The following is a 108594-nucleotide window of genomic DNA, read 5'->3' as shown; positions in this document are numbered from 1 at the left end:
AGCAGAGGCATTGGCCGCTGCCGAAAAGGCCGCTGCCTTGATGCGTGAGCATGGGCTTTCTGAGGCTGACATCACCATTGGACAGGCCTCGGTCAATGCCAGCACCAAGGGCCGCAGCGCCCGTGATCGGCTTTGGACGGTGGTGGCCTATTGCACCAATACTGCGGCGACTTACTCTCATGTGTCGGGCCGGCGCGGGGCGCAGTTGGTCTTTGTCGGTCGCGATCCCGGCCCCGAAATCGCGGCTTACCTGGTTGCCGTTCTCGGCCGGGCAGTCGACACCGGAATCGCAGATTTCAGGGCCGGTGCCTTCTATCGGCGCCGCAAGACGGATGCCACGCGCCGTGCGGCCGTCAGGGACTTTACGGCCGGCATGGTGGCGCGACTGTCGCGCCGGCTGATCGAAATCTTCGGCCCTTCGATCGACAAGACGGCAAATGCCGTCGCCCGGGCCGCACGGGATGAGCGTTTCGAGGGAGCAAAGCCGGTTCCCGCGCCAGCAGTTGGCAAGCCACGCTTCGAAAACGCGGTCTGGTCGGGCTGGGATGCCGCGAACCGGGTGAACCTTTCGCAGGGTGTAAACGGCACCTCGGGAACGCCGCACCGGATCGAGGCCACCACATGACTGCCCTCCTCAAAACCATCCACGTCGCCTGCCGCCAGTTGGGCCTGGACGACGACACACGCCGGGATCTGCAACAGGCTGCCACCGGCAAGGCAAGCCTGAAGGACATGACCCCGGCCGAGCAGATGCGGGTGCTGGAGGCGCTGAAGGCGCGGGGTTTCAAGGCGGGGTTCAAGCGCGCCTCGAAGGGCCGCCGCACACCGGCGGGGCGGGCTGATCTGCGCTTTGTCCATGTCCTGTGGAAGCGGCTTGGCGATGCGGGCGCGCTGAAGAAGCCGGGCCGCGATGGGCTGAACGCCTTTGTGCGGACCCGGTTTGAAGGCAAGTGGCAGGCGGTGCCGATCGACATCGATGCAATGACCGATGCCGGTCAGATCAACGATGTGATCCGCGCGCTGAAAAGCATGTGCGCCCGCGCCGGGGTGACCCTGCAATGACCCGCCGCCCCATCATCACCGACCACGCCTTGGTGCGCTATCTCGAAAGGGTGGTGGGCATTGATGTGGAAGCCCATCGCCGTGCGATCGAGGAACGCACCGCCCTGGCGGTCGAACATGGGGCCTGCGCGGTTGTGAGCGAGGGCTGGCGATACACTATCACTGATTGCCACGTCACGACCGTGATGCCGCGCCGCCGCGATCTAGCGCTGCCCCGCATGTTGCCAGCCGAGGATGAGGCATGAGCAACACCGCCGCCCGTCTGGCCCAACTCGAAGCGGCGCACCTGGACCTGCTGACGCGGGTGCAGGTGCTGGAGCGTGCGCTCCGCTTTGAGGTGGGCCAGCGCGAGGCAATGGAGGCCATGGTTCTCAAGCTGACCCGGCTGCCCGGCCGGATTGACCGGCTGGAAATGATCGCCGCGCGGGGCCGCATCAAGGAGGCGGTGAAGTGACCACCTTCCCAGGCATCGCGGGCGATATCGAGGCGCTGATCGGCACCGAACTGACGACCGAGCTGTTGCGGCACTGGGGCGGGTGCCAGTTGAGCATCCCGCGCCGCGCCGAGGGTTCAGCGCTGGCCCGGGTGATTGGCGTCGATGCCGCCGAAACCATCATCCGCGAAATCGGCCATGGCCGGGTCACGCTGCCGTGCGGGTCACTGCGCGGGGCGAAGCGGCGCCGGGCAGAGGCGGAACGGATGCTGCGGGCGGGCGCGTCTTTGCAGGAGGTCGCGCGGGCCTGCGACATGCACACGCGCACCGTGTCGAACTATCGCGCCGCCATCGAGAACGAGGCCAATTCCCGTCAGATGACACTGCGGTTTGACAGCGAATAGGCTGATCTGCCAGACTGCCCGCGTGGAGACCTGAGGGTCCACGTCCCCCACCGAAAACCTTCAAGGGCGAGACGGCGCCGCCGATCTGCGACGTTCCCGGAAAGCATTCCGGGGATCAGATCATGCAGACCAGCAGCGCGGGCATCGCCACCCTTGTTGCCGAAGAGGGTGAAGTCCTCCGGGCCTACCGCTGCCCCGCCGGCAAGTGGACCATCGGCGTGGGCCTGACCGGCAATTCCGGCGTGATCAAGCCGCATGCGGGCATGGTGATTACACGCGAGAAGTCGCGGCGGCTGTTGTCGCTGTCGTTGTCGCGCGCCTATGAGCCGACGGTTGAAATCACCATGGCGAAGCTGTCAGGCAGCACGTCAGGCAGCACGGTCGTGCGGCCCGCCCAGCATGAGTTTGATGCCGGCGTCCTGTTCCATTTCAACAGCGGAGCGATTGGCCGCGCGAGCTGGGTCAAGCTCTGGAAGGCCGGGGCCGCACCCGCTGCGATCCGCGCGGCCCTGGGCTTGTGGAATCGGGGCGGCGGCCGCGTGTTGCCCGGGCTGGTGAAGCGCCGGGACCGCGAGGCGGATATCCTGCTCCTGGGCAAGTATCCCGTCAAAGTGCGCGAAACCGTGGTGGACGGCTGGGCCACCTGGGGGCTGGCGCTGTCCCCGGAAGAGAAATCGGCGGCCCGCGCCGCCCTGGCGAAACTCGGCTATGCGGTCGGCGACCGGCCCGGCTGGGTGCTGCAGCCCGCCGCCGTGCGGTTCCAGCAGGACCATGGGTTGACGCCCGACGGCATCATCGGCCGCGCCACGCTCAGCACCCTGCAACGTCGCATCGATGCGGTTTCCAAGTCCACGCCTGCCGCCGCCGCCACACCGGCCGCCACCTATGTCACCACCACCGGCGCCGCCGATCAGGCATTGCCGGCCTGGGTGGATACCGCCGTGCTGGCCGTCCTGCTGATCTGGCTGGCTGTGCTGGCCTACCGCTACCGCGACGTGATCGCGGTCAAGGTCCAGCGGGTTTTCCCCAGCCTTGCCAACCTGCTTCGGAGCTTCTGATGTCTGGCACCCTTTCTGCCATCGCCCTTTCGGCCGGGTTGCCGCTGATCGAGCGCATCCTGTCACGCAAGCTGGGCGATGCCGGCGGCCAACTGGCCACCGAGGTCATCCGCCACATCGCTGATGCTCTCAAGGTCGCCCCGGATGAGGTCGAGGCCGTGGCCGAACAGTATCCGGGCCGGGTCATTGAGGCGATGCGCCAGGTCGAGCCGATGGCCCCCGAGCTGGTCGCCCTCTATGCCGCCGGGTTGCAGGGCCAGTTCGCGCTGCTCCAGGCGGAAGCGGCCGAACCGATCTGGATGCGCGCCTGGCGGCCCGGGGGCATGTACCTGATCCTGTTCCTGTGGGCGTGGAACATCGTGATCCTGCACGTCGCCAACGCCGTCTGGAAGATCGCCCTGCCGCCCGCGCCATTTGATGCCCTTGGCTGGCTGACCGGCGTCTACTGCTCGCTCTACATGGGCGGCCACACCCTGAAGGACGTCGTTTCCAAGTGGATCAGCAAATGAACATCGCCTTCGATTTCACGGTGACCATGGGGGTGATCGCTACCGTCGTGATCGCAATCGTCGGCTGGGTGCGCGCCGGCCGAAAGACCGTCGCCGACAAGATCGACGGGCTGGATGGCAGGCTCAGCCGTCACGAAAGCCGTCTGACGGCGGTCGAACAGACCGTCACCGGCCTGCCCGGCAAGGACCACATCCACGATCTGCGGCTGGAACTGACCGAGATGCGCGGTGAGCTGAAGGAGATGCGGGCCGTGATGGAGGGAAACACCAAGATCATGGCGCGGGTCGAGAACATCGTCGCCCGCCACGAAGACCACCTTCTGGAAGGCCGGAAATGAACGATTACGCACACCTCGCCCGCAAGCACCGCCGCCTTGCCATCCTGCGGTTCCTGAAGGACTGCGATGGCTATACCGCCAACGGCTCGATCATCCGCGATGTGCTGAACGGTGTCGGCATCGGCTCGACCTCTGATCAGGTGACGACCGAACTGGTCTGGCTGAAGGAACAGGGCATGATCGCGCTTGAGGATCTGGGCACCCTCTTGCTGGCCACCGCCACGACGCGGGGCGTCGAGATCGCCACTGGCCTTGCTTCGCACCCGGACATCCAGCGCCCCGCCCCGAGGGTCTGACATGCCGGTTCCCCGCAAGGTCGATCTTCTGCCGGCCGAACTGCGCCAGTGGCTGCAAGAGGCCCTGCGGGCGCGCGGCTTTGGCGACTATGAAGCGCTGGCCGAAGAACTGAACTGGCGCCTGGCCGAGGCCGGGTCGGAACTGCGCATCCGCAAATCTGCGCTGCATGACTACGGGTCCGAGTACCGCGAGTTCGTCAAGCTGCAGGACCAGGCATCGGACTGGGCCAAGGAATGGCTGGGCGAGATGGGCATGGATGACCAGGCGCAGCGCCAGAACGTGCTGTTCCAGATGCTGACCACGCTGGCGTTCAAGGTGATGCAGGCAGAGGTCGCCAAAAATGGCGCCGAGATCAGTCCGCAGAACCTGCACTTCCTTGCCCGCATGATGAAGGACGTCATGAGTTCTTCCGGCATCGTCCAGGCGATGCGCGAAAAGGAACGGAAAGAGCAGTCTGCCAAGCTGGATGCCGCAGTCGAGGCAGGCGATCTGGACGCGGAAGCCGCCGCAAAGGCGCGCCGGATCATGGGGTTCGCATGACGGCCCCCCGCACCCTTGACGTGGATATCGGCACCTTCACTCTGGTGGCGAACAGCTTCTGGCAGTCGGCCGGCTGGCCCCGCCGGATCTGCGCCGTTCTCTTCGGTCAGCACCAGGTCTATGAACACCTCGGCCTGCGCTTCCGCGTCAGCTTCTGGCGGCAGCGCCCGTATCTGGTGACGGTGCGCGAGGCCAAGGCATGAGCGCAGTCGTCACCACTGCCCCCGTCATCAACTTCCTGCCTTACCAGAAGGCGTGGATCGCCGATGACAGCCGGTTCAAGATCGGCATGTTTGCGCGTCAGACCGGCAAGACTTTCTCAACCGGCGGTGAATGCGCCGACGATTGCTTCAAGGGCTGGATCGAGGACCGCCGCACCCGCTGGGTGATCCTGTCGCGCGGCGAACGGCAGGCGGCCGAAATGATGACCGAAGTCATCAAGCCGTTCACCAAGGCGTTTTACGAGGTCTACAACACCCTGTTGAAAGGGGGCGAACCGACCTTTCACGAGGGCGAGTTTCGCGCGCCGCAAGAGAAGGGCCCGGACGCCGTTTACAAGGCGCTGGAGGTCGCATTCCCGAATGGCAGCCGCATCACGGCGCTGCCCGCCAACCCCGACACCGCCCGCGGCTTCAGCGCCAATGTGATCCTGGACGAGTTCGCCTTTCATGCGAAGTCGCGCGAGATCTGGGCCGTCCTGTTCCCGGTCATCTCGAAAGGCCGGCAGAAGCTGCGGGTGATCAGCACCCCGAACGGCAAGGGCAACAAGTTCTACGAGCTGATGACGGCCGAGGACACGGTCTGGTCGCGCCATGTCGTCGACATCTACGAGGCAGTGCGCCAGGGCCTTGACCGTGACATCGACATGCTGCGCAAGGGCATGGCCGATCCTGATGCCTGGGCGCAGGAATACGAACTGCAATGGCTGGACGAGGCCAGTGCCTGGCTGGACTACGACCTGATCGGATCATGCGAACACCCGGCCGCCGGTCTGCCCGGCCTTTACCAGGGCGGGCCGTGCTTCGTGGGCGTCGACATCGCCGCCCGCGGCGACCTTTTCGTGATCTGGGTCCAGGAACAGGTCGGGGATGTGCTGTGGACCCGCGAGGTCATCACCCGGCGCCGGGCCACCTTCTTCGAACAGGACCAACTGCTGGCGGACGTCTTCCGGCGCTACCATGTGGTGCGCTGCCGGATGGACCAGACGGGCATGGGGGAAAAGCCCGTCGAGGATGCGAAGCGCCGCCACGGCGAAAGCCGGGTCGAGGGGGTAATCTTCTCGGCCGCCGCCAAGCTGGACATGGCGACCGCGCTGAAAGAGGCAATGCAGGACCGCAAGACCCGCATCCCGGCCGGCGACGTGCCGCTGCGCGCGGATCTGCACGCGATCAAGAAACAGGTCGGGGTCACCGGCACCCCCCGCCTGATTGCCGACGGCGATACAGACGGACACGCTGACAGGTTCTGGTCCTTCGCCATGGCAACCTCGGCAGCGCAGACCAGCTACCAGCCCTATGCCTATCAGGCTGTTCCCCGCCATGGCGGCGGTGATTTCGACCGCGATATCCGCATCACCGGCGGGTTCGGCGGCAAGACAGGAGTTTGGTGATGGCAATCCTTGATGCCTATGGCCGGCCGATCCGGCTGCAACGGCTGACCGAACGACTGGCAGAGGCGGGCCTGACGGGTGTCCGCCAGATCTGGCACGGCTCGACCGCCTCGGGCCTGACGCCGCAGCGACTGGCGTCCATCCTGTCCGCCTGCGACCAGGGCGACCTGCGCGAGTTCCTGACGCTGGCCGAAGAGATGGAGGAGCGCGATCCGCACTACATGTCGGTGCTGGGCACCCGGAAGCGGGTGGTCAGCGGCGTGACGCCGATCGTCAAGCCGGGCGGCGACGATGCGCAATCGAAGAAGATCGCCGAGGCGGTGCGCACCGAACTGGCCGAGCATGAGGGCCTGCCAGACCTGATCGAGGATATGCTGGATGCGCTCGGCAAGTCCTATTCCGTGGTCGAGATCGACTGGGACAGGTCGGCGCGCCTCTGGACGCCGGGGGAGTTCATCTATTGTGATCCCCGCCACTTCACGTTCGACCGGGCCACCGGCCGCGAGATCCGGCTGCTCGACGAGACCGCCCCGGTCGACGGTCTGCCGCTCGAGCCGGCGAAGTTCATCACGCATCGGTCGCGGATCAAGTCCGGCCTGACCTTTCGCGGTGGTCTGGCGCGGGTCGTTGCCTTCAGTTGGATGTGCAAGGCCTATACGCTGAAGGACTGGATCGCCTTCATCGAAACCTACGGCCTGCCGCTGCGCCTCGGCCGGTACGGGCCGGAAGCCACGGCCGAGGATGTGCGCAAGCTGTTCCAGGCGGTGGCGAACATCGGCACCGATGCCGCGGCCGTCCTGCCAAAGTCGATGGAGATCGATTTCGAGAACGGCCCCACGGCGACCGGGACAGCAATCTTCGAGAGCTTCGCCCGCTGGGCGGATGAGCAGGTGTCGAAGGCGGTGCTGGGCCAGACCATGACGGCCGACAGCGGATCGTCCGAAGCCCAGGCCAAGGTGCACAATGAGGTGCGCCACGATATCGCCGCCAGCGATGCACGCGCCGTGACCGGGACGCTGAACCGGGATCTGGTGCGCCCCTTCGTGGATCTGAACTTCGGGGTGCAGGCGGTTTATCCGCGCCTGGTCTTTACCGTGGACGAACCGGAAGACGCCAAGGCCAAGGTCGAAGGGGCCGTCTCGCTGGCTGGTATCGGGGTGAAGTTCAAGGCAACGGAGTTGCGGCAGACGCTGGGCTACACCGATCCTGCGGAGGGTGACGAGGTTGTGGGCGGGCTGGCCAGCCAGCCGCCTGCGGCTGCGCCTGGCAAGCTGGCGCTGAACCGGGAAGCGCCCCGCGCGCCCGATATCGAAGAAATCGCGGCGGACATGCTGGAAGACTGGCAGGAACTGGCGGACGGTCTTCAGGACGCGGTGGGCACGGCCGTCGACGGGGCGACCAGCTACGAGGATCTTCTGGCGCGCCTCCCCGAGGCCCTGCGTCACATGCCGACCGGGCTGGCCGTTGAAACCCTGGTGAAGGGCATGTTCAAGGCGCGCGTGGTCGGGGACCAGGTGGATGGCTGACGACGATCCCGAATACCCTGACCGCCCGGGATACAGTTTCAACCCCGGCCCGCCGCCCGAGGCCAGCCGCTTCTTCCGCAACAAGGGCCTGCGCCCGGCGTTTTCTTGGGAGGATGTCGAGCCGGAAGAACATGCCGTCGCCTTCACCGTGGCGAAGATGACCGAACTTGACCTGCTGGAGGCGGCGCGTGACGAGGCGCAGAAGGCCCTTGATGCGGGGGTGCCGTTAGAGGCGTTCCAGAAAAGCTGGCGCACCAATCCGAAACTGGCCGACTGGTGGGGCCGCCGCGAGATGGAAGACCCGCTGACGGGCGAGATTGTCGATGCCCAGTTGGGCAGCCCCAGGCGGCTGAAGACGATCTATGACGCCAACCTGCGGTCTGCCCGCGCCGCCGGCCAGTGGGAGCGGATCGAGCGGACGAAGGCAGCGTTCCCCTTCCTTGAATACCGCCTTGGCCCCAGCGAAACCCACCGCCCGCACCACGCCGACAAGGCAGGGATGATCCTGCCGGTGGACAGTCCGTTCTGGGAGGAGTGGATGCCGCCGAATGGCTGGGGCTGCAAATGCTGGGTCCGTCAGGTGACCAAGGCCGAGGCCGGGCGGCGTGGCGTGTCAGACATGCCCGATGTCCAGGACAGGATCTGGCAGAACAAGCGCACCGGCGACCGCCAGTTGGTGCCGGTGGGCATCGACCCGGGCTGGCAGCGCAACCCCGGAAAGCTGCGCTTGCAGAACATGGAAGCGATGCTGAAGGACCGCCTGCTTGCCTTACCTGAGGCGGCAAGGCGGGCCGCCCTGCGTGATATTGCCACGAGCTGGCGGGTGGCACGCCTGGCGACGGACCCGTCATCGGTCGGAAATGCTCCGGTCGGCCTTCTGCCTGCGGAGTTTGCAGAAGCGGCGGGAACGAACCTGCACCTGGTCGAGTTCTCGAACATCACACGCGACCATGTCTTTGGTCAGGACAAGGCGCGCCGGGTTGGCGACCTCAAGTGGATGGCCTTTCTGGATCTGGCTGGCCGGGTCGCGCTGCAGAAGCGGCCCGGGTCGCATCCGAGGCTGATCTTCGACCTGGACGCGGCTGCCAATCCAGCCAGCCCCGATCCCTATGAGCGCTTGCCATTGCGGATCATCGTCGTGGTCAAGGCGTCCGGCCTGTTTGTCGATACGATGTATAGGGTAACGCTTAGGCGCTGGACTGCGCTGAAGCGTCAGGAGACGACAAAGGTTCTGAAGGAATGATACGAGCCTGGAGGGGCGGTACTCCCTCACGGTCCAGGCCGGTGCCCATGGCTCAGGCTCGCAAGCGAAATCTAGCTGATCTGCCGTCGGATTTCAACCGGCACCCGGCGGTCGGACCCGGAACCGGCCCGTAGCGCGGTTTTGAATACCCTTTGAAGGGGGTCGACAGGCTGTCGGGTCTCCTCGTAGGGTGAAGGCGAGACGGGGCCTCTACGGCCCGCTGTCGCCGCCCCCCGAAATCGACGATGTGCGGGGCCACCTCCACCGAAAGGTTTCAAGGGCGATCGCCGGCTGTGGCGCGGGCATGGTCGCCCCCATGAAAACCCGCGCCCTTCTTCAATCCCAGGCTTTTGCCCTCTGCTTCGAGGGCGCCCATGTGCCCGACTGGGTGCAGATCACCCCGGCAGGCCCGCGGCTGCCGGCGCGCGATGGCCGCGAATGGCAACTGCCGGACCCGGACGCGGTCGTGCAGGTCTATGCCGCTGCCGCGCGCGAAGGGGCCGAGGCCCCGGTGGATTTCGAACACGCGACCCACGTCAAGGGCGAGGCCGGTGAACGGGCCGATGCCGTCGGCTGGGTCAAGCAGCTTGAAAACCGGGACGGGGCGCTCTGGGCACGGATCGACTGGAACGAGACCGGGCGCGAAGCCATCGCCTCGCGCGCCTATCGCTATGTCAGCCCCGGCTTCTTCTTCGACCCCAAGACCCGGGCGGTGATGCGGCTGGTGTCGATCGGCCTGACCAATGTTCCGAATTTCAAGCTGCCCGCCCTCAATCGCCAAGACCCTTACCAGGAGACCGACATGAACCCCGAAGTGCTCAAGGCGCTCGGCCTTGCCGATGGCGCCACCGCGACCGATGCGGTCACGGCCATCGACAAGCTGAAGTCCGACCAGCAACTGGCGCTGAACCGCGCCCAGCATCCCGATCCGGCGGCATGGGTGCCGCGTGCCGATCACCAACTGGCGCTCAACCGCATCACCACCTTCGAGACCGAGGCCAAGGCCCGCGCCGACAAGGAGGCCGAGGCGGCCGTGGATGCGGCGATTGCCGAGGGCAAGATCGCCCCGGCCAGCCGCGACTACCATCTGGCCACCTGCCGCGCCGAGGGCGGTCTGGACCGCTTCAAGGGCTTCATCGCCACCCAGCCGGTCATCGCCGCGCCGTCCGGGCTGGACAAGAAAGCCGGTCAGGACAGCGGCACCTACACGGAAGAGCAACTGGCGGTCTGCCGCCAGTTGGGCATGGACCCGGCCGAGACCTTCGGCAAGGGCGCGAAGGAGTAACGCGCGATGGCAATCATCACCCCCACCCTGTTGGCCACCCTGCAGACGGCCCTCAACAAGGCGTTCAATGACGCCTACAAGACGATGCGCGCGGACTCGGTCTTCGAGAAGATCGCGACCACCGTGTCGTCGTCTTCGACCTCGAACACCTATGACTGGCTGGGCGATTTCCCCACGCTGCAGGAATGGGTCGGCGATCGCGTCATCAAGGACATGAAGGCGCAGGGCTACCAGATCACCAACAAGCTGTTCGAGGCCACGCTGGGTGTGCGCCGGACCGCGGTCGAGGATGACCAGTACGGCCATTATGCGGCGGTGGCCGCGTCGATGGGGCAGGAAGCTGCCCAGCATCCCGACAAGATCATGGCTGCGCTGATGGCGGCCGGCACGTCGACGGCGTGCTACGATGGCCAGTATTTCTTCGACACCGACCACCCGGTCTATCCGAATGTGGACGGGACCGGCGTCGCGGCGACGGTGTCGAACTACAATTCCGGCGGTGGCGCGCCCGGGCCGGCCTGGTATCTGCTCGACACCCGCAAGGCGATCAAGCCGTTCATCTTCCAGGAACGCACCAAGCCCGAGTTCGAGAACAAGACGAGCCCCGGCACCTCGGACCATGTGTTCATCAAGGACCAGTACCTGCACGGCATCCGCTACCGCTGCAACGGCGGTTACGGGTTCTGGCAGATGGCCTATTGCTCCAAGGCCGCGCTGACCGACGTCAACTTCAAGGCGGCGCGGGACGCGATGACGGCCTTCAAGGGCGATGGCGGCCGGCCCCTGGGCATCCGTCCGACCACGCTGGTCGTTCCGGCGGCCCTTCGTTCCGCCGCCGATGACCTGATCAACAAGGCGAACCTCGCCGGCGGGGAGAGCAACGTGCTCTACAAGGCCGTCGACGTGATCGTCTCCGACTGGCTGTAAGGAGGGTCACGATGAAGCGTCTGATCATCAAGGCCACCGCCGCAGCCGGTTTCTTCCGTTGCGGCGTCCACTGGCCCGAGGCCGGCAAGACCGTCTCGCGGGACGAGTTCACGCCAGAGCAATGGACCATCCTGAAGGACGAGCCCAACCTGCGGATCGGCCCGGCCCCGGAGGACACGGTCGACGTGGCCGGCGCCATCGAGGACAGCCTGCGCGTTTCGGTGCGCGATGCCATCGGCCAGCTTGAACCCGGCGATTTTGGCGAGGATGGCCTGCCGAAGGTGGAGGCGCTGCGCAAGGCGCTGCCCACCGGCACCAAGGGCCTGACGAAGGCGCTGGTCGCGGAAATCTGGGCCGAACTGAAGCCGGCGGTCTGACATCCCGAGCGAACGATCCACTCGCGGACCGGCCCTATCGGGGACACACCAGGCCCACGGGTCGGGAGGATCAAGTAGGCTAGCCGGGGGCGGACCCGGACGCGAACGTCGCAAGGGGGCGTGACCACCGGGAGAGACCGGCACCCTTTGCGGGGTAGCGCAGCGGTAGAGCATCGGCCTCATAACCTGAAGGCCGCAGGTTCAAATCCTGCCCCCGCAACCAAATATTATAACAAGATATCAAAGGCTTAGGCCGATGCAAGGCGCCCCACGGGGCGTTTTTTGCGTTTGCAACACAGAACAACACGTTTCTTCGTGATTCCAAAGGCTTGCAGCCGTTCCGATTTCCTCCGTGCAACACCCATGCGACACGCAGTGAGCGTGATGTTCACCGGATGTTCCGGTCTCCGACGACGTGATGTGGGTCACGGCCGCAAGATATCCCTGAACAGTCCGGTGATGCCCTCGGTCAAAGGGTCCAGATCAGTGGCCCGTTCCTTCGCCCAGCCGAGCCATTCCGCGGTTGTCCTGTCGCCAAGCAACTGATCCCCCTCGGACAACAACCGCGCCTCCAGTTCAGCGATGAACGTGTCCAGAAGCTGTTTCTCTCGCCAATTCGTGGCGGCCGATCGAAAACGTGCCCATCGACCATCATCGATTTCCTGCAAGCGCCGCTGCTCCCACCGACGCCTTTCCTCTTCCTGGTATCGTCGGCGTTCTTCTTCGCGCTGTCGTTCCCATTCGATCAGTCGGGGTACGCAGGCGATCACCGATGCTACGATTGCCGGAATTAGGGCTGCAAATGGCTTCTTCGGAGCCTCGATCCACTGTGGCTGCTCCCCCGGTAGCCAGGTGGTAATTTGCGCCCGAAGCCAACCGGACGACGTCAGTCCGGAGTTGTGGTGCTGCGGATAGGCCGTCCACTTTGCAGCGTCGCCTTCAGGCCGCTTCATCGGGCGGGACATCTTCTCCTTGACCGCACACTCGATGTCGCGCCCCTCTGAGGTGAACGTGAGCTTCCCGTGCAGGTCCGCAGTCTTGACCTTTGCCCCCGCCTTCTCGAACGCGTGGCAAAGCGTGCTGCTGGCACGAAAGCGATAGAGGTCGCGTTCTGTCAGATCATCAAGGAGCGACTTCGACCACGACCATGGATCGTGCCTCCGACGTTTGTTCTCCTGAATGCGTTCCTTTTGTTCCCGAGCATGCTCAACGATCCACGCGCGAATCTTTGGGTGCAGCTTGTCAAGCGGGTCCAAGCGATCATCAACAGGTGCCAACGGTTCGACCGTGGTCGGCGCCGCAGGCGGTGGCGCCGCATCTTTGAAGGAAGTAGGCGGCTTCAAACGAGGCAGGGGTTCGCGCTGCTGCGAGGGGCAAGCACGAGGTGCTGCTGTAGGTTCGGCGCCCATTCCAGGGTCTGCTGGTAACGGCGGCGCAGCTGGTGCCCGGCCTACGGCCTTCCTCGACCAGTAACCAAGAGGTGGATACGGAATCTGGCGTTTGTCGCAAAGCTTCGCCAGACGCGGGCCATCTAGCCCGAGATCGGGGCCGACCCGATTGAGAGGATGCTCCCAGACAAGCGCGTAGATTTCTTCGCGTGACAGGTCTGCAGCTTGCCGTGTTGCTCCGCCGTCCATGAAAGTGCCCGAAAGAATCGTATTTCGGGACAGATTACTTCGGCTTGAACAGGGCAGAAACCGGCAATGTCGCCCAGGTCGCCTCGCAACGGGTGTTGATGAGGCAGATAGCCGCGTCACGACCAAGGTGGAACAGAAAAAGGGATGCCACGTATCGCAACATCCCGCCCGATTAGACGGTCAAGCCAAAGCACGTGCCCATGGCCAGCTTGCTGATGGCAGCATGTGCGCCCACGCGGTGTTGATCCTGCGGCAAGTCCCAGGTGGGGAACAGCCCAGCGACCGCGGCCATATGGTTTTCCACCTCACCGATGACCATAGTGATGTTCCATGTCCCATTGTATTCAGTAGCCGACCTCCGGAGATCGGCGCACAGGGCCATGATCGCTGCGTAATTGCGCATCGCATCAAGCTGGCTCGCCCCATTCGTGTCAGCGACCAACAGGGTGAGACCATGCAGAACGGCGCGGATATCTCGCTCCATCATGCTGCCACGGTCCCCACGCCATCCACCCGAACAGCGACGCTGGTGATGCCGTTCCCGGCAGCCTCGGTCGCGATGCCCACGGGGAAACGCCCGGTGCCCGGCACGTTGATGTTCTTGGCCGTGTTGTCCCAAGCCACGCGTGCGCCGACCGTCAGCACGGCGGCGGTGGTTTTCGGCAGTTGATAGACGCCCGTCGTGGCCAGTTCGACCGGTTCGCCCACGGCGGCCGCATAGGCGGCGATGCCGAAGATATTGCCGACGATCACGCCCTCGCCAGATGCGATGCCGCCTGCGGGAGCGGGCACGGTGATGACGTCGCCGTTCTGAATGAAGTTCTGCATGGTCAGAGCCCTTTCGAGGATTGGATGCGGACCACGGCGATGCGCGCCGTGGTGCCGGTGATCTGGCGGTTGAGGTCCCCCAGGGCGGCCGCCATTTCCGCGTCGGTGGCGTAGGTCACCCGCTTGCCGTCGTATTCAACGGTGCGGATGCCCTGATAGCGGGCGGCCATCAGGACATCGCGCCAGGTGGTGAGTTGCGCGAGGTCTGCCATTACGCGCCGGCGTTCTGGAACCAGCCGCGGTGGTCGATGAAGCCCGCACCGAAGTCCAGGATCACCCGGATTTCCACGCCGTCCACATCCCAGCCCGACCGGCTTTCCACCTGGGGCCCCTCGTTGCCCGAAAGGTAGGCGAACTCGAGGCCGTCGATCTCGCCGGGGTCGGCGGTGACATACCAGCGCGTGGCACTGGACAGGCGGGGTTCCACCACCAGCGACATGGCACCCGAGAAGGGGTTCACATCGGCGGCGGTTGCGGGCGCGATGGTGGCGAGCCACTTCTCGGCCACGGTCTCCAGCGCGGGCGGGACGAGCAGGTTCTTCGGCGTCACCCGGATGATGCGCCCGTCGATGCCCTTCTGGGTGCGCAGCGCCAGCCGGGCGGCGGACAGCGTGGCATCGGAGATTACCGCGCCGGTGCCTGCCTTGTTGCCGTGATCGACATGAAACAGGGCCTTGGTGTCCGACAGGGTCGGGCCGTTGCCGCTGTTCGCCTCAAGCAGGGTGACGAGGATCCGCGCCTCGGTTTCGGCGGCCCCCTGGCCCATGCGGCGGGCAAGGTCCGAGAACGCTCCAAGGTCGTCGTTCACCAGCACCTGCCGGGTGATGCCGATCTTCTTGGCCCACGTCTCGATCTTATAGGCCTCGCGCGCCTCGGCCATCGTCCCGGCCTTGATCTCGCCGTGCTCGTTCAGCTTTTCCAGCAGGGGGGCCTCGCCCAGCATGATCTTGTTCACCGACCGGAAATCCCGAGCGGAGGTCTGGCGGCCAAGGCGGCGGATGCCGGATGGCGCAGCCTGATAAGCATCGCGCAGCACCCGGCCCACGGTGTTGCCGAGGATGATCGGGAAGTCCGAGGTCGTGTGCAGGGCACGGGTGACGAGGCTGGCGGGCGACAGGGCCATCGTGGACTCGCCGCGCAGGGTCAGCAGTTCCTTGGCCATGTCCACCGGTGTTGCATAGGCATAGCGGCGGGCGGGTTCGCTGAGGTCGTGGCGCGGGTTGATGCGCGCATAGAGGGCCTCGCCCATCTGGCGGGCACGCAAGGCCGGGTCGTCCTGGCTCTCGCCCATCTCGACGCGGACCTGTTCGGTGCGGATCGTGGGCGCGCTGCGGCTGGCCAGCGCCTCGAAGGCCGCACGACGGGCTGTATCCTCATCGGCGGCGGCGTCGATCTGGCCGTCGATCCAGGACTGGTCCAGCCCGGCGATGCGGGCAATGGAGCGGATTTCGGTGTTGATCGTGGCGCGGGTCTGGGTCTCGGGCGGGGCCGGGGTGATGGTGGTATCGGTCATGTTGGTCTCCATGCGGATATATGCACCCGGGTCAGCCGGGGTGGGGACAAGGGAAATCTCGTGGGGGGTCCAGCGCACGGCGGTCAGAACCCGCGCGCCGTTCGCGGTGGCCTCGGCCCATTCCTCGACCGAATAGCCAACCGAGACATGCCGAAGGATCCCCGACAGGACATCCTGCCAGAGCGGTTCCACCTCGGGCCGTGCCGAGAAGCGGATCAGCGCCGTGCCGCGCTGGCCATCGACGCTGGCCGATTGGACGCTGCCAAGCACATCGCGGACGGCGGATTGCCGGTGGGCATCCAGCACGCTGGCCCCTTGGAGGCGCGACAGGTCCACCGCCTCGGGCGCAAGGCTTAGGCGTTCGACATAGGGTCCAGCTATGTCGCGGCGACGCACGGGCGCACCAGTGGACCAGATCACCTCTACAGTGCGGGCATCTTGGTCAGCACTGGCCGGAGCCAGGTCGGCGCGGCGCGTCAGCAGGGTGATGGTGTCATTCATCGGGGATGTCCTCCTTCTGGACAGGCGGCGCACCGAAGCTCAGGCCCAGCGCATCAGTGCGCGCCTTGTCGGCGGCAATCTCGGCATCGACCTGTTCGGCGTCGTAGCCCCGTTCGGAAATTGCCTGGCGTCGGCTTTTGAGACCTGCGTTGATGGCGAGGATCTCTGCCTCGACGTCCTTCTTGGGATCGACGTAGTCGAACTTGGGCGGGAGCCATTCGCAGCCGAGATAGGCGGCTGTGTCACGGTCGAAGTCTCGCGCGGGCAGATCGCCGGTCAGCACCGTCAATCGCACGAAACGTTCCCAGACCGGGCGGCAGAACAGATGCACGACGACGTTGTGCTGCAACTGCTCGACCCGGCGGCGGAACTCGATCAGCCCAGCGCGGATCGAGGAATAGGTCACGCCTTCCAGATCGCCCGAGACCAGTTCGTAGGGCAGGCCCATCCCTGCAGCCACGGCGCGCAGGTGGTTCTTGACGAAGGGACCGTAGGCGTCGCTCTCGGTCGGGTTGGAAAACCGGATGTCGGTGCCGGGCGGCAGGGGGATCAGGCTGCCGGGCTCCATGCCCACGGTCAGCGCGCCGTTGGTGTTCGTCCCGCTCAGGCCGCCCGCCGTGCCATCCGGATCGGTGATGAAGCCGGTGAACAGCGCGGCCACCTTGGCCTTCACCAGCGCCGCATCCTCGAACTGGTCCAACTCGTGCAGCCGGAGCAGCACTGGCGCGAGCCAGGTGATCCCGCGCAACTGGCCAGCAGCCAGCGGCTTGAAAAGATGCAGGCAATCCGTAGCGGGCAGACGCAACGGTTCCAGCCGCAGGGAGGTCAGCGGATCACCAGGCCGGTCCCGCATCACCCAATAGGCGGTGCGCTGCCCAGCGCCGTTGAATTCGATGCCAGCCCGGATGCGTGCGCCGCCACCGATATCGCGGTGCAGATCCAGCGGCACCTGATCCCGGTCCAGCAGGTCGATGTGTAAGGGAACGGCGGCCGCACCCCGCACCACACGCAGCCGCGCAAAACTCTCCCCGCCCTCGACCATCGCCCGCACTGCCATGGCCTGCAGCCCATAGAAATCCGCCAGCCCGCCCGGATCGGCATGATCGGTCCAGCGCAGCCACAGCACCTGCAGCCGCTCGCGCACCGCCCGGTCGGGATGGGTCGATTGTGGCTTGATCCCGGCGCCGACGACATTGCCCACCAGGCTGTCCACCGCCGCCGCTACCCAAGGGTTGTTCCGCGCATACCACCCGGCCCGCCGCGCCGCCGTGGTCGCGCCCGCGAGGATCGCCGTGTTCAGCCCGTCGACGGTGCGCTGGCCTTCCCAACGGCGGCCGCCACCCGCAGCGTCAAAGCCGCGTGTGCGCGTGAAGCCAAAAAGGCGATGAAGGAGCGTCCGCATGGCGCGGATTTTCCCATTTTCAGCGTCACTGAGGTATCAGAGCGATTGGGATTGCTCGGGAAAGTTCTTCATTGTTGACTATGGCAAATGGTGTTGGGAGTTGGCCGCGAGTGCCATGTCCCGAACCCCTACGGCTCGCTGACTTACCCTGCAACTTTAGCTTCGATTTTGTCGCGTGATGACAAAAGCTTCTCGATGCGAGCTCTACAACTGTTGTTCGAAGGCCGCCCAAGCCTAGGCGACACTTCGAGGACCGAAAACTCGCCGCCACCCCGCCAATTTGCGATATCCGAAATGCCGCCCCTATCCTCTCCCGATGTAACTGCTTGAAGGCGCGGCAGTGTAAAATCACACACGGTTTGGATGTTTCGTTCAACAGTGATCCACTTTCGCCTCATCTTGTGAGCGACTGCGGCTGTCGTGCCACTGCCAGCAAATAGATCCACAACGAGTTCGCCGGGCTGGGTGGATATATGGATGATGCGCTCCAAAAGCTCTTCAGGCTTTGGGGTGTCAAATACATCTCCATTCGGAAAAATGGAAAGAAGATGTCGTTTTGCCTCATCATTTGTCCCGGTTTCTGAATTGCTCCAAATTGTGAATGGCACCAATCCCCGCAGCTGATGGCTGAACAACTTCAATCGGGGAGAACCGCCACCATTCTTCGGAAACCAAATCCTATCCTCGGCAAGAAGGTTTTTATAAGTTGATTCCGTTGCGTACCATGAACGTCCGCGAGGGGGGGTAAGTACCTTTCCAGAGGGTGTGGTGATCGGATATTGCTGGGCGGCGCGAAACCCTGGAGCCGTGAATGGAGCGTCCGCCCACGGACCTCGCGGGTCGTTATCTCGATTATCAAGTTGCGCTGTATTTTTCGCCAGCAAGTTCCTTGTGGTCTTCCATTTCCTCGGGCCGCTGGGTGCGTATACCAGTATCGTGTCATGGTTATTTGAAAACGCCGATCTGGATTCCCGGGTCATTCGTTTTTGCCATATTATCGATGTTACGAATGCACCATCGCCAAACACTTCGTCCATTACGAGACGGGCTCGGTGAACCTCTGCATCATCGAGGTGCACCCAAACGCTCGCGTCGTCAGACAGGTGAGGTTTCAGGGCCACCAAGCGATCACGAAGCATGCCCAGCCACATGGAGCGTTCCATGGTATCACCATAGCATTTGACGTCTGCACTGGCATTGAAGGGGGGGTCGATGTACACGAGGCGAATTTTGTCTGCGAGGATAGTTGTGGACGCATCTAGCGCGCAGAGTGCATCGAGCCCATCACCGATGACGAGGACATTGCCGTTCGGCTTGGGTGCTTCTGGACCCACAATCTCGACCTTCGGGAGTTCTCGGAGCAGCGGACAGGAAGAGTCTACCCACTCGTACGAATCCGTTCCGGACGCCAGAAGCGTCCGATCTTTGTTCTCCCACGATAATGAAATACCTGACATCTGTCCTCAGCTCTTAGCGGCATCTGGTTACGAAACGGTTGCGCCCCGCCTTGTGTGGCCCAAGCATCTTGCCTACTACTCGTAGATCGTTGAAGCCCAAAATGCCAGTAGTTTCGAAGGAAGTACGTACCGTGAACCCAGCCCCTGCAAGTGTCCGAAAACCGTTCATACGGTGGGTCGGAGGAAAGTCACGCTTGCTGCCACGCATCTTGCCGCACGTTCCAGCGCGCGTGGTGAACTACTTTGAGCCATTTCTTGGTGGTGGCGCCGTGTTCATCGCCTGCCAGTCAAGGATAGCGGGTACGCCATATCTGGCGGACTTGAATCCTCACCTTGTTGCTGCATGGACAGCTCTTCGTGACAGGCCGGAAGAGCTGAAGCCGCTACTGGATTGGTACCATGAACACGACTCCAAGAGCTTCTACTATGAAGTACGCGCCGAGCAGCCGCAATCAGATTTGGAGAAGGCCGCCCGCTTTCTGTATCTCAACGGTGTGTCATGGAACCACCTCTGGCGCGAGAACTCAAAAACAAGTGCCATGAATGTGCCTTGGGGGGATCGTAAATTTAAGGGGTTCTCTGCTGAGGAGCTTGAGAGCATCCGCTTCCTGTTGATAGGCGCAGAGATAAGATGTTGCGATTTCCGAGATTTGGTTTCGTCTGCCAAGGAAGGTGATTTTGTGTATTTAGATCCACCTTATCTGCCAATATTTTCCAAACCGACAGTCGAAAAAGAGCCAACGGCAAAGTTCAATAAATATACAGCGAAAACCTTTGAGATGGTCGATCTGGTGGATCTGGCTCGGGTTTGTAATGAGTTGAGTGATCGAGGGGTCTCCTGGATAATGTCAAATCGAGACACCGAAGTTGTTCGCGATTTGTTTTCAAAGCATGATATTATTAGTTTCACCGCGCACCGTGCCCTGGCCGCTCAAAGCCGTCGTGAAGTGGAAGCGCATAAGTCACCAGAAGCAATTGTAATTGGGTCGCAAGCATGAGTTTTCAGGCAGTACAGTGGATACTTGTTGTGAATTACAATGCAACTGCTCACCGAGCAGTCTACGGGAGGCTTAGCGGAGAGTCCAAATATTCGAAAGACTACATCCAACTGCCTCGGCGGTCCGAATTCATCCACGACTTGGGCGTTGCATTTCCCACATTAGGCGCTGGTGCGCCGTCTACCCCCATCACGTATAGATGGCCCTCGGGTCATACAGATGGAAAAATCTTTTCAGAGTCAGCCGATCGGCCGCATTTGGCTTGGGGGACGAACAAGCCTCCAGCGGCGTGGCGTATGGCGCCCAACCCTGATAAAACAACCATTGAAACTATTCCCGGAGACCCCAACTTCGTTACGGCGTTGCAAGCGGATGGAGAGTTTTTACAACTCTCGCTGCAGAGCTTTGGTCAGCCGTACTTGATCGCTGTGAAGTTGTTTGGCGATGGTAATACGCTGCACCTTCGAGTTCATGTTAATAACCCAACTCCAAATTTTCAGTGGGCGGACCTTAAAAGTGCGCCCGGTCTGGTTCAAAATCTGGCAATGTCCACAACACAGAACTCGGCCGTGAGATGGCATTTGTTCGACAGCCCGCAGGATCCCGCTGTGGTATTCTTCGACCCCGATGCCAAATTTAGCCCATGGAGCAAAGTGGGTTCTTCATTGCCGGGCAACAGTAGGGGGACAATAGCCCCGTCATCAAGCAGCAGTCAGGGTGCGACAACGCCATCGTCCGGCAGCGGCCAAGGCGGTACCAAACCTTCGTCGGGCAGTGGTCAGGGAGCAAACACGCAGCAGCCAAACGGCACCCAAGGCTCTGGTGGTCCGTCACCGAGCGGAGGCCAAGGTAAAAGAGTGCCGCTGTCTATTGATCGGGACTCGCTGGCGGAGGAGCTCAATAGCTCGGAAGAAGAAGTCAAAGAATTCGAGGTTTTGATTGATGCAGGGAATTTCGAGGCACCCGACAAAGAAGGAGTGTCCAAGACTCGAGGCAGTGCGCAACAGGCTTTTGCAAAGAGAGTAAAGGACAATTACGGTTGGCGATGCGCGCTTACGGGTATAAGTTCAAGAGAATTTCTCATCGCGTCTCACATCGTCCCATGGAGTGTCGACAAGACGATAAGACTCGATCCTGCCAATGGAATCTGCCTTTCTGTTTTGGTGGATCGAGCTTTTGAATATGGATACATATATATCAACGATGACTATACAGTTCATATTTTGCCGAGCGCCATCGCAGGCGATGTCGCTCTTGAAGAGTATTTGAGGCCATTTGATGGTGCGACTCTCAGAATGCCAAGCAAGCAAAGGCCGAATCTAGACTACCTCAGGCGGCGTCGAGAGCTTTAGTTCGCCATCCATGACGACCGGATTGGCTTAGCTGCGGGCATCGCCCGTGGGGCCCGCAGCACCTCCGCCTCTTCGTTCAAACGCATCCCCATGCTGATCAGGCCGTGCAGGGCGGCGTGGGCGTAGACGAAGGTGTCCAGCGCCTCGTTGCGTTCGCCGTCACGCTTGGGTTGCCAGGAGCGGATGGGGCGGCCCTTTTCGAAGCGGGTGACAACGCGTTCGGCGGTCAACTGGCGGAAGTAGTCGGCGTCGAGGCGGCGGGGAAAGTGGATGGCGCCGGGGCCGGGCTCGGTCAGTTTCAGGCGAGCGTAGACCGCGTCCTTCACGGCATCCACGCCGACGATGAAGAGCGGGATCTTTGCCTTGTTGCTGCGGGTGGGACGCCGGGGCCAGACCGGGATGCCGGGGCCACCACGGCCCTTGATGGCCCAGATGCGGCGGGCAAGGCGGGTGCGGCAGAACTCGTAGGCCATCTTGGTGTGGTGGCCGCCGGTGTCCACAGCAACGGCGCGCACGGGCAGGTCGCCATAGGTGCCGTTCAGCACGCCATCCAGATCGGACCAGAGGCGCGGGCCGGAAGGGTCGCCCCACAGGACGCGGTAGTCGATGACCCATGCTTCCTCGTCGCGGCCCCAACCGACAACCTGCACCTCGATCCGGTCGCCCTGCACGTCGACGCCTGCTGTCAGCACGGCCACGCCAGGGGCGAGGTCGCCGCCCCAGTCCTCGCGCCGCGCCATCAGCGGGTCGGCGGGGACGGTGTCACCTGCCTGGTCCTCCCAGGACTCGCCCAGTTTGGTGTTGACCCAGACCTGAAGGCGGGCGGGATCCTTGGCGACGCGGGCATGCTCCTGCGCGATCTCGGCCCAAGTTTCCCATGGCGAATAGAGCGACGACAGGTGGAACCCTGCCGTGCGGCCATCGCCCAGCGCGGTCGGCCGCCACTCACCGGCAGCCATCAGGCGCGGCTTTTCATGCTCGTGATGGACGCCGCCGCAGGCCTCACAGACCAGATAGGCTGCGTCACGCTGCCCCTCGGGCCAGCGGATGCGTGCCCATGTGATCGGGGCCATGTCGCTACAATGCTGGCAGGGCACATGGAAAAACCGCTGGTCGCTGTCGAGATAGGCGGCCTCGATGCGGGAGTGGCCTTTCAGCGTAGGCGTGGACACCATGTAGATCTTGCGCCGCCCCCGGAAGGTGGTGGTGCGCTGGATCGCCAGATCAACGGGATCGCCTTCGCCATCCGCGTCGCCGGGATAGCCGTCCACCTCGTCCAGAAACAGGTAGCGCACGGGCGTGGACCGCAGGCCGACCGCACTGTTCGCTCCGGTCATCACCAGCTGGCCTCCGGGGAAGGATTTGCGGAACAGGCTGTTCCCGGCGTCCCGCGACCTCGGGGCCGACACCAGATCGCGCAGAGCAGGGGTGGCCTCGATCAGCGGATCAATCCGGACGGTGGTGTTGCGCCGCACCATGTCGAGCGAGGGCATGACCAGCATGGCGATGCCGGGTGCGTTCTGGATGATGTAGCCGAGCCAGTTCAGCCCTGCCTCGGAGCCACCCGTCTGCGCGCCCTTCATCAGCACGACCCGTTCATAGGGGCTGGAGGTGGACAGGGCGTCCATCACCGCCCGCAAGTAGGGCGTGCGTTCCGTGCGCCAGCGGCCCGGTTCCGCCGATGTGGGCGGCAAGATGCGATGGCGGTCGGCCCACTCGGACACCGGGATCGGCGGTTCCGGCCGGATGCCGCGCCGCCAGGCGAGGTCAATTTCAGGCACCATCGCCAAAACTCCCCAACGGCATGTCGGCCAGGTGTTCGAGATGTTCGCGCATCATCCGGTCCAGTGCGGCGAAGGTGGCGCGCGGATCGGCCCCGACCTCGGCGGCCAAGAGCGGTGCTGTGCGCTGCACCCAAGCCATGTGCGCGTCGCGTTCGGCACGGGCGCGGGCAAATACCGTGCGGGTTGCGGCGAGAGTTTCGACCAACTGACCCTGTTCGCGTTCGAACGCCAGCTTGGCTCGCTGCACCTTGACGATTTCATGCAGGCGTTTGGCCTCGGCCAGCGTGGTCGAGACGCGGGCGGGCGATGCAGGAGCGGCGAAGGCACCACCCTTGTTGCGACGCGACGGATCAAGATTGTCCTCGATCCATGCCAGCCCCTCGGCCACATCGATCTGACCATCGGGTCGCACCGGCAGACCCTCGGCCACCAACTGCGAGATGCGGCCCTTGGTCAGGCCGACCCGTGTGGCGAAGGCGGTCTTGGTTTCAGAGGCGTTGAGTTTAGTCATTTCCGCCCCCTGACGCTGGCGGGGTCATGCGCTGCGCTCCCCCGCATACAAATCGGCCCAAAAGGAACCGCCCGGCTGCTAACAACGGTTCGGATGTTGTCACGAGCCATCCCAAGCGTTGCCGCCCGTTGCCGAACCGTCTGGTTAGGGTGGGTGGGTTGGGTGAGGTGATCCCGGCCACTTCCTGTATGTGTCGCGTCACATGCGATGGGCGTGGTGTCATGTCGGCACGGTGGCTCTGCCACGTCGCTGACAGTTTTCGGGACAAACATTGTTAACGGCTGGAAGCACCTAACCAAACCCACCCAACCTAACCGGGCAATCCGGGACTGGTCGTCACGCATTGGCAGCCCTCCGGAACGGATCAGAACCGTTGTTGATCGGGGCGGCGTCAGCGTTCGCGATGTCCAGTTGCCAGCGCGCCCGGTTGCCGGTGGTGCCTGCCGCGATGATGCGGTGGCCTGCGACGACGCGGTTCTGATGCTGCGACAGCCATTTGCCGAGGCGCGTGCCGTTGATCGCGCCGCCTTCGCCCGCGACGCGGAGCAGGGCTTCGCGGAACTCGGGGTTCACGAACTCGGCCTTGCCGAACAGCTGGGTCTGCTGCGCGGCGGCGCGTTCGATGATCTCGCGCACCGTGACGCGGTCGGTGCCGATCACCGATCGCCATTCCTCCAGCGCCGCCGTCAGCGCCTCCAGCTTCGGGTCCGCGCCGCGCATGCCCTCCATGGTCTCGCAGGGGTCAGCCTCGCCCAGCCAAATCAGTGCATCGCGTACCCAGCCAGACCAGGCGGTGAAGGAGCCCAGCGGCACCGTCTGCGACGGGCGACCAGCGACGTGGAAGGCGCGCAAGATCGTCAGACCCGCCGTGACATAGTCGCCGCGATGCGCCGCTACCATGGTGAGGGGATCACGGTCGAAGGCGCGCAGTTCGGGCCGTTCCACCCCGGCATCCAGCGTGGCACGGATGGCGCGGCGTGTCATGTCGCCTGCAAGGGTCAGGTTGTTCCCGGTGGCGAACATCGTCGCGTTGCTCGGCACCTCTGCATTCAGGGACGTGCCGAGGATGCGGACCTTGAGGCTGGTCTGGGTCGTCGCCTGGCAGAGCAGTTCGCCGCCGAGGGGTTCTTCGCAGTTGTCGATGGCGATCATCACGTCGCCTGCAATCAGCGCAGCACCCAGCCGCTTTTCCATCTCCTCTTCGGATTTGCCCTGCGCGATCACTGGCGCGGGGCGAGCGGTGGCGATGATGCTGGCCAGATCGACCAGCATGGATTTGCCCGTCCCCGCGGTGGGTGCATTGAATCCGTGCAGCGGCGCGGTTGGCAGCGAGCGGCGGATCAGCGTGGTGAGGATGGCTGACAGCGCCACGGATCGGTCGGCGGGCGTGACGAAGGGGAAGCTGCCGATCAGGTCGCGCAGGAAGCCCAGCGCGCGCAAGGCTGTGGCGCGGTCGGGATCGCGCGGCAGCAGGGGGAAGCGTTCGCCCTGCGGGTCGAACAGAAGGCCAGTCTGCCCGTCATAGCCTGGTTGGTCGAGGATCGAGCCATCGTCGCGCAGGGTGGGCGCATTGATGATTCCGGTCAGCACCGGCAGCCGCCACTGGCCCTCGCGCGCCAGATAGGTTTCAGCCAGCCGCTGCGAGCAGTCGGTGTTGATCCATTCCCCGGCGCGCATGTCGAAGCGTTCCCAATGGGCGGCCTTGGTGAAGGCCTCGGCCATGTGGTGCGCCTTGACGTGGACGAGGCGCGGCGCGTCGATCTGTTTGCCACCCGAGATCGCCACCGGGACCATGGCCGGGCGCACGACAATGCTGCCGCGCTGATAGAAGCCAAGTCCGGACCCAAGCAGTGCCTCCTCGGCCTCGTCGATGGTCTCGGGCATCTGGCCTGCGCGGATGCGGATGAGCGGGCGGTTGCCTTGGGTCGCGGTTTCGTCACCGACGTCGCGGCTAGTGTGGGCGGTGCGCACCCGACGCGGCTGCGCCGCGCGCCAGCCATTCTGTTTGGCCAGCCAGAACAGTGTGCCGACGGTGACGTTGCGCACGGCGGCAAAGCTGTCCCATTTCAGGGCGGTATGCGCCGGGTCATTCTTCGCGGCCTCGGCTGACCAGGCCTGCCAAAGGTCTCGGCCCTCGGGGCCAAGCGCGGCATAAAGGGCAAGACCCACCTTGATCCATTCATCATAGGGCAGGTCGTTGTTCGGGATATGGGCAACGGCATCGGCTATCAGATCGTGCGAGGGGGCTTCCTTCGGCTTCAACCCAGCGAGCTTGCGCCCCTCGCGATCCATGTCGCGCCGTTCACTGGTGGTCTGACCGCCCGCCTTGCGCAGGTAATCCTCTGCGGCGGCGATAAAGGCGGCACAGGCGTCGCGGCTGGCGATGGGCAGGTCGTGCAACGGTACATCCAGCGGCGAGCGTTCTGGCCAGTGATAGGGGGCCTTGGTGTCGGGATGGATGCCGAAGCCTACGAACTGCTGCCCCGTCGCCAGCACCTCGACGCGCGCCACTGTGCCATCCAGCATCTGGAACTCGCTGGTCTGCACCTTGTCGAAGGGCACATCGGTTCGGAAGGCCAGCAGGATCTTCGGCGCACGCCCGATGCGGGACAAGGGCGAAGGCCCCAGCATGTCGGTGGCCATGCAGGTCAGTCGGCTTGCCTGGTCGCGGTCCAGTACATCGATGTCGATGCCGATCAGGGTGCCGCAGAGCAGGCCGGTATTGGTGCAATTGCGTTGGGCGTTGGTCCAGCGGGTGATTTCGGCCTCGTCGGCCGTCGCGCAAACGGCCTCCCAGGATTTCATGGCTGGACGCTTCCCGGCAGATTTCGTGGCCACATGCGGACCAAGGACGGGAACGGGGCGATAGTCGTTGCGATGGAGGGTCAGGCGCAGGTCGGTGAGATCATCCGCAGCAGCGGCTGTCATGCACGACCCTCCTGTTCTGCGATCCAGTTCAGGATGGTGCTTTTGCGGGCGCAGATCACCGATCCCATCTTGAAGTGCGGCATGCCCTTCGGTGCCTCACCGGTCAGGTAGTAGACCTTGCGGCGATGCTTCACGTCGCCGAACAGGAACCTGGCGATTTCGTCCGCGCCGCGCAGCAGGTCATCGCCCAGCGTCGCTTCGGTCGCGGTCTGCTTCAGGGTGTCAAGGGATCGAGGGTGGTGGGTCATTGGAGATTCCTTTCTAGGGCAGGGCGTCTTGGAGGAAGTGGGCGTCAAGGCCGTGGAGGCGGCGCCATGTAGCGCGGACCTGCATGCTGATGTTGACGCTGGCGGTGCTCAGTGCGTTGGCGCGGGTCGCCATGGCCAGCTTGTAGATGCGTTCGCCGGTCGTGATCTGCGCCGGGGAGGTGATGGCCGCGAGCTTGGTACGACCCTCCGGACTGCCAAGCAGCCACGGCAGCATCTGGAATGTGTCCTTCGATGTTGCATACCCGAGAATCAGGTTGGTCTCCCGGGGCGGTGCATCGTGGAAAAGCAGGGCGACCAGAGATGGCACCCGCAGGAACAGATACTTCCGGTCGATCAGGTCGAGATGCCAGTCGTCTGGCGATGATCGGATCAGCGCGCCCTCCTCGGATGAAATGGTCCCGGCAATCGAGCCTGTCAGCGCGGCCCATGTGCCCGGTTTTGTCTTGGCCATCACCTCGGCCACGATCCGGATGTTCCAGGCGAAGTGCTCGCTGATCGCGGCACCAATCGCAGCAATCAGCACGTCCTCCTCGCGCCACAACCGCCTGAAGCCGCCGTGTTCCTTGGGGGTTTTCTGCGCCTGAATGGCTCCGGCTGCTTGCAGGACACGCAGGCTGGGCAAGGGCATCCCCGATGCCGCCACTGCGTCTGCGTCGCCATAGAAGAGCGGTTCGGGTGCTTCCGCACCGTTCCGTTCGCTGGCTGTCATTGATGAGGGCTCCGTTCATGAACAAGGGCTTTACACACGCAACAATCCATTGCAAGTGCATGTGCGACGGTTCATATCACCAATTAACGGGCTTTGACAACTGGTCCCGTTTCTTACGATCACGGAGGGAAATCATGGCCACGATCCGCAAACGCACGCTGCCCTCGGGCTTGGTCCGATGGCAGGTGGACTTCACCGACCAGGCGGGCAAGCGGCGGTCCAAGCTGTTCCCGCGCCGCAAGGACGCCGACGTCTATCTGGTCAAGGTCCGCTCGTTGGTGGCCAATCATACCTATCTGGCCGACAGCGACAGCACCACGGTGGCCGATGCCGCGAAGGCTTGGCTCGACCACTGCGAGGTGCGCTGCAAGACGGGGCGGCGGATGGAGCGGTCCACGCTGCGCGGCTACAGCGACTATGTGCGGCTGCACATCACCGCCCCCGAGATCGGCATCGGAGACAAACTGATTGCCCAGTTGACCCGCCGCCATGTCAACGAACTGCGGGACCGGTTGCTGCTGAATGGCCGGTCTGAACACCTGACCCGCCGCGCGATTTCGGTGCTGAAGCTGATCCTCGACCATGCCATCGACAACGGCCAGTTGTTCACCAATGCCGCGCAGGGCGTGCGGGTGATCAAGTCCAGCCGGATAGAGCACAAGGCCCCAGTGCCTTCGAAGGAAGCCATCCGCGCGCTGATCGAAGCGGCTGATGAGGATTTCAAACCGCATCTGATCGTGTCGGCGCTGGGCGGGTTGCGCGCGTCAGAACTGCGGGGCCTGCGCTGGCAGGACGTCGATTTCGACAAAGGCTTCCTCCACATCCGCCAGCGCGCAGACGCCTACAACCAGATGGGCGAGCCGAAATCGCGGGCCGGGTTTCGCGACATCCCTGCCGGGCCGATGGTGCTGAACGCCCTGCGCCGCTGGAAACTGCGCTGTCCGAAAAGCGAACTGGGGCTGGTGTTCCCCGCGCCGCAGGGCGGGATCCTGCAACACACCCGCACGCAGGACCGGTTCCGCAAGCTGCTGGAAAAGGTTGAGGTCACCATGCGCTGGCACGACCTGCGCCACTTCGCCGTGTCGCTGTGGATCGAACAGGGTTTCTCGATCAAGGAGATCATGACCTTCGCGGGCCACTCCTCGATCCAGATGACCATGGAGCGGTATGGCCATCTGTTTCCGTCACCCGACCACCAGAAGGCCATGGCCATGGTCGAGGCGAAGCTCCTCGGCTAAGCTGATCGGACCATGACTGATGCAGCCACACCTTCATTGATATCCGAGCGGTCATTCGAACCGCTGACCGCTGCCGACCTGCATCGGCTGTCAGAACTGGCACGGGCTGATCTGCAGCAGCTATTCGCGAGGCGACCGGAGACGGGCGAACTCTACAAGGACCGGCTGATGATGATCTGCCTCTGCCAAGGCGGTGCCGAGCATTTCGTTCGGCAAAGGCGTGGCGTTAAAGATCTCGACGTCTGGACCTTCTTCTCCGAACATCCTACGCGGCCATTTCCGTACCGCCGTCGCGGTGTCAAAGATTTCGGTCTCTCGCACCTTGGACGCCATCCCGACGATATCGGTTTTCAGGGTCGTCGCGTTGACATCATAGGCCGGTCAATCAGGCGCGGCCCTGACCAATCCTCTCAAGACTCCGTTTTGGAATGGCTCCGAGGGGCACGGACCGACAGCGCCAGGCTCATCTCCCAACGCCCTGTAATTTGCATTTTTCCAGAGAGTGAACGTGGCAAAGTCATATGGGATCCTTCCTGAGAGGATTCCCGTTTTCTTGCAAAGGTTTACGGCAGTTCCGTGCGACACGACGCCGACGTTGCGGGCACAAAAATCGGCTAAGAATTTGAAATCACAAGGTTATTCAGCGCGTCGGAATGGGCCTCATAAGCCGAAGGTCGCCGGTTCAAGTCCGGCCCCCGCAACCATCATCCTCTTGATCCGTGGACACATGCCATGCCTTTGACCATCAGCTCGCTGACAGCAGCCGATTACCGGGCGATGGCCGACGCGGCACGGCGCGCGACCAATCTGGGTCGGGTTTCGGGCGAGGCCGTTGTGGATCTCGGACGCACTAACCTGCGCGTCAGATTTTCGGGCGGCACTTACATCGCCCGCGCCGGCGGCATCACCGCCAGTTGCACGGCCGGCCCGGTGCTGGCCATGAGGGCATGGGCGACCAAGGCCGAAGAGGAGGCACAGCGCCTGGAGGCAGCGTCGTGACCTACGCCACCCGGACCGACATCACCGATCTCTATGGCGTCAACGCCCTGGTCGTGGCTGATCACGATCGGGTCGGGGTGCCGGATGATGCGGCCATCACCCGCGCGCTGGTCATGGCCTCGGGCGAGATCGATACCTATCTCGCGCGCCGCTACACGCTGCCGCTGACGGTCACGCCTGCACATCTGGTCCAGCTTTGCGTCGACATCGCGCTGTACCGCATGGCGCTGTCGCAGGACGTGGCCAGCGAAGAACACCGGAAGCGTTACGAGGATGCGATCAGCGTCCTGACCAAGATGGCCGACGGTCGCGTCTCGCTGGTCCTGCCGCCGGTCGAGGGCAGTGAGGACGAGACACCCGCCGTGACCGGCGCGCAGCCCATCGTGGCAGGCGGTCCGCCCAGGCTGTTCAGCCGCGACAAGATGCGGGAGTTCTGAACGATGGTCGGGGTTGTCCTGGAAGCGGACGTTGCCGTTGCCGCGGAGGCGCTGGGCCGGCTGACATCTGATGAACTGGCGCAGATCATGTACGAGGTCGGCGCGCTGATCGAAGACCAGACCAAGCTGCGGATCGACGAAGAGAAGACCGGGCCGGACGGCCGCACCTGGGCGGCCTGGTCAGACGCCTATGCGCAAACCCGCGGCCCGGCGCACAGCCTGCTGGTTGGCGAGGGCAATCTTCTGGGCAGCATCCAGAACATCAGTTCCGGTCTCAACGCCATTGTCGGCGCCCATCGGGTCTATGCGGCCCCGCATCAGTTCGGGTCAGCCGATGGCCGCACGCCGGCGCGCCCCTATCTCGGCCTCTCGATCGACAACCGCAGCGCCATCGAAGACCTGGTCACCGGACGGCTGGAGGATCTGTTGCAATGAGCGCGACCGAAACCCCGGACGATCTGCTGGCCGGCCTGCCCGACATCGTGGCGGCCGAGATCCGCAAGGCGCTGCCCGGGCTGCGCGATTGCCGCGGCATGACCGGCCGGCTGGATATCGAGGAAGTGAAGCGGCAGGGCATTGCCGCCCCTGCTGTCCTGGTCAGCCGCATCCGGGCGCGGCAGGACCGCACGGGTGCCGGGCCGCACCACAGCTACCGCCTGCAGATGGCGGCCTTCATCCTGTGCAAGGATGAACTGGGTCTGATGCGGGACCGGGCCGCGGCGAACATCGCCCAGGTGCTGCTGCGTCTGATCCCCGACAACGTCTGGTGCCGGCCCGATGATCTGGCGCCGGCCGAGGCCGTGGCGGAGGAGCCGCTGGTTACGGCCGCGTCCGGCAAGGCTGCGCTGGCACTGACAGCCGTCACCTGGGAACAGGTGATTTCGGTCGAGCCGTTTGAGGCGGCATCGCCGATCCGGCTCAGCCTCTATGTCGCGAACCGGTCTGACGGCGGCGGCGAATATGAACAGATCGGAGGTGAAGCATGACGGTTGCCGGTGCTGAAGCCGACCGCCGGGTTGGTAATCTGGTCTCGCTGGGCAAGATCCTGTCGATCGATAACGCCACCGGCCGCGCGGTGGTGCAGGTCGGCGATCTGCAGACCGCTTCGATCCCCGTGATGCAGATGCGCTCGGGTGCGATCCGCATGCACTGGATGCCGAGCGTCGGCGAACAGGTGACGGTACTGGCACCATCGGGCGACATGGCCCGCGCCTTCGTGATGGGGTCGCTGCCGATCGACGGCAACATGGTGGCGCCAGATGCCGGCAGCCCGACCATGGATCTGGGCGGCGGCACCCTGCGCGTGATCGGCAACCTTTATGTCGATGGCGACATCGAGGTCACTGGCGATGTGGTCGCCAGCGGCGTGTCTCTTGTCCACCACACCCATGGCGGCGTTGCGCCTGGCGCAGCCGATACCGCGGAGCCGAACCAATGACGAAGGCCCCCTATAAGGTGCGGCGGGCCGGATGGGTGGCCGGCGCCCGCGTTGCCAAGGGTGATACCGTCTGGCTGACGCCGGCCGAGGCCAAATACGAGCCGGCCGCGATGATTGCGCCAGTGCCCGCCAAGACCCGGCCCGGCCGCAAGGCTCCGGTGAAGGCAGCCGAGGTGGCATCATGACCGGCCTGTCTCGCACCACGGCCCGACTGATCGGTTTTGATGCCCATCTTGCGCAGTCGATCAATGACATCCTCTCCACGCCAAAGGGAAGCCGGGTGCTGCGGCGCGACTATGGCTCGCGCCTGCCGGACCTGATCGACGCCCCGATGAACGGCGAGACCGCGATCGACGTTTTCGCCGAGACGGCCGAGGCGCTGGAGAAATGGGAACCGCGGCTGCGGTTGCGCCGGGTCGAGATCACCGCGGCCGCAGCGGGGCGCATGTCGCTGCTGCTGACAGCCGATGTGACTGACACGGAAGCTGCGATCGAGGTGACGCTGTGACCGGCTACGCTGCCATTGACCTGTCGCAACTGCCGGTGCCCGACGCCATCGAGGCGCTGGATACCGAAGCGACGATCGCCCAGATCAAGGCTGCGGTGCAGACCGCAGCGCCCGAGCTGGCGGCGGTGCTGGCGCTGGAAAGCGAACCGGCGGTCAAGCTGATCGAGGCCTTTGCGTATTTCGGGCTGCTGCACCGGGCACGGGTGAATGACGGGGTCCGGGCCGTGCTGCTGGCGACAGCCTCGGGGGCCGATCTGGAACACCTGGCGGCGCTGTTCGGCGTCCGTCGCCTGGTCATCATCGCCGCCGACCCTGACGCCGTTCCTCCGATCGCAGAAGTGCTGGAAAGCGACAGTGATCTGCGGGCGCGTGCCCAACTGGCGCTGGAAGGCTTCTCGACGGCCGGCCCCCGTGGCGCCTATCTGTTCCATGCGCTCTCGGCCTCGGGGGATGTGCTGGACGTGTCGGTCGCCAGCCCGGCCCCGGGCGATGTCCTGGTGACCGTGCTGTCGCGCAGCGGCGACGGGACGGCCTCTTCCGAACTGATCTCAACCGTTGCTGCGGCGCTGACTGACGAGGACGTCCGCCCGCTTTGCGACACGGTGATCGTGCAGGGCGCGACACTGGTCGAGTACGAGATCGCGGCGACGATCACCGTTCTGGATGGCCCGGATGCCTCGACCGTCATCGCAGCCGCACAATCGGCTGTCGCGGCCTATGCGGCCGGGCGGCACCGGCTGGGCCGGGCCGTGCGGCTGAGCGGGATCTATGCGGCGCTTCATCAGCCGGGCGTCGAGCTTGTCACGCTGATCCAGCCCGCCGGCGACATCCTGTGCGACCCGGACACCGCCCCTGTCTGCACGGCGATCAGCGTCACGGTGGCACCATGACCTCGATCCTGCCGCCCAATTCAACCGCGACGGAACGGGCCTTTGAAACGGCCTTGAAGGCGGTGTGCGATCTGCCGGTTCCGATTGCCGACCTGTGGTCGCCCGAGCGGTGCCCCGCGCAATATCTGCCCTGGCTGGCCTGGGCGCTGTCGGTCGACACCTGGGACACGGCCTGGTCGGAAGAACGCAAGCGCGCTGTCATCGCGGAATCGGTCTGGGTCCACCGTCACAAGGGCACGGTAGGCGCCATCCGCCGCGCACTGATCGCCGCCGGCTATGGCGATGCCCAGCTCTTCGAGAAGTTCGGGGTAAGGCGATATGATGAAACGCTCTTGCATGACGGGGAAGTGACCCATGAGGTTGCCGACCACTGGGCGGAATACCGGGTCGTGCTTCAGCGGCCGATCACCATAACGCAGGCCCAGAAGGTTCGCGGCATCCTTGCCGGAGTCGCACCGCTGCGCTGCCACCTCAAGGCCCTCGATTTCAGCGAAGTGCCGTTCCTCTACGACGGCGCCATCCTCAACGATGGCACCTATTCCCATGGAGTTGCCTGATGGCCAATCTGGACGATACCACCGTAGACTGGCCGGAAGGCGTCTACCTGATCGAGCGCCTCGATCCCGTCGTGGGCGGTGTGCCGAATGAAGCGACGATGGCGGGCGTGTCGAACATTCCGCACCTGCATCTGGCCCGCCGCACGAGATGGCTCAAGACCAAGGTCGATCAACTGATCAGCGCTGTCGCCGCAATCGGCGCCGCGACGACCGAGGCGCCAGGCATCGTGAGGCTGGTCAACGCGCTGAACTCCACAGCCGCCGATCGGGCGCTGACAGCCGCACAGGGCAAGGTGCTGCAGGACAGCAAGGCCCCGCTGCAATCCCCCGTATTCACGGGGGCGCCGACTGCACCTCGCCCGGACGACACTGATTACAGCGACCGCATTGTGACGACGGGATGGGCAAAGTCCATTCTCACAGCCCGGACCGAATTCTGGGCATCTTTCGGCTTCAGTGGCTATCAGCGGTTGCCGTCGGGCCTGATCATGCAGTGGGGGCGGGTCACAGTGCCAGCCTCCATGGGGGTGACATGGACATTCCCGATCGCGTTCCCGAACGCCTGTCTCGGTGTCTGGGTCAGCTCGCTCACGCCAAATGCCGAGGACTGCTATGTCACGGGGATGACCACCACTTACGCCGATGTCGACAATCACCCCGGCCAACAATCAAACGTCGGGCAGATGCTGGCCATCGGCTGGTAAAGGAGCGAAGCGATGTTCTACTCACCCACCACCCGCGGCTTCTACGCGGCCGAGATCCACGGCGGCACCATGCCCGAGGACGCGGTTGAGATCAGCGAGGCGGAGTATTCGGCGCTGCTGTCTGGGCAGGCGGCTGGCAAGCAGATCACCCCCGGGGCTGGCGGCCACCCGAAGCTGACCGATCCGCCGGTGCCGACGGCCGCCGAGCAACTGGCGGCATGGCGCAAGACTGCCGTCGTCAGCCGGATGCAGGCCCGCTCCATCCTGCACCTGAAGGGGCATCTGCCAACCGTCACCGCGGCGATTGCGGCGGCTGATCCCCTGGTGCAAATCGCCTGGGCCGACGCGCAACAGTTCGAACGGTCGAGCGCGGCTATTGCGGCCATGGCCGCAGCGCTGGGCATGACCGATGAGCAGGTGGACGAGCTGTTCCGCCTGGCTGCCACGATCAAGGCCTGACGGCACCTTTGACAGCTTTGGCGCGGGCTGGCATTGTTGGCCCGACGCCGTTCGGTGCCACCACCCGAGCCACCGAAAACCTTCAAGGGCGAACCCCTCCCGCGCATCTGAGACAGTCCGCCAAGCCCTGCTTGGAGACCCTCAATGCCCGAACAGTTCCTTCACGGGATCGAAACCGTCGAGATCGATGACGGCCTGCGCCCGATCCAGACCGTCAAGTCCTCGATCATCGGCCTGGTCGGAACCGCCCCCGCCGCGGACATCAACACCTTTCCTCTGGATACTCCGGTTCTGGTGACCGGCCCGCGCCTTGCGGCCAAGCTGGGGGTCGAGGGCACGCTGCTGGACGCCTACAATGCCGCCTATGCCCAAGGGGTGAGCGTGGCCATCGTCGTGCGCGTCGCGGCTGGCGCGACGTCGGCCGAGACGATCACGGCCGTGGCCGGTACGCCGGCGGGCGGCGACGGCGTCTGGGCGCTGCTGAATGCCACCAACCTGCTGGGTCAGACCCCGCGCATCCTGGCCGCGCCGGGCTGGACATCGACCCCGGCCGCCGATCCGGCATCGCCGGTGACCCAGGCGCTGGGGTCGGTTGCCACGCGCCTGCGGGCTGTGGCGATTGCCGATGGCCCCAACACCACCGAGGCAGACGCCCTGACCGACCGCGCCAAGTATGGCTCGGACCGGCTTTACATCGTCGATCCGGCCGTGCGCGCCTGGGACAGCACGACCTCGACCTATGTCACCCGCCCGGCCTCGGCCTATGTCGCGGGCGCCCTGTCGGCCATCGACGCAAGCCGCGGCTTCTGGTGGTCCCCCTCGAACCAGGTGCTGCAGGGCGTGGCGGGCACGGCGCGGCCCATCAGTTGGGGCATTTCGGACACCGATACCGAGGCAAACCGGCTGAACGAAAAAGAGGTGGCAACCATCGTCCGCAAGAACGGGTTCCGCCTCTGGGGCAACCGCAGCACCTCGACCGATCCGCTCTGGACCTTCCTGCCGGTGCGCCGCACCGCGGACATGATCTACGAAAGCATCGAAGAGGCGCTGCTCTGGGCGATGGACCGGCCGTTCTCGGCCCAGTTGCTGCGCGACATCCGCGACAGCGTGCAGGCCTATCTCGACACGCTCAAGACGCGCGGCGCGCTGCTGGGCGGCCGGGTCTGGATCGACCCGGAAGCCAACACCGAAACCACGCTGAAGGCGGGAAAGCTCTTCATCGACTTCGACATCGAGCCGCCGGCCCCGCTGGAGCATCTGACGATGCAGGCCCGGCGCAACGGCGACTACTACGAAGAGCTGGTGACCGCCGTCACCACCGGCCAGTAAGGAGGCATCCATGGCGCTGCCGCGCATCATCAAGAACTTCAACGCCTTCGTCGACGGCATCAGCTACTTCGGCCTCGCGTCCGAGGCAAAGCTGCCGGCGGTCAAGGTGCAGACCGAAGGCCACCGGGGCGCGGGCATGGACGGCCCGGTCGGCGTCGATGTCGGCATGGAGGCCCTGTCGGCCGAAATCACCTTCACCGAATGGTCCTCGGCCGTGCTGAAGAAGCTGGGCCGGACCGAACGCTTCGTGCTGCGGCCCGCCGCCGGCAGTTCCACCGATTTCAGCGCGACCACGATCATCGCCACGATGTCGGGCCTGATCACGGTGTCCGAACCCTCCGACCTCAAGCCCGGGACGGCCGCCACGCTGAAGATCGGCATGGATGTGCGGACCTACAAGCTCGAGATGGACAACGAGGTCATCTACGAGATCGACCTGGTCAATGCGATCCGCCGCATCGGCGGCGTCGACCAGCTTGCCGAAATCCGCCGCGCCATGGGCTTTTGAGGGATCACGACATGACCAGGCTTATCCAACCCATCCATCGCGGCGAGACGGTGATTGCCGAGGTGGCCGTTCGCAAACCCGACACCGGCGCCATGCGCGGCCTGAAGCTGACCGACGTGCTGCAGATGGACGTCAATTCCATGGTGCGGCTGCTGCCGCGCGTGACCGAACCCGCACTGATGCCGTCCGAGGTCGAGGCGCTGGAACTGCCCGATCTGCTGGCGCTCTCCAGCGAGGTGGTCGGTTTTTTCATGACGGCGGAGCAGATCCGGCAGGAACGCGCGACCCTGCAGTAGAGCTGCCCGACGATATCGAAGAGGCGATGGCCGACATTGCCGTCGTCTTTCACTGGCCACCGCAGGCCATGGACCCGATGACCCTGGACGAACTGGCCCGCTGGTGGGGCAAGGCGCGTGCCCGCGCCGGACGCGAGGATGCCGATGGCTGACCTGAACATCCAGCTAATCCTGCGCCTGGTCGACAAGGCCACCGCGCCCGCGCGCCTGGCGATGCGCGCGATCGAGCGGATCGGCGGCGAGGGCATGATGCGCAACGCCGCCCGGGGCAACCGCGGCGCGCATCTGATGGCAGCGGGCCTGGGCACCGTGACCGGGGCCGCCCTGAGGGGCGCGGCCGTGCTGGCCGCCTATCAGGGCACGGCGGCGGCGCTGACCGGGCTCTTCATCGGCCCGGCGGCGGAAATGGAGAAGTTCAAGATCCAGTTGACCAACCTGGAAGGCTCGGCCGAGGGCGCCGACAAAGCCATGGCGTGGATCATGGATTTTGCCGCAAAGACCCCGTTGCAACTCAACGAAACCATCGCGGCCTATGCCCGGCTTAAGGCCTTCGGCCTTGACCCGACCAATGGCTCAATGCTGGCGCTGGTCGACACCATGGCCGCGACGGGCGGCGGGGTCGAGCAGATGGACGGGCTTGTGTTGGCGCTGGGGCAGGCCTGGACCAAGGGCAAGCTGCAGGGCGAGGAAGCCATGCAGATGCTGGAACGCGGTGTGCCTGTCTGGGATCTGCTGGCGGCCAAGATGGGCAAGAGCTCGGCCGAGGTGATGAAGCTGGCCGAAAAGGGCAAGCTCGGCCGCAAGGAAATCCAGTTGTTGATGGACGCCCTGGGCGAAAGGAACGCCGGTGCGGCCGAGCGGATTTCGAAGTCCTGGGACGGTATCGTCTCGAACCTCAGCGACCAGTGGTACCGCTTCCGCGTCATGGTGATGGACAGCGGCGTCTTCGACTTCCTGAAGGAACAGCTTCGCGGTCTCCTCGACACGATCAATCAGATGGCCGCCGACGGTCGATTGCAGGCACTGGCGGATCAGGTTGCCCGCGCGCTGCTCCAAAGTCTTAAGGCCATGCAAGCCTTTGCACACCAAGCGGTCTCAGCCTGGAATGCGGTGACGCCGATCATCGCGCGAGTCGCCGATCTGCTGGGCGGCTGGGACAATCTGGCCTGGGTCGCGGTCTCGCTCGTCATGGGCAAGATCATCTGGGGCCTTGTCGGCGGGTTCGCCCAGTTGAGCTGGGGCATCCTGCTGGTTGTCCGCGGCCTGTTGGGTATGGTTGCCCAGGGCATTGTGGCGACCGGCATCTTCGGTCGCCTGGCGCTCTTGCTGCGCGGCGGGCTGGCCCGCGCCGTCGGTCTGCTGCGCACCGGCGCGCTGGCGGTGGGCGCTGCCATCCAGTGGCTGGCACGGGCCATTCTGTTGGCAGGCCGTGCCCTGCTGGCCAACCCGCTGATGCTGGCCCTGACGGCCATCGCCGGCATGGCCTATGTGATCTATCAGAACTGGGACGGGATCGTGTCCTACTTCCGGGGCAAGATCGACCGGGTGCGCGCCGCCTTTGACGAAGGGCTGCTGAACGGGGTGTTGAAGACCCTGTCCGAGTTCAACCCCTTCGTCCTGATGGCCGACGCGGCCGAGGGGCTGTTCACCTATATCACCGGCTGGTCCTTTGCCGATGTCACAGCAAGGATCACTGCCGCCTTCGACATCGACCTGCTTCAGGCCGGGATCGACATGATCCAGTCGCTCTGGGATGGCGCCAAGGCAAAGGTTGCCGAGTTCATCGAATGGGTTCGCAGCATCCCGGCGATGATCAAGGAGGCGTTCGGAAGCGTCGACCTGTCGGATGCCATCAATCTGGGGGTGACGCCCAATGTCGGCGTGCCCGGCACAGGCGGCGGCGTGCCGGCCCGACCCGGTGAGCCCGAGGCCTATGGCAAGGTTCTGGAAGGCATGGCCACTCCGCCCGGGCGTGCACTGGGCGGCCCTGTGCGCGCGGGCATGATCTATGAGTGGCAGGAACAGGGCCGCGAACTGTTCTCGCCCCGCACCGATGGCAATGTCATCTCGAACCGCCAGTTGCGCAGCCTGTCGGCCGGCGCGGGCAGCGGACGGCGGTCGGGCGGGTTGCACATCGGCGGCATCACCATCAACGCGGCACCGGGCCAGTCGGCCGGTTCGATTGCCCGCGCGCTCCGGCGCGAGCTTGAGGAGCTGACCCGCCAGAAGGGTTTTGCCCTGCACGATGGGGGCGACTTTGATTAACCTTGGCCTCAGCACGATCATGATGGCGCTGGGCGCCTTCCGCTTCGGCGTGAACCGCGCGAACTATCAGACCTTCACCCGCTCGGCCTCCTGGCGTTGGGAAAAGCAGGATCGCCTCGGCCGCGCCCCGGCGCTGCAATATCTTGGACCCGATGCCGGCGAGATCACCCTTGAAGGGGTCATTTATCCCCATTTCAAGGGCGGCTTGCGCCAGATCGAACTGATGCGCCTGGTCGCCTCGGCCGGGCAACCGCTGATCCTGGTCGACGGGCTGGGCTGGGTCTGGGAACGCTGGGTCATCACCGGCGTGGAAGAGACCAAGACGCTGTTCATGGCGGACGGTGCGCCGCGCAAGATCGAGTTCAGCCTGTCGCTCATGGCCTATGGGAGCGACCGCGCATGACGACGGTCTACCGCACCATTGCCGGCGACATGCTGGATGCGATCTGCAAGGCAAGGCTCGGATCCGAAACCCATGCCCCGGCCGTGCTGGCCGTCAACCCGCACCTGGCCGATCTGGGCGCCGTCTATCCCGCCGGCGTGCTGATCACGCTGCCGGTCGTGTCAGAGCCGGTGGCAACCGGCCAGATCCGGCTGTGGGGCCGCACATGAAGCCCGCGTTCCGCCTCATGGTCGCGGGCGAGGATGCCACCGGCGCCGTGGCCGACCGCCTGCTGAGCTTGATCGTCACGGATGAGGACGGCACCAAGGCCGACCGGCTGGAGCTGGAGCTGGACAACCGCGACGGCCAGCTGGCGATGCCGGACAAGGAGGCGAAGATCGAGGTCTCGCTGGGCTATGCCGGCGAACCGCTGGCCTTCCTGGGCGTGTTCGCGGTGGACGGGATTTCCGGCGGCGGGCCGGTCCTGTCGATGCGGATCACGGCCACCGCCGCCGACCTGAAGGGTGACATCCGCGCGCCCCGCACCCGCGCCTGGGAACGGAAGTCGCTCAAGGACATCGTCTCGACCATCGCCGGTGAGGCCGGGCTGAAACCTGTGGTCGGGGAAAGCGTGGCCGGCAAGGTCTGGGCCTATCTCGCACAGTCGGCGGAATCGAACCTGCATTTCCTGACCCGGATCGCCGCCACGCTGGATGCGACCTGCAAGCCGACCGGCGGGGCGCTGATCGTCCAGCGCCGGGGCGAGGGCAAGACGGCCGCCGGCGACACGCTGACACCGCCTGTCCTGCCGCGCTGGCGCTTCTCGTCCTGGGATTGGTCCTATGACGGGCGCGCCGTCTACAAGGCGGCCGAGGCCGAGTGGACCGAAACCGGCACCGGCACCACCCACAAGGTCAAGGTTGGCAGCGGCACCCCGCTGAAGAAGTTGCGCCACGCCTTTGCAACCAAGGCCGAGGCCGAACGTGCGGCCGAGGCGGCGGTTTCGGGGGCAGCGCGGGCGGCCATGACGATCAACGCCACGCTGTCGGGTTTCGAACCGGGCCTGCTGGCCGGGGCGACCGCCACGGTGGCAGGCCTGATCCCGTCAGAGCTGGATGGCGACTGGCATCTGGAAACCGTGTCGCACGAACTGACGGGCGGCGGCCTGATCACATCTTTCAGCGGCAAGAAGGGAGAGGCGGCATGAGCGTCACCTATGACTTCGCGGTCCGCGCGGGCAACAGCGGGACGACGAAGAACGAAGTGGGGCTGGTTCTGACGCACAAGGCGCGTTCGGCCGACGGCGCGGTCCAGCCGGTCGACCTGACCGGCGCCGATGTGGTGTTCACGGCCCGGCTGGTGCTGCGCAAGCCATCCGTCCTGCGCAAATCGTCGGGTGCCGGCGAGATCAGCCTGACCCCGGCCGAGGGTCGAATCCTGATCCCGTTCAGCGCGGCCGACACGCGCGCGCTGTGGGGCGAGGCGACCGGACCCGAGGTGATCCTGTCCTACGAAGTCGAGGTGCGCCGCACTGATCCGCCGTCGCAGCGGACCATCATGCAGGGCCGCCTGAAGGTGCTGCCCGGGGGGAACGATGACTGATATCGTCGAGGTGATGACGGAAAGCGGAACGGTGGTCGAGGTCATCACCGGCCTGGTCGGCCCACGGGGGCGCAGCGCTTACGGGGTTGCGCAGGACGCGGGCTTTGCCGGGACCGAAGCCGAATGGCTGTCGTCCCTGATAGGCCCGGTCGGGCGGAGTGCCTACAGGGTTGCGCAGGACGCGGGCTTTGCCGGAACCGAGGCCGAATGGCTGTCGTCCCTGATCGGTCCGACCGGGCGCAGCGCTTATCAAGTCGCGCTGGATACAGGCTTTGCCGGGACCGAGGCCGAATGGCTGTCATCCCTGATCGGCCCGGCCGGGCGCAGTGCTTACGAGATCGCCTTGGATGCGGGCTTTCCCGGGACCGAGGCCGAATGGCAGGAGTCCTTGGTTGGCCCCCCCGGGCGGAGTGCCTACAGGGTTGCGCTGGATGCGGGTTTTGTCGGGACCGAAGCCGAATGGCTGGAATCTTTGAACGCCCGCCCCGCATTCGTCGATTATGTGGGTTTTGAAGCCCCGACGGCCGACAGCGGCGCCACCACCTCCTTGCTGTTTGACGACGACGGCCGCGCGCTGGTGGTGTGGCGCGACGCAGCGGTCGCGGCCGACGCCGGCGTGGACATGTACATGTCCCGCGACTGGTGGGACCGGGCGGCCCCGGAAATCGGCCCTATCGTCGACAGCGTTCTCGAGACCCCGATCCAGACGGTTCATGGGGCCGGCCTCTACGAGGTGGTCACCGATGCCGCGGGGCAGGCGCTGATCGTGTGGCGCACCGAAGCCAGCGAATCTGACAGCGGCCTCGATGCGCACATGTCCCGCGCGTTCTGGGACCGTGGCGCAGCCAAGATGCGCAGCAGCGTGTCGACCACGGCGCTGCACGCGATCACCGGCAATGGCCAGTCTCTGCTGGTGGGCGGAGATTTCGCCGGCAGCGGTCTGACGGCGCCCGCGCTGCTGGCCCGGGCGATGCCCGGGACCACATTGATGCTTGCGGGCATGGTCAGGGGGGACGGCGTGCCGGTGGATACGGTCGCCGGCCCCGGATCGCCGGGCTACAACGAGGCCGTGCCCGCAACCGGCCTGACGACGGCGGCCGTCGGCACCACTGTCACGGCCGCCTGGCCGCTGGCAGCGGCGATCTCCCTCTATCGGATGGAGGCCGGGCTGCCGCTGGTGCCCGTCGTGACGCAGGCACACGGCATCGCCGGCATCCCGATTGAAGATATCGACGACGATACGACCACCGGCACAGGGTCGCTGACGGTTTGGAACAACCTTCGGTACTTCTACCAGCAGATGGTCGCGGTGGCCGCAGCTCAGGGCAAATCGCTCTATGTCCCCTGGCATCAATGGGTGCACGGCACCTCGGCCAAGTCGTACCCAGCCGGCGCCTATCTGACGCAACTCTGGCAATACACCGCAGACATGCGGGCGCTGCTGGCCAGCATCGGCGCGCTCGGCCCGGCGACGCTTCTGGTCAGTCAGTCGGGTGGCGATGCGAACACCAGTCAGCCCGGCGAAGACTGGCATGTCTGCGACGAGCAGTTGCAGTTCTGTGAAATGGGCGGGGGCGTGCTGACGACGCCGGAATACGCCTATCAGATCGCGGACAACAACGTGCACCCGGATGCGGTCTGGACAGTGCAGTCAGCCGAGGTTCAGGCGAGAGCGGCGGTCGAAACCGAGGCCGGCCGGCCCTGGACGATCCGCCGGCCAAAACCCAGCCTGATCGGATCGACCCTCATCCTCGACTATGACAGCCTGCGCCCTGGCGAATATCTGGCCGCGCATGACCCCGCCCGCTACGGCGGCCAGGGCATTGATGGGTGGCTGGGCTATGAGGTCGAGGGGGCGACGATCACCGATCTGGCGATCCGGGGGCGGACGGTGGCCCTCACCTGCAGTGCCCCGCCGACAGCCGTGCGCTATGCGCTGCAACGTCAGGACTGCACCGGATTTGCCGGCAACAAGTGGTCTGCCCATCGCGGGCTGCTGCGGACGTCGGACGTGTGGCCGTCGAAATTGCTGCCCGGAACCATGCTGTATCGCTGGGCCACCAACTTCAGGATTGCCTTTTAAGGGGGGTTAAATGCGCTTGAAATTCGGCTTCGTGGCACCGCCGTCTCGCACCTTCGGGGCCGTTGTTCCCATCGATACGCTGGTCGACCAGATCCCCGACGCGCTGGACATCTGGGCGCCGACCGAGGCCTCGATCACGCTGGCCGCGGGCAAGATCGCTGCCTGGACAGGCCGGAAGGCCGGGCGGGTGCTGGCGCAGGCCACTGCGGCGCGTCAGCCGGTGCTGGATGCAGGCCGCGTGCGGATGGGCAATGGGGCCGGGACGCCGGGCGCCTGCCTCGAACTGCAGGGAACGCAGATCGGCGCCACCGCCGCGCTCACCATCGCGCTCAACGTGACGATCGACGCCGCAGGGGTGACGGTCGACAACCACTTCACCCTGGGCGCCGCCGTTCCGATCTGCCGGCTGGCCTACAGGTATACAAACGGCGCGAAATACTGGCGCCACCAGAACCTGACGCAAAACATCGACACGCCTCTGCCCGCCGATTTCTCGGGCCGTTGCGGCGTGGTGCTGGTTGTCAACGGCACCTCGGCCACGCTGCACCTCAGCACCGGCAGCTCGACCACCGTCGTGCTCACCGGCGCGTTCACGTTGGCAACGCTTGCACTCGGGGCCGCCCAGGCCGCCCAGCCCGGCGACCTGCCGGGGTCGGTTGGAAATTTCGGGATCTGGAACCGCGCTGTTTCATCAGCCGAGCTGGCGACGCTGCTGGCCTGGGTGGCCTGAGGCCTCAAAGGGAGGCCAGAGGGGGTTGCCGCCCCCTCTGACACGGGGAAGCCGTCAGAAAGCCCCCGCCGACCAAACCATAGCTCATGGCCGCTCCACCCTCGCGAGGGCGCGGCACAGTCGAGCGATTCTGCCCATGATGTCGAGTCCTGAAACCGCAGCCGTCCGTTGCTGCGCCTGTCACCGCCTGCTATTCGTGGCAGAGCCTGATGCGGTGGCCGCAGCCATCCGTATCAAATGCCCCCGCTGCAAGGCGGTGAACATCCTGAGGCCGCACAGAGCCCCCGCGATCGAGCGCGACCAGCGCCCAACAGATCACCGGGGCAAGGCCCCAGGAGAATGACCATGACCCACCATTCCGAAGTTGCCCCTGTGCAACCGATTGCCCCCTGGATCGGCGGCAAGCGCAACCTTGCCAAACGCATCTGCGCGCTGATCGACGCGGACCGCGATCACACCACCTATGCCGAACCCTTCGTCGGGATGGGCGGCATCTTCCTGCGCCGCTCCTCGCGCCCCCGGGCCGAGGTGATCAACGACGCCGGCCGCGACGTGGCCACGCTGTTCCGCATCCTGCAGCGCCACTATCCGCAGTTCCTCGATGTGCTGCGATTCCAGTTGACGACGCGGGTCGAATTCAACCGCCTGGTCGACACCAACCCCGAAACCCTGACCGATCTGGAACGCGCAGCGCGGTTCCTCTACCTCCAGCGCACCGCGTTCGGCGGCAAGGTCAGTGGTCGCAACTTCGGGGTGCAGACCGGCCGCCCGGCGCGGTTCAACCTGACCACGCTGGAGCCGATGCTCGAAGACCTCCACAGCCGCCTGTCTGGCGTGGTGATCGAGTGTATGGATTTCGAGGTGTTCATCCGCCGTTACGACAGCCCCGGCACGCTCTTCTACCTCGACCCGCCCTATTGGGGCAGCGAGGGCGACTACGGCAAGCACCTGTTCAGCAGGGGCGATTTCGAGCGTCTGGAGGGGGCTTTAAGGGGCCTTAAAGGCCGCTTCATCCTGTCGATCAACGACGTGCCAGAGATCCGCAACCTGTTCGGTTGGGCGCGCATCGAGGAGGCGACGACGACCTATTCTATCGGAACAAAGGGCGGTCAGCCGGGTCGCCCCGAACTGCTCATATCTGATGCGGGGTGATCAGTCCGGCAGCGACATCCACATCACCCTGCAAGTGCACTGCTGCAAATCTTTCTGTCTCACCCTGCAAAAATTCGTGTCGCGCTACAGCCGCGGCGGTTAGGATGGGTTGACCACAATGCCCTTTTCCAGCCGCACCTCGCGAGAGGTCACTTGCGCGCGGAACGCGGCATCGTGGCTGACCAGCACAATGGCCTGGGGCAGGGCCAGCAGGATTTCCAGAAGCCGTGCCTCGTTTTCCGGATCCAGCGCATTGGTCGGCTCGTCCAGCAGCAGCACCTCGGGGTCCATCACCAGCACCGAGGCCAGTGTGATCAGCCGCTTTTCCCCGCCTGACAGGTGATGTGTCACCCTGTCCCGCAGGTGTCGCAGCGCCAGCCGGTCAAGGACTTCGTCCACCAGACGCAAGGCCTCGGCCCGGGATCGCCCCAGGTTCAGCGGGCCAAAGGCGATGTCCTCGGCCACCGTCGGGCAGAACAACTGATCATCGGGGTCCTGGAACACCAGCCCGATCCGCCGCCGCACGTCATGAAACGCGGCCTCGTGCCTGCGCTCCTGTCCGAAGGCCCGCACCCGGCCCCGCAGGGGCAGAACCAGCCCCAGCGCGATGCGCAGCAGCGTGGATTTCCCCGACCCGTTCGGCCCGACCAGGGCAACCCGCTCTCCTGCCGCCACGGACAGGCTGGCGCCGCGCAGCACGGGTGTCTGGCCCGGATAGGCGAAGTGGATCTCCTCCAGTTCAAGCAAGGTCGGCAAGGCACATCTCCAGCAGAACCAGCCCCAGAAGCCCGGCAAGAAACAGCACCGCCGCCAACCCGTCGATCCGGCCGAACCGCAGGTCCGACAGCAGCGGCAACCGCCCGGTGAAGCCGCGGCACTTCATCGCCTGCAGAATACGCTCAGACCGTTCCAGCGCGCGCACCAGCATCATTCCGACCAGTTGGCCAAGGCTGCGCCAGCAATGCCGGTTGCTGCCGGGGCGGAAAGCGCGCGCCTGCATGGCCTGCCGCGACCGGCTGTATTCGTCGCGCAACACTTCGATGTAGCGCACCGTGAACAGCAGCAGATGCACCAGCCGTTCCGGCACCCGCAGCCGCGCCAGCGCATGTCCCAGCACCACCGGCTCCATCGTGCCAACCAGCACCATCAGCGCCAGGATCACCGCATTGGCGGTCAGCGCAATTTCGACCGCCAGCCGCAGCCCTTCCGCACTGGCGACAAAGCCGCCGGGCACGACCAGAAGCGCCGTGCCCGGCGTCGAGAACGGCAGCAGCACGAGCATGAAGACAATGAACCCGTCCATCAGCATCATGCGTTTCAGGGTGGTTGCCACAGGCAGGCCGGATACCGCCAGCAGGGCCAGTGCCGCCGCCAGCGCCGCCACCAGTGCTGTCAGGCTGGATAGCCCCGTCACCACCACCGCGAAGGCCAGCGCCGCCAGAATACGTCCGCGCGGGTCCAGCCGCCGGACAAGCGGCGAAGGGCGGGGCGATAGCCCCACCGCGCCCGTTTCGCCAAGGCCAAGCAGATGTGCCACGATCAGCGCGCCAGGGGGCGGCGGCGCGCCGCGACATAGAAGCCGATCCCGAACAGCCCGGCGATGTAACCGATGCCGCCCAGGATGGATTGCAGATCGTTCTTCTCCTTGTAGGCGACGATCTCCTGTCGCAGGGGGCGCATCTCGTCGCGCACGATCCGGGCCATGGCGGCTTCATCCAGCGCGGGTCCGCTGGCGGTGGCCCCACCGGGGGAAGCGGCGGCCGGGGCAGGGACGGCGTCCGGGGCGGCGGTGGCTGCCGCTGGGGTGGCTTTGCCCAGGATGCCGCCCACATCGGCTGCGCTCATGGTCACCTCGGCCACATGGCCTGCCCCCAGATCGGCGCGGAACACATGGTCCACGGGTTCGGTCGGGGTGAACAGGAAAACACCGCCCTCGTCCGTCGTGGTTTCGCCCAAGGGGCGGCCGGCCGGGTCGGTTACGGTGACCTTGCTGTTCGCGGCCATGTCGCCGTTGGAAAACCCGATTTCGCCCTCGATCGCACGGCCTGCAGGATAGACCGAGGCAATCACCTTGTGCGCCAGGGCGGGCCACGGCGCCAGCATCAGGCAAAGGGCCACCGTTGCAAGATATCCGGCCTGTTTCATCGTGCCACCTCAAGAGCATGGAAGAGTTCGGGTTTCACCTTGCGGGCCAGCGATACCGCGGCAGCCGTCAGCACGCCTTCGATGGCCATCACCGGGATATGGGCAAAGAACACCAGCTTGGCAGCGGGCAGGAACTGTTCGCCGCTCAGCATCAGCGAAAGCGCGACGAACAGCGTTGTCAGCGCAATCGCCAGTGCGCCGCCGATACCGGCCCAGACCGTGGCGGTCAGGGCGGTTCCGCGGCGGATGAACGGGCCGCAGATCATTCCGACCAGCACCGCCGGCAGGGCGATGTTCACGGTGTTGACCCCCAGCACCGTGACCCCGCCAAAGCCGAAGAACACCGCCTGCAACAGCAGGCCCACGAACAGCGCCGGAAACGCGGCCCAGCCCAGGATTACCCCGGCCAGACCGTTCAGGATGAGGTGCACCGATGAAGGGCCGATCGGAACATGCACCAGCGAGGCCACGAAGAACGCCGCCGACAACACGCCGGCGGTGGGTATCTTTTCAACCGTCAGCGCCCGCAGGCCAAGTGCAATGCCCCCGGCCGCGATCACGGCGCCCCCGATCACCACGGGGTTGGACAGCGCGCCATCAACGATGTGCATGGCTTACTCCAGATCCCAGGCGCGCACCCAGATCACGGCGTCCTGACTCAGTTCCTTGCCTTCATGTTCCTTGGCCGGGCCGGACCCCAGCGCCGCAAAGCCCCACCAGCCGGCCTTGGGAACGCCAAAGGTGAAGGTTCCGTCGGCATCGGACACCACCACGACCGACCCGCCCGGCATTGGCCCGGCAACGGCCGATTTCGCCGTATTGGTGGCAAGGTCCGGCTCTGCGGCCATGAACTCGACCTCGATCTCGACACCGGGCACCGGCTTGCCTTCGGCCAGCACCTGCCCGCTGAAGGTTGAGCCTGCAATGATGTTGTAGGGCTTATTCAGCGGCAGGATCTCGGTCGCCAGACCCTGCGGCTCCATCCAGTCGGTCGGCAGTTCGGCATGGTTCAGATAGACCTTGGTCAGTTGCTGGATGAAGACATCCTCGCTGGGTTCCAGATAGGGGGCGGGTTCAACCACCAGCACATAATCGCCGGCCCTGGTCACCGGCACGCTGGCCTCATAGGCCGCCGCCGCATTTTCGCCGCCGGTAAAGGTGATCGGCTTCAGCCGATCCATCAGGTCGGTCTTCTTGCCCTTGTTCACGCTGTAGAAGGCCAGCGGTTGGCCCATGTCCATCACATGGCCGTTCTCGAAAGGGTGCCAGAAGATCAGCCGCAACGGCACATCGCCGGGGCCTTCGATGATGGGGTTTTCAACATGGATCAGTTGGAAATGCGCTGCGGCGGGCAAGGGCAGCAGGCAGGCCGCGGCGATCAGCGCGGCAGAGCGAAGGGTCATGGTCGTTCCTCTCTTGTGCCGTCAGAAGACGGAATCCAGAAAGGACGTTCGGGATGAAAGGCACGCAGGGCGTCGTTCCGGCTCTGCGAGCCAGACGCACACCCCGGCGTCCGGTTAACTGCAGGCGAAGATCGCTCTTCGCCATGCCTCGCCGGCAGGTCTCCTGGCTCGCGGGTCTTGGCTCGGCCGGCCTTCCCGGGCGATTGGCCCAGTGGCGTGTTCGGCGTCGCTCTCCGCTTACAGTTGCGGGGGCAGCCACGGAATTGGCCCCTGCGGGCCGCACCGTATTCCCTCTCTCCCCCTCGCCGCGCGATGATGCCCGGCAAGGGACCGATGATGCCCTTTACCGGCCATAACCGCCGCGGCATGTCAACCGCCTTTCCGCCGCAGGTTGCGAATAGGGGTGCCCTTGAGGATCGGACGCATCCGTGAAACCGTTTGCCCGCGAAAAGGCGGGGGGCGTGGTGGCGGACGGCGGCAACAGGGTTCTGGTCATCGGCGGCGGGTTCTCCGGGCTTTGCGCCGCCATCGAGGCGCGTGAGGCCGGGGCCGCCGTGATGCTGGTGGATGCCGCGCCGCGCGAGCTGTTGGGCGGCAACGCCCGCCATTGCCGCAACCTGCGTCTGGTCAACCCTGCCGAAACGCCCTTCCAGCGCGACAGTTACCCCGCCGCGGCCTTTCTGGCGGATCTTCGGCGCAAGGCTGCGCCTGATCCAGACCTTGCAGAGCGTCTGGCGGAAGGCGCGGGCGATCTGGGGCCCTGGCTTCTGGCGCAGGGGGTGGCTTTCGAACCCTGGGCCGACGGCAATCTGCCGTATTCCCGCCGAACCGTCTTTCTGCGCGGGGGCGGGCAGGCCTTGGTCAATGCCCTGATCCGCCGTGCTGTCGCCCTGGGGGTAGAGATTCGCACCGGCTGGCGGGTCCGTGCCCTAGATCCGGTCGCGCTGTCGTCGCAAACGGCCGCCCCGCTGCACATTCATGCCGACACGCCCGAGGGGCCGGTGCAGATTGCCGCCGCTGCCGTGGTGCTGACCTGCGGTGGTACGGGCGCAAACAGGGGCGAGCTGGCCCGCCACCTTGGCCCGCGCGCGGCGGTGATCGCCAATCGGGGCACCCCGTTCCAGCAGGGGGAACCGCTGCTTTGGCTGTTGTCGCATGGGGCTGCCGCCGCCGGTTTGCCGGGCGATGGCCACCTTGTCCCGGTTGATGCCCGCGCGCCACAAGACGATGCCGGAATCGTCAGCCGGCTGGACGGTATGCAGTTTGGCCTTGTCGTCGGCCCTGACGGCCGCCGCCTTGGCGATGAAGGCGCCACGATCAGCCCCGAGCGGTTCTCGCATTGGGCGCGTCTTCTGCAAGACCGGCCGGATCCGCGCGGCTGGATCATTCTGGGACCCGAGGGCACCGCCCGTCTGCCGCCGCTGATGTATCCGCCGCGGCGCGCGGCCACGCCCGTGGCGCTGGCCCTTGCCTGTGGCATCGACCCCGATGGCCTGACCGTCACGCTGCAAGAGATCAGGGATTGGCAGACCGGCGGTCCGCCGCCCGATCCACCGCGCACCCTGCGCGACACGGCCCCTCTGGGCCGGCTTGACGGCCCCCTTGCGGCCATCCCCATGCGGCTGGGGCTGGCCTTTACGCGCCACGGAGCCGCCGTCGACGCCAGTGCGCGAATCCGCCTGGCCGCAGGGGGCACCGCGCCGCGGCTTTTCGCGGCGGGCACCGCCATGTGCGGCCAGATCCTGGGCCCGGGCTACCTTTCGGGCATCGGGCTGACCATTGCCGGCGTCTTCGGCCGCATCGCCGGGCGCGAGGCGGCGGCGCTGGCCGGGCCTGCGGTTCTGACCGCGCAGAGGCCGGCCCTTGCAGACCGGATCGCCCCGTCTGCGCCGCCGCCGGAAGATCCGCTTGCCAATGCCCGGCGCACGATGAACCTGTGCAACACCTGCGGGTTCTGCAGCGGGCTTTGCGATGTCTTCCCGGCGGCCCAGTTGCGGCAGGGCTTGCGTGACGGCGATCTGCGCCATCTTGCCCATCTGTGCCACGATTGCCGGTCCTGTCACGCCGATTGCCAATATACCCTGCCGCATGAACTGGCGATCAACGTCCCCGCCGCGCTGGCCGAGGTGCGGGCGCAAGACTATGCCGGACCTTTGCCCCGGCAGGCTGCCGGCCCCCGTTCCGCGGTCTGGCTGTTCCTGTTCTGCCTGTTCGCGCCCGTGCTTGGCACCTTGCTTCTGGTGCCGCCGCAGGTGCTGTTCGCGCCTCAAGCCGGGGCGGGGGCCTTTTACCGGGTGATCCCCCATCCGGTAATGGCGGCGGGCGCGGCGCTGGCCTTTGCCGGGGCGGGCATGGTGCTGGCGGTAAGGGTCTGGCGCCACTGGCGCCGCTCGGGCGGCCCGGCCACGCGGCACAGCCCGGCCACGCTTTTCCGGGCGCTGACCGATGCCGCCACCCTGCGCAACCTTGGCCACGGCGCCCCCGGCTGCGAAGACCGGCAGGGCCGCGTCAGCCCGATCCGACGCCGTGCGCATCACCTGGCTGCCTATGGGTTTGGCCTGACCTTTCTGGCCACGCTGGCCGGGGCCTGGTTGCACAGCCGCGGCCAGGTGGCACCTTACCCGGTGGGCAGCCTGCCGGTTCTGCTGGGCGCGATCGGCGGTCTGGCGATGCTGGCCGGCCTCGCGCTGCTGGAGCGACGCAGCCGGTCGGCCGATCAGGCCCCGGCCAGTGCCCGTATGCTGGCCGAGGACCGCTTCGCCCGGGCCCAGCTTGCCGTCGTCGCCGGTTCCGGGCTGCTGCTTCTTGCCCTGCGCGAGACCCCCGTCATGGGCCTGATGCTGGCATTGCATCTGGGCAGCGTGCTGGGGTTTGCGCTGCTTCTGCCCTTTGGCAAGCTGTCGCACGGCGGCTGGCGCTTCGCAGCCCTGTTGCGCCATGCCGGCGAACGCGCGGCCCGCCGCCCCAGACCCGGTCAGGCTGACAAGTCCGACGCGCCGGGGGAATGAGCGATCAGATTGGAGTGTGTCAGGGGCGGCCGGATGTCCGGGGGGCTTGCCGCCTGATTGCGGCGGGCAAAGGCGGGCGACGGGACGGATGCAGTTTGCAAGTTGCCCCGCCGCGCGTTTGCAGGACAGCCGTCAGTCGTCCTGGCCCTCAGCCTCATGCCCGGGCGGGCGGGGGCGGCGGGTGGGCGGGTCGGTCTGCGGAAGGCCCGACCAGACCACAGGATATTCCAGCCAGCGCTGGATGAAGTTCCACGACTTGCGGTAATCGTCATGCGGCAGGGTGCAGGCAGAGCAGTCCTTGCGTGTCAGACCGTTCCGGTCCGTGTAGGTCGCGTAGGAACCCGGACATTCATAGGCGATCAGCGGACAGTAGCAGAACAGGCAGTTGAAATCGCCCTTCACGCCCTTGTGGCAGGGCAGGAACGGGCAGGCCGTGTTGGTGTAGCCCTTGAAGGCCTCATTCGTGGTCGTGTCCTTCGGCTGCATCGCTGGCCCCTTCGCCTGACGTTTCCGTGCCGGTCCCGGCGCCGGATTCGGCGCAAGGTCCTGATGCCACGCGAAAAACAGGAGACAGATCACAAGCGCGCACAGGCCGTGGCCCTGCACAGATCCTGTCCCCGGGCCCGCCGCCCGGCATCGGTTCGCGGTTCCGGCAGGTCTCCTGGCTTGCGGGTCATCGTCGGTCTGCCAGCCTTCCCGGCGCGCAGGGCGCCCGTGGCATCTTGGCAGGGACTCGCCGCTCACAGTTGCGGGGGCAGCGCCGGGGTTTCACCGGCTTCCCTCTTCGCCCCTTGCGGGGCACCGGAACGGGGGTATCAAAGGCCACTGTCCGCAAGCTGTCAAGGCAGCCCGGTCAGAAGCTTTGCTGCACCCGCAGATGGGTGTGGCTGTGCGGCTCCTCGCCCTCATGCGCATGGGTCTCGACATGTTCCTCAACCGGGATCAGCCCGGCCGCGCCATGCCGCACCCCGCGTTCCAGAAACAGTTGCGCCGCATAATCCGACACGCGGGCGAAGTCGCCGCGCAGCACGGAAATATCCACGGTTTCCCCGTGGTTGATCGGAATACTGGTGTGGAGCAGTATCTCGGAATGGCGTGCCAGCCGGCCTTCGCGGATGCGCTTTGCCAGCTCTGGCATCGTCTGGTCCACCGCGCAGGACACCACCGCGAAACAGCCCTGATCGGGCCGCGCCGCCGGTTCAACCGCCAGCCCGCGCCGGATCAGGTCGCGGATCGCCTCGGACCGGTTCTGCACCGGCGACCGTGCGACATAGGCCTCCAGCTCGGCGGCCAGTTCGTCATCCAGCGTGATGGTGGTGCGGATCATCAGGCCCCCTTTGAGACGGCAATGCACTGGCGCGCAAGGAAGGCGCGTTTAGCCCCAGACCTCGACAAACTCGCGCCATTCGCCTTTCGACATGCCCGAATCCTCCTGTCCCACCGTCTCGCCGGCCAGACGGCGCTTCAGAAGGGCCGTCGCCTTGGCCGAAAGCGTGATGCCGCCCATGCGGTAATCTTCAAAGGCAGCATAGGCGAGCGGCACCCAGTCCTTGACGCACTCGGCAATCGCCTTGGCATAGACCTGGATTTCGTATTGCGCATGGGCATCGGCCCGCAGCCGCAGGAAGTGGAACAGGTTGTGCAGGTCGGTCTTCCAGTACCACTGCGTATAGGTGTTCATCGGCAGGTTCATCCGCGCCAGTTCGCGGGCAAGGCCCTGCTGGCCGTCCTGCGAGAGCATTTCCTCGTAGTGGTCAAAGCAGGTGGCGGCGTCGCGCTTCAGCGTTTCCAGCACCCGCGCGGCTTCGGCGCCCGACAGAACCTCGCCCCGGCCCTGGTTGTTCACGGTCGATTGCGCGGCCAGGTGTTCGGGCGCCGGAATGTAGAACTCGCGGTCAAGGATCGAATAGCGGGCCGAGTATTCGTTGACGTTGGCGGTGCGGTGCCTGATCCACTGGCGGGCCACGAAGACCGGCAGTTTGACATGCAGCTTGATCTCGCACATCTCGAAGGGCGTCGAATGCCAGTGCCGCATCAGATAGCGGATCAGCCCTTCGTCGTTCGACACATGCTTTGTCCCGGCGCCATAGCTGACGCGCGCCGCCTGCACGATGGCGGCATCGTCGCCCATATAGTCGATCACCCGGATGAAGCCGTGATCCAGCACCTCATGCGCGCGGTAGAGATGCGCCTCCATCCCCGGAGAGACGGCACGCAGCGTGGGTTGCGGATGGGCCCTGGCGGCTTCGATCTCGGCGCGTTGGTCGGGGGTCAGCGGCATGGGCGGGGCCTTTCGGGGAAAATCGGAAACGAGTCGCTAGCCACTATATATGGTGTGCCATCCTACGGAAACCGCAGTAGGGCGGTGCGGCCAAGGTGCCGCGGAGGCGTGGCGCGACAGGGTGGCGCTTGGGGGATCGCGTGCTATCCTGTCCGATGACCGCGGCCAGACCGGCCCGCGCAAGGAGAGCAGATGCAGATCAGATACCTACACACCATGGTCCGGGTGCTGGACCTTGAGGCGTCCATCGCCTTCTACCGGCTGCTCGGGCTTGAGGAAACGCGCCGTTACGACAACGAAAGCGGCCGCTTCACGCTGGTCTTCATGGCCCCGCCCGGCCAGCCCGAGTGCCCGGTGGAACTGACCTGGAACTGGGACGGCGACAAGGCTCTGCCAAGCGACAGCCGGCATTTCGGCCACCTGGCCTATGAGGTGGAGGACATCCATGCGATGTGCGCGCATCTGATGGCGAACGGCGTGACGATCAACCGCCCGCCGCGCGATGGCCGCATGGCCTTTGTCCGCAGCCCGGACAATATCTCGATCGAGCTTTTGCAAAGCGGCCGTGCCCTGACGCCGGTTGAACCCTGGATCTCGATGCCGAACACCGGCCACTGGTAAGACAAGCGGCCGCGCAGGCGTGGCCCAGCCGGTTCGCGCGCCTGCCTCCGGCGGGGAAACTTGAGGACGGATGAAGTCAGGGGCGCAAGGCCTGCTGATTTCATCTGTCCCTAAATATCCCGGGGGTGCGGGGGCAGCGCCCCGCTTTTGTCTCAAATCGACCACAGGCTGAGCGTGTCAGGGCCAAGACGCCGGGTTTCGCGCAGGCGCAGGTGGGGGGCGTCGGCCAGATGGGAAAGGCCCAGCCGGGCCAGCGCCGGGGTGCCGTCGGCTCCGATCAGGCAGCCGGCCTGATAAAGGGCCAGGTCATCCACCAGACCGGCACCGATCAGTGCCGCCGCCAGTGTGCCGCCGCCTTCGCACAGGATGCGGGTCAGCCCTTCGCCGGCCAGCCGGGACAGTGCGGCGGTGGGGTCGATATGGCCTTCGGGTCCGGTCGTCACCTCAAGCAGCCGCGCCCCTGTCGCGGCCCAGGCCTGCCGCGCGGCGGCGGGGGCATCGGGGCCATGCAGCAGCCAGACCGGCAGGTCGCGGGCGGTTCGGCCCAGGCGGCTGTCTGGGGTGTGGCGCAAGCGGCTGTCCAGCACGATCCGCAGCGGCTGGCGCGCCGTGCCGAAGGCGCGGATCGTCAGGTCGGGGTCGTCGGCGCAGGCGGTGCCCGACCCGACCAGAACCGCGTCATGGGTCAGCCGCAGCAGGTGGCCATGTGCGCGGGCCTCGGGGCCGGTGATCCAGCGGCTTTCCCCGCTGGCGGTGGCGATGCGGCCATCCAGCGTGGTGGCCAGTTTGAGGGTCACGAAGGGCAGGCCACGGGTGACGCGCTTCAGAAACCCCGCCGTCACCCGCGCGGCTCCGGCGGTGCCGACACCCTCGGTGACCTCGACCCCGGCCGCGCGCAGCATCGCGTGGCCGCGGCCCGAGACGCGCGGGTCAGGGTCGGTCAGGGCGGTCACCACGCGGGCGACGCCTGCCGCGATCAGGGCTTCCGCGCAGGGGGGGGTGTGGCCATGGTGGGCGCAGGGTTCCAGCGTGACATAGGCGGTGGCCCCGGCGGCGCCCCGTCCGGCCTGTGCCAGCGCGCGGACCTCGGCATGGGGCCGGCCACCGGGTTGCGTCCAGCCGCGCCCGATGATCGCACCGTCCTTCACGATCACGCAACCGACCGAGGGGTTCGGCCAGGTCGCGCCCATGCCCCGCGCCGCAAGGCGCAGGGCATGGGCCATGTGGTCGGCGTCGCTCACTCTTCCGGCTTGTCGCTGGGGCGCAGCTCGCTGACGAAGCGGTCAAAATCGCCCGCAGCCTGGAAGTTCTTGTAAACGCTGGCAAAGCGCACATAGGCCACGGTGTCGATCCGGGCCAGGCTTTCCATCACGATCTCGCCGATCTGCTTGGACGGGATGTCGGTCTCGCCCAGCGACTCCAGCCGCCGCACGATGCCGGAAATCATCTGGTCAATGCGTTCGGGGTCGATCGGGCGTTTCTGCATCGCGATGCGGATCGAGCGTTCCAGCTTGTCGCGGTCGAAATCCTCGCGCTTGCCAGAGGATTTGATCACCACCAGATCGCGAAGCTGCACGCGTTCATAGGTGGTGAAGCGTCCGCCACAGGCGGGGCAGAAACGGCGTCGGCGGATGGACACATGGTCTTCCGCCGGGCGGCTGTCTTTCACCTGGGTGTCGATATTGCCGCAGAATGGGCAGCGCATCCGCTCCCTCCTTGCTTGTTTTTATAGGCCTGCCTCAAGGTCCGGGTGTTCCCCCCGGTATCCGACGCAGACTATAGGGGCAGGCGCGGCATATGGGCCAGCCAGAAACGCCCGGCCCCGTATCTGGGGGGCCAGGTGTGGCACGGGGGACTCAGCCGGTGCGGCCAGGGGCGGTGAACCGGCCCTTCCGGCTGCGCCCCGCTTGCCGGCGCTGGCCGGTGATCATTGGGGTCACCAGATCCTCGCGCTTCCAGAAGCGGTAGAACAGAATGGCGGCGACATGCAGCACCACCAGCGCCAGCAGCACGACGGCCAGCGTATGGTGCATCCCCAGCGCCCAGCGGTTCCAGTCGGCAGAGACCATGCCGGCCAGCGGCCCGGTGTTGATGTAATCCTCGGGGTCAAGGATCAGCCCGGTGGCCACCTGCGCCGCCAGCATCGCCAGCATCGCCACGATGGACCAGCCGCCCAGCGGGTTATGCCCCCTGGGATGCACCGATGTGCGCGCGGGCAGGGTGCGGACATAGGCGATCACCGTGCCGGGGCCGCGCAGGAATGAGGTGAAGCGGGCATTGCGCGGGCCGACAAAACCCCAGAGCAGCCGGAACACGATCAGCGCGGCCACCGCATAGCCGGCCCAGAAATGCAGCGTCATCTGCAAGGGGCCGAACTGGCCCAGCAGCCACCCGCCGATGACAGCCACCGCCAGCGCCCAGTGAAAGGCGCGCAGGGCCGGGTCCCAGATCTGTTCGTTCTGCTTGGTCATTCTTCGTCTCGCATCAAGGGGAAGGGGGCCGGGCGCAAGGCCCGGCCGTCAGGGTCATTCCGGCACGCGATAGGCGTCGTGGCAGGATTTGCAGGTGCCGCCCAGCTTGCCGAAGGCCGCACCGAAGGCGGCGGCATCGCCGGCATTGGCGGCGGCAATCACCTCGGCCCCGGCTTCATGCATTGCCTTGCCCTTGGCGCCGACATCTTCCCCGTTTTCCCAGATCTTCGCCATGGCGCGGGTCTTGCCGGGGAATTCGGCGTCCGAGGTGCCGGGGGCGAACAACGGCGCCACATCGGTGGCCAGGATCGCCTCCAGTTTGGCGGCTTCGGCCTTGGCGGCCTCGGCATCAAAGCTCTTGGCAAGGCCAGCCATCGGCTTCATCACGCCCCCCAGAGATTTGTAATAATCCTGACGGGCGGTGATGGTCGCCATCGGGTCGGCGGCATAGGCGATGCCAGCCAAAAGCCCCGCAATGGCGGTTCCGTAAATGATCTTACGCATGGGTCTCTCCTGTCATGCAAGATGGGTCTGATCCCCCCTATACGAAGGCAGTCGGGGATTCCGTCGTAAAAATATTGTCATTTGAGAATATGTTAGATACATATTTTCAAAGACATACATTATGGACTCGGGTTTTCGCCCCTGCCGGTGCCGGTCATCGGGCTTGCCAAGATGCGGGGCAATCTGCCGCCTTTCCCTTCTTTTACTGCCCGAAAAACGGTCGATCTGCCCGCGCGCAAGGCAGGGGCGGCCTGCGTGCCCTTTCGAGAAGGGCAGCGCCGCAGGCAGGGCGGGCGCCGTCTGGCCTGCGACGCTATGTATCGCAAGACATATCGAATCCTTGAGGCCGAAATGCAGCTCAGCGCCAGAAACGTCTTGCCGGGAACCATCGTCTGGATCACCACCGGATCGGTGACCAGCCATGTCCGTCTGGATATCGGGGGCACGCTGGTGACAGCCTCGATCACCAACGAAGCCGTGGATGAACTGGGGCTCAAGGTGGGTGAGCGGGCCTATGCGGTGATCAAGGCCTCGGACGTGATGATCGGCAAGGATTGACGGCCCGGCGTCAGCCCGGCGCAGAGGTCTCCAGCAAGGCGGGCAGCCCGGTTTCGGGCCGTTCGCGCAGCGGGCCAAGGGCGGCGTGCAGCCGGGCCAGCCGGGGCGCCATGACCTGTGGTTCCTCCGGGTCGATCCGGTGCGACAGGCGCAGCAGGTCAGGGCGGCCAAGATGGCGGGCCAGGATGCCCGCCAGATCGCCCAGCGACCGCGGCTCGGCCGACCCGATGTCCACCGCACCGAAGGCCGGGCTGTCCAGCAGCCCCGCCAGACAGCGCGCCACATGCGCGGTTGAGGCATAATCGCGGATCAGCTCTGCCTTGCGCACCTCGGCCGGCAGGCCCTGCCGCAGCGCCGTTGCCAGCGCGGGGATCAGGCGGCGGCTGTCTTCGCCGGGGCCATACAGGTGGAACAGCCGTGCCCAGACCAGCCGGGGGCCACAAAGGGCGGAAAGGTCATGGAACAGTGCGGCCTTGGCCTGCCCGTATGGGGTGGCGGGGGCCATCGGGCGGTTTTCGTCCCAGGGGCCCGTCGCGGTGGCGTCGTATTCGGCGCAGGTGCCAAGCGCCACCACCCGCTGCCCGCCCCGGGTCAGGAAGCCTTGCACCAGATCAACTGACGCCGCCCGCCAGACGGCATTGGCGGGCGAGGTCCAGAAGGCCCCGTGCTCCACCTCCCAGGCGCAATGGATCAGGCGCGGGGCAGGGCCCGCATCCAGCACCACCTTGCGCCCGGCCTCGGTCAGCAGATCGGCCGGATGCCAGGTCACGCCGGGCAGGTTCAGGCCGGGCGCGCGGCGGAACACCGCCTGCACCGGCACCCCGCGCGCCACCAGTTCGGCCAGAACCGCCCGCCCGACAAAGCCGGTGGCGCCGGTCAGCAGAACCGGATCAGACATTGGGGAAATCCGGCCAGTCGCGATCACGGTCCGAGATCAGCGCAGGGGGCGCCGGCCAGTCGATGCCGAAGGCCGGGTCGTTCCAGCGCGCACCGCGCGCAGCTTCGGGGGTGAAGGGCGCGTCGATCAGATATTCCACCACCGCATCTGCCGTCAGCGACAGGAAGCCATGCGCTACCCCCTGCGGCAGGAACAGCGCCCGGCCGTTCTCGGCCGACAGGTCTTCGGCATACCAGTGGCGGAAGGTCGGGCTGTTGGGGCGCAGGTCCAGCGCCACATCCCAGACCGCGCCGGCCACGCAGCGCACCAGTTTCTGCTCAGCCGCGGGGGCGGCCTGCCAGTGCATCCCGCGCAGGGTGTGGCGATGCGGGTTTGTGGACAGGCTGGCCTGACGCAGCACGAAATCCAGACCCGCCGCCGCGAAACTGTCGGCGCACCAACTGCGGCGGAAACTGCCCCGCATATCGCTGTGAGCCGGGCTTTCCACCCGGAACACCTGCGGCAGGGGCGTGGGGTGAAGCTGCATCACCAGCGCCGCATCTCGGGCACGGCGGTCCAGAGGCCGCCGCTGAAGCCTGCGGCGCGCAACTGGGCCACCACTTCCGGCGCAATGTTCCACGGCAGGATCAGAATCTCGTCCGGCGCCAGCGCCAGCAGCGCCTCGGGCGAGACCACCGGCACATGGCTGCCGGGCAACAGCCGTCCCTGCTTGGCCGGCGACAGGTCGGCCACTGCCAGAAGATCAGCCGCCGTCACGCCGGCGGCGTTCAGGAAGGTGTTGCCCTTGGCCGCCGCGCCATAGGCCGCGACCCGCCGCCCGCGCCGTTTCTGCACCGCCAGCCAGTCGCGGAAGCCGGACAGAACCCCCGACACACGCGCGCCGAAGCCCTGATAGAAGGCATCGCTTGCCAGCCCGCGCGCCGCTTCAAGCTGGCGCAGCGCCCGCAGCGCGGCCGAAGCCGGGCGCGGCGTGGGCGAGGCCAGAATTCGCAAGCTGCCGCCATGGGTGGGCAGGGTTTCCACATCGAACACCGTCAGCCCGTGGCGGGTGAACAGGTGTTCCACCGCCAGAAGCGACCAATAGGCGTAATGTTCGTGATAGATCGTGTCGAATTGCACGCCATCGACCTGCGCCAGCAGATGCGGCGCCTCGACCGACAGCACGCCTTCGGGCGCCAGCAGTGCGGCCAGCCCTTGGGTGAAGCCGTTGATGTCGGGCACATGGGCCAGCACGTTGTTGGCCACCACCAGATCGGCCCGCCGCCCCAGCCGCTGCACGATGGCCGCCGCGCTGTCGGGGGTCAGGAACACCGCCTCGGTCGGCACGCCCGCCGCCCGCGCCACGGCAGCCACGTTTTCTGCCGGCTCGATCCCCAGACAGGGCACGCCGGAGGCCACGAAGTTCTTCAGAAGGTAGCCATCATTCGACGCCACCTCGATCACCAATGACTGCGGCCCAAGGTTCAGCCGGTTGGTCATGGTGGCGCAGAAGTTCAGGCAATGCTTCAGCCATGACGAAGATGCCGATGAAAAATAAGCATAATCCCGGAATATGCCATGCGCATCGACCACATGGTCCAGTTGCACCATCCGGCAGTCGGAGCAGACCATCGCGCGCAAGGGAAAGCGCGGTTCGGCGGTGGGGTCGGCCTCGGGCGGCAGGTAGGAATTGGCCACCGCCATCACGCCCAGATCGCAGAAGACCGGGCCGAAGGGTGCGCCGCAGGCCCGGCAGTGGGTGATCGTTCCGCTCATTCCATCACTCATTCAAAAAGGCGCGCAGCGCGTTGTCGCTGGCCGCCGCCATGGTCTGGCCTGCGGCCCAGGCGTGATACCAATCCGCGGTCGCGGCCACCGCCGCAGCGGTGCCAAAGCGCGGTGCCCAGCCCAGGCTGCGCCGGGCCAGTCCGCTGTCCAGCGCAAGGCGGGGTTTTTCCGGCATCGGCAGCCCTTCGGCGCGCTGCCAGTTTACCGGCTGCCCGGTTGCGGCCTGCCAATGCGCCAGCAGATCGGCCACCGAAAGCTCGGCCTCGGCGGGGCCGAAGTTCACCGCCGGCGCGGCGGTGCCGGCGGCCAGCGCTTCGGCCAGCAGAAGGTAGCCTGAAACCACGTCCAGCACATGCTGGAACGGCCGCGTGGCGGCGGGGTTGCGCAGGCGCAGGGGCACCCCTGCCACATGCGCGCGCACCAGATCGGGGATCAGCCGGTCCCGCCCGAAATCGCCGCCGCCGATCACGTTGCCCGCCCGCGCCGTGGCCAGGGGCGGCAGGTCGGCAAAGGCGGCGCGGTGGCTGGCCGCCAGAATTTCGCAGGCGGCTTTCGACGCGGAATAGGGATCGTCGCCGCCCAGCGGATCAGATTCGACAAAGGCGCGGTCGCCCGCATTGCGGTAAACCTTGTCCGAGGTGACCAGCACCGCCGCCCGCGCCCCGCTGCCGCGCAACGCCTGCAACAGGGTCAGCGTGCCGGTGACATTGCTGCCCCAAGTTCCCGCCGGGTCGCGATACCCTTCCGAGACGATGGCCTGCGCTGCCAGATGCAGCACGACTTCGGCCCCGTCCACCGCCTGCGCCACTGCCGCCGCATCGCGCAGGTCGCCCCGCAGGTCACGGTCCAGCGCGTCGGAAACCGACAGCGCGGCAAAGGCCGAAGGGCCGGGCTCGGGGTCCAGCGCGAAGCCGGTCACCCGCGCGCCAAGCAGGGCCAGCATCCGCGTGGCCCAGGCCCCCTTGAACCCGGTATGCCCGGTCAGCAGCACCCGCCGCCCGGACCAGAACGCGGGGTCGGGTCGCCTTACCACAGCTTCCAAGGCGCGGTGCCCCCGTCCCACAGCGCCTGAAGATGATCGCGGTCGCGCAAGGTATCCATCGGCTGCCAGAAACCGCTGTGGCGATAGGCCATCAACTCGCCATCCCGCGCCAGACCGCGCAGCGGTTCCTGTTCCCACAGGGTCGCATCGCCGGCGATCCGGCCAAGGACCGAGGGCGACAGCACGAAGAAGCCGCCGTTGATCGTGCCGCCGTCGCCTTCGGGCTTTTCGGTGAAGGCGGTCACCTGATCGCCTTCCTGATGCAGCGCGCCGAAACGGCCGGGCGGGGTGACCGCCGTCACCGTCGCCGCGCGGCCATGGCGGCGGTGAAAGGCAATGCTGGCCGCAATGTCCACATCGCCCAGACCATCGCCATAGGTCAGGCAGAACGCTTCTTCCCCGGCCAACATATGCCCCACCCGCGCCAGCCGCCCTCCGGTCTGCGTGTCCTCGCCGGTGTCGATCAGCGTCACCCGCCAGGGCTCGGCCACCGGGCGCAGCACCTCGACCGTGCCCTGGGCCAGATCGACCGTCAGGTCCGACGACAACTGGCTGTAGTTCAGGAAGTATTCCTTGATCTGCCAGCCCCGATAGCCAAGGCAGATGATGAATTCGTTGATCCCATGCGCCTGATACAGCTTCATGATGTGCCACAGGATCGGACGGCCGCCGATTTCCACCATCGGCTTGGGCCGCAGCCCGGTTTCCTCGGACAGCCGCGTGCCGCGACCACCGGCCAGGATGACTGCCTTCATTCCGAGGCCACCTTTCTTGCCAGCGCGTAGAAATCGGCGGTGAACCGTTCGGGCTGGCCCAGCGGATGCGCCGCGATTTGCGCCCGCAGCCCGTGCCGCAAGGCCAGCCGCCGCGCCGGATCGGCGGCCAGCTCGGCCGCCTTGGCAACGTAATCGTCCACCGAGAACACCGCGAGGTCGCCGAGGCCCGCGTTGGACAGGTTGGAATAGCTCAGCCGTTCGGGGAAGCCTGGGCCGACCAGGCTGACCGTGGGCACCCCCATCCAGAGCGATTCACAGGTGGTGGTGCCGCCCACATGCGGCAGGCTGTCCAGCGCGATGTCGATCTCGTTGTAATGGCGCATGTGGTCGCCGCGGACGCCGATGAATTCCAGCCGGGCGGGATCGACATCGCGGCGGGCAAAGGCGGCCCGCGCGTTGGTCACAAAGCTCTCGACGCCGCCCTCGGGTCGCAGGAAGACGAAGCGCGACCCCGGCACCGCCCGCAGCACCGCAGCCCAGGCATCCACGCAGGCGGGCGTGTACTTGTAGGGGTTGTTCGCGGTGCCAAAGGTCAGATGCCCCTTGCGCGCCTGCGGCGTGCCTTCGGCGATCTCGTGGCGGGCGAACATGCGCGACAGCGCCACCCAGGTTGCCGGCATCTCGAAGGCGTGCTCGATCAGAAGGCGCGGATCGTCGGGGCGCAGGTAGGGGTCGGTCAGGATCAGGTCGATCTGTTCCAGCCCGGCGGAATGGGGATAGCCCAGCCAACTGGCCCCAAGACGCGCCGGCCGGTAGGCCATCACCTCAAGTTTGTTCATCGCGGTTGAGCCGCCCAGTTCGAACAGGATGTCCAGACCGTCGGCGGCAATCCCTTCGGCAACCTGATCGTCGGGTCGCTTCGGCCAGTTGCGGAAGGCCGTCACCTGGCCTGCGATATGCTGCTGCATCGAGTCTGCGGCCTTCTCGTAGAAGGAATAGCAGAACACCTCGACCTGATCGCGGTCATAACCTTCCAGCAGCGGCAGGGCGAACATCGTCACCGGATGCTGCCGCAGGTCAGACGACATGAAACCGATCCGCAGCTTGCGGCCGGTCTGCAGCGCGGGCAGGGGGGGAAGGTTGACCGGCACGATGCCCGCGCTGGCGCGCTTGCCCCAGGCGCGGTGCCAGTCCACCAGCCGGAGCCTGTCTTCCAGCGTGGAGACCTGTCCAAGTTCGTAATGTACCGCGGAAAGCGCGGCGTTTCTTTGCCACATCGGCAACAGAACATCAGGACGGCCGGTCTGCGCCATGCGGTCTTCATCCAGAACCCGGGTCATGACGGTGCGCAGGGCGCGCGCCGCCTCAAGAATCCGGTTCGGGAACTTTTCCATATAGCGCTTGGCCAGCACATAAGACCGTTCGATATGCGCCGCCTCGCTGTCAAAGCGGCAGCGCTGCAGCACTTCGATCAGCCGTTCCAGCAACTCGGGCCGGTCAGGGTTCAGTTCAACCGCCCGCTCGAGAATTGCGCTGGCTGTCCGAAGGTCACCATCGCCGAGCAGTGAAGCTGCCAGCAGGCTGGCGTTGGGGTGGCCGGGGTGCAGTTCAAGCATGGCCTTCAGGATTTCGATACCCTGCACCGCTTCGCCCATCCTGGCGGAAAGGCGGGCCTCCATCACGGCGTATTCCGGGTCGTCGGGGGCGGCAAGGCGCAGCCTGCGGATCAGGTCGCGCGCTTCCGAAACCTGACCGTTCCGCTGCAGCGTAAGGGCCAGCAGCGAAGAAACCTGTGTGTCCCCCGGGGCAAGGGCCATTCCGCGCCGCAGGCTGGCGATGGCAGCCTCGATCTGCCCAAGCGCGACCTGCTGACGTGCCAGCAGGCGCCACAATTCGGCGGACTGCGGGGCAATGCGCAACTCGGCCTCATAGCAAGCCGCCGATTGCGCATGATCGCCCAGCAGTTCATGCACATTGCCAAGGTTGTGAAGCACCGCCTGATCCTGCGGCCGCAGCTTGCGTCCGGTTTCCAGCACCTCGGCCGCCTTGGCCAGCCGACCGGCGCGCTTCAGCAGGACGCCCATCAGGTTGATCGTTCCAACATCCTTGGACGCCTTGGCATACCAGGGCTTGAACGCCTCGACCGCATCGTCATGCCGACCCAGTTCCGACAACGCCAGCGCATGCCCACGCGCACCCAGTTTCAGCGATGCGCCCAGGCGCCGTGCGTCGGCATAGGCAGCCACGGCTGCCTGGAAGTCACGGGCACGAAAGGCGGTGTCGGCCGTGGCAAGGGCCTTTTCGGCTGGTGTCAGACGAACCTTTGACATGGGCCTCCTGCGACATAAACACTGGCAAACGAATTGGAAACCAACGGGTTCCGTCGACGTTTTACGATGCGATGCGGCTTTCTGCCACCCCGCTGTGGTGAAAAGCCGGCCAACAGGGCGCAGAACCCCAAATCTGCGGGCATCCGTCTCGAATTTTCTGGCCCAAGGGGGCATTTCCCGCTCTGGTGACGCGGGGGCGCCGTTGGCCCCCAAGCCGTTTGCAGAACGAACCAAGAGGGCTCAGGTGATTGCCGACGAAACTCCGGTTCTGGCCAATTCCCTGTGGACGGCGACGGCCCCGCCGCAACCGCCCTTTCCGCGCCTGTCCGGCCCGGTCGAGACCGAAGTGGCCATCGTTGGGGGCGGGGTGACGGGCTTGTCCGCCGCGCTGCATCTGGCCGAACGCGGCATCGCCGCCGTGGTGCTTGAGGCGCAACAGCCCGGCTGGGGCGCGTCCGGGCGCAACGGCGGCCAGTTGAACCCCGGCCTGAAGCACGACCCCGACGCTGTTGAGCGCCGCTTCGGCCCGGACATGGCGGCCCGGATGCTGGCGCTTTCAGGCAATGCGCCGGCGCTGACGGTGGATCTGGCCCGCCGGCATGGCATTGCCTGCGATGCTGTCACCTCGGGCTGGATTCAGCCTGCGCATGACGCGGCCTCGCTGGCGACACTGGGCGCGCGCGCCCGGCAATGGCAGGCGCGCGGCGTGCCCCTGCGGATGCTGTCGCAGCAAGAGATTTCAACCCTGATCGGCACCCCGGTCTACATCGGCGGACTTCTCGACCCGCGCGGCGCGAATGTGCATCCGCTGGCCTTGACGCAGGGCCTTGCCGCGGCGGCGGCGCGGCAAGGTGCGGCGATCCATGGCGGTTCGGCCGTGCTGTCGATCCGGCGCGACGGGGCCGGCCATCTGCTGCGGACGGCTGATGGTCAGGTGCGCGCCCGCCGTGTGCTGATCTGCACCAATGCCCAGACTGACGGGCTGATCGTGCCGCTGGCGCGGACGCTGGTGCCGGTGCGGTCTGTGCAGGTGGCCACCGCACCGCTGCCCGATGCGCTGCGCGCCGCCATCCTGCCCGGCCGACAGGCGGTTTCGGACAGTCGGCGGGTGATGGTCTATTACCGCATGGATGCGGCAGGCCGGCTGATCCTGGGCGGCCGCGGCGATTACAGCGACCGGGTGACGGCCCGGCTGATGCAGAACCTGCGCCGGATCGGGCGCGGCATGTTCCCGCAACTGGCCGACACGCCCTTCGACCATGCCTGGGGCGGCCTTGTGGCGATGACGGCCGACCATTACCCGCATCTGTCGCCCCATGGCGATGGCATCCTGTCTGCCACCGGCTACAACGGGCGCGGTCTGGCCCTCGGGGTGGCCATGGGGCGGGTTCTGGCCGACTGGGCCAGCGGCACCCCTTTGGCGGCGCTGGAGTTCCCGGTGACGCCGCCGCGTCCGATTCCGCTCCACGCCCTGCGCAAGCCCGCGGTGCGGGCCGCCGTCGCCCTGTTCCGGCTGCGCGACAGGCTGGGCATCTGAGACCAGCCCCTTGATCCGATGGACCAGGACACGGCACTCTGCCGGTCTGTTTTGCTGAAAGGACGCCGCCAGATGCCCGATTCCGACCCGGTCCGCATCTTCCGCAAGCTGGCGCAGGCCAACCGGCTGGCCAATGCCCGGCTTCATGCGGCGCTGGCCACCCTGCCGCCCGGCGCCTATGACGCGGCGCGCCCGTCGTTCTTCGGCTCGATCCGGGCCACGGTGAACCACATCCTGCTGGTGGACCGCTTCTACATCAACGCCCTGCTTGGCGGCCGCCTGCACCGCCCGATGCTGGACGAGGCCCGCGCCTGCCCGGATCTGGCCACGCTGGCCGGCTGGCAGGCGGCCGAGGATGCGCGGCTGCTGGCCCATGTGGAAAGCCTGACCCCGGCCCGCTTGACCGACATCGTGGTGATCGACCGCGACAGCCGCGACCAGCACGACCGCCGCGACGATGTGCTGAGCCACCTGTTCCAGCACCAGACCCACCATCGCGGGCAGGTGCATGACATGCTGTCGGCAACGGCGGTCGCGCCACCGCAACTGGATGAATTCATCGTGGGCGATGATGCCGCGGCGCGGGCAGGCGACATGGCCCGGCTTGGCTGGACCGAGACCGATCTGATGGGCTGACGCCTACCAACTGTTCAGCGGGCGCATCCAATGCGTCTTTTTCGCGATATGGCCGTTCATCCGCCGCACCAGCCGGTCAAGTTCGGCAATGCCTTCAAACAGATACGGCCCCTTGTTCAGCATCACGCATTCCGCGCGCGCCGCCATTGCGGCATCGGTCATATCGCCGCGCGAGGGCACGCCGGTCTTGAGATAGCTTTCCATCACCTGCGTCGCCCAGATCACCGGCACCTGTGCCGCCTCGCCGATCCAGAGAATTTCCTCCTGCATCTCGGCCAGACGGGCAAAGCCGATCTCGACCGCCAGGTCGCCGCGCGCGATCATGATCGCGGTCGGCTGCCGGCCGGCCGCGCGGACCACCATGTCGGGCAGGTTGCGCACCGCGCGCGCGGTTTCCACCTTCAGCACCAGCCCCAGCCGGCGCCAGTCGTCGGGGCGCAGGGCGGCCAGCGCCTCTTGCAGCGCGGCCACATCGGCGGCCTCCTGCACGAAGGAAAACTCGATCCCGTCCGCCCGTGCCGCGGCAAAGCGCAGGATGTCGCGGTCATCATCGGTCAGCGCGGGCACGCGGATTTCGGTATCGGGAAAGTTGATGCCCTTCTCGGGCTTCAGCTTGTAGCCCTTCTCAGTGGGGCCGCAGTCGATCCGCAGCAGCAGCCCCCAATCCTCGGCCCGCAGCACGGTGCAGCCCAGCTTGCCGTCATCAATGAAAACCCGCTGCCCCGGCGCCGCTGCGGCAAGGGCCTGTGACAGCGTACATTCCATCGCGGCCAGCCCGCGCGGCACCCGGTCCAGCTTGCCCGGACGGGCCAGCGCCAGCGTCTCGCCGGGCAGCACCCGTCCCGGCGCCTTGCCGCCCCGGATCGCGCCCGACCGGATCTTCGGCCCCGGCAGGTCGATCATCACCTTCATCCGCCGCCCGGTTGCCTGTGCTGCCGCATCGACATGGTCGATCATCCGGCCCCAGGCCGCTTCGTTGTCATGCGCGGCGTTGATCCGCACCGCCTCGACCCCAAGCCCGGCCAGACGGGACAGGAACCCCGCATCATCCGCCGCTTCCGAGGGCAGGGTGACCATCAGGCGCACCGGGCTTTCCGGGGACAAGGGCCCCAGCAGGGCTTCGGCCCGCGCGGCGATCCGCGCCTCGCCGGCGAAGAAGGCGTCTTCGGGCTGGGGGGCGGCAGACGGCGTGCCGGAGGCGGCTTGCAGCAGGCCAAGAACGGCCCGCAGCGTGGGCATCACCCGGCTTTCGGCCCGGCCCAGCGACGACAACCCCGCCGCCATGCAGCGCCGTTGCAGATCGCGCAGATCATGGTGGCGCAGCGCCAGATAGGCGGCCAGATTGGCCGCGCTTGGCGCGAAGTCGGGCGCCTCGATCCAGCCGTCCCAACGGCCCGCGACAGAGGCGGCGCCAGCCTCGATGGTCTGCAACAACCGATCCATCTCATCGGCAAGGGCGGCGTAGGTCGATCCGGTCATTTCTTACCTCTGTTCAGCGCCTTAACAGCGGAAGATGACAGTGACGTGACCGGGCTACCCTGACGGAAGGGCCAAAGTTCCGTCCCGTCGATGCGGCGCAAAGGGGGTGATTTCTGCCGGCGAAACCCGGTATCTTCCCGGATCGGTAAAAGTGTTCTCCGGGGATGCGATTCGGATGCAGCGGCTGACCCTTCTTCTTGTCTGTATTCTGGCCGGTGCGGCGCAGGCCGAACCCCCGCTTCCGGTCGAGGCGGCCGTTGCAAGGACCGCGCCCCTTCAGGTGACCTTCGCGCTGTCCGGTTCGGTCGAGGCGGCCGAAAGCCTTCAGATCGGGTTCCGCTCGGGCGGACGCATCATCGCGCTGTCGGTTTCGGTCGGGGACCGTGTGGCGGCGGGCGCGGTGCTGGCCGAGGTGGACCACGCCCAGGCGGACGATGCCGAACGCGCCGCCCGCGCGCAGCTTGCCGCGTCCGAGGCTGGCCTGCGCCAGGCCACACAGGCGCGCGACCGTGTTGTTCAACTGCTGGACCGAGGCGCCGCCACACGCGCCGATGTCGACGCCGCGGAAGAGGCGGTGCTGACCGCGGAATCGACGCGCAATCAGGCGCAGGCGCAGGTGAAGAAGGCCGAACAGGCGGTGCGCGACACCTACCTGATCGCCCCGACGGCCGGCATCGTGACCGAGCGCGATGCCGAGGTCGGGCAGGTGGTCGGGGCGGTGCAGGCGGTTCTGGTGCTGGCGACCGACGACCGGCGCGAGGCGGTTTTCGACGTGCCCGATGTGCCCGAGCTTGACGGTTTGCAGGGCGCCACGGTGCCGATCCGCCGCATCGGCACGCCGCCCGCCACCTGGCAAGCGCGCGTGACCGACATCGCGCCGCTGGCGAATGAGGCAACCGGAACCGTGCAGGTCAAGGCCGAGATCGCCCCCGCCGACGCGTTGCCCGGTCTGGGTGAGGCGGTCTCGGGTGAAATCACCGTGCCGCTGGGATCGACCATCAGCCTGCCTGCTTCGGCGCTGGCCGAAACGCAGGGAATGCCGGCCGTCTGGGTAGTTGACCCGCAGACTCAGACGGTCGCGCTCGCGCCGGTGCAGGTGCAAAGCTACACCACGGGCACGATCGAGGTCTCCTCTGGCCTTGCCGAAGGCACGCTGGTGGTCACCGAGGGCTCTCACCTGCTGTATCCGGGGCGGTCGGTTGTGGTGGTGGAGGGCGGGAAATGACGCCAATGCGTGTGTGCCTGCTGCTTGCCCTGCTTGCCGCCCCGGCGTTTGCCGAAACGCCGGTCGAGGCGCCGCCGCGCCCGGTGGTTTCCGAAATTGTCACCACCGAAACCGCGCCCCTGCGCCGCTTTCCGGGCGTGATCGGGGCCGAAACCGAAACCGCGCTGGCCTTCCAGACCGCCGGGCGGCTGGCGAACCGGCCGGTCGAACGTGGCGACCGGGTGGCGGCGGGGGATCTGCTGGCCACGCTGGACGAGGTGACGCTGGCCGAAGATCTGGCGCTGGCCGAAGCCGCGCTGGATTCCGCCGTGGCCGAGGCCGAGCTTGCCCGGCAAAGCCTTGAGCGGGTCAGGGAACTGTCGCGCCGTGGCGTGGCCGCGCAGGCCCAGCTTGAGGCGGCGCAGGCGCAGGCCGATGCCACCGCCGCGCAGGTCGAGGCGGCCCGCGCCAACCGCGACCGCGCCCGCAACGCCGAAGGGTTCGGCCGGCTGACCGCGCCGGATGCCGGGATCGTCACCCGCGTGCTGGCCGATCCGGGCAGTCAGGTCGCCGCGGGCACCCCTGTCCTGTCGCTGGCCACCGGCACCGGCCGCGAGGCGCTGATCGACGTGCCGGACGAGGTGCTGGCGCTGCTGGACCCGGGCGCGCGGTTCATCGTTTCGACCCGCCAGCCCGGTGCGCAGCCGGTGGGGGGCACGCTGCGGCTGATCGAGCCGGTCGCCAGCCCCGGCGCGCGTACGCACCGCCTGCGCATCCGGCTGGATGAAGGCGCGCAGGCGCTGCGGATCGGGGCGCTGGTCTTCGCGCAGGTCGATGCCGGGCAAGACCCGATCCTGACCCTGCCGCCCGAGGCGCTGATGGGCGACGGTGTGCTGGTCGATGTCTGGGTCGTGGGGCCTGACCGCAAGGCGGAACGCCGCAAGGTCAGCCTTGGCGCCACCGTGGCCGGGCGTCTGGTCGTGGAGACCGGCCTTGCCGCCGGCGAAGAGGTGGTGGTGCGCGGGGTCAATTCCATCCGCGACGGGCAGCAACTCGGGGCAAGGATCGCCGGCGAATGAGCAAGTTCAATCTGTCCGACTGGGCGCTCAAGCATCGCTCGCTGGTCTGGTTCCTGATCATCGTCTCGGTGATCGCGGGCGCGCTGTCCTACATGAAGCTCGGGCGCGAGGAAGACCCGTCCTTCACCATCAAGGTCATGGTCGTTTCGGCAGCCCTTCCGGGCGCCACCGCGGAAGAAACCCGTGTGCAGGTGACCGACCGGATCGAGAAGAAACTGCAGGAACTGCCCAATCTCAAGTTCACCCGGTCTGAAACCTATCCGGGCCGGGCGGTGGTCTATGTGGAGCTGCTGCCCGAAACGCGCGGCGCGGCGGTCACCCAGACCTGGGTCAAGATCCGCAACATGATGGCGGACATTCGCCCCGAATTCCCTGCCGAATTCGCGGGTTTCAGCTTCAACGACGGCTTTGGCGATGTTTACGGCAGCATCTATGCCTTCACCGCCGACGGTTTCACCCCGCGCGAGATGAAGACCCGGGTCGAGGCCGTGCGCAGCGCCATCCTGACCCTGCCAAACGCCGGCAAGGTTGAAATCGTCGGCCTGCCTGCGCCGGTGATCCATGTCGAATTTTCCGTGCGCAAGCTGGCGGCGCTGGGGCTGGACCGTGCGGCGGTGCTGAACACGCTGGCGGCGCAGAATGCCATCGTGCCGGCCGGCGCCATCCGCACCACCGATGAAACCGTCGCCGTGCGTCTGAGCGGGCGCTTCGCCAGTGCCGCCGATCTGGCCAGCGCGCCGTTGCGGGTTGACCAGACATTTTTCACGCTTTCGGACGTGGCTACTGTCACCGACGGCTATACCGATCCGCCCGACACGCTGTTCCGCTACAACGGGCAGGAGTCGGTGGCGCTGATCGTCGGAATGCGGCAGGGCGCGAACATCCTGGAATTCGGTCACGCGCTGGACGCGCTGATGGAGCGGGTCGAGGCCGAGCAGCCGATCGGGATCGAGATTCACAAGGTTGCCGACCAGCCCAAGGTGGTTGAGGAATCGGTCAATCACTTCATCAAGGCCCTGGTCGAGGCGGTGGTGATCGTGCTGGTGGTCAGCTTCGTGTCGCTGGGGCTGCGCGCCGGGCTGGTGGTGACCATGACCATTCCGCTGGTTCTGGCGCTGACCTTCGTCATTCTCGATCTCATGGGCGTCACCTTGCAGCGTATTTCGCTGGGGGCGCTGATCATCGCGCTGGGGCTTCTGGTCGATGATGCGATGATCGCCATCGAGACGATGATTTCCCGGCTGGAAATGGGAGAAAGCCGCGCCAAGGCGGCATCCTATGCCTGGACCTCGATCGCCTTTCCCATGCTGTCGGGCACGCTGGTCACGGTGGCGGGGTTCATTCCCATCGGGCTGAACAGCTCGCAGGCGGGCGAATATACCATCTCGCTGTTCTATGTGATCGCGATCTCGCTGGTGCTGTCCTGGATCGTGGCGGTGCTGTTCGCGCCGCTTCTGGGGGCAACCTTCCTGCCGGCCGCGCTGCCGCATCATGACCCCGAACCGGGCCGGCTGCGCCGTGGCTTCCACCGCCTGTTGCGGGCGGCGATGCGGGCGAAATGGCTGACCATCGGGGCGACGGTGGCGATCTTTGCCCTGTCGCTGGTGGGACTGCGCCATGTCGAACAACAGTTCTTCCCCGCCTCGGACCGGCCCGAAATGCTGGTGGACGTGAACCTGCGCCAGAACAGCACCCTTGCGGCCACCGATGCCCGGATGCGCGATCTGGAAAGCTGGCTTTCGGCGCGCGACGAGGTGGCGTTCTACAGCACCTATGTCGGCCGCAGCGCGCCGCGGTTCCTGTTGTCGCTGGATGCGCCCACGCCGACGCCCGCCATGGGCCAGATCGTGGTGATGACCAAGGGAATCGAGGAACGCAATGCCCTGCGTGCCGCCCTGAACGCCCATGCCGCCACGCTGCCGGGGATCGACATCTATACCAAGCTGATCGAGCTTGGCCCCCCGGTCGGCAAGCCGGTGCAATACCGCATCAGCGGCCCCGACCGCAGCCTGTTGCTGGACCGCGCCCGTGACGTGGCGGCGGCGCTGGCGCAGGACGGCCGGCTGACCGGCATCACGCTGGACGAAGGCGGCCCGGTCCGCGTGGCCCGTGTGGTGCTGGATCAGGAACGCCTGCGCCAGATCGGCCTGACCCAAAAGGACGTGGCCCAGTCGCTGGCCACGCTTTACGAAGGGGCCACCATCACCGAACTGCGCGATGGCGACCTGCTGGTCGATGTCATCGCGCGCGGCCAGATCGAGGACCGCAGTTCGCTGGAATCGCTGGCTTCGATGCAGATCACGGGGGCTGGCGGAATTTCGGTTCCGCTGACCGCCTTCGCGCGGCTGGACTGGGAGGCGGAATCCCCGGTGATCCATCAGCGCGACCGCGTGCCGGTGATCACGGTCAAGGCCGCCGTCGCCACCGCCGACCAGCCGACCACCATCGTCAAGGACATGGCCCCGCGCATCGCGGAACTGGCTGCGGCCCTGCCGGCGGGCTATGGCATCACCACGGCGGGCGTGGCCGAAAGCAGTTCGGAAAGCCAGGCGCCCATCGTGGCCGTGGTGCCCTTGATGGTGCTGATCATGCTGACGCTGGTCATGTTCCAGATGCAAAGTTTCCGGCTGATGTTCATCGTGCTGGCCGTCGCGCCGCTGGGGCTGATCGGCGTTGTCGCCGCGCTGTTGCCTTCCGGCGCGCCGCTGGGGTTTGTCGCCATTCTGGGGGTTCTGGCGCTGATCGGCATCCTGATCCGCAACTCGGTGATCCTGATCCATGAGGTCGAGCAACTGGTCGCCGCCGGCCGCAGCCGCTGGGAGGCGGTGTTCGAGGCCTCGGACAGCCGGGCGCGGCCGATCCTGCTGACCGCCGCTGCGGCCAGTCTGGCGCTGATCCCGATCTCGCGGCAGGTGTTCTGGGGGCCGATGGCCTATGCCATGATGGGGGGCATCATCGCGGGGACGCTGATCACGCTGATCTTCGCGCCCGCCCTTTACTGCGCGGTGTTCCGCGTCAGCCCGCCGCCGGACAGCAGCCCGGACACCGCGGCCACGCCCGAAGCTGATCCTGCCTGACGCGCCCCTTGCCGGCGCGGTCAGGATCGGCAACATATTGCCTATCTGAGCCTGAGCTTAGGCTGCCCTTGATCCCGGGGCCGCCAGGTCCGGTTGCCGACGGAGGGTATTGCCGTGAAGTACCGTATTTCCAGTGACGATGTGGTTTTCGAAGACTTCGACGGCGAAGTGGTTGTGCTGGATCTGGGCACAGGCCGCTATTTCGGCCTGAACGCCAGCGCCTCGGCGCTTTGGGCCGCGCTGTCCACCGGCGTGGAAACGGCATCGCTTGCAGATGCGGGGGCGCCGGCTGACTGGATTGCCGGATTTGCCGCCGAATGTGTGCAGGCGGGGTTGCTGGTCGAAGCGCCTGACGCCCCCGAAGCTGCGTTGCCCGCAGGGTTCCGCCTGCCCACCGACGCCGCGCCCCGGCTTGAGGCGCACAGCGAACTGTCCGACCTGATCGCCGCCGACCCGATCCATGATGTCGATCTTCAGGCCGGATGGCCGCATCTGCCGCCGGATCAGGTGGACAGATGACGCTTGCCGGGGCCGCTGTCGCGCTGGACCCCACCGCCTTGCCGCAAGGGCTTGCCGCGATGTTCGCGCAGTTCGGCAACCTTTGGCAGAACGCCGCCCCGATCACCCGATTCACGGTCGAGGAGACGGCCTTCGACTGTCGCGGCACCGCGCCCGCCTATGCCGATCTGGTGCGCACCGGCATCTGCCAGCCCGCCGCCACAGCCACCCGTCCCGCGCAACTCCTGCTGCTGGACGCGCCCGGTCCCCTCTGGGCCGCCCCTTATTTTCAGGAGCGCGAGGTTGAGGCCGCCTTGCGCGGCACGCCCTATCTGCTGGCGCATGATCCCGACCGTGGCTTCTGGCAGGCCTTTGATCGCGCCACCGGGCGGGGGCTGCAATTCATGCGCGGCCCGACCGGCTATCCGCCATGGGAACCCGGCTCGCCGCTGCGAAATTTCCTGCACTGGCAGGTGCTTGGGCCGCGCCGGGGGCTGATCCATGCCGGGACGCTGGCCTTTGGCGGGATAGGGGTGCTGCTGGCCGGTCCCGGCGGCAGCGGCAAGTCGGGCACGGTTCTGGCCGGCTTGCTGCACGGGCTGTCCAGCGTGGGGGATGACTACGTTCTGGCCGATCTGGAGGGTGGCTTGGCCTTGCGCCCGGTCTTCCGCACCCTGAAGCAAGACCCCACCGGCGCTGTCCGGTTGGGGCTGTCGCTGGCCCCGCGCGCAGCCAACTGGCAGGGCAAGCTGCAACTGACGGTGGATGAGATCGCGCCCGCCGCGCTGGTGCCGCAGATCACCCCGCTGGCGCTGCTGTGCCCGCGTGTGGCCCATGCCCCGCGCACCACCTTCCGCCCGCTTGATGCGAAATCCGCCTTTCAGGCGCTGGCCCCGTCCGGTGTCAGCCAGATTCCCGGCGACCGGGCCGCCGCCTTTGCGCTGGCCGCCGCCGTGGTTCGGGCGCTGCCCTGCCATGCGGTCGATCTGGGCACCGACCCGGCCGAGATTGCCGGGGCCATTTGTGATTTCATCCGGCGGGGCGGGGTATGACGGTTGCGGTGATCGTGCCCACCTTCAACCGGGCCGGCCTTTTGTTGCAGGCTTTGCGGTCCGTTCTGTCGCAACCTGTGCCGGGAGGAGTTTCGGTTATCGTGGTTGATGACGGTTCGACAGATGAGACCGCTGCCGTGCTGGCGGCTGGGGCGGACCCGCGCGTTCGGGTGATTTTCCAAAGGAATTCAGGGGTTTCGGCGGCACGGAATGCGGGGTTGGGGGCTTTGCCGGAGAAGGCGGGGTTCGTGACCTTTCTGGATTCCGACGATGTGTTCCCGGCGGGTCGTCTGGCCGATGACCTTGCCCGCCTGACCGCCGCGCCGCAGGCGGGGTATACCTATGGGCGCATGTGCTATGTTGATGAAATATCGTCAGAAACCCTGCGCCCCGCTGCCGGGGCGCGCACGGTCACGCTGCATGGCATCCAGCTTGGCTGCGGTCTTTACCGCCGCGCGCTGATTGACCGGATCGGCCCTTTCGCGACCGACATGACCCATGGCGAGGATACGGATTACCTGTTTCGCCTGTACGAAACGGGTGCAGCTTTCGTGCAGCATGACGACATATCTTTGTATTACCGACGTCATACCGACAATGTCACCAACCAGACCGACCTGAACCGGCGCGGCTTTGCCCGGGCGCTGATGCGCAGTATGCAGCGCCGCCGCGCGGACCCCTCGCTTGGCTGGTCGATGCCCGATTTCGCCCTGCAACCCCGACCGGCGGAAGGGGGCAGCGCATGACCGGCTACAGCGTGGTGATCCCCGCCTGGAACGCCGCCATAACGCTGGCCGAAACGATCGGGTCGGTTCTGGCGCAAGGCTGGGCGCCGGCCGAGGTGATTGTGGTTGATGACGGATCGACCGATGCCACCGCCGATGTGGCCGCCGGCTTCGGCGCGGCGGTCCGGATGATCCGGCAGGACAATCGCGGGGTGGGTGTCGCCACCAACACCGGCCTTGCGGCCTGTGGCCAGCCGGTGGTGGCGCTGGTCGATTCCGATGATCTGTGGTTGCCCGACAAGGCTGCGCGGCAACGCGACCACCTGGCCCGACTGCCGGAGCTGGCCATTTCTTGCACGGCGCTGCGGCTGTTCCGCGCCGATGCGGCGGGCGGGCGGGAGCTGGGGCCGGTCAGGCCGGGGCTGCTGCGGTCCAGCATGATGTTTCCGCTTGCGGTCTTTGCCCGCGTTGGCCCGCTGTTCGATCCGCCCGGCGGGCGGGGCGACATGGTGGACTGGCTGGCCCGCGCGCGCGAGCAGGGCGTTGCCATCGAGGAACTGCCCGAACCGCTGACCCTGCGCCGGGTGCGGCCGGGCAGCCTGTCATCGGGCCGCGATCCCGCGCTGGACCGTGGCTATCTGCTGGCCGCGCGCCGCGCCATGCTGCGCGCCCGGCAGGACGGGGGCACCGCATGACCGCCCGCCGCTTTCCCAACCCCGGCTGGGCCTGGCCTTCGGGCGGGCGCGACCTGCTGCTGAAGGCGGCCCTGCTGCCGCAGCCCGAGGCGGCGCTGGACCACTTTGCCCGCTGGCTGGCCGCGCAGGATCTGGATGCCGCCGTTTTCGCCGACCATCGCCTTCTGGCCGCCATCGCCGAACGCCATGGCGCGGCGCTGGAGCGGTTTGCGGAATATCCCCGCCTGAAGGGCATCCAGCGCAAGCTGTGGACGGAATCGCGGATGCGCGTTCATGCCAACCTGCCGATCCTGCGCGCGCTGGCGCAGGGCGGGGTGCCGGTGATGCTGTTCAAGGGGGCGGCGCGGGTGGCGGTGAACCCGGCCGCGCAGCGCCAGCGCGCGCATCAGGATGTGGATGTGCTGGTCCGCCCCGAACATATGGCGGCGGCGGCGCAGATCCTGATCGCAGAAGGCTGGCAGACGGCGCGTGGCGAAACCGCGCTTTGCGCCGTGGCCCGGGCGCCGACCGCCCGCGCCATCAACTTTCACGATGCGCGGGATGGCGACATCGACCTGCATCGCAGCATCTATCACGGGCCGAACTTCCACCCCGCCCGCGATGCCGCCTTGTGGGATCAGGCGCAGCCGGCCGATTTCTTTGGCCAGCCGGTGCTGGTTCCGCGCCCCGAGGAACGGCTGGCGATCACGCTGGCGCATGGCGCGTGGTCGGCCCATGCGCATAGCGACTGGCTGGTCGATGCGGCCGAGCTGATTGCCGATCCCGCGCTGGACTGGACGCTGGTCGAGGCGATTGTGCAGGACCGCGCCATGGCGTTTCAGGCCCGGATCGGGCTGGGCTATCTGGGGCAGGAGATCGGCCTGCCGCTGCCCGCCGGGCTGTTGGAGCGGCTGGCCGCGCTGCCGCATCCGGGGTGGCTGGCGGCCCGGGGGGCGCTTTTGATGGCCCGGCCCGAGGATGATCTGACCCCGCTGCAACGCGGGGCGCGGCAGGTCTGGATGCGCCTTGCGCAACGCCGCCAGCGCGCGCCGCGCGGCGATGCTCCGCCGCTGGTGCTGGCGCTGGCCCGGCCGGGGCGGGGCGCACAGGCCGGGGCGGGGCGGGGCGCACAGGCCGGGCAGGGGGCCGGGCTGACCGCGCCGATCCCGTTCCCCGGACCGGGCCGCCACCGGCTGACGCTGGAACTGGCCTTCACCGCGCCCGCCACCCTGCGCCGGGTTGAGCTGGAGCTGAACAGCCCAACCCGCCACATCGCCCGCTTCCGCATCTATTCCCGCGCGCGGGCCGAGACGGAGATGCGGGTCCGTCTCAGGGTGCAGGTCAGGCTGACGGAGGCGGACCACGATCTGATCCTGCAATCCTGTCCGGGCGGGCTGGTCTATGGCGGCGACAGCGCGGCGCGGCAGGCGAAATACCGCGCCCTGCCGTTCCGGCTGTTGCGGGCGGCCTTCGGCTAGGCCGAAGTTACCGCGCCGCAGACCGCCCGGTCAGCCGTTGCCACAGCCGCACCGGGCGCGAGGGGCGGGCGGGGGTCTTGCAGTCATCCACCGGGATCACCTCGCGCAGCGTCAGATCCAGCACCGCCGGGTCGATCATCTGTTCGGCGGGCTCGTCCAGATCCGCCGGCCAGTCGCGCCGGGTCAGCAGCGCATGGGGTTCCTTCCGCCCGGCCGTGCCGATGCAGTAGCGGCAGGAGGCCAGCGGTTCGGCGCCGTTCAGAAAGGCCAGAAGCCGCGCCGCGAAGGCTGGCCCGGGTTCGATGGGCAGGCCGTCAAACCCTGCGGCCCCGGCCAGCGTCAGCGCATACATCGACTGCGGGCAGCGGTAGATGGCCCCGCGATAGACGCCATGGCAGCCCCAGACATTGGCGATCTTGCAGCCCCGGAACACCGCCTGCACCAGCGCCGGATCGGTGGTTTCGCGGCGGGTGAAGGTGCGCCGGAACATCGGGTAATCGTTCAGGGTGAAGCGCACGCCATGCGCCGCCGCCCTGTGGCGGGCCCGGTCCAGAAGGGCGCTGTCCAGCCCGGCGCCGGGATAGCGGGAAATCTCGATCTCGTCGATCAGGCCCCAGACGCTGGCCGGCATCCGGTCCAGCAGCAGGCCATTGGTGACCAGCATGTGATGCGGCGCGATGCCCGAGGCCCGGCCGGCCCGGATCACCGCCGGCAGGTCGGGGTGCAGAAGCGGCTCCCCTCCGATGTATTTCAGGAAGGCCGGCCGGTAGCTTTGCGCCAGCGCGGCCAGGGTGCGCCCGGTTTCGTCCGGGTCGGCGCACCATTTCGGCAGGACGGGTGAACCGTGGTTGCATTGCCGGCAGGCGATGTTGCAGTGATCGGTGACGATCACCTCCATCCCGGTCGGCGGCACCACCATGCCATCGCGCAGCTCGCTGCGGGTGCGGCGTTCGGGGCGCGGGGTGGGCGGCACGCCGGGTTTCACGGAACGGGGCAGGATCGTGGCACACATCGGCCCAGCCTGACACAGGCCACCCGATTCGGCACCCGGTCTGTCAGCCCGCCTGTGCGGCCTGCGGCACGAACCAGGGCCCCGAGGCCGGGGCGGTGTTCATGGCGATGCGGCAGCCATAGGCGCGTTCCAGCAGGCCGGGGTCCAGCACCGCGTCCGGCGGGCCGCAGGCGGCGATCCGGCCGCCGATCACAAAGGCGATGCGGTCGGCGAACATTGCGGTCAGGTTCAGGTCGTGCATGACCGCGACCACGCCGCCGCCGGCATCGGCATAGCGGCGCATCAGCCGCATCACGAACAACTGGTGGCCAAGGTCAAGGCTGGCCACGGGTTCATCAAGAAACAGCCAGCGCGCGCCCTGCGGGCCGACCGGCTGCCAGACCTGCGCCAGCGCGCGGGCCAGATGCGCCCGCTGCCGTTCGCCGCCCGAGAGCGTCTGGATGCTGGCATCGGCCAGATGGTCCAGTCCCACCTCGGCCAGCGCCCGCCGGACAAGCCCCGGTTCCGGCGCGAAATCGCCGGCGTCCTGGCCCATGGCCACGATTTCGGCCACGGTAAACGGAAAGGCCGCCTGCGTGTCCTGCGGCAGCACCGCCCGCAGCCGGGCCAGCGCCTGCGGCTTGCCCTGCCGCAGATCCTGCCCGTTCAGCGTGACCCGGCCCTGCGCGGGAACCTCGCCCAGGGCGGCGCGCAGAAGCGTGCTTTTGCCCGCGCCGTTCGGGCCGCAGATCGCCACCACCTCGCCGGGGCGCACCTGAAGCGAGATGCCATGCAGGATGTCGCGGCCGCCCAGCGTGACCTTCAGATCGTCGATCTGCAGCATGTTACCCCCGGGCCGCCGACGGCTGGCTGAGAAGAATCCACAGGAAGACCGGCGCGCCCAGAAGGGCGGTTATGATCCCGATGGGCAGTTCCGCGGGCGCGACGATGCTGCGCGACAGAAGGTCGGCCAGCACCAGCAGGGCCGCGCCCAGCAGCGCCGCGCGGGGCAGGAGGCGCCGGTGGTCCGGCCCGTCCGCCTGCCGCAGCAGATGGGGCACCACGATGCCGACAAAGCCGATGCCGCCCGACACCGCCACCGCCGCCCCGGTGGCCGCCGCCGCCGAAAGGATCGCGCGCCGCTTCATCCGTTGCACGTCGATGCCCATATGGGCGGCCTGCGCTTCCCCCAGGGCCAGCGTGTTCAGCGCGCGGGCCAGGAAGGGCATCATCAGCAGAACCAGCGCGATCAGCGGCAGCGCCGCCGCCAGTTTGCCCCAGGTTGCGCCCGCCAGCGAGCCCATTCCCCAGAAGGTCAGGTCGCGCAACTGCCGGTCATCGGCCAGATAGACCAGCACGCCCGTTGCCGCGCCCGCCAGCGCGGCCAGCGCGATTCCGGCCAGAAGCAGCGTCGTCACGCGGGTCTGTCCGCCTGCGGTGGCGATGCGGTAGAGCAGAAGCGTTGTCACCCAGCCGCCAAAGGCGGCGGCCAGCGGCACCAGATGGCTGCCTGTCACCGCCAGAACGCCCGCGGGCAGCAGCCCGCCCAGCACGATGGCCAGCACCGCGCCCAGGCCCGCGCCTGCGCCCACGCCCACGATGCCGGGGTCTGCCAGCGGGTTGCGGAACAGCCCCTGCAATAGCGCCCCCGACACGGCCAGCGCCGCGCCCACGGCAATGCCCATGGCCAGCCGGGGCAGGCGGATCTGATACAGAACCACCTCGTCGCGGGCCGAAAGACCATCGCCGGTCAGGGCGGCCAGCAACTGCCCCGGCCCCAGACCCGCCGCGCCGCTGCTGAGCGACCAGAGCGAGGCGAGGACCAGCAGCGCCACCAGCCCTGGCGTCAGGAACCGGCGCAGCGCGGGTGTCCGCAGGCCGGTCAGATCGGGCGACAGGGCGACCATGGTCCTACCCCTTGGCCGGATAAAGCGCGTCGTGCAGCGTCATCGCCGCTTCGGGCAGACGCGGGCCAAAGCCCAGGAGCAGCAGCCCGTCCATCCGCACCACCGCGCCGGCCCTGGCGGCGGGGGTCTGCGACAGGGCGGGCTGCGCCATCACATCGTCATTGCTGCCCGGATCATCGCCATGCCGGTTCATCATCAGGATGACATCCGGCGCGGCGGTCAGGATCGCCTCATCCGTCATCGGCTTGTAGCCCTGGAAGCCGCTGGCGGCATTCACGCCGCCGGCCAGTTCGATGATGCCCTCGGCGGTGCTGCCTTCGCCGCCGGCCATCACCCGGCCGCCTTGCAGCGACAGCACGAAGAGCACGCGCTTCGGCTGGGTCACGCCCGCCACCGCGGCGGCTACCCTGTCCATGTCGGCGCTGACCTGCGCGGCCAGTTTCGCGCCCGCCTCGGGCATTTCAAGCGCGGCGGCGACGGCGGTGATCTTGCCGATCACCCCTTCGGGCGTGGTCGCGGCGGGGATCTTCACATAGCCGATGCCGGCGGCCTGCAACACGTCCACCGCCTCGGGCGGGCCGGCGCCGTCTTCCGCCAGGATCAGGTCGGGCGACAGGGCCAGCACCCCTTCGGCCGACAGTGCGCGGACATATCCCACATCGGGCAGGGCTTCCACGCTGGCCGGATAGGTTGAGGTGGTGTCGCGGGCGACCAGCCGGTCGCCGGCGCCAAGTGCCACCACGATTTCCGTCACCGATCCGCCCAGCGAGATGACCCGCGGGGCGTCTTCGGCGGCGATAGGGTCTGCGGCAAGCGCCAGCGCCAGACCCAGCACGGAGCGGCGGATCATGCCGTCACCTCTTCCAGCCGGGGCAGGGCGGCCGTCAGCGCGATCCACGGCTCGGGCGGGGTGTTCTTGCGGTAGCCGAAGATCTGCAGGATCAGCTCGCCATCCGGGGCGAAGCCTTCGACGCTGTAGACATCGCCGGTGCGGGTGGGTTTCCACACCAGATAGACCTCGGCCAGACGGTCGGCCCGCAGATGCAGGTTGAAGCGGGGGTCCATCACGTTGATCCAGGGGCCCATCGGCACGATGCGTTCGATCAGGCCGCCGTGAATCTGGATGCAGCCGGGGTTGCCGACGAAGATCATCACCGGAACCTTCTGCTCGGCCGCGCCTTGCAGAACCAGCGTCACCGCCTCGGGCGCAAGCCGCCGGACATAGGGCGCACCCGCCACGCGATAGGCGCCCAACCGGTTCATCTTGTGCTCTTTCACCAGCCCGAGGAACTGATGGGTGTCGGTCATCGCGTCCCAGGCATCGCGCAGCGCCGGGGCGCCGGCGGCCAGTTCGCGCGCCGGTTCCACCACGGCACGGGGCGCCAGGGCAAGGGACGGTTCCTGCACCGGCAGGCGCATGTTGGCGATCAGATCGGCGAAGAGTTCGCCCTTCGATTCGGGCTTGAGCCAGATCTTGTGCACGGCATCGCCCGCCGCATCGAACACCTGAAGGCTGCGCTTCGGCCCGTCCTCGCCGGGTTCTTCCACCGCGAAGGCATGGACCCAGTGTTTGGCAAAGATCCGCAGGTCGATCTCGGGGTCCAGCACCATCGCGGCAAAGGCGCCGGTGCGATAGTCCGAGTAATGGCCGCGGCGTTCATGCACGCAATGTTCGTTGCGGGTCAGCGCCATGACATCGCCCAGGCGGCCGGCCCAGGGAATCAGCCGGTCGGGATCGGCTTCGATGGCGGTTGCGCCATGGCCCAGATGGGCTGCCACAAGGTCGGCTTCAGAAATGCCAAGCTGGGTGGCAAAGTCGCGGGCGCGGGTTTTCGGGGTTTCGGCGCGCAGGGCGCGAATCTGATCGGGGCCGGGCTTGGCCATGGGCATCCTTCCGTTTGACTGGGGCGGACGCGCATCTCTGGCACAGGCTGGGGCGCGGGGGCGCCAGGGCTGCCCGAGGGAGTGGCAGATACCTGACAAATACAGTCATGTTTCCTAAAAGAACCGCGCCGCATGTTCAAGCCGGATTCTGCCGCCTCGGGCCGGAAGAGGGCGGCGGAGGCGTGGGCGCCCTGCGGCCAAACGCCCGGGTTAATGTCTGAGTAAAAGATTCACCCTTTACACCCGACTAAAACTGTCGGATTAATTTCCCCAAGCCAGCCCGGTGGGGTGAGCCAGCCTGTCCAACGATCCGGAGGAAGACGGATGACATGCCGGAACGAATCCACCCCGACGAGCAAGAAGGCGACAAGACCATGAATGCCATGAACGAATCTTTCCTGCGGGCCGTGGAAACCCCGCCCCGGCACGATGCGATCGAGCTGACCGGCGGCGGCGCGACGGCGCAGATCCTGCTGAATGACCAATGCTACACCCTCAGGATTACCCGTCAGGGCAAGCTGATCCTGACAAAATGACCGGAGTTGCCATGCGCCTGCGCCTTGCCGTCCTGATGTCTTCCGTTGCCCTTGCCGGCCCGGCGCTGGCCGCCGATCCGGCCGCGGTGGTGGAGACCTATGCCAAGATTGCCGAAGCCGGCTATGGCGACAGCCTGTCCACGGCCAAGGCGTTGCAGGCGGCGGTCGAGGCGCTGATCGCAACCCCGTCGGACGAAACGCTGCAGGCCGCGCGCGCCGCCTGGATGGCAGCCCGCGTGCCCTATCAGCAGACCGAGGTGTTCCGCTTCGGCAACCCGATCGTGGACGAGTGGGAAGGCAAGGTGAACGCCTGGCCGCTGGACGAGGGGCTGATCGACTATGTGGCCGCCGATACCGCGGTGAACGAGGAAAACCCGCTGGCCGGGCTGAACGTGATCGCCACGCCGAAGATCACCATCGCGGGGCAGGAGGTCGATGCGGCCGAGATCACGCCCGACTTCCTGTCGGGCACCCTGCATGAGGCGGACGGGGTCGAGGCGAATGTGGCCACCGGCTACCATGCCATCGAGTTCCTGCTGTGGGGGCAGGATCTGAACGGCACCGGGCCGGGCGCCGGCAACCGCCCCTATACCGATTATGTGCAGGGCGAGGGCTGCACCGGCGGCAATTGTGACCGCCGCGCCGCCTATCTGCGGGCCGCGACCGACCTTCTGGTCGCCGATCTGGAGTATATGGCCGGGCAATGGGCCGAGGGCGGCGAGGCCCGCGCGGCCGTGACCGCCGATCCGCAGGTGGGCCTTCTGGCCATGCTGACCGGCATGGGCAGCCTGTCCTATGGCGAACAGGCGGGCGAGCGCATGAAGCTGGGCCTGATGCTGCACGACCCCGAGGAAGAACACGACTGCTTCTCGGACAACACGCACAACAGCCATTTCTATGACGGGGTGGGCATCCGCAACGTCTATACCGGCAGCTATACCCGTGTGGACGGTTCGGTCGTCTCCGGTCCCGCGCTGGGCGAGATGGTGGCGGAAAAGGATGCGGCGGTCGATACGCAGCTTCGGGGTGAGCTGGATGCGTCGGTTGCGGCCCTTCAGGCGATCAAGACCGCGGCCGAAGGCGGATTTGCCTATGACCAGATGCTTGCACCCGGCAGCACCGAAGGTGAGGCGCTGATCCTGGGCGCCGTCGATGCGCTGGTGACGCAGACCAAGTCGATCGAACGCGCGGTTTCGGTGCTGGGCCTGTCGAAGATCAGCGTCGAAGGGTCCGACAGCCTCGACAACCCCAACGCCGTCTTTCAGTGAGGCTGCCATGATCGTCTGCCATTGTCAGAATATCAGCGACCGCGACATCCGCGCGGCAGTTGACTGGATGCGCGCAGCCGATCCGCAGACCATCATCACCCCCGGCAAGATCTACCATGCCCTTGGGCGGCGGGCGGATTGCGGGGGGTGTATGCCCTTGTTCCTTGACACCATGCGTGCCTGTGACAGTTTCGGGGTAGCCACGGCCGATGCGGCCCAGCCAGCCATACCTGTCCTGCGCAGCGTGAAAGGAAAGCCACATGAAGGGCGACGCCAAGGTCATCGAGTATCTCAACGCGGCACTGCGGTCTGAACTGACCGCCGTCAGCCAGTACTGGCTGCACTATCGCCTTCAGGACGACTGGGGGTACGGGCATCTGGCCGCCAAGTCGCGTGAGGAATCCATCGAGGAGATGCAGCACGCCGACCGGCTGATCGCCCGCATCATCTTTCTGGAAGGCCACCCCAACCTGCAAAAGCTGGACAGCCTGCGCATTGGCCAGAACATCAAGGAAACGCTGGAATGTGACCTTGCCGCCGAGCATGAGGCGCGAACCCTCTATATCGAGGCCCGCCGCCATTGCGACAGTGTGGGCGACTATGTGACCCGCAGCCTGTTCGATTCGCTGATTGCCGATGAGGAAGGCCATATCGACTTTCTCGAAACGCAGCTTGGTCTTTACGAGCGGCTGGGCGAAGTGGCCTATGGCCAGTTGAACGCCAAGCCGGCAAACGCGGCCGAGTAGCGCCCCGACAGCGCGCCCTGGCCGCACAAGATCTGGGCGACTCAGCTCAAGCCCGCGAATGGTGCGATCCGCCATTTGCGGGTTTTTCATATTGCATTTGAAATTGGCGCTGCGGTGGCGCCTGCGGGCCGTTTGCCGGGAAAAGCTGCGATCCGGCCCGGATCTGCCGGTTCGGCGCCTTGCGTCAAACTGTCCCAATCCACATTCCCGATAAAAATACTAAGCATCGAGGCAAGGCTTTGCCCGGAACAGGTGGCAGCGGAGACAGACCGATGATGAACGCCCGACAGATACCGCTGACCCTTGCCACGCCTGACGCCGAAATGGTGGTGACCGGGCTGGCCGGATGCCCCGACATGCGGCGGCGGCTGGCTGATCAGGGTATCCTGATCGGGGCGCGGTTGCGGCTGGTGCGGGGCGCCGGGGCGGGGCCGCTGGTCCTGGGCATTGGCGCGGCGCGGCTGGCGCTGTGTCAGGACATGGCGCGCAAGATCCTTGTTACCGCCGTGCAGGACGGCCGGCCATGACCGCCGCCCTTGCAACGCTGGCCCCCGGGGCCACGGCGCGTGTCACCGGCTATGCCCCCGGCGGGGCGGCCTATCGGCAGAAGCTGCTGTCGATGGGCCTGACCCCCGGCGTGACCCTGCGGGTGCTGCGCGTGGCCCCCTTGGGTGACCCGGTGGTGATCGAACTGCGGGGCTACCAGCTTTCGCTGCGCAAGGCCGAGGCGGCCGCCCTGATCGTTGAAGGAACCCCGGCATGACAGCCTTCACCGTGGCCCTGGTGGGCAACCCCAATTGCGGCAAGACCACCCTGTTCAACGCGCTGACCGGCGCGCGGCAGACGGTTGGCAACTGGCCCGGCGTGACGGTTGAACGCAAGCTGGGCGCGCTGTCGCACAAGGGGCAGGCCATCGAACTGGTCGATCTGCCCGGCACCTATTCGCTGGGGTCGGGCCATGCCGTTTCCATCGACGAACGCATCGCCCGCGATTACGCCCTGTCGGGCGAGGCGCGGCTGATCGTCAATATCGTCGATGCCTCGAACATCGAGCGCAACCTGTATCTGACGCTGCAACTGATCGAGATGGGCGTGCCCGTCATCGTGGCGCTGAACATGATGGACGTTGCCAAGGCGCAGGGCATCGACATCGACATTCCCGCGCTTTCGGCGGCGCTGGGCTGCCCGGTGATTCCGATCGTTGCCGCCCGGGGCACGGGGCTGCCCGCGCTGAAGGATGCGCTGCTGACGCCCCCCGCGCCGGCGACCGCCGCCGTTGCCTATGGCCCCGAGATCGAGGCGGCGCTGGCCGCGCTGGTGCCGCAGATTGCCGCCGCCGGGGAAACCGCCAGCCCGCGCTGGATTGCGCTGGAACTGCTGGAAGGCAGCCCGGTGCTGCTGGACCGGCTGCCCGCGCTGGCCGCCCCCGTCCGCGCCGCGCGCGAGGCGGCCGAGGCCGCGCTGGGCTATGAGGCGGACACCGCCATCGCCAGCGCCCGTTATGACCGGGTGGCTGAGATCACGGGCGGGTCGGTGCGGCGGCGGGGGGAGCTGGGCCAGACCATCTCGGACCGGATTGACCGGGTGGTGCTGAACCGGCTGCTGGGCATCCCGCTGTTCCTGCTGGTGATGTATGGGATGTTCCTGATCACCATCAACTTCGGCGGCGCCTTCATCGACTTCTTCGACATCGCCGGCGGCGCGATCTTTGTGGACGGATTCGGCGCGCTTCTGGCCCGCCTTGGCAGCCCTGACTGGCTGGTGACCATCCTGGCCAACGGCTTTGGCGGCGGGGTGCAGACGGTGGGCACCTTCATTCCGGTGATCGCCTGCCTGTTCCTTGTCCTGTCGGTGCTGGAGGATTCGGGCTACATGGCGCGCGCCGCCTTCGTGATGGACCGTTTCATGCGCATGGTCGGCCTGCCGGGCAAAAGTTTCGTGCCGCTGATCGTGGGGTTCGGCTGCAACGTGCCCGCCATCATGGCCACCCGCACGCTGGAATCGCAGCGCGACCGCACCATGACCATTGCCATGGCGCCCTTCATGTCTTGCGGGGCGCGGTTGCCGGTCTATGCGCTGTTCGCGGCGGCGTTCTTTCCGACGGGCGGGCAGAACCTTGTGTTCGGCCTGTATCTGATCGGCATCCTTGCCGCCGTGCTGACCGGGCTGATGCTGAAGAACACCCTGCTGCCCGGCGCCACCACGCCCTTCGTGATGGAACTGCCGCCCTGGCACCTGCCGCGCCTGCGCAGCGTGGCCTTGCGCACCTGGGACAGGCTCAAGGCCTTTGTCCTGCGCGCGGGCCGGGTGCTGGTGCCGGTGGTGGCGGTGATCGCCGTGCTGAATTCCTGGGGCCGCGACGGCAGCTTCGGCAATGAGGATACCGACAATTCCATGCTGGCGGCCGTGGGTCAGGCCATCGTGCCGGTGTTCGAACCCATGGGAATCCGGCCCGAGAACTGGCCGGCGACCGTGGGGGTTTTCACCGGCATTCTGGCCAAGGAAGCCGTGGTCGGCACGCTGAACGCGCTGTACAGCCAGGCCGCGCAGGGCGGCGCCGCGGCGGAAGACGACGCGCCCTTCGACCTGATGGCGGGGCTGGGCGAAGCGGTGGCGTCGGTCGGCACCAATCTTTCGGACCTTGGCAGTGCGCTGACCGATCCGCTGGGTCTGTCGGTTGGCAATGTGGCGGACAGCGCCGCCGCCGCCGATGAGCTTGAGGTTGATCAGGGCACTTTCGGGGCCATGCGCGCGCTGTTCGACGGGCAGGCCGGCGCCTTTGCCTATCTGCTGATGGTGCTGCTGTATGTTCCCTGCACCGCCGCCATCTCGGCCGTCTGGCGCGAGGCGGGGGCCGCCTGGACCGGCTTTGTCTTCGGCTGGACGCTGTTTCTGGGCTGGGGATCGGCGGTGGTGTTCTATCAGGCCGCGACGCTGGCCCGGCATCCCGGCAGTTCCGCCGCCTGGATCGCCGGGATTCTGGCGGCGCTGGCGGTGTTCATCCTGACCCTGCGCCGGATCGGCCGCCGCGGCCCGCCGTCGCGCGCCGTTTCGGTGCCGGTCTGACGGGGCGGTGACAGGATGCTGCTTGCCATCCGATCGCTGATCCAGACCCGTGGCCAGGCCAGCCTGTCCGATCTGGCTTTGCATTTCCGCGTCAGCCCCGAGGCGATGCAGGGCATGGTGGAGCACTGGGTCGCCAAGGGGCAGGTGCGGCGCCAGTCCTGCGGCAGTTGTTCCGGCGGATGCGGCGGCTGCCCTTCGGCCCGGGCCGCCGATATTTACCTCTGGACAGGCCCCGATCCGCGGTCCGGTTCCTGATAGGGGCGGGCTGTGCGAGGGCGTGCGCCAAAGTGACGTAACGTCGCTTCTTTTGCTACAAATTGTGGCGGGCTGTTCCGCATCCACGCCATAATGTGGCCATGAGGAAATGGAATCATTCCAACTGTAGCAAGTGACTGAGTGCAAGGTGTGGTTCCGTAACGAGTTTTTCTCGCGGGTGCTGTGCGGCCAGAACCGTGTTCGCCCGCGATGTTTTTGATCTGGCGCCCGTGCGGGGTGAGTGGGAGTTGTCCCGCACCACCGCAGGGCGTTTTCTGATACATGAACCGGCGCGCGCCACCCCAACGCTCCCCAGCACGCCGCGCGTCCGGCCCGACTTTCAGCCCGTGCCCAGGATGTGGCGCGGGCTGTTTGTTTTCCGTTGTCGTGATCCTGTCATGCCGGCCGCCTATGGGCCGCTTGTGTCCGCGCGCGGGCGGCAGGACGCGACGGCCGTTTCACGCTTTACCTTGGTCGGCAGGGCAGGTCAGGCTTGGGGCACAGGGATCTTCGGGCGGAAGGGCGGGCGGGATGCAGGGCAAGGCGGAACTGATCGAAGGCGCCCGCGTCATTTTCGAGGATCGGGTGGAAACGGCTTCGGTCCGCATCGAGGCGGGGGGGATCACCGGCATCGACGTGGCGCGGGATGGCGCAACCGTGGTGCCGGGGCGGGGCAGGGTGCTGGCGCCCGCCTTCGTGGACATTCACGGCGATGCCTTTGAACGGCAGTTGCAGCCGCGCCCGGGTGTCAGTGTCGGCACCGAGGCGGCGCTTCTGGAAACTGACCGGCAACTGGCCGCGAACGGGATCGCCACCGCCTATCATGCCCTGACCCTGTCCTGGGAACCGGGCCTGCGCAGCGTGGAGACGGGCTGGCAGGTGGTGCGCGCGCTGGAACACCTGCGCCCGCGCCTGACGGTGGACAACCGCATCCAGCTTCGCTGGGAAACCTTCTGCCCCGAGGCCGTGCCGCTGATTGCGCATGTGCTGGCGGGGCAGGATCGCCCGGCGCTGGCCTTCAATGACCACACCAGCGCGGCGCTGCTGCACCCTTCGGTGGCGCTGCATGACCGGCCTTTCGATCAGGTGGCGGAGTATCCGCTGACCGACCTTGCCGCGCCGGCCTTCCTGCACAAGATGGAGGCGCGGGCCAAGCGGTCGCATATGACGACGCCGGACTATGTGGCCCTGATCGCCGAGGTCTGGTCGCGCCGCCCGCAGGTTCCTGCGCTGATTGACCACATCGCCGCGCTGGCGCGGGCGCATGACACCCCCATGCTGAGCCATGACGACAGCCAGCCCGAGACCCGCGCCTATTATCGCGGCCTTGGCGCGACGGTGGCCGAGTTTCCCATGCACGAACGCGCCTTCCTGGCCGCGCGCGAGGGGGGCGATCTGATCGTTCTGGGCGCCCCCAATGCCATGCGCGGCGGCAGCCATCTGGGCAGCCCCGGCGCGGCCGCGATGATTGCCCGCGGGCTGTGCGACATCCTGGCCTCGGACTATTTCTATCCGGCCATGCTGGGCGCCGTGGTGCGGCTTCTGGCCGATGGCGTGGCCGATCTGCCGGCGCTGTGGAAACTGGTCGCCGCCAACCCCGCCGCCGCTATGGGCCTGACCGACCGGGGCCGCATCGCCCCCGGCCTGCGCGCCGATCTTGTGCTGCTGGACTGGCCCGAAGACGGCCCGCCCGCGCCGCTGCGCACCTGGGTTTCGGATCGCGGCGGCTATTCCGCCCTTTAGGCGTTACCGAAGTTTCACCGAACCGCAGGGCAACCGTCACACCGCGCCGCTACCTCGTCCGCAACGCAACAGACGGGGGCGGGCGGGATGTTGGAAGTGAAGGCGGTCACGCGGATGTTCGGCGCCAAGGCCGCGGTGGACAGCGTGAGCTTTACCATCGACCATCCCGGCTTTGTCGGCATCATCGGCCGGTCGGGCGCCGGCAAGTCCACCTTCCTGCGCATGATGAACCGCCTGATCGACGCGACTTCGGGCGAGATCCGGGTGGATGGCCGCAACGTGCTTGCCCTGCGCGGGGCCGAGGCGCGCGCCTGGCAATCGCAATGCGCGATGATCTTCCAGCAGTTCAACCTTGTGCCCCGGATGGATGTGGCCTCGAACGTGCTGCACGGCATCCTGAACCGCCGCTCGACGCTACAGACCATGTTCAACCTGTGGCCCCGCGCCGACATCCTGCGCGCGCTGGACATTCTTGACCGGCTTGGCATCGCCGAACAGGCCCCCAAACGGGCCGAGGCGCTGTCGGGCGGGCAGCAGCAGCGCGTCGCCATTGCCCGCGCCCTGATGCAAGACCCGCGCATCATCCTGGCCGACGAACCCATCGCCAGCCTTGATCCGATGAACGCGCAGGTGGTGATGGACACGCTGAAGCGGATCAACACCGAAGACGGCCGGATGGTGATTGCCAACCTGCACACGCTGGATACCGCGCGCCGCTATTGCGACCGGGTGATCGGTATGCGCGACGGCCGCATCGTGTTCGACGGCACGCCCGACCAGCTTTCCACCGGCGTCGCGCGCGACATCTACGGCGCCGACGAAACCTTCAACGAGGCGGCCACCTCGACCGCCATTCCCGCAGACACCACGGCCGACCGCACCTATGCGGACATCATGCTGTCGTGACCCCCGGCCTTCTGCAAGGCCGGACCCAACCCACGGAGAGACCATGAAAAAGCTGCTTCTCACCCTTGCTGCCACCACCACGCTTGCCGGCGCCGTGCAGGCCCAGGAGATTACCGGGTTCAACCTTGGCATCCTTGGCGGCGAAAATGCCCAGGACCGGCTGACCTCGAACGAATGCTACCGCAAGAAGATCGAAGAGGCGCTTGGCGTTCCGGTCAAGGTCTTTACCCCGGCCGATTATGACGGCGTGATCCAGGGCCTGCTGGGCGGCACGCTTGACATGGCCTGGCTGGGCGCCAGCGGCTATGCCAAGATCTATCTGACCGACCCCGAGGCGGTTGAGGTCAAGCTGACCAAGCAGAATGCCGACGGTTCGACCGGCTATTACTCCATCGGCTTTGCCCGCGCCGACAGCGGCATCACGTCGATTGACGATGCCAAGGGCAAGGTCTTTGCCTTTGCCGAGCCGAACTCGACCAGCGGCTATCTGGTGCCCGCCGCCGAGCTGACCGAAAAATACGGCGACCTGAAGACCTACTTCAAGGACGTGAAGTTCTCGGGCGGCCATGAGCAGACCATCGTCGGCGTCGCCAACGGCGATTTCGATGCCGGGGTAAGCTGGGCCGACGGTCTGGGCAACTGGGAAGACGGCTACAACTCGGGCGCCTTCCGCAAGGCCGCCGATGCGGGCCTTGTCGACATGAACAACCTGGTCGAGATCTGGCGTTCGACCCTGATCCCCGAAGGCCCGATGGTGGTGCGCAAGGCGCTGCCGCAGGACGTGAAGGACAAGGTGACCCAACTGACCGCCGACCTGTGGGAAAGCGACAAGGACTGCGCCTATGCCGTTGCGGCGGGCGAGGCCAAGGATTTCATCCCGGTCACGCATGACGCCTATCTGGGCGTGCTGGCCGCCCGCAAGCTGCAGGAAGCGCAGTAATCCGCCGTCTTTCCGCCGGGCCCCGCAAGGGGCCCGGCTGTTCATTTGTGGAACCTCGCATGGTCGATATTGCCTTCGGGCCTGAGCCCGGCCGCCGGCCCGATCTTTCGGACCCCCGCGCCGCCTATCTGGACCTGCTGCGCCGCAAGCGCATGTATGGCGGCGTGCTGCTGGTGCTGTTCGTGGGCCTCATGGCCTCGGGCTGGATTCTGGCCAATGACCGCAATGCCGGCGGGTTCTGGAACGGCCTGCCCATGCTGGGCGCCTTTCCGTCCGAGGTGTTGTCGGAGGCCTGGGCCAACCGTGCCAACCTGCCGGGGCGGCTGGTCGAATTCTTCCCCTCGCTGATCGAGACGATCAACATCGCCGCCGTTTCAACCCTGCTGGGGGCGCTGGGGGCGGTGATGCTGTCGCTGCTGGCCACGCGCGGGCTGGCCCGCTGGCCGCGCGCCATTCCGCTGTTCCGCCGGCTGATGGATACCTTTCGCGCCGTTCCCGAAATCGTCATCGCGCTGGTGCTGATCTTCATTCTGGGCGGTGGCCCGGTTCCGGCGGTGATCGCCATTGCCGTTCACACGACCGGCGCGCTGGGCAAGCTGTTTTCCGAAGTGGCCGAGAATGCCGATCTGAAGCCGGTCGAAGGGCTGACCTCGGTCGGGGCAAGCTGGGGGCAGAGAATGCTGCTTGGGGTGATCCCGCAGGTGGCGCCGAACTGGATTTCCTATGCGCTGCTGCGGTTTGAAATCAACGTCCGTGCCAGTGCCATTCTGGGCTTCGTCGGCTCGGGCGGGATCGGGCATGACCTGAAGCTGGCGATGCAATGGGGGCAGGGGCGCTATGATCAGGTGGTGGCGATCTTCCTGCTGCTGTTCGTGACCATTGTCCTGATCGACCGTCTGTCCGACCGCGCCCGCGCGCGTCTGGTCAAGGGAGCGTGACGCCATGACCGCCGTATCCCATGCGCCTTCGCTGGCCGAAACCGTGACCCGCAGCTTCGACCGCCGCCGCCGTCTGGCGCTGGCGGTGCCGGCGCTGATCCTGGCCTATCTGCTCTATGCCGCGGTGTCCTTCGATCTGGCGGGGCTGGCCGCCCGCGCCCGGATGGACAATGCCGCCATCCTGCTGGCCGACTTCTGGTCGCACAAGACCCATGTCACCCGCGACAACCGTTCCGGCGCGCTGACGGTGGCGATCGAGGGCGAGGCGAAGGGAACCTATGCGCCTGACCATTTTCCCGACTGGGTGTCGGTGGCGGATGGCATCACCACCATCGACCTTGGGCAAGGGCATGTCGTGACCTATGACGCCACCGGCGCGCGCTATGACATTCCGGGTTATGGCGTGGTGGATGTGCATCCGGTCGGGGGAAAGCCGGTCGTGACCCTGCCGCCCGGCCCGGTGCCGGACTGGATTTCGGTGGCCGAGAACAAGGTGTCCGTCACCACCGACGCGGGGCGGTTCAGCTATTCGCGGTCCAAGGTGGAAACCTTCCGGTACGAACCGGGGTGGGAGCAGTTCTTTTTTACGCTGGACAGCCCGTTTTATGGCAGGGGGCCGCTGGAACTGGCCCGGCTGGCGCTGGTCGGTGACCGGGTTGACCCGGCCCGGTCCAACATCGCCGGCATGGTGTCGGATTTCTGGCACAACAAGATGTGGCACCATGGCGATGTGGTCTGGGCGCTGTTCGAAACCGTGCTGATGGCCTTCCTTGGCACCATGGGCGCGGCGCTGATCGCGCTGCCGCTGGGGTTTCTGGCCGCATCGAACATGATGCCGGTGCGGCTGGTGCGCTTTGCCTTCCGCCGGGTCTTCGACTTCATACGCGGCGTGGACGGGCTGATCTGGACCATCGTCCTGTCGCGCGCCTTTGGCCCCGGCCCGATGACCGGGGCGCTGGCGATCCTGATCACCGACACCGGCAGTTTCGGCAAGCTGTTTTCCGAGGCGCTGGAGAACATCGACGAAAAGCAGGTCGAGGGCATCCGCTCGACCGGGGCGGGGCGGCTGCAACGGGCGCGGTTCGGAGTGATCCCGCAGGTGACGCCGGTGCTGCTGTCGCAAGTCCTGTACTACCTGGAATCGAACACCCGCAGCGCCACCGTGATTGGCGCCATTGTCGGCGGCGGCATCGGGCTGCTGCTGACGCAGGCGATCATCACCCAGAAGGACTGGGAAGAGGTGGCCTATTACATGGTGCTGATCGTGCTGATGGTCATGGCGATGGACAGCCTGTCCGGCTGGCTGCGCCGCCGGTTGATCAAGGGCGATGCGGGCGGCAAAAGCTGAGAAGGGCTGAACATGGAACCGCAACTGCTTGAAAAGGCCGGAACTGAGCAGGCGTCGCATCGTGGCGCACGTCTTTCGGCCTCTGGTCCGCTGATCCACCCCGATTGCCTGATCCAGGCATCAACCTTCGAAGGCTGGACCGAGGTGGGTGCCGCCTCTCGCATCCTGAACTCGGCCTTCCGGGCCTATGCCTATTGCGACCGGATGGCCGACATCGCCAATACCACCGTGGGCCGCTTCGCCAATATCGCCGCGATGACGCGGATCGGGCCGACCGATCACCCTTTCACCCATGCCGCGCAGCACCATTTCCTGTATCGGTCCAGCTATTACTGGCCCGATGTGACGGATGACGCTGCCTTTTTCGCCGCCCGGGCCGCGCGGCGGACCGAGCTGGGCGCCGATTGCTGGATCGGCCATGGTGCGATCATCAAGCCCGAGGTGAGCATCGGCATCGGCGCCATTGTCGCCGCCGGGGCCGTGGTCACGCGCGATGTGGGTCCGTTCCAGATTGTCGCCGGTTGCCCGGCCACGCCGCTGCGATCCCGCTTTCCGCAGGCGGTGATCGACCGCCTGCTGGCGCTGGCCTGGTGGGACTGGGACCACAGCCGCCTGCGGGACGCGCTGGCCGATTTCCGGGCGCTGCGGGCGGAAGAGTTCCTGGACCGTTACGACGCCTGATCCGGGTTCACGGTCAGCGTGACCCGGTCGCCCGCGAACCAGGTGGTGCCGAATTCGACCGGCCGGCCAGTGGAATCCACGTTCACCGCCACCGAGCGCAGCACCGGCGCGCTGGTCTGCACCTGCAGGGCCAGCGCCAGAACCGGATCGGCCAGTTTGGCGGTCAGCCGGGTTTCGGCGCGGGTGTAGTCGGTCACGCCGCAGGCCGCCAGCGCGGCGGTGATCGAGGCCTCAGTCGCCATGACCGCCGGAAACCCCGGCAACAGGGCGGCGGGCAGGACCGAACGGAACGCCGCCAGCGGCTGCCCGTCCGCCAGCGACACGCCTTCCACCACATGAACCGGCTCTCCGGCGGGCAGGTGCAGGGCCTCGGCCTCGCGCGGGCTGGCGGGGCGGGTTTCCAGCCGGGTGATCCGCCGCGACGGCGTTCGCCCCGAGGCCGCCACGTTCTGGTGGAAGCGCACCCGCCGCCCCAGCGCATAATCGGTGGGCCGCGCCGCGACGAACACCCCCGCGCCCCGCCGGGCATGGACCAGCCCCGCCTCGGCCAGCGCGGCCAGCGCGTGGCGCACGGTATGGCGGTTCACGCCGAACCGCGCGGCCAGTTCGGCCTCGGTCGGCAGTTTGTCACCGGGGCGATACAGGGCATCGGCAATCTCGGCCTTCAGCCGGTCTGCGATGGCGGTCCACAGCGCGGGGCGGGGCATCCGGCCCTCCTGTCATGAAAGTTTCACAGCTTTTCTCTTGAGCCGACTCGGGCGGCGGCGTAGATACTTGTCTAGTTGTATAGATAAACAGACAACTTCGCAAGATGTCGAGGACCGGATGACCGAGACCCCAATCACCGCCCGGCAGGACTGGATGTCCGTGCTGGCCAAGGCGCCGCCGGCGCGGCTGGCCGCGCTGATGCCCGACTTGCCGCCACATGACCTGCTGCGCAGCCCGGAAACTGGCGCCGTGATGGTGCGGGGCCGGGCAGGGGCCACGGGGGCCGCCTTCAACCTGGGCGAAATGACCGTCACCCGCTGTTCGGTGCGGCTGGCGGGCGGCGCAGTGGGCCATGCCTGGGTGCAGGGCCGCGACCGCGCCCATGCCACCCGCGCCGCCGTGGCCGATGCGCTGATGCAGACCGAGGCTGCGCCGCGCGTCCGGGCCGATGTGCTTGAGGTGCTGCGGGCCGAGGCCGAGGGGCGCCGCGCCGCCCGCGCCGCCCGCGCGGCGGCCACCAAGGTTGATTTCTTCACCATGGTCCGGGGAGAGGACGCATGACCGCCGATGTTCTGACCAGCCTGTCGGGCGGCTTTGCCGAGGCGCCTGTGCAATCGGCCCGCGCCTTTCGCGCGCTGATGGAGGCGATGGCGCGGCCCGGCACGATTCACCGGGTTGACGGCGCGCAGCCGCCCGCGCCGCTGTCCCCGGCGGCGGGCGTGGCGCTGCTGGTGCTGGCCGATGGCACCACGCCGCTGCATCTGGCGGGCGATGCCGATTGCCCGGCGGTGCGCGACTGGGTGGCCTTCCACATTGGCGCGCCGCTGGTCGGGGCGGATGCGGCGGCCTTTGCTCTGGGCCGCTGGTCTGCCTTGCAGCCGGTCAGCCGGTTTCGCATCGGGCAGCCGGATTACCCCGACCGATCGGCGACGCTGATCGTCGAGATGGACCGGCTGGAAAACCGGGGCGCCATGCTGGCCGGCCGGGGATCGAGACGACGGCCAAGCTCAGCCTGCCCGAGACCGAAGCCTTCCGCGCCAACCGGGCGCTGTTTCCGCTGGGCTTCGACACGATCTTCACCTGCGGCGACCATCTTGCCGCGCTGCCCCGGTCCACCCGCGTGGAGGCTGTCTGATGTATGTTGCCGTGAAAGGGGGCGAACGCGCCATCGACAATGCCCATGGCTGGCTGGCCGAGGAGCGCCGGGGCGATCCGGCGGTGCCGGAGCTGACCGTGGCGCAGATCCGCGAACAGATGCGGCTGGCGGTCAACCGGGTCATGGCGGAAGGGTCGCTTTACGACCCCGACCTTGCCGCGCTGGCCATCAAGCAGGCGCGGGGCGATCTGATCGAGGCGGTGTTCCTGATCCGCGCCTATCGCACCACGTTGCCACGGCTGGGGGCGTCGAACCCGGTGGAGACCGCCGCCATGGCGGTGGACCGCCGCATCAGCGCCACCTTCAAGGATCTGCCCGGCGGGCAGGTTCTGGGGCCGACCTTCGATTATACCCATCGCCTGCTGGATTTCCGCTTGGCAGCCGGGGACGAGGTGCCCGCCGCCGCCACGGTGCCCGCGCAGACGGGCCCCGTGCCGCATGTGACCGGCTTCCTGAACCGCGACGGGCTGATCGAGGCTGCGCCGCCCTGCGATGCCGTGCCGCCCGACCTGACGCGCGAACCGCTGGAGCTGCCCGCCGACCGGGCGTTGCGGTTGCAGGCCATCACTCGTGGCGACGAAGGGTTCATCCTGTCGCTGGCCTATTCCACGCAGCGCGGCTATGGCCGCACCCATGCCTTCGTGGGCGAATTGCGCATCGGCGCTGTCGCGGTCGAGGTGGAGATCCCCGAACTGGGCTTCGCGGTCGAGATCGGCGAGGTCGAGCTGACCGAATGCGAGACGGTCAACCAGTTCAAGGGCAGCAAGACCGAACCGCCGCAGTTCACCCGTGGATATGGGCTGGTCTTCGGCCAGAGCGAACGCAAGGCGATTGCCATGTCGCTGGTTGATCGTGCGCTGCGCTGGAAGGAACTGGGCGAGGATTACGTTGGCGCCCCGGCGCAGGATGAGGAATTCGTCCTGTCGCATTGCGACAACATCCAGGCGACCGGGTTTCTGGAACACATCAAGCTGCCGCATTACGTTGATTTTCAGGCCGAGCTGGAACTGATCCGCCGCCTGCGGGCCGAGGCCACGGCGGCAAGCCGGCAGGAGGCGGCGGAATGAGCGGCCTTTCACCAGCGTTGGCTGCGGTCGATCCGATCGCGCAGGGCGATCATCGCGCGAAACAGGGCGCGCAGCTTCAGCCACAGCAGCCAGACCATCGGCCCCAGGACCACGATCACGATGGCGGCCAGCAGGGCGGCGGCGGGCAGGTCGATCTGGCTCAGCGTGGCACCACAGGGCAGGGGGCGGGCGTGTCTGACTACAACTTCGCATATCTTGACGAACAGACCAAGCGGATGATCCGTCGCGCGCTGCTGAAGGCGCTGGCGGTGCCAGGCTATCAGGTGCCCTTCGCCAGCCGGGAAATGCCCATGCCCTATGGCTGGGGCACCGGGGGCGTGCAGGTTACGGCGGCCTGTCTGGTGCCGGAAGACCGGCTCAAGGTCATTGACCAGGGCGCGGATGACACCACCAACGCGGTCAGCATCCGCAAGTTCTTTCAGCGCACGGCGGGCGTTGCCGTGACCGAACACACGGAAGAGGCGACGCTGATCCAGACCCGCCACCGCATCCCCGAACAGCCGCTGCAGGCGGGGCAGATCCTGGTCTATCAGGTGCCGATCCCCGAACCCCTGCGCTTTCTGGAACCGCGCGAGACCGAGACGCGCAAGATGCACGAGCTTGAGGAATACGGGCTGATGCATGTGAAACTGTATGAGGACATCGCGCGCCACGGCCAGATTGCCACCGCCTATGCCTATCCGGTGCGGGTGGAAGGGCGCTATGTGATGGACCCGTCACCCATCCCGAAGTTCGACAATCCGAAACTGTCGGGCAACCCGGCGATCCAGTTGTTCGGCGCGGGGCGGGAACAGCGGATCTATGCGCTGCCGCCGCATAGCCGGGTGGTCAGCCTTGATTTCGACGATCACCCGTTCGAGCCCAGCAAGGCCGCGCAGGACTGCGACCTGTGCGGGGCGGCGCACAGCTATCTGGACGAGGTGATTACCGATGATGCGGGCGGGCGGATGTTCGTCTGTTCCGACACCGATTTCTGCGCCGGGCGGCAGGCGGCGGGCCATCTGGGCCGGCTGGGCACGGCGCAAATTTCTTCGAAGAAATTTGCAAAATCCTTCGAAGGATTTTGCGCAGAGCCCGAGGTTCCGGCATGACGCTGCATTCCGCCTTTCCCGCCGCGCCGCTGCTTTCGGTGTCGGGCCTGACCAAGCGCTATGGTGCGCGCATCGGCTGTGCCGATGTGGGCTTTGACCTTTACCCTGGCGAGGTGCTGGGGATCGTGGGCGAAAGCGGATCGGGCAAATCCACCCTGCTGGCCTGTCTGGCCGGGCATCAGGTGCCGGACGAAGGCCGCATCCTGTATGATGGCCGTGACCTGCGCGCGCTGCCTGAAACCGAACGGCGGCGGCTGTCACGCACCGACTGGGCCTTTGTCCATCAGAATCCGCGTGACGGTCTGCGGATGGGCGTCAGCGCGGGCGGCAATGTGGGCGAACGGCTGATGGCCGTGGGGGCGCGGCATTACGGTCAGATCCGCGGCAAGGCGGCCGACTGGCTGGGACGGGTGGAGATTGCCGCCGACCGGATCGACGACCGGCCAAGCGCCTTTTCCGGCGGGATGCAGCAGCGGTTGCAGATCGCGCGCAATCTGGTGACCGGACCGCGGCTGGTGTTCATGGACGAACCGACCGGGGGTCTTGATGTCAGCGTGCAGGCGCGGCTTCTGGACCTGCTGCGCGGGCTGGTGCGCGACCTTGGCCTGTCGGTCATCATCGTGACGCATGATCTGGCGGTGGTGCGCCTGCTGGCCGACCGGCTGATGGTGATGAAATCGGGCCGGGTGGTCGAGCAGGGCCTGACCGACCAGGTGCTGGACGACCCGCAGCACGCCTATACGCAACTGCTGGTCTCTTCGGTCCTGCAGGTCTGAGCCGATGCTGTTCGCCTATGCCAGCGCCGGCGCGAAGCTGACCCAGATGCCACATTCCGGGCCGCTGGACCCGGCGGTCTGGGTCGATCTTTACAAGCCGATGCCGGCGCAGGTGGAACGGGTGCGGGCGATGGGCCTTGAGGTGCCCACCCCGGCCGAGATGGAAGAGATCGAGCTGTCGAACCGGCTGTATCGGGAAGGCGGGGCCGATTACATGACCGTGGTGCTGCCCGGTCTTGATGAAACCGGGGCGCGGGTTTCGGCCCCGGTCACCTTCATCCTGACCGCCACCCGGCTGATCACCGTCCGCCACCACCGGCCGCGCCCGTTCGAGACCTATCCCACCCGGGCCGACAAGGTGGGCCCCGGCTGCACCGATCCGCGGCGGCTGTTCCTGTCGCTGATGGAGGAAATCATCGGGCGTCTGGCCGACATTCTTGAAGCGGGCGGGGGCGAGCTTGACCAGATCACCGCCCGCGTCTTCGATCTGGGCGGCAGCGACCGCAATCTTGCGGGCGCCTTGCGCGAAATCTCGCAGATGTCGGACCAGATCGCCAAGGTGCGGCTGTCGCTGCTGACGCTGGAACGCGCGATCAGCTATTTCGGCCAGTCGCTGGCCGACGGGGGCGGCGACGGGCTGCGCCCCGTGGTCAAGGGCCTGATGCGCGACATTCAGGCGCTTGAGGTGCATGGCGATTTCCTGACCAACCGCATCGCCATGGCCTCGGACCTGTCGCTGGGCATGATCTCGGTGGCGCAGAACACCACGGTCAAGATCGTGTCTGTCGTGGCGGTGATCTTCCTGCCGCCGACGCTGATCGCCTCGGCCTATGGCATGAACTTTACCGGGATTCCCGAACTGACCTGGGCCTGGGGCTATCAGATGGCGTTGGGGCTGATGCTGGCCTCGGCGGTGGGAACCTTCCTTTTCTTCAAATGGAAACGCTGGCTATGATCCGCATCGAGAACCTGTCGAAATCCTTTACCCTGCACAATCAGGGCGGCGCGGTGCTGCCGGTGATGGCCGGGGCCGGGCTGACGGTGGCGCCCGGCGAATGTGTGGGGCTGACCGGACAGTCGGGGGCGGGCAAGTCCACGCTGATGCGGATGGTCTGGGGCAACTATCTGGCCGCGGGTGGCCATATCTGGGTGGGCGATCTGGACATTGCCCGGGCCGAGCCGCGGCAGATCATCCGGCTGCGGCGGGAAACGCTGGGCTATGTCAGCCAGTTCCTGCGCGTGGTGCCGCGTGTGCCGACGATCGAGGTGGTGGCCGAGCCGCTGTTGCAGCTGGGCACCGACCCGGCGGCGGCGCGGGCGCGGGCGGCCGATCTGCTGGCCCGGCTGAACATTCCCGAACGGCTGTGGGCGCTGTCGCCCACCACGTTTTCCGGCGGCGAGCAGCAGCGGGTGAACATCGCGCGCGGCTTTGCCCACCCCTGTCCGGCGCTGCTGCTGGACGAGCCGACCGCCAGCCTTGATGCGGTGAACCGCGAAGTGGTGCTGACCCTGATCGAAGAGGCCAAGGCCCGGGGCGCGGCCATTCTTGGCATCTTCCATGACGAGGCCGCCCGCGCCCGTGTCTGCGACCGGCTGGTCGATGTGACAGGCTTCACCCCGCAGGCCGCGGCATGATCTTTGCCATTGTCGGCCCTTCGGGCGCGGGAAAGGATACGCTAATCGCCGGGGCCCTGGCCGCGCGGCCCGATCTGCGCCGGGTGCGCCGCGTCATCACCCGGCCCGCCGCGGCCGGGGGCGAGGATTTCGAGGGTGTGTCCGAGGCCGAATTCGCCCGCCGCCGGGACGCGGGCGAGTTCGCGCTGCACTGGCCGGCGCACGGGCTGCATTACGGCATTCCCCGCGCGCAGATCGACGGGCCGGGCGACGCGATCTTCAACGGATCGCGGGCCGCGCTGCGGGCGGCGCGGACGGTTCTGCCCGATCTGCGGGTGATCGTGATCACCGCGCCCGATGCGGTGCTGGCCGAACGGCTGGCCGCACGGGGGCGCGAAAGCGCCGCGGATATTCAGGCGCGGCTGGCGCGTGCGGGCTTTGCCCTGCCCGAAGGGATTGCGGCGGTGACGGTGGTCAATGACGGGGCGCCGGAACGGGGCATTGCCCGGCTTCTGGCCGCGCTTCAGCCGGACAGGGCGTAGCGATGCAGCAGATGGAACCGCCCTTCGGCATCTTCCCCGAACAGGCACAGGTCTTCGATAATGAAGGGCCGGGGCAGGGCGGGGGCGAAATGGTCGTCCAGAACCCGCGCCACCGGCCCGGCCTGATCGGCGGGCAGCCGGTCGGTCAGGGTCAGGTGGAAGCGGAATTCCTCCATCACGAAGGGGTAGCCCCAGCGGGCCAGCAGGTCGCGCTGCCGCGTGCTGAGGGTTTCGGGCCGGCGACGCGCGATTTCGGCCCCGGTCAGGGGGGCGCGGAGGGCATCGGTGCCCTCGACCACGGCGGCGGCCAGGTCCAGCAACGCGGCTTCGCAGCCGGTGGGCGTCAGCGCCAGAAAGCCGTGCAGGTTTTCCAGGTGCAGCCCGTCGCAGGTGACAGGGGCCAGCCTTGCGGCCAGCGCCTGAACCGCTGCGGCAACATCATTGGCCGCAAGCTCCGATGCCGGGCGGAACGGCGCGCGCAGCGTGCCATGGAAGCCGTATTTCCGCGGGTCTGCCGTCAGATCGGCCACCGGGCGCGGCAGGCCGGGCAGGGCAGGCTGCGGCAGGGCCAGCCCCGAGGCCCCGTCCCAGCCCAGCCATGCGGCGGCCCGTTCGGCCAGCGGGCCGGGGCGGGGGGCATAGTAAACGGCGAAACGCTTCATCTGATCCATAAGGGCGGCCTATCCGGGCCATGTCACATGGATGTGACGGCCCGCTGTCATTCCACCGCCAGCCCATGCCGGGCGCAAGACAGGACTTCTGCAAAATGACCGAAACGATCCTTGCCAATGCCGTGCTGGTGCTGCCGGACGACTGTTTTCGCGGCCAGATCCGGCTGGAGGGAGGCCGCATCGCCGACATCGCCGAAGGCAGCGGCGTGCCGGCGGGCGCCATCGACTGCGGCGGCGATCTGGTCATGCCCGGCCTGATCGAGCTGCACACCGACAATCTGGAACGCCATATCGAGCCGCGCCCCAAGGTCAACTGGCCCCATGCCGCCGCCATCATCGCCCATGATGCCGAACTGGCCAGCGTCGGCATCACCACGGTGTTCGATGCGCTGCGGGTGGGGTCGGTCGTGTCGAACGCCAAGGCGAATTACGGGGAATACGCCCGCGCGCTGGCCGATGAGATTCTGGGCCTGCGGGCCGAAGGTGCCTTGCGGATCAGCCATTTCCTGCATCTGCGGGCCGAGGTCTGTTCCGAAACCCTGATCGACGAACTGGCGAAGTTCGGCCCCGAGGACCGGATCGGCATTGTCAGCCTGATGGACCACACCCCCGGCGAGCGGCAGTTCCGCGACATCGGGCAGCTTGAGAAATACGTCTGCGGCAAGCACGGCATTTCGGCCGCCGAGTTCGAGGACCATGTGGCCCGGCAGAAGGCGCTGACCGCCCGGCTGGGGCAGGCGCATGAACAGGCGGCGGTGCAGGCGGCGCGGCGCTATGGCGCGGTGCTGGCCAGCCATGACGATACCGAGACCGCGCATGTGCTGCGGTCTGCCGAACATGGCGCGCATTTCGCCGAGTTCCCGACCACGGTCGAGGCGGCGCGGGCCTGCCATGACCATGGCATCAAGGTGATGATGGGGGCGCCGAACCTGATCCGGGGCGGCAGCCATTCCGGCAATGTCGCCGCGCAGGTGCTGGCCGAGGCCGGGCTTCTTGACATCGTGTCGTCGGACTATGTGCCGTCGTCGCTGCTGTCGGCGGGGCTGATGCTGGGCGATCTGTGGGGGGACATGGCGCGCGGCATCGCCACCGTCACCGCCGCCCCGGCTGACGCCACCGGACTGGCCGACCGTGGCCACCTGCGGCCCGGCGCGCGGGCCGATGTGATCCGGGTGGCCCGGATCGGGTCAGCGGGCGCGGTGCGCGGGGTCTGGGTGCAGGGACGCCGCGCCGCCTGACGGCGCGCGTCAGCCCCGCCAGGGGGGCGCGGCGGCCGAGAGCCGCGCCCAAAGCGCATCGGCCAGCGCCAGCGCCTCGGCCTGTTCGGGGGGCAGGCTGCGCGGCGGCTTGCGCCGTTCCATCGCCAGCGCGACCTCGTAATCGTTCACCGTGCCAAGGGCGTTCTGGATGCGGCGGAAATCGCTGGCGAAGGGGTCTTCGGCCAATCCTGGGAACAGGTCATCGAAGAATTCGCACAGATAGCGCAGGGTCTTCATGTCCTTGCGGAAATCGTGGCGGTCTGCGGGCGGGATGGCCGCCGCCGAGGTGCCATAGCCAAGGCAGCGGTTCCAGGCCTGATCCAGCACCCCGGCGGCAAAGCTGGGCAAGGGGCCGGCCCGCAGGGCAAGCGCGGCTTCGGTGGTGCGGTAGATCTCGCCCCCCGGCTGCACCAGCCGCAAGGCGCGCGGGGCCACCGCCACCGCCTTGTGGCGCCGCAGCCGCTTGCGCGTCTGGTCGCGCAGTTTCTGGTTGCGCTGGCTGCGGACCTCGTGCCCCGGGTCTTCGCGGCGGTCCAGCGTGTAGACATCGCTGTCGCGCACCTGACCCAGATCGCGGAACATCCGCTTGGCGTCATCGCGCAACGCGCCGCGCAGTTTGCGCCGCAGGATCGGGGCAAAGGCATCAAGGCAGGTGGTCAGCCGCCGCAGCGCCACCCGCGTCTTGTGCGGGCCATCGGGGGCATCGCTGTTCAGGAACAGTGCCAGCGAGGCGTCGGTGGAAAACAGGCAATCCTCGACGATGCCGCGAAAGGCGGTTTCGCAGCAGGGTTCCGGGGGCGGAGACAGGGGAGATTCGGGCTGCACGATGACCGCAAGGCTGGGGCTTTCCGGCCCCAGCCTTTGTCATGGTTTGGTAACGGCGGTATGACGCCGCGCGCGCGCCCCGTGCCCGCGATCAGGCGTCGGCTTCGCAGACCTGCCGCTGGGTGCCCAGGCCTTCGATCCCCAGTTCCACCACATCGCCCGGTTTCAGGTAGCGCGGCGGCTTCATCCCCATGCCCACGCCCGGCGGCGTGCCGGTCGAGATCACGTCGCCCGGATGCAGCGTAAAGAACTGCGACAGGTAGCTGACCAGGAAGGGCACCTGATAGACCATGGTCGCGGTCGAGCCGTTCTGCATCGTCTGGCCATTGACCGTCAGCCACATCTGCAAGCTGTTCGGATCGGCCACCTCGTCGCGCGTTACCAGCCAGGGGCCGATGGGGCCGAAATTGTCGGACGATTTGCCCTTGGACCATTGCCCCGCGCGTTCGGTCTGGAACGATCGTTCGGAAACGTCGTTGCAGATCATGTAGCCCGCGATGTGGTTCATCGCATCCGCTTCCGCGATGTATTTCCCCGGCTTGCCGATCACGAAGGCCAGCTCCACCTCCCAGTCGGTCTTGACGCTGCCGCGCGGGATCAGGATCGGGTCGTTCGGGCCGCAGACCGCGCTGGTGTATTTGGCAAAGATCACCGGCTCGGGCGGCACGGCCATGCCGGATTCGGCGGCGTGGTCGGAATAGTTCAGGCCGATGCAGATGAACTTGCCGATGCCGCCCACGGCGGCGCCGATGCGGGGGGTGCCGTCCACCAGCGGCAGGGTCTGGATGTCGATGGATTTCAGGCGGTCAAGATCGGCCAGAACGGCACCGGCGATGTCGGGCACATGGGCCGACAGGTCGCGCAGGCGGCCGGCGCTGTCCAGCACGCCCGGCTTTTCGGCGCCGCGCGCCCCGTATCGCAGCAGTTTCATCGCACATCCTCCGCTTTATGCCGTTTGCACAGGGATGCCATGTTCCACCGCCGCGCGAAACCCCGCGGTGGCCGGAAGGGCATATCAGCCCGCCATGCCCACGGGGACGACATGGTTGTCCCATTGCGGCCCGCCGGTGGTCAGCGGTTCCATCCCCGCCGCCGTGACCCACAGCAGCGCGCCGCCGCCATCGCTGGCCAGAAAGCCGCTGTCCAGCGCCGCCAGCCCGCAGACATCGGCGCGGCGATGCGTGGCCAGATAGGCGCCGGCGGTGTCGAACAGCATCACGGCGCCGCCCTTGGGCGAGGTGATGCCGATCCCGGCCGGCCCCGCCGCGATGGACCCGGCGTAGCCTTTCATCGCGAACATCTCGGCCTCGGCCGGGGGGCACAGCACGGGTGCGCGGCCCGGTGTCCACAGTCCCAGCAGGGGAACCGGCTCGGCCGCGTCGCCTTCCCATTGCATGGCGAAGGCCACGCCATCGCCCGTCAGCGCCAGATGCCGGATCGAGTTCTGGTGCAGTTCGGCGTCCAGCTCGGCCTGATCCAGCACGTCGCCGTCGGACGAGAGCAGCGTCAGGTTCGGGCGCATCGTGTCGATGTTCAGCTTGCTGCGGTCGCCGGGATCGGTGGCAATGCCGCCGTTCGCCACCACCAGCGCGCCCGTGGGCAGGCGCTTCATGTCATGCGGGCCGATGCCGCCGCTGTCCCATTCGCCAAGGCGGGCGTAGGTCCGGCCGTTCCACAGCCCGATCCGCCCTGCCGACCCTTCGGCCACCACTTCCGAGGTCATCAGCAGCGATCCGTCCGCCGAAAACGCGCCATGTCCGTTGAACTGGCGGCCTTCGGGCGGGGTCAGCCGGTGCCGCACCGCGCCGGTCACGCAATCCAGCACCAGGGCAAAGGTGCCGGGGCGGCGGGCGAAGGCCACGGCTTCGGGCCGCAGCGGGTGGGCGGCGGCGGCATGGCCGCGCGCGGGCAGGGGCTGGCGGAAGAGGATTTCGCCCGCTTCCGACAGGCCGCAGATTTCATAGGCCTCGCCGGTCTTGCCGGCGGCAAGGAAGGCCGGGTTCCCCACCGCGGCCCAGCCCGGTTTGGGCATCGCGGCGGCGGCAAGGCCGGCCAGAAAGGCGCGTCGGCTGGCCATCGCGTCAATCCCCGTCCGCGGCGTTGAAGCCAAGGTCCACCCCCAGCACCGCCGCCAGTTCCACCCCTGCCGTGTCGCGGATGGCGGTCACGGCCTGTTGCAGGATTTCCACCTTGAGCCGCCCGCCCGGCGTGGCGACCCCGGCGAAAACCGGATCGTCCAGCGTTTCGGCCAGCGTCAGCGCATGGTCAAACGCGGCCTGCGTCTTTGGCGTGTCGGGGGCCAGCGCCACGGTCAGCGCCCGCAGCGCCTGCAAGTCCAGCACCACGTTGCGCAACGACCGGCCCGAGGCGCGCGCCTCGGCCAGATCGGGGCGGGGCTTGTCGAAGGTGCCCAGCGGGCGGCCAAGCCTTTGGTCGCGCAGGGCTTCCAGCCCGGTATAGATCTGCGTGAACAGCGCCTGCCGCGCCTCCGTCGGGCTGAGGAAGGTGCTGTTGCCCGGTTCGCCCGCCGTTTGCAGCAGCGCGGCATAGCCGCTGTCGCCCTGCCAGTCGGCAGAGACGGCGGCGGCGACCCGGGCCAGATCGGCGGTGGTGGCGCGCAACAGCGGGCAGGGATCGGCGGGCAGCGGCTTTTCGGGCCAGAGCAGCCGTTCCAGCCCCATCAGCCCGCGCGCGGCCACCGATTGCTGGGCAAAGGCGTCGGGCGTCAGCGCGGCGGGATCGGCCTGCAACAGCGCCTTCTGCGCCTTGGCACCCAGACCCTTGGGGTCGGGCCAGAACTGGATTGCCAGCGCCCGCCCGCCATCCTCGACCGGACCCAGCCGCAGCGGCGCCACCGCCATCCAGGCATCGAAGGCGGCGTGGTAGGCCGGGGCCAGAACCGCCGGGTCGCAGCTTTGCTGCGTGGCGGTGTCCAGCGCCGCCGTTGCCGTGGCAAAGGCGGCATAGGCGGGAACGATGAGCTCGGTCACGGCCTCGGCGGTATCGGCCTGCGCGGCGGGGGCGGTCAGAGGCAGAAGGGCCGCAAGGGAGATCAGGGCAAGGCGCATCATGGCTAGAGACTTTCCAGAAACGAGATCAGATCGGCGCGGTCTTCGGCACTTAGCCCGGCAAAGCCGTCGCGGGCGGGTTGCGCTTCGCCGCCATGCCAGAGAATGGCCTCGGTCAGGCTGCGGGCGCGGCCATCATGCAGGAACTGGGTATGGCCGCTGACCCGAGCGGTCAAGCCGATGCCCCACAAGGGCGGGGTGCGCCATTCGCGGCCCGTGGCGCGGCCTTCGGGCCGGTCGTCGGCCAGCCCCGGCCCCATGTCATGCAGCAGCAGGTCACTATAGGGCCAGATCAGTTGGAAACTTTGCTCGAGCCAGTCATCGCGCCGC

Annotated in this window: 123 protein-coding genes, 1 tRNA gene, 1 pseudogene and 2 riboswitches (1 of these 127 only partly in view); of the genes and pseudogenes, 82 read left to right on the top strand and 43 right to left on the bottom strand. The window is 66.8% G+C overall.

The window, feature by feature from the left end:
* The 18 genes from C5F44_RS02635 to C5F44_RS02550 all read left to right on the top strand — a co-directional run.
* A protein-coding gene (locus C5F44_RS02635; RefSeq protein WP_107671963.1) for a DUF7168 domain-containing protein crosses the window boundary here: on the top strand, window positions 1–625 show its 3' portion. Its footprint begins 71 nt before the window's first position; only the last 625 of its 696 coding nucleotides appear in the window; the start codon falls outside the window, past its left edge; the stop codon is at window positions 623–625.
* The gene (locus tag C5F44_RS02630) at window positions 622–1062 is read left to right on the top strand and encodes a gp16 family protein (protein WP_107671962.1); all 441 of its coding nucleotides are present in this window, start codon (window positions 622–624) and stop codon (window positions 1060–1062) included. The genes C5F44_RS02635 and C5F44_RS02630 overlap by 4 nt, the downstream gene beginning before the upstream one ends.
* Window positions 1059–1307, top strand: coding sequence for a hypothetical protein (locus C5F44_RS02625; protein WP_107671961.1), 249 nt, complete (start codon window positions 1059–1061; stop codon window positions 1305–1307). Before C5F44_RS02630 ends, C5F44_RS02625 begins: the two co-directional genes overlap by 4 nt.
* The gene (locus C5F44_RS02620; protein ID WP_107671960.1) at window positions 1304–1516 is read left to right on the top strand and encodes a hypothetical protein; all 213 of its coding nucleotides are present in this window, start codon (window positions 1304–1306) and stop codon (window positions 1514–1516) included. The genes C5F44_RS02625 and C5F44_RS02620 overlap by 4 nt, the downstream gene beginning before the upstream one ends.
* Window positions 1513–1899: a helix-turn-helix domain-containing protein gene (locus C5F44_RS02615; protein WP_107671959.1), complete on the top strand. Its 387-nt coding sequence runs from the start codon at window positions 1513–1515 to the stop codon at window positions 1897–1899. The genes C5F44_RS02620 and C5F44_RS02615 overlap by 4 nt, the downstream gene beginning before the upstream one ends.
* Before the next feature lie 122 nt (window positions 1900–2021).
* Complete coding sequence (locus C5F44_RS02610) at window positions 2022–2957, top strand: lysozyme (RefSeq protein WP_107671958.1); 936 nt, start codon at window positions 2022–2024, stop codon at window positions 2955–2957.
* Window positions 2957–3466: a 3TM-type holin gene (locus C5F44_RS02605; protein ID WP_107671957.1), complete on the top strand. Its 510-nt coding sequence runs from the start codon at window positions 2957–2959 to the stop codon at window positions 3464–3466. The genes C5F44_RS02610 and C5F44_RS02605 overlap by 1 nt, the downstream gene beginning before the upstream one ends.
* Window positions 3463–3804, top strand: a complete 342-nt coding sequence (locus tag C5F44_RS02600) for a DUF2730 family protein (protein ID WP_107671956.1) — start codon at window positions 3463–3465, stop codon at window positions 3802–3804. The genes C5F44_RS02605 and C5F44_RS02600 overlap by 4 nt, the downstream gene beginning before the upstream one ends.
* Window positions 3801–4100: a VpaChn25_0724 family phage protein gene (locus C5F44_RS02595; RefSeq protein WP_107671955.1), complete on the top strand. Its 300-nt coding sequence runs from the start codon at window positions 3801–3803 to the stop codon at window positions 4098–4100. The genes C5F44_RS02600 and C5F44_RS02595 overlap by 4 nt, the downstream gene beginning before the upstream one ends.
* Before the next feature lies 1 nt (window position 4101).
* The gene (locus C5F44_RS02590; protein ID WP_107671954.1) at window positions 4102–4641 is read left to right on the top strand and encodes a phage protein Gp27 family protein; all 540 of its coding nucleotides are present in this window, start codon (window positions 4102–4104) and stop codon (window positions 4639–4641) included.
* Window positions 4638–4844: a hypothetical protein gene (locus tag C5F44_RS02585; protein ID WP_107671953.1), complete on the top strand. Its 207-nt coding sequence runs from the start codon at window positions 4638–4640 to the stop codon at window positions 4842–4844. The genes C5F44_RS02590 and C5F44_RS02585 overlap by 4 nt, the downstream gene beginning before the upstream one ends.
* Entirely contained in the window at window positions 4841–6250 is a 1410-nt protein-coding gene (locus C5F44_RS02580; RefSeq protein ID WP_107671952.1) for a terminase large subunit domain-containing protein, read from the top strand. Before C5F44_RS02585 ends, C5F44_RS02580 begins: the two co-directional genes overlap by 4 nt.
* Entirely contained in the window at window positions 6250–7776 is a 1527-nt protein-coding gene (locus C5F44_RS02575; RefSeq protein ID WP_107671951.1) for a DUF935 domain-containing protein, read from the top strand. The genes C5F44_RS02580 and C5F44_RS02575 overlap by 1 nt, the downstream gene beginning before the upstream one ends.
* Window positions 7769–9019, top strand: coding sequence for a phage head morphogenesis protein (locus C5F44_RS02570; RefSeq protein ID WP_107671950.1), 1251 nt, complete (start codon window positions 7769–7771; stop codon window positions 9017–9019). Before C5F44_RS02575 ends, C5F44_RS02570 begins: the two co-directional genes overlap by 8 nt.
* Before the next feature lie 316 nt (window positions 9020–9335).
* Complete coding sequence (locus C5F44_RS02565; RefSeq protein ID WP_181318161.1) at window positions 9336–10304, top strand: phage protease; 969 nt, start codon at window positions 9336–9338, stop codon at window positions 10302–10304.
* A 6-nt stretch (window positions 10305–10310) separates the two neighbouring features.
* Complete coding sequence (locus C5F44_RS02560) at window positions 10311–11231, top strand: Mu-like prophage major head subunit gpT family protein (protein ID WP_107671948.1); 921 nt, start codon at window positions 10311–10313, stop codon at window positions 11229–11231.
* Window positions 11232–11242: 11 nt separating this feature from the next.
* Window positions 11243–11608 carry a hypothetical protein gene (locus tag C5F44_RS02555; protein WP_107671947.1) on the top strand — a complete coding sequence of 122 codons (366 nt, stop codon included), beginning with the start codon at window positions 11243–11245 and terminating at the stop codon, window positions 11606–11608.
* A gap of 148 nt (window positions 11609–11756) precedes the next feature.
* Window positions 11757–11831, top strand: a tRNA-Met gene (locus C5F44_RS02550).
* A 202-nt stretch (window positions 11832–12033) separates the two neighbouring features.
* On the opposite strand, the gene C5F44_RS02545 is transcribed toward C5F44_RS02550, so the two are convergent.
* From C5F44_RS02545 to C5F44_RS02515, 7 genes are all read right to left on the bottom strand, one after another.
* Window positions 12034–12864, bottom strand: coding sequence for a hypothetical protein (locus C5F44_RS02545; protein ID WP_107671946.1), 831 nt, complete (start codon window positions 12862–12864; stop codon window positions 12034–12036).
* Between the two features lie 553 nt (window positions 12865–13417).
* Window positions 13418–13732: a hypothetical protein gene (locus C5F44_RS02540; protein ID WP_107671945.1), complete on the bottom strand. Its 315-nt coding sequence runs from the start codon at window positions 13730–13732 to the stop codon at window positions 13418–13420.
* Window positions 13729–14073, bottom strand: a complete 345-nt coding sequence (locus C5F44_RS02535; RefSeq protein WP_107671944.1) for a DUF2190 family protein — start codon at window positions 14071–14073, stop codon at window positions 13729–13731. The genes C5F44_RS02540 and C5F44_RS02535 overlap by 4 nt, the downstream gene beginning before the upstream one ends.
* 2 nt (window positions 14074–14075) lie before the next feature.
* Window positions 14076–14285, bottom strand: a complete 210-nt coding sequence (locus tag C5F44_RS02530) for a phage head-tail joining protein (protein ID WP_107671943.1) — start codon at window positions 14283–14285, stop codon at window positions 14076–14078.
* Complete coding sequence (locus tag C5F44_RS02525) at window positions 14285–16087, bottom strand: prohead protease/major capsid protein fusion protein (RefSeq protein ID WP_107671942.1); 1803 nt, start codon at window positions 16085–16087, stop codon at window positions 14285–14287. Before C5F44_RS02525 ends, C5F44_RS02530 begins: the two co-directional genes overlap by 1 nt.
* Window positions 16080–17489 (bottom strand): phage portal protein, encoded by a 1410-nt coding sequence (locus C5F44_RS02520; protein ID WP_107671941.1) that lies wholly within the window; start codon window positions 17487–17489, stop codon window positions 16080–16082. Before C5F44_RS02520 ends, C5F44_RS02525 begins: the two co-directional genes overlap by 8 nt.
* Window positions 17490–17632: 143 nt before the next feature.
* Window positions 17633–18946, bottom strand: coding sequence for a site-specific DNA-methyltransferase (locus tag C5F44_RS02515; RefSeq protein WP_107671940.1), 1314 nt, complete (start codon window positions 18944–18946; stop codon window positions 17633–17635).
* 101 nt (window positions 18947–19047) lie between these two features.
* Between C5F44_RS02515 and C5F44_RS02510 the strand changes: the two genes are divergently transcribed.
* Both C5F44_RS02510 and C5F44_RS02505 read left to right on the top strand, forming a co-directional pair.
* On the top strand, window positions 19048–19944 hold the full coding sequence (locus tag C5F44_RS02510) for a DNA adenine methylase (protein ID WP_107671939.1): 897 nt from the start codon (window positions 19048–19050) through the stop codon (window positions 19942–19944).
* Between the two features lie 296 nt (window positions 19945–20240).
* Window positions 20241–21296: an HNH endonuclease gene (locus C5F44_RS02505; protein ID WP_181318159.1), complete on the top strand. Its 1056-nt coding sequence runs from the start codon at window positions 20241–20243 to the stop codon at window positions 21294–21296.
* On the opposite strand, the gene C5F44_RS02500 is transcribed toward C5F44_RS02505, so the two are convergent.
* The 5 genes from C5F44_RS02500 to C5F44_RS02480 form a co-directional block, all read right to left on the bottom strand.
* Window positions 21293–23080, bottom strand: a complete 1788-nt coding sequence (locus C5F44_RS02500; RefSeq protein ID WP_107671937.1) for a phage terminase large subunit family protein — start codon at window positions 23078–23080, stop codon at window positions 21293–21295. The two genes, C5F44_RS02505 and C5F44_RS02500, sit on opposite strands and share 4 nt — an antisense overlap.
* Entirely contained in the window at window positions 23070–23591 is a 522-nt protein-coding gene (locus tag C5F44_RS02495) for a hypothetical protein (RefSeq protein ID WP_107671936.1), read from the bottom strand. Before C5F44_RS02495 ends, C5F44_RS02500 begins: the two co-directional genes overlap by 11 nt.
* A 336-nt stretch (window positions 23592–23927) precedes the next feature.
* Window positions 23928–26519, bottom strand: coding sequence for a PriCT-2 domain-containing protein (locus C5F44_RS02490; RefSeq protein WP_107671935.1), 2592 nt, complete (start codon window positions 26517–26519; stop codon window positions 23928–23930).
* Window positions 26516–26767, bottom strand: a complete 252-nt coding sequence (locus tag C5F44_RS02485) for a hypothetical protein (protein WP_107671934.1) — start codon at window positions 26765–26767, stop codon at window positions 26516–26518. Before C5F44_RS02485 ends, C5F44_RS02490 begins: the two co-directional genes overlap by 4 nt.
* A gap of 13 nt (window positions 26768–26780) precedes the next feature.
* Complete coding sequence (locus C5F44_RS02480) at window positions 26781–27497, bottom strand: hypothetical protein (protein WP_146161891.1); 717 nt, start codon at window positions 27495–27497, stop codon at window positions 26781–26783.
* Between the two features lie 134 nt (window positions 27498–27631).
* On the opposite strand from C5F44_RS02480, the gene C5F44_RS02475 reads away from it, so the two are divergent.
* The 26 genes from C5F44_RS02475 to C5F44_RS02350 all read left to right on the top strand — a co-directional run bounded on the left by C5F44_RS02475 (window position 27632) and on the right by C5F44_RS02350 (window position 45074).
* Entirely contained in the window at window positions 27632–28735 is a 1104-nt protein-coding gene (locus tag C5F44_RS02475) for a site-specific integrase (RefSeq protein ID WP_107671932.1), read from the top strand.
* Window positions 28736–28747: 12 nt separating this feature from the next.
* Window positions 28748–29272: a hypothetical protein gene (locus tag C5F44_RS17750; protein WP_146161890.1), complete on the top strand. Its 525-nt coding sequence runs from the start codon at window positions 28748–28750 to the stop codon at window positions 29270–29272.
* Window positions 29273–29467: 195 nt separating this feature from the next.
* Entirely contained in the window at window positions 29468–29734 is a 267-nt protein-coding gene (locus tag C5F44_RS17745; protein ID WP_181318158.1) for a hypothetical protein, read from the top strand.
* A complete protein-coding gene (locus C5F44_RS02460; RefSeq protein ID WP_181318157.1) occupies window positions 29731–30171 on the top strand; it encodes a gp436 family protein in 441 nt (146 codons plus the stop codon). Before C5F44_RS17745 ends, C5F44_RS02460 begins: the two co-directional genes overlap by 4 nt.
* Before the next feature lie 3 nt (window positions 30172–30174).
* Window positions 30175–30606 (top strand): phage virion morphogenesis protein, encoded by a 432-nt coding sequence (locus tag C5F44_RS02455; protein WP_107671929.1) that lies wholly within the window; start codon window positions 30175–30177, stop codon window positions 30604–30606.
* Complete coding sequence (locus C5F44_RS02450) at window positions 30603–31157, top strand: hypothetical protein (RefSeq protein WP_107671928.1); 555 nt, start codon at window positions 30603–30605, stop codon at window positions 31155–31157. Before C5F44_RS02455 ends, C5F44_RS02450 begins: the two co-directional genes overlap by 4 nt.
* Window positions 31154–31609 (top strand): phage baseplate assembly protein V, encoded by a 456-nt coding sequence (locus tag C5F44_RS02445; protein ID WP_107671927.1) that lies wholly within the window; start codon window positions 31154–31156, stop codon window positions 31607–31609. The genes C5F44_RS02450 and C5F44_RS02445 overlap by 4 nt, the downstream gene beginning before the upstream one ends.
* Window positions 31606–31794, top strand: a complete 189-nt coding sequence (locus tag C5F44_RS02440; RefSeq protein ID WP_107671926.1) for a hypothetical protein — start codon at window positions 31606–31608, stop codon at window positions 31792–31794. The genes C5F44_RS02445 and C5F44_RS02440 overlap by 4 nt, the downstream gene beginning before the upstream one ends.
* Window positions 31791–32117: a GPW/gp25 family protein gene (locus C5F44_RS02435; RefSeq protein ID WP_107671925.1), complete on the top strand. Its 327-nt coding sequence runs from the start codon at window positions 31791–31793 to the stop codon at window positions 32115–32117. The genes C5F44_RS02440 and C5F44_RS02435 overlap by 4 nt, the downstream gene beginning before the upstream one ends.
* Entirely contained in the window at window positions 32114–33007 is an 894-nt protein-coding gene (locus tag C5F44_RS02430) for a baseplate assembly protein (protein ID WP_107671924.1), read from the top strand. Before C5F44_RS02435 ends, C5F44_RS02430 begins: the two co-directional genes overlap by 4 nt.
* Window positions 33004–33564 (top strand): phage tail protein I, encoded by a 561-nt coding sequence (locus C5F44_RS02425; protein WP_107671923.1) that lies wholly within the window; start codon window positions 33004–33006, stop codon window positions 33562–33564. The genes C5F44_RS02430 and C5F44_RS02425 overlap by 4 nt, the downstream gene beginning before the upstream one ends.
* Window positions 33564–34268 carry a gp53-like domain-containing protein gene (locus tag C5F44_RS02420; RefSeq protein ID WP_107671922.1) on the top strand — a complete coding sequence of 235 codons (705 nt, stop codon included), beginning with the start codon at window positions 33564–33566 and terminating at the stop codon, window positions 34266–34268. The genes C5F44_RS02425 and C5F44_RS02420 overlap by 1 nt, the downstream gene beginning before the upstream one ends.
* 12 nt (window positions 34269–34280) lie before the next feature.
* On the top strand, window positions 34281–34727 hold the full coding sequence (locus tag C5F44_RS02415; protein WP_107671921.1) for a hypothetical protein: 447 nt from the start codon (window positions 34281–34283) through the stop codon (window positions 34725–34727).
* Window positions 34728–34871: 144 nt separating this feature from the next.
* Window positions 34872–36056, top strand: coding sequence for a phage tail sheath subtilisin-like domain-containing protein (locus tag C5F44_RS02410; RefSeq protein ID WP_107671920.1), 1185 nt, complete (start codon window positions 34872–34874; stop codon window positions 36054–36056).
* Window positions 36057–36066: 10 nt separating this feature from the next.
* The gene (locus C5F44_RS02405) at window positions 36067–36564 is read left to right on the top strand and encodes a phage major tail tube protein (RefSeq protein WP_107671919.1); all 498 of its coding nucleotides are present in this window, start codon (window positions 36067–36069) and stop codon (window positions 36562–36564) included.
* 11 nt (window positions 36565–36575) lie between these two features.
* Window positions 36576–36860 (top strand): phage tail assembly protein, encoded by a 285-nt coding sequence (locus tag C5F44_RS02400; protein ID WP_107671918.1) that lies wholly within the window; start codon window positions 36576–36578, stop codon window positions 36858–36860.
* Between the two features lie 26 nt (window positions 36861–36886).
* A complete protein-coding gene (locus C5F44_RS02395; protein WP_107671917.1) occupies window positions 36887–37012 on the top strand; it encodes a GpE family phage tail protein in 126 nt (41 codons plus the stop codon).
* Complete coding sequence (locus C5F44_RS02390) at window positions 37005–39125, top strand: tape measure protein (protein WP_107671916.1); 2121 nt, start codon at window positions 37005–37007, stop codon at window positions 39123–39125. The genes C5F44_RS02395 and C5F44_RS02390 overlap by 8 nt, the downstream gene beginning before the upstream one ends.
* Window positions 39106–39528 (top strand): phage tail protein, encoded by a 423-nt coding sequence (locus C5F44_RS02385; RefSeq protein WP_235822484.1) that lies wholly within the window; start codon window positions 39106–39108, stop codon window positions 39526–39528. Before C5F44_RS02390 ends, C5F44_RS02385 begins: the two co-directional genes overlap by 20 nt.
* Window positions 39525–39737 (top strand): tail protein X, encoded by a 213-nt coding sequence (locus C5F44_RS02380; protein ID WP_107671914.1) that lies wholly within the window; start codon window positions 39525–39527, stop codon window positions 39735–39737. The genes C5F44_RS02385 and C5F44_RS02380 overlap by 4 nt, the downstream gene beginning before the upstream one ends.
* On the top strand, window positions 39734–40714 hold the full coding sequence (locus C5F44_RS02375; RefSeq protein ID WP_107671913.1) for a phage late control D family protein: 981 nt from the start codon (window positions 39734–39736) through the stop codon (window positions 40712–40714). Before C5F44_RS02380 ends, C5F44_RS02375 begins: the two co-directional genes overlap by 4 nt.
* Window positions 40711–41109, top strand: coding sequence for a hypothetical protein (locus C5F44_RS02370; protein ID WP_107671912.1), 399 nt, complete (start codon window positions 40711–40713; stop codon window positions 41107–41109). Before C5F44_RS02375 ends, C5F44_RS02370 begins: the two co-directional genes overlap by 4 nt.
* Window positions 41102–43192, top strand: a complete 2091-nt coding sequence (locus C5F44_RS02365; protein WP_107671911.1) for a hypothetical protein — start codon at window positions 41102–41104, stop codon at window positions 43190–43192. The genes C5F44_RS02370 and C5F44_RS02365 overlap by 8 nt, the downstream gene beginning before the upstream one ends.
* Before the next feature lie 10 nt (window positions 43193–43202).
* Window positions 43203–43922, top strand: coding sequence for a hypothetical protein (locus C5F44_RS02360; protein ID WP_107671910.1), 720 nt, complete (start codon window positions 43203–43205; stop codon window positions 43920–43922).
* Window positions 43923–44058: 136 nt separating this feature from the next.
* Window positions 44059–44265, top strand: a complete 207-nt coding sequence (locus tag C5F44_RS18305) for a Com family DNA-binding transcriptional regulator (RefSeq protein WP_107671909.1) — start codon at window positions 44059–44061, stop codon at window positions 44263–44265.
* Between the two features lie 2 nt (window positions 44266–44267).
* Complete coding sequence (locus tag C5F44_RS02350; protein ID WP_219908654.1) at window positions 44268–45074, top strand: DNA adenine methylase; 807 nt, start codon at window positions 44268–44270, stop codon at window positions 45072–45074.
* Between the two features lie 99 nt (window positions 45075–45173).
* Here the strand turns inward: C5F44_RS02350 and C5F44_RS02345 are convergent, their stop codons facing one another.
* The 5 genes from C5F44_RS02345 to C5F44_RS02325 are packed head-to-tail and all read right to left on the bottom strand — an operon-like array spanning window position 45174 to window position 48622.
* A complete protein-coding gene (locus C5F44_RS02345; protein ID WP_107671907.1) occupies window positions 45174–45830 on the bottom strand; it encodes an energy-coupling factor ABC transporter ATP-binding protein in 657 nt (218 codons plus the stop codon).
* Window positions 45814–46611, bottom strand: a complete 798-nt coding sequence (gene cbiQ / locus C5F44_RS02340) for a cobalt ECF transporter T component CbiQ (protein ID WP_412917519.1) — start codon at window positions 46609–46611, stop codon at window positions 45814–45816. Before cbiQ ends, C5F44_RS02345 begins: the two co-directional genes overlap by 17 nt.
* A 2-nt stretch (window positions 46612–46613) precedes the next feature.
* Window positions 46614–47219, bottom strand: coding sequence for a cobalt ABC transporter permease (locus tag C5F44_RS02335; protein ID WP_107671906.1), 606 nt, complete (start codon window positions 47217–47219; stop codon window positions 46614–46616).
* Complete coding sequence (gene cbiM / locus C5F44_RS02330) at window positions 47216–47830, bottom strand: cobalt transporter CbiM (protein ID WP_107671905.1); 615 nt, start codon at window positions 47828–47830, stop codon at window positions 47216–47218. The genes C5F44_RS02335 and cbiM overlap by 4 nt, the downstream gene beginning before the upstream one ends.
* Window positions 47831–47833: 3 nt before the next feature.
* On the bottom strand, window positions 47834–48622 hold the full coding sequence (locus tag C5F44_RS02325) for a DUF4198 domain-containing protein (RefSeq protein WP_107671904.1): 789 nt from the start codon (window positions 48620–48622) through the stop codon (window positions 47834–47836).
* 136 nt (window positions 48623–48758) lie between these two features.
* A riboswitch (cobalamin riboswitch) is annotated at window positions 48759–48972 on the bottom strand.
* A gap of 78 nt (window positions 48973–49050) precedes the next feature.
* On the opposite strand from C5F44_RS02325, the gene tcuA reads away from it, so the two are divergent.
* Window positions 49051–51630, top strand: coding sequence for an FAD-dependent tricarballylate dehydrogenase TcuA (gene tcuA / locus C5F44_RS17740; protein ID WP_328588448.1), 2580 nt, complete (start codon window positions 49051–49053; stop codon window positions 51628–51630).
* A gap of 132 nt (window positions 51631–51762) precedes the next feature.
* Here the strand turns inward: tcuA and C5F44_RS02315 are convergent, their stop codons facing one another.
* The 3 genes from C5F44_RS02315 to thyX form a co-directional block, all read right to left on the bottom strand.
* On the bottom strand, window positions 51763–52116 hold the full coding sequence (locus C5F44_RS02315; RefSeq protein ID WP_107671903.1) for a cysteine-rich small domain-containing protein: 354 nt from the start codon (window positions 52114–52116) through the stop codon (window positions 51763–51765).
* A gap of 148 nt (window positions 52117–52264) precedes the next feature.
* Window positions 52265–52451, bottom strand: a riboswitch (cobalamin riboswitch).
* A 32-nt stretch (window positions 52452–52483) separates the two neighbouring features.
* A complete protein-coding gene (nikR, locus tag C5F44_RS02310; RefSeq protein WP_107671902.1) occupies window positions 52484–52957 on the bottom strand; it encodes a nickel-responsive transcriptional regulator NikR in 474 nt (157 codons plus the stop codon).
* Between the two features lie 48 nt (window positions 52958–53005).
* A complete protein-coding gene (gene thyX, locus C5F44_RS02305; RefSeq protein WP_107671901.1) occupies window positions 53006–53911 on the bottom strand; it encodes an FAD-dependent thymidylate synthase in 906 nt (301 codons plus the stop codon).
* A gap of 192 nt (window positions 53912–54103) precedes the next feature.
* On the opposite strand from thyX, the gene C5F44_RS02300 reads away from it, so the two are divergent.
* Entirely contained in the window at window positions 54104–54532 is a 429-nt protein-coding gene (locus tag C5F44_RS02300) for a VOC family protein (protein ID WP_107671900.1), read from the top strand.
* Between the two features lie 152 nt (window positions 54533–54684).
* Here the strand turns inward: C5F44_RS02300 and ribD are convergent, their stop codons facing one another.
* The 4 genes from ribD to C5F44_RS02280 all read right to left on the bottom strand — a co-directional run bounded on the left by ribD (window position 54685) and on the right by C5F44_RS02280 (window position 57507).
* Window positions 54685–55755 carry a bifunctional diaminohydroxyphosphoribosylaminopyrimidine deaminase/5-amino-6-(5-phosphoribosylamino)uracil reductase RibD gene (gene ribD, locus C5F44_RS02295; protein WP_107672162.1) on the bottom strand — a complete coding sequence of 357 codons (1071 nt, stop codon included), beginning with the start codon at window positions 55753–55755 and terminating at the stop codon, window positions 54685–54687.
* A gap of 14 nt (window positions 55756–55769) precedes the next feature.
* A complete protein-coding gene (gene nrdR / locus C5F44_RS02290; protein ID WP_107671899.1) occupies window positions 55770–56237 on the bottom strand; it encodes a transcriptional regulator NrdR in 468 nt (155 codons plus the stop codon).
* Window positions 56238–56388: 151 nt separating this feature from the next.
* Window positions 56389–57003 (bottom strand): cytochrome b/b6 domain-containing protein, encoded by a 615-nt coding sequence (locus C5F44_RS02285; protein WP_107671898.1) that lies wholly within the window; start codon window positions 57001–57003, stop codon window positions 56389–56391.
* Between the two features lie 54 nt (window positions 57004–57057).
* Window positions 57058–57507: a c-type cytochrome gene (locus C5F44_RS02280; protein WP_107671897.1), complete on the bottom strand. Its 450-nt coding sequence runs from the start codon at window positions 57505–57507 to the stop codon at window positions 57058–57060.
* 351 nt (window positions 57508–57858) lie between these two features.
* Here C5F44_RS02280 and C5F44_RS02275 point away from each other — a divergent pair, with 351 nt between their 5' ends.
* Window positions 57859–58065 (top strand): TOBE domain-containing protein, encoded by a 207-nt coding sequence (locus C5F44_RS02275; RefSeq protein WP_107672161.1) that lies wholly within the window; start codon window positions 57859–57861, stop codon window positions 58063–58065.
* Between the two features lie 10 nt (window positions 58066–58075).
* Here C5F44_RS02275 and C5F44_RS02270 read toward each other — a convergent pair whose 3' ends face one another.
* From C5F44_RS02270 to C5F44_RS02245, 6 genes are read right to left on the bottom strand one after another with little or no spacing between them, the layout of a single operon-like run.
* Window positions 58076–58963 (bottom strand): NAD-dependent epimerase/dehydratase family protein, encoded by an 888-nt coding sequence (locus tag C5F44_RS02270; RefSeq protein ID WP_107671896.1) that lies wholly within the window; start codon window positions 58961–58963, stop codon window positions 58076–58078.
* Window positions 58956–59489 carry a dTDP-4-dehydrorhamnose 3,5-epimerase family protein gene (locus tag C5F44_RS02265; RefSeq protein ID WP_107671895.1) on the bottom strand — a complete coding sequence of 178 codons (534 nt, stop codon included), beginning with the start codon at window positions 59487–59489 and terminating at the stop codon, window positions 58956–58958. The genes C5F44_RS02270 and C5F44_RS02265 overlap by 8 nt, the downstream gene beginning before the upstream one ends.
* Window positions 59489–60718: a class I SAM-dependent methyltransferase gene (locus tag C5F44_RS02260; protein ID WP_107671894.1), complete on the bottom strand. Its 1230-nt coding sequence runs from the start codon at window positions 60716–60718 to the stop codon at window positions 59489–59491. The genes C5F44_RS02265 and C5F44_RS02260 overlap by 1 nt, the downstream gene beginning before the upstream one ends.
* Window positions 60719–60722: 4 nt before the next feature.
* The gene (gene rfbG, locus C5F44_RS02255; RefSeq protein ID WP_107672160.1) at window positions 60723–61763 is read right to left on the bottom strand and encodes a CDP-glucose 4,6-dehydratase; all 1041 of its coding nucleotides are present in this window, start codon (window positions 61761–61763) and stop codon (window positions 60723–60725) included.
* A complete protein-coding gene (rfbF, locus tag C5F44_RS02250; protein WP_107671893.1) occupies window positions 61757–62527 on the bottom strand; it encodes a glucose-1-phosphate cytidylyltransferase in 771 nt (256 codons plus the stop codon). Before rfbF ends, rfbG begins: the two co-directional genes overlap by 7 nt.
* Window positions 62524–64818 (bottom strand): O-linked N-acetylglucosamine transferase family protein, encoded by a 2295-nt coding sequence (locus C5F44_RS02245; protein WP_181318155.1) that lies wholly within the window; start codon window positions 64816–64818, stop codon window positions 62524–62526. Before C5F44_RS02245 ends, rfbF begins: the two co-directional genes overlap by 4 nt.
* Before the next feature lie 244 nt (window positions 64819–65062).
* Between C5F44_RS02245 and C5F44_RS02240 the strand changes: the two genes are divergently transcribed.
* A complete protein-coding gene (locus C5F44_RS02240; protein WP_107671891.1) occupies window positions 65063–66355 on the top strand; it encodes an NAD(P)/FAD-dependent oxidoreductase in 1293 nt (430 codons plus the stop codon).
* 72 nt (window positions 66356–66427) lie between these two features.
* The gene (locus tag C5F44_RS02235; protein WP_107671890.1) at window positions 66428–66991 is read left to right on the top strand and encodes a DinB family protein; all 564 of its coding nucleotides are present in this window, start codon (window positions 66428–66430) and stop codon (window positions 66989–66991) included.
* Window positions 66992–66994: 3 nt separating this feature from the next.
* Here the strand turns inward: C5F44_RS02235 and C5F44_RS02230 are convergent, their stop codons facing one another.
* Complete coding sequence (locus tag C5F44_RS02230; protein WP_107671889.1) at window positions 66995–68470, bottom strand: pyruvate kinase; 1476 nt, start codon at window positions 68468–68470, stop codon at window positions 66995–66997.
* A 175-nt stretch (window positions 68471–68645) separates the two neighbouring features.
* On the opposite strand from C5F44_RS02230, the gene C5F44_RS02225 reads away from it, so the two are divergent.
* From C5F44_RS02225 to C5F44_RS18220, 8 genes are all read left to right on the top strand, one after another.
* On the top strand, window positions 68646–69695 hold the full coding sequence (locus C5F44_RS02225; protein WP_107671888.1) for an efflux RND transporter periplasmic adaptor subunit: 1050 nt from the start codon (window positions 68646–68648) through the stop codon (window positions 69693–69695).
* Entirely contained in the window at window positions 69692–70753 is a 1062-nt protein-coding gene (locus C5F44_RS02220) for an efflux RND transporter periplasmic adaptor subunit (protein WP_107671887.1), read from the top strand. Before C5F44_RS02225 ends, C5F44_RS02220 begins: the two co-directional genes overlap by 4 nt.
* Complete coding sequence (locus tag C5F44_RS02215; protein WP_107671886.1) at window positions 70750–73830, top strand: efflux RND transporter permease subunit; 3081 nt, start codon at window positions 70750–70752, stop codon at window positions 73828–73830. The genes C5F44_RS02220 and C5F44_RS02215 overlap by 4 nt, the downstream gene beginning before the upstream one ends.
* A gap of 114 nt (window positions 73831–73944) precedes the next feature.
* Entirely contained in the window at window positions 73945–74349 is a 405-nt protein-coding gene (locus C5F44_RS02210; RefSeq protein WP_146161888.1) for a PqqD family peptide modification chaperone, read from the top strand.
* Complete coding sequence (locus tag C5F44_RS02205) at window positions 74346–75380, top strand: phosphoenolpyruvate carboxykinase (ATP) (RefSeq protein ID WP_107671884.1); 1035 nt, start codon at window positions 74346–74348, stop codon at window positions 75378–75380. Before C5F44_RS02210 ends, C5F44_RS02205 begins: the two co-directional genes overlap by 4 nt.
* A complete protein-coding gene (locus tag C5F44_RS02200; protein WP_107671883.1) occupies window positions 75377–76126 on the top strand; it encodes a glycosyltransferase family 2 protein in 750 nt (249 codons plus the stop codon). Before C5F44_RS02205 ends, C5F44_RS02200 begins: the two co-directional genes overlap by 4 nt.
* The gene (locus tag C5F44_RS02195) at window positions 76123–76800 is read left to right on the top strand and encodes a glycosyltransferase family 2 protein (RefSeq protein ID WP_107671882.1); all 678 of its coding nucleotides are present in this window, start codon (window positions 76123–76125) and stop codon (window positions 76798–76800) included. The genes C5F44_RS02200 and C5F44_RS02195 overlap by 4 nt, the downstream gene beginning before the upstream one ends.
* Window positions 76797–78257: a nucleotidyltransferase family protein gene (locus C5F44_RS18220; RefSeq protein WP_107671881.1), complete on the top strand. Its 1461-nt coding sequence runs from the start codon at window positions 76797–76799 to the stop codon at window positions 78255–78257. Before C5F44_RS02195 ends, C5F44_RS18220 begins: the two co-directional genes overlap by 4 nt.
* A gap of 7 nt (window positions 78258–78264) precedes the next feature.
* Here C5F44_RS18220 and C5F44_RS02185 read toward each other — a convergent pair whose 3' ends face one another.
* The 5 genes from C5F44_RS02185 to C5F44_RS02165 are packed head-to-tail and all read right to left on the bottom strand — an operon-like array spanning window position 78265 to window position 83039.
* Window positions 78265–79269, bottom strand: coding sequence for a radical SAM protein (locus C5F44_RS02185; RefSeq protein ID WP_107671880.1), 1005 nt, complete (start codon window positions 79267–79269; stop codon window positions 78265–78267).
* A 43-nt stretch (window positions 79270–79312) separates the two neighbouring features.
* Complete coding sequence (locus tag C5F44_RS02180) at window positions 79313–80083, bottom strand: heme ABC transporter ATP-binding protein (protein WP_412917522.1); 771 nt, start codon at window positions 80081–80083, stop codon at window positions 79313–79315.
* A gap of 10 nt (window positions 80084–80093) precedes the next feature.
* Window positions 80094–81155: a FecCD family ABC transporter permease gene (locus C5F44_RS02175; protein ID WP_107671878.1), complete on the bottom strand. Its 1062-nt coding sequence runs from the start codon at window positions 81153–81155 to the stop codon at window positions 80094–80096.
* A 4-nt stretch (window positions 81156–81159) separates the two neighbouring features.
* A complete protein-coding gene (locus tag C5F44_RS02170) occupies window positions 81160–82005 on the bottom strand; it encodes a heme/hemin ABC transporter substrate-binding protein (RefSeq protein ID WP_107671877.1) in 846 nt (281 codons plus the stop codon).
* A complete protein-coding gene (locus C5F44_RS02165; protein ID WP_235822482.1) occupies window positions 82002–83039 on the bottom strand; it encodes a hemin-degrading factor in 1038 nt (345 codons plus the stop codon). The genes C5F44_RS02170 and C5F44_RS02165 overlap by 4 nt, the downstream gene beginning before the upstream one ends.
* 374 nt (window positions 83040–83413) lie before the next feature.
* Here C5F44_RS02165 and hemP point away from each other — a divergent pair, with 374 nt between their 5' ends.
* The 14 genes from hemP (at window position 83414) to C5F44_RS02095 (ending at window position 95466) form a co-directional block, all read left to right on the top strand.
* Window positions 83414–83575, top strand: coding sequence for a hemin uptake protein HemP (hemP, locus tag C5F44_RS02160; protein ID WP_107672159.1), 162 nt, complete (start codon window positions 83414–83416; stop codon window positions 83573–83575).
* 11 nt (window positions 83576–83586) lie between these two features.
* On the top strand, window positions 83587–84843 hold the full coding sequence (locus C5F44_RS02155) for an imelysin family protein (protein ID WP_107671875.1): 1257 nt from the start codon (window positions 83587–83589) through the stop codon (window positions 84841–84843).
* A gap of 7 nt (window positions 84844–84850) precedes the next feature.
* Window positions 84851–85156 (top strand): (2Fe-2S)-binding protein, encoded by a 306-nt coding sequence (locus tag C5F44_RS02150; protein ID WP_107671874.1) that lies wholly within the window; start codon window positions 84851–84853, stop codon window positions 85154–85156.
* A complete protein-coding gene (gene bfr / locus C5F44_RS02145) occupies window positions 85104–85589 on the top strand; it encodes a bacterioferritin (RefSeq protein ID WP_107671873.1) in 486 nt (161 codons plus the stop codon). The genes C5F44_RS02150 and bfr overlap by 53 nt, the downstream gene beginning before the upstream one ends.
* A gap of 272 nt (window positions 85590–85861) precedes the next feature.
* The gene (locus C5F44_RS02140; protein ID WP_107671872.1) at window positions 85862–86116 is read left to right on the top strand and encodes a FeoA family protein; all 255 of its coding nucleotides are present in this window, start codon (window positions 85862–85864) and stop codon (window positions 86114–86116) included.
* Window positions 86113–86352, top strand: coding sequence for a FeoA family protein (locus tag C5F44_RS02135; RefSeq protein ID WP_107671871.1), 240 nt, complete (start codon window positions 86113–86115; stop codon window positions 86350–86352). The genes C5F44_RS02140 and C5F44_RS02135 overlap by 4 nt, the downstream gene beginning before the upstream one ends.
* Window positions 86349–88655, top strand: coding sequence for a Fe(2+) transporter permease subunit FeoB (feoB, locus tag C5F44_RS02130; protein WP_107671870.1), 2307 nt, complete (start codon window positions 86349–86351; stop codon window positions 88653–88655). The genes C5F44_RS02135 and feoB overlap by 4 nt, the downstream gene beginning before the upstream one ends.
* Before the next feature lie 15 nt (window positions 88656–88670).
* Complete coding sequence (locus tag C5F44_RS02125) at window positions 88671–88910, top strand: FeoC-like transcriptional regulator (protein ID WP_107671869.1); 240 nt, start codon at window positions 88671–88673, stop codon at window positions 88908–88910.
* A gap of 531 nt (window positions 88911–89441) precedes the next feature.
* On the top strand, window positions 89442–90653 hold the full coding sequence (locus tag C5F44_RS02120) for an alpha-D-ribose 1-methylphosphonate 5-triphosphate diphosphatase (protein ID WP_107671868.1): 1212 nt from the start codon (window positions 89442–89444) through the stop codon (window positions 90651–90653).
* An 87-nt stretch (window positions 90654–90740) separates the two neighbouring features.
* A complete protein-coding gene (gene phnC, locus C5F44_RS02115) occupies window positions 90741–91559 on the top strand; it encodes a phosphonate ABC transporter ATP-binding protein (RefSeq protein ID WP_107671867.1) in 819 nt (272 codons plus the stop codon).
* 43 nt (window positions 91560–91602) lie between these two features.
* Entirely contained in the window at window positions 91603–92499 is an 897-nt protein-coding gene (phnD, locus tag C5F44_RS02110; RefSeq protein ID WP_107671866.1) for a phosphonate ABC transporter substrate-binding protein, read from the top strand.
* 59 nt (window positions 92500–92558) lie between these two features.
* On the top strand, window positions 92559–93437 hold the full coding sequence (gene phnE, locus C5F44_RS02105) for a phosphonate ABC transporter, permease protein PhnE (protein WP_107671865.1): 879 nt from the start codon (window positions 92559–92561) through the stop codon (window positions 93435–93437).
* A gap of 4 nt (window positions 93438–93441) precedes the next feature.
* Window positions 93442–94785 (top strand): phosphonate ABC transporter, permease protein PhnE, encoded by a 1344-nt coding sequence (gene phnE / locus C5F44_RS02100; RefSeq protein ID WP_107671864.1) that lies wholly within the window; start codon window positions 93442–93444, stop codon window positions 94783–94785.
* A 12-nt stretch (window positions 94786–94797) separates the two neighbouring features.
* Window positions 94798–95466, top strand: coding sequence for an LbetaH domain-containing protein (locus C5F44_RS02095; protein WP_107671863.1), 669 nt, complete (start codon window positions 94798–94800; stop codon window positions 95464–95466).
* Here C5F44_RS02095 and phnF read toward each other — a convergent pair.
* Window positions 95454–96173, bottom strand: a complete 720-nt coding sequence (gene phnF, locus C5F44_RS02090; RefSeq protein ID WP_107671862.1) for a phosphonate metabolism transcriptional regulator PhnF — start codon at window positions 96171–96173, stop codon at window positions 95454–95456. The two genes, C5F44_RS02095 and phnF, sit on opposite strands and share 13 nt — an antisense overlap.
* A gap of 118 nt (window positions 96174–96291) precedes the next feature.
* Between phnF and phnG the strand changes: the two genes are divergently transcribed.
* The 8 genes and pseudogenes from phnG to phnN all read left to right on the top strand — a co-directional run bounded on the left by phnG (window position 96292) and on the right by phnN (window position 102441).
* Window positions 96292–96735, top strand: a complete 444-nt coding sequence (phnG, locus tag C5F44_RS02085) for a phosphonate C-P lyase system protein PhnG (protein WP_107671861.1) — start codon at window positions 96292–96294, stop codon at window positions 96733–96735.
* Window positions 96732–97309 (top strand): annotated as a pseudogene (gene phnH, locus C5F44_RS02080) (phosphonate C-P lyase system protein PhnH). The gene phnG and the pseudogene phnH overlap by 4 nt, the downstream one beginning before the upstream one ends.
* Window positions 97309–98397, top strand: a complete 1089-nt coding sequence (locus tag C5F44_RS02075) for a carbon-phosphorus lyase complex subunit (RefSeq protein ID WP_107671860.1) — start codon at window positions 97309–97311, stop codon at window positions 98395–98397. Before phnH ends, C5F44_RS02075 begins: the two are co-directional and overlap by 1 nt.
* 191 nt (window positions 98398–98588) lie before the next feature.
* Window positions 98589–99509: an alpha-D-ribose 1-methylphosphonate 5-phosphate C-P-lyase PhnJ gene (locus tag C5F44_RS02070; protein WP_107671859.1), complete on the top strand. Its 921-nt coding sequence runs from the start codon at window positions 98589–98591 to the stop codon at window positions 99507–99509.
* Window positions 99506–100285 (top strand): phosphonate C-P lyase system protein PhnK, encoded by a 780-nt coding sequence (gene phnK / locus C5F44_RS02065; protein WP_107671858.1) that lies wholly within the window; start codon window positions 99506–99508, stop codon window positions 100283–100285. Before C5F44_RS02070 ends, phnK begins: the two co-directional genes overlap by 4 nt.
* A 4-nt stretch (window positions 100286–100289) precedes the next feature.
* Window positions 100290–101240, top strand: a complete 951-nt coding sequence (locus C5F44_RS02060; protein ID WP_107671857.1) for a magnesium transporter CorA family protein — start codon at window positions 100290–100292, stop codon at window positions 101238–101240.
* Complete coding sequence (gene phnL, locus C5F44_RS02055; protein ID WP_107671856.1) at window positions 101237–101920, top strand: phosphonate C-P lyase system protein PhnL; 684 nt, start codon at window positions 101237–101239, stop codon at window positions 101918–101920. The genes C5F44_RS02060 and phnL overlap by 4 nt, the downstream gene beginning before the upstream one ends.
* Window positions 101917–102441 carry a phosphonate metabolism protein/1,5-bisphosphokinase (PRPP-forming) PhnN gene (gene phnN / locus C5F44_RS02050; protein ID WP_107671855.1) on the top strand — a complete coding sequence of 175 codons (525 nt, stop codon included), beginning with the start codon at window positions 101917–101919 and terminating at the stop codon, window positions 102439–102441. Before phnL ends, phnN begins: the two co-directional genes overlap by 4 nt.
* Here the strand turns inward: phnN and C5F44_RS02045 are convergent.
* On the bottom strand, window positions 102423–103103 hold the full coding sequence (locus tag C5F44_RS02045) for a DUF1045 domain-containing protein (protein ID WP_328588445.1): 681 nt from the start codon (window positions 103101–103103) through the stop codon (window positions 102423–102425). The genes phnN and C5F44_RS02045 overlap by 19 nt on opposite strands.
* Window positions 103104–103207: 104 nt before the next feature.
* On the opposite strand from C5F44_RS02045, the gene C5F44_RS02040 reads away from it, so the two are divergent.
* Window positions 103208–104350, top strand: a complete 1143-nt coding sequence (locus tag C5F44_RS02040; RefSeq protein ID WP_107671853.1) for an alpha-D-ribose 1-methylphosphonate 5-triphosphate diphosphatase — start codon at window positions 103208–103210, stop codon at window positions 104348–104350.
* A gap of 9 nt (window positions 104351–104359) precedes the next feature.
* Here the strand turns inward: C5F44_RS02040 and C5F44_RS02035 are convergent, their stop codons facing one another.
* The 5 genes from C5F44_RS02035 to C5F44_RS02015 form a co-directional block, all read right to left on the bottom strand.
* A complete protein-coding gene (locus tag C5F44_RS02035; protein WP_181318154.1) occupies window positions 104360–105196 on the bottom strand; it encodes a CHAD domain-containing protein in 837 nt (278 codons plus the stop codon).
* A gap of 91 nt (window positions 105197–105287) precedes the next feature.
* Entirely contained in the window at window positions 105288–106127 is an 840-nt protein-coding gene (locus tag C5F44_RS02030; RefSeq protein WP_107671851.1) for a fumarylacetoacetate hydrolase family protein, read from the bottom strand.
* An 84-nt stretch (window positions 106128–106211) separates the two neighbouring features.
* Window positions 106212–107273: a DUF1513 domain-containing protein gene (locus tag C5F44_RS02025; RefSeq protein ID WP_107671850.1), complete on the bottom strand. Its 1062-nt coding sequence runs from the start codon at window positions 107271–107273 to the stop codon at window positions 106212–106214.
* Between the two features lie 4 nt (window positions 107274–107277).
* The gene (locus C5F44_RS02020; protein WP_235822481.1) at window positions 107278–108267 is read right to left on the bottom strand and encodes an imelysin family protein; all 990 of its coding nucleotides are present in this window, start codon (window positions 108265–108267) and stop codon (window positions 107278–107280) included.
* Between the two features lie 2 nt (window positions 108268–108269).
* Window positions 108270–108594, bottom strand: a 325-nt coding sequence (locus C5F44_RS02015) for a di-heme oxidoredictase family protein (RefSeq protein ID WP_328588443.1), incomplete at its 5' end; no start/stop codon positions are given.

It is taken from the genome of Fuscovulum blasticum DSM 2131 (genome assembly GCF_003034965.1).
GTDB classification, from domain to species: domain Bacteria; phylum Pseudomonadota; class Alphaproteobacteria; order Rhodobacterales; family Rhodobacteraceae; genus Pseudogemmobacter; species Pseudogemmobacter blasticus.
The sequence above is the reverse complement of the archived record's forward strand: the minus strand, read 5'-3'. Positions and strand labels throughout refer to the sequence as shown.

Coding starts and splice junctions, on each gene's coding strand:
- C5F44_RS02185 (WP_107671880.1), bottom strand. CDS start 79,269: ATGTGTGCCACGATCCTGCCCCGTTCCGTGAAACCCGGCGTGCCGCCC.
- C5F44_RS02285 (WP_107671898.1), bottom strand. CDS start 57,003: ATGACCAAGCAGAACGAACAGATCTGGGACCCGGCCCTGCGCGCCTTT.
- C5F44_RS02270 (WP_107671896.1), bottom strand. CDS start 58,963: ATGTCTGATCCGGTTCTGCTGACCGGCGCCACCGGCTTTGTCGGGCGG.
- phnG (WP_107671861.1), top strand. CDS start 96,292: ATGACCGAGACCCCAATCACCGCCCGGCAGGACTGGATGTCCGTGCTG.
- C5F44_RS02540 (WP_107671945.1), bottom strand. CDS start 13,732: ATGATGGAGCGAGATATCCGCGCCGTTCTGCATGGTCTCACCCTGTTG.
- feoB (WP_107671870.1), top strand. CDS start 86,349: ATGACAGCCTTCACCGTGGCCCTGGTGGGCAACCCCAATTGCGGCAAG.
- C5F44_RS02450 (WP_107671928.1), top strand. CDS start 30,603: ATGAGCGCGACCGAAACCCCGGACGATCTGCTGGCCGGCCTGCCCGAC.
- C5F44_RS02610 (WP_107671958.1), top strand. CDS start 2,022: ATGCAGACCAGCAGCGCGGGCATCGCCACCCTTGTTGCCGAAGAGGGT.
- C5F44_RS02120 (WP_107671868.1), top strand. CDS start 89,442: ATGCAGGGCAAGGCGGAACTGATCGAAGGCGCCCGCGTCATTTTCGAG.
- C5F44_RS17750 (WP_146161890.1), top strand. CDS start 28,748: ATGACTGATGCAGCCACACCTTCATTGATATCCGAGCGGTCATTCGAA.
- C5F44_RS02140 (WP_107671872.1), top strand. CDS start 85,862: ATGATGAACGCCCGACAGATACCGCTGACCCTTGCCACGCCTGACGCC.
- nikR (WP_107671902.1), bottom strand. CDS start 52,957: ATGATCCGCACCACCATCACGCTGGATGACGAACTGGCCGCCGAGCTG.
- phnC (WP_107671867.1), top strand. CDS start 90,741: ATGTTGGAAGTGAAGGCGGTCACGCGGATGTTCGGCGCCAAGGCCGCG.
- C5F44_RS02165 (WP_235822482.1), bottom strand. CDS start 83,039: ATGGCCAAGCCCGGCCCCGATCAGATTCGCGCCCTGCGCGCCGAAACC.
- C5F44_RS02135 (WP_107671871.1), top strand. CDS start 86,113: ATGACCGCCGCCCTTGCAACGCTGGCCCCCGGGGCCACGGCGCGTGTC.
- C5F44_RS02350 (WP_219908654.1), top strand. CDS start 44,268: ATGACCCACCATTCCGAAGTTGCCCCTGTGCAACCGATTGCCCCCTGG.
- C5F44_RS02400 (WP_107671918.1), top strand. CDS start 36,576: ATGACCAGGCTTATCCAACCCATCCATCGCGGCGAGACGGTGATTGCC.
- rfbF (WP_107671893.1), bottom strand. CDS start 62,527: ATGAAGGCAGTCATCCTGGCCGGTGGTCGCGGCACGCGGCTGTCCGAG.
- C5F44_RS02025 (WP_107671850.1), bottom strand. CDS start 107,273: ATGGCCAGCCGACGCGCCTTTCTGGCCGGCCTTGCCGCCGCCGCGATG.
- C5F44_RS02155 (WP_107671875.1), top strand. CDS start 83,587: ATGCGCCTGCGCCTTGCCGTCCTGATGTCTTCCGTTGCCCTTGCCGGC.
- C5F44_RS02230 (WP_107671889.1), bottom strand. CDS start 68,470: ATGACCGGATCGACCTACGCCGCCCTTGCCGATGAGATGGATCGGTTG.
- thyX (WP_107671901.1), bottom strand. CDS start 53,911: ATGCCGCTGACCCCCGACCAACGCGCCGAGATCGAAGCCGCCAGGGCC.
- phnL (WP_107671856.1), top strand. CDS start 101,237: ATGATCCGCATCGAGAACCTGTCGAAATCCTTTACCCTGCACAATCAG.
- phnF (WP_107671862.1), bottom strand. CDS start 96,173: ATGCCCCGCCCCGCGCTGTGGACCGCCATCGCAGACCGGCTGAAGGCC.
- C5F44_RS02220 (WP_107671887.1), top strand. CDS start 69,692: ATGACGCCAATGCGTGTGTGCCTGCTGCTTGCCCTGCTTGCCGCCCCG.
- C5F44_RS02585 (WP_107671953.1), top strand. CDS start 4,638: ATGACGGCCCCCCGCACCCTTGACGTGGATATCGGCACCTTCACTCTG.
- C5F44_RS02500 (WP_107671937.1), bottom strand. CDS start 23,080: ATGGTGCCTGAAATTGACCTCGCCTGGCGGCGCGGCATCCGGCCGGAA.
- C5F44_RS02440 (WP_107671926.1), top strand. CDS start 31,606: ATGACGAAGGCCCCCTATAAGGTGCGGCGGGCCGGATGGGTGGCCGGC.
- C5F44_RS02630 (WP_107671962.1), top strand. CDS start 622: ATGACTGCCCTCCTCAAAACCATCCACGTCGCCTGCCGCCAGTTGGGC.
- C5F44_RS02555 (WP_107671947.1), top strand. CDS start 11,243: ATGAAGCGTCTGATCATCAAGGCCACCGCCGCAGCCGGTTTCTTCCGT.
- C5F44_RS02435 (WP_107671925.1), top strand. CDS start 31,791: ATGACCGGCCTGTCTCGCACCACGGCCCGACTGATCGGTTTTGATGCC.
- C5F44_RS02425 (WP_107671923.1), top strand. CDS start 33,004: ATGACCTCGATCCTGCCGCCCAATTCAACCGCGACGGAACGGGCCTTT.
- C5F44_RS02370 (WP_107671912.1), top strand. CDS start 40,711: ATGAGCGTCACCTATGACTTCGCGGTCCGCGCGGGCAACAGCGGGACG.
- C5F44_RS02075 (WP_107671860.1), top strand. CDS start 97,309: ATGTATGTTGCCGTGAAAGGGGGCGAACGCGCCATCGACAATGCCCAT.
- C5F44_RS02510 (WP_107671939.1), top strand. CDS start 19,048: ATGCCAGTAGTTTCGAAGGAAGTACGTACCGTGAACCCAGCCCCTGCA.
- C5F44_RS02060 (WP_107671857.1), top strand. CDS start 100,290: ATGCTGTTCGCCTATGCCAGCGCCGGCGCGAAGCTGACCCAGATGCCA.
- C5F44_RS02045 (WP_328588445.1), bottom strand. CDS start 103,103: ATGAAGCGTTTCGCCGTTTACTATGCCCCCCGCCCCGGCCCGCTGGCC.
- C5F44_RS02040 (WP_107671853.1), top strand. CDS start 103,208: ATGACCGAAACGATCCTTGCCAATGCCGTGCTGGTGCTGCCGGACGAC.
- C5F44_RS02480 (WP_146161891.1), bottom strand. CDS start 27,497: ATGACAGCCAGCGAACGGAACGGTGCGGAAGCACCCGAACCGCTCTTC.
- C5F44_RS02335 (WP_107671906.1), bottom strand. CDS start 47,219: ATGAAACAGGCCGGATATCTTGCAACGGTGGCCCTTTGCCTGATGCTG.
- C5F44_RS02125 (WP_107671869.1), top strand. CDS start 88,671: ATGCTGCTTGCCATCCGATCGCTGATCCAGACCCGTGGCCAGGCCAGC.
- C5F44_RS17745 (WP_181318158.1), top strand. CDS start 29,468: ATGCCTTTGACCATCAGCTCGCTGACAGCAGCCGATTACCGGGCGATG.
- C5F44_RS02530 (WP_107671943.1), bottom strand. CDS start 14,285: ATGGCAGACCTCGCGCAACTCACCACCTGGCGCGATGTCCTGATGGCC.
- cbiM (WP_107671905.1), bottom strand. CDS start 47,830: ATGCACATCGTTGATGGCGCGCTGTCCAACCCCGTGGTGATCGGGGGC.
- C5F44_RS02300 (WP_107671900.1), top strand. CDS start 54,104: ATGCAGATCAGATACCTACACACCATGGTCCGGGTGCTGGACCTTGAG.
- C5F44_RS02405 (WP_107671919.1), top strand. CDS start 36,067: ATGGCGCTGCCGCGCATCATCAAGAACTTCAACGCCTTCGTCGACGGC.
- C5F44_RS02625 (WP_107671961.1), top strand. CDS start 1,059: ATGACCCGCCGCCCCATCATCACCGACCACGCCTTGGTGCGCTATCTC.
- ribD (WP_107672162.1), bottom strand. CDS start 55,755: ATGGCCCATGCCCTGCGCCTTGCGGCGCGGGGCATGGGCGCGACCTGG.
- C5F44_RS02415 (WP_107671921.1), top strand. CDS start 34,281: ATGTTCTACTCACCCACCACCCGCGGCTTCTACGCGGCCGAGATCCAC.
- C5F44_RS02205 (WP_107671884.1), top strand. CDS start 74,346: ATGACGCTTGCCGGGGCCGCTGTCGCGCTGGACCCCACCGCCTTGCCG.
- C5F44_RS02095 (WP_107671863.1), top strand. CDS start 94,798: ATGGAACCGCAACTGCTTGAAAAGGCCGGAACTGAGCAGGCGTCGCAT.
- C5F44_RS02280 (WP_107671897.1), bottom strand. CDS start 57,507: ATGCGTAAGATCATTTACGGAACCGCCATTGCGGGGCTTTTGGCTGGC.
- phnK (WP_107671858.1), top strand. CDS start 99,506: ATGACGCTGCATTCCGCCTTTCCCGCCGCGCCGCTGCTTTCGGTGTCG.
- C5F44_RS02380 (WP_107671914.1), top strand. CDS start 39,525: ATGACGACGGTCTACCGCACCATTGCCGGCGACATGCTGGATGCGATC.
- phnN (WP_107671855.1), top strand. CDS start 101,917: ATGATCTTTGCCATTGTCGGCCCTTCGGGCGCGGGAAAGGATACGCTA.
- C5F44_RS02485 (WP_107671934.1), bottom strand. CDS start 26,767: ATGACCCACCACCCTCGATCCCTTGACACCCTGAAGCAGACCGCGACC.
- C5F44_RS02395 (WP_107671917.1), top strand. CDS start 36,887: ATGGCCGACATTGCCGTCGTCTTTCACTGGCCACCGCAGGCCATGGAC.
- C5F44_RS02215 (WP_107671886.1), top strand. CDS start 70,750: ATGAGCAAGTTCAATCTGTCCGACTGGGCGCTCAAGCATCGCTCGCTG.
- C5F44_RS02375 (WP_107671913.1), top strand. CDS start 39,734: ATGAAGCCCGCGTTCCGCCTCATGGTCGCGGGCGAGGATGCCACCGGC.
- C5F44_RS02590 (WP_107671954.1), top strand. CDS start 4,102: ATGCCGGTTCCCCGCAAGGTCGATCTTCTGCCGGCCGAACTGCGCCAG.
- C5F44_RS02525 (WP_107671942.1), bottom strand. CDS start 16,087: ATGAATGACACCATCACCCTGCTGACGCGCCGCGCCGACCTGGCTCCG.
- nrdR (WP_107671899.1), bottom strand. CDS start 56,237: ATGCGCTGCCCATTCTGCGGCAATATCGACACCCAGGTGAAAGACAGC.
- C5F44_RS18305 (WP_107671909.1), top strand. CDS start 44,059: ATGATGTCGAGTCCTGAAACCGCAGCCGTCCGTTGCTGCGCCTGTCAC.
- phnD (WP_107671866.1), top strand. CDS start 91,603: ATGAAAAAGCTGCTTCTCACCCTTGCTGCCACCACCACGCTTGCCGGC.
- C5F44_RS02475 (WP_107671932.1), top strand. CDS start 27,632: ATGGCCACGATCCGCAAACGCACGCTGCCCTCGGGCTTGGTCCGATGG.
- C5F44_RS18220 (WP_107671881.1), top strand. CDS start 76,797: ATGACCGCCCGCCGCTTTCCCAACCCCGGCTGGGCCTGGCCTTCGGGC.
- C5F44_RS02200 (WP_107671883.1), top strand. CDS start 75,377: ATGACGGTTGCGGTGATCGTGCCCACCTTCAACCGGGCCGGCCTTTTG.
- phnE (WP_107671864.1), top strand. CDS start 93,442: ATGACCGCCGTATCCCATGCGCCTTCGCTGGCCGAAACCGTGACCCGC.
- C5F44_RS02225 (WP_107671888.1), top strand. CDS start 68,646: ATGCAGCGGCTGACCCTTCTTCTTGTCTGTATTCTGGCCGGTGCGGCG.
- C5F44_RS02520 (WP_107671941.1), bottom strand. CDS start 17,489: ATGCGGACGCTCCTTCATCGCCTTTTTGGCTTCACGCGCACACGCGGC.
- C5F44_RS02515 (WP_107671940.1), bottom strand. CDS start 18,946: ATGTCAGGTATTTCATTATCGTGGGAGAACAAAGATCGGACGCTTCTG.
- C5F44_RS02030 (WP_107671851.1), bottom strand. CDS start 106,127: ATGAAACTGCTGCGATACGGGGCGCGCGGCGCCGAAAAGCCGGGCGTG.
- C5F44_RS02265 (WP_107671895.1), bottom strand. CDS start 59,489: ATGCAGCTTCACCCCACGCCCCTGCCGCAGGTGTTCCGGGTGGAAAGC.
- C5F44_RS02535 (WP_107671944.1), bottom strand. CDS start 14,073: ATGCAGAACTTCATTCAGAACGGCGACGTCATCACCGTGCCCGCTCCC.
- C5F44_RS02360 (WP_107671910.1), top strand. CDS start 43,203: ATGCGCTTGAAATTCGGCTTCGTGGCACCGCCGTCTCGCACCTTCGGG.
- C5F44_RS02170 (WP_107671877.1), bottom strand. CDS start 82,005: ATGATCCGCCGCTCCGTGCTGGGTCTGGCGCTGGCGCTTGCCGCAGAC.
- C5F44_RS02420 (WP_107671922.1), top strand. CDS start 33,564: ATGGCCAATCTGGACGATACCACCGTAGACTGGCCGGAAGGCGTCTAC.
- C5F44_RS02505 (WP_181318159.1), top strand. CDS start 20,241: ATGGCGCCCAACCCTGATAAAACAACCATTGAAACTATTCCCGGAGAC.
- C5F44_RS02315 (WP_107671903.1), bottom strand. CDS start 52,116: ATGCAGCCGAAGGACACGACCACGAATGAGGCCTTCAAGGGCTACACC.
- C5F44_RS02390 (WP_107671916.1), top strand. CDS start 37,005: ATGGCTGACCTGAACATCCAGCTAATCCTGCGCCTGGTCGACAAGGCC.
- C5F44_RS02410 (WP_107671920.1), top strand. CDS start 34,872: ATGCCCGAACAGTTCCTTCACGGGATCGAAACCGTCGAGATCGATGAC.
- C5F44_RS02235 (WP_107671890.1), top strand. CDS start 66,428: ATGCCCGATTCCGACCCGGTCCGCATCTTCCGCAAGCTGGCGCAGGCC.
- C5F44_RS02495 (WP_107671936.1), bottom strand. CDS start 23,591: ATGACTAAACTCAACGCCTCTGAAACCAAGACCGCCTTCGCCACACGG.
- phnE (WP_107671865.1), top strand. CDS start 92,559: ATGGTCGATATTGCCTTCGGGCCTGAGCCCGGCCGCCGGCCCGATCTT.
- C5F44_RS02325 (WP_107671904.1), bottom strand. CDS start 48,622: ATGACCCTTCGCTCTGCCGCGCTGATCGCCGCGGCCTGCCTGCTGCCC.
- C5F44_RS02175 (WP_107671878.1), bottom strand. CDS start 81,155: ATGGTCGCCCTGTCGCCCGATCTGACCGGCCTGCGGACACCCGCGCTG.
- C5F44_RS02445 (WP_107671927.1), top strand. CDS start 31,154: ATGACGGTTGCCGGTGCTGAAGCCGACCGCCGGGTTGGTAATCTGGTC.
- C5F44_RS02580 (WP_107671952.1), top strand. CDS start 4,841: ATGAGCGCAGTCGTCACCACTGCCCCCGTCATCAACTTCCTGCCTTAC.
- hemP (WP_107672159.1), top strand. CDS start 83,414: ATGAATGCCATGAACGAATCTTTCCTGCGGGCCGTGGAAACCCCGCCC.
- C5F44_RS02565 (WP_181318161.1), top strand. CDS start 9,336: ATGAAAACCCGCGCCCTTCTTCAATCCCAGGCTTTTGCCCTCTGCTTC.
- C5F44_RS02455 (WP_107671929.1), top strand. CDS start 30,175: ATGGTCGGGGTTGTCCTGGAAGCGGACGTTGCCGTTGCCGCGGAGGCG.
- C5F44_RS02620 (WP_107671960.1), top strand. CDS start 1,304: ATGAGCAACACCGCCGCCCGTCTGGCCCAACTCGAAGCGGCGCACCTG.
- C5F44_RS02245 (WP_181318155.1), bottom strand. CDS start 64,818: ATGTCAAAGGTTCGTCTGACACCAGCCGAAAAGGCCCTTGCCACGGCC.
- C5F44_RS02150 (WP_107671874.1), top strand. CDS start 84,851: ATGATCGTCTGCCATTGTCAGAATATCAGCGACCGCGACATCCGCGCG.
- C5F44_RS02575 (WP_107671951.1), top strand. CDS start 6,250: ATGGCAATCCTTGATGCCTATGGCCGGCCGATCCGGCTGCAACGGCTG.
- C5F44_RS02570 (WP_107671950.1), top strand. CDS start 7,769: ATGGCTGACGACGATCCCGAATACCCTGACCGCCCGGGATACAGTTTC.
- C5F44_RS02275 (WP_107672161.1), top strand. CDS start 57,859: ATGCAGCTCAGCGCCAGAAACGTCTTGCCGGGAACCATCGTCTGGATC.
- C5F44_RS02260 (WP_107671894.1), bottom strand. CDS start 60,718: ATGAGCGGAACGATCACCCACTGCCGGGCCTGCGGCGCACCCTTCGGC.
- C5F44_RS02365 (WP_107671911.1), top strand. CDS start 41,102: ATGACTGATATCGTCGAGGTGATGACGGAAAGCGGAACGGTGGTCGAG.
- C5F44_RS02385 (WP_235822484.1), top strand. CDS start 39,106: ATGGGGGCGACTTTGATTAACCTTGGCCTCAGCACGATCATGATGGCG.
- C5F44_RS02600 (WP_107671956.1), top strand. CDS start 3,463: ATGAACATCGCCTTCGATTTCACGGTGACCATGGGGGTGATCGCTACC.
- bfr (WP_107671873.1), top strand. CDS start 85,104: ATGAAGGGCGACGCCAAGGTCATCGAGTATCTCAACGCGGCACTGCGG.
- C5F44_RS02020 (WP_235822481.1), bottom strand. CDS start 108,267: ATGATGCGCCTTGCCCTGATCTCCCTTGCGGCCCTTCTGCCTCTGACC.
- C5F44_RS02195 (WP_107671882.1), top strand. CDS start 76,123: ATGACCGGCTACAGCGTGGTGATCCCCGCCTGGAACGCCGCCATAACG.
- C5F44_RS02595 (WP_107671955.1), top strand. CDS start 3,801: ATGAACGATTACGCACACCTCGCCCGCAAGCACCGCCGCCTTGCCATC.
- C5F44_RS02490 (WP_107671935.1), bottom strand. CDS start 26,519: ATGACAGCCGCTGCTGCGGATGATCTCACCGACCTGCGCCTGACCCTC.
- C5F44_RS02605 (WP_107671957.1), top strand. CDS start 2,957: ATGTCTGGCACCCTTTCTGCCATCGCCCTTTCGGCCGGGTTGCCGCTG.
- C5F44_RS02560 (WP_107671948.1), top strand. CDS start 10,311: ATGGCAATCATCACCCCCACCCTGTTGGCCACCCTGCAGACGGCCCTC.